The following is a 112,749-nucleotide window of genomic DNA, read 5'->3' as shown; positions in this document are numbered from 1 at the left end:
GCCACCCGAAAGGCGGCATGCGTGGGCGCCGTGATCGCGGTGGCCACGTCGCCGTTCACACCCGCCGGAATCCCAATTCTCTTGGCGCTGTCCGCAGTTGCCCTCGCGGTTCCGATCCGGCGACGTGAAAAGGTGGCGACCCGATGACCGTCAGCACTCCGGCCCTGCTCATCGGAATCGCCACCCTGGCGTTGGGCACGTTCGCTTTTCGCTTTGCCGGGCCCATGCTTGCCGGACGATGGACCATACCCGAGCGATTCGAGCAACTCACCGGAATCGGCACCGTGGTGCTGCTGACCGCCCTCGTCGCCACCGCCACGTTCATCTCAGATCACGAGATCTCGAGTCCGGCAAGGATTATCGGCGTGGCCGTCGGTGGCGTGCTGGCCTGGCGGCGGGTCCCATTTGTGGCAGTGGTGGTGGCTGCAGCCACTACGACGGCGCTGCTACGCCTGGCCGGGATGTCCTGACCCGGGCACCGTCAACGCTTGAGCCAGTCCAAGATCTGCTTGGTCACCGGGCTCGTGGCCTCCGAGTACTCCGGATGCTTCTTCAGGAATGCTGCCACCAGCGGGCACACGCCGACGATCTTTCTCCCTTGCGCGCGAGCGTCATCGAGCGCCTCTTTGACCAGAATGGTGGCCAGCCCACGTCCGCCAAAGGCTTCATCGACCTCGGTATGGTAGAAAACCCGTTGCGCGACACCATGATCGTCGGTCCGATCGGCGTAGGCCGCGTGACCGGCACGGACACCGTCGACGGTGACGGTATACCGGTGGTTGTCGGGATCGTCGGCGATCGTGACGGGTGCTCCGGTTTTGTCGGTGATGGTCCCACTGCTGTTGGTCATGTCAGCTGAACTACGCTCTCGTCTGGGATATTCCGGTCATTGCTGGGTGCGCGGTTTGATCTTGGCATTGGGCAACGCCGGGGCGGGTAGCCGGGTCACCGGACCTTGATATCCGGCGACCTCCCCGAATCGATCGGATTGCTGCTCCCATTGCTCCCGGTAGGTCACGATCTCGTCATGACTGCGGCCGACGAAGTTCCACCACATCACCAGATCCTCGCCGAACGGTGTGCCACCGAGGAGGATCACGCGGGACGGCTGATCGTCGGAACTCTGCAGGGTCAATTGGCTGTGCCCGGTACCGGCATAGGCCATCTCGGCGCGGGCGACCTCGGCGCCGTCGACGCTGACCGTGCCCTGGTCGACCAGGATGCCGTGCTCGAAGGTGGGATCGACCGGAATGGTCAGCGTGGCACCCATGTCGAGATCGATCTGCGCGCCGAGCAATGGACTGAAGGTCTTGACCGGTGACGTACTCCCCATCAGTGTTCCGATGAAGACATTGATTCGCCCGACGTCGACGTATACCGGTTCTGGCACATGGTGATCGAACCCCCGCTCGGTATCTCGAGCGTCCGCGGGCAGGGCCACCCACAGCTGGACGCCGTGGAGTTCGGTGGTCTCCGGCGTCGACACCTCCGAGTGGCAGATTCCGTATCCGGCGGTCATCAGATTGACCTCGCCCGGCCGCACCATCGCATGGACGCCGAAGCTGTCGCGGTGCTCGATCTCGCCGGAGAACAGCCAGCTCACGGTCTGAAGGCCGGTGTGCGGATGAGGCGGCACGTTCATGCCACCCGTGTCCCGCACGTCGGCGGGACCGTAGTGGTCGGCAAAACACCATGCTCCGATGAGAGACCGCGCTCGTTGCGGGAGTGTCCGGCGAACCAGCATCGCGCGGGGACCACCGAGTGGGACGTCACGCGCGGTGAGGATCTGAACATGGGGATCGGTGGACGGCGTGGATGGGCACTCGATCTCCGGGCCGTCGACAAGATTGCTCATTGCCCGTTTCTTCCGACTTCCACCATGTTGTGCAACCTTTCTCAATCCGTGACATATCAATTTGTATTCAGCAAACCAAAATTCATGTCGCGGTGGTAATACTTTCCGATAGTAACGGTCATTTCACCTGTCGCTCATCGTCGACGCGACGACTGTTGCCGACGTGCAGAGCGCACCTGAACTCACCGATCACACCTGGAGGTACGACCTTATGGCCACTCCGAACACATTTCAGAAACTCGCTGCCGAGGGGCTGGGCACCTTCTGGCTGGTGCTCGGCGGTTGTGGCACCGCGGTCTTCGCAGCCAAGTCCATCGCACAGGACAGCGACACCGGAACGATGTTCCAGCAGGGCGTCGGTTTCCTGGGCGTCTCGTTTGCATTCGGACTCACCGTCCTGACGGGCATCTACGCCCTCGGCCACATCTCAGGTGGCCACTTCAATCCCGCGGTGACCGTGGGCGCCGCCTTGGCCAAACGCTTCGCGTGGAAGGACGTGCCCGGATACATCGTCGTCCAAGTGATCGGCGGCCTCATCGCCGGCGCCATCATTCTGGCGATAGCCAACGGCCGGGATGGTTTCGAAGCCGAAGGAAACATGGCCGCCAACGGTTTCGGGGACCATTCTCCGGCCGGGTACGCATTGTGGTCCGCCCTGATCGCCGAGGTGGTGCTGACCGCAATCTTTGTCACCGTCATCCTGGGCGCCACCGACAAGCGGGCGCCGGCGGGTATCGCCGGCATCGCCATCGGCCTCACCCTGACCCTGATCCACCTGATCAGCATCCCGATCACCAACACCTCGGTGAACCCGGCCCGATCAACGGCCGTCGCGTTCTTCAACGGCAACGGCGCACCCGGTCAGTTGTGGCTGTTCTGGCTGGCACCGATCGTGGGCGCGATCCTCGCCGGGATCCTGTATCCGCTGGTGTTCGGCAAGGGCGCGGATGAACCCGACCTCGACCAGATCCCCAATCCACCCGTTCCCACGTAGATCCGTAGCTACCCAACACAAAAAGCCCGGTCGACGTCGATGTCGACCGGGCAGTTGCGTGTCTGTGGGCCGGATCAGGCCGGATACACCCAGAAGTCCACATAGGCATTGTTGTTGAGGTAGCCGTACCCCACGTAGACCCCATTGGGCAGCTGACGGAGTTCGTCATGGGCAAACGGTATGCCGGACCGCGCATAGTCAACGCGCACAACGGGTTTCCCATCGCGGGCGGACAACGCGTAGAAGACGCTCGCCGAGACGTTTTCTCCACCGAGAACCCGGTTGTTCAACCATCCGTTGTAGAAGTGTTTGCCCTGCCACAACCCCGCGACGGCATCTGTGGCACCCGGATTGGCATCACCGACGGGTCGGACGCCGCCGTTCATCACCACATTCCACGGAATCGGCCCGGCCGGCGCGTTCCGGAACAGACTGTCGAATTGCCCCTGTGTACAGCCATATTTCAACGCGCTGACAGTGCCGGACAGGTTCATGTCGGGTCCGCAGGGCGCAGCCTGCGCAGCAGGTGCGCCGATCACCAGCGCTCCGGCCGCGGCGGCGGCGACCACCATCGAGGTGAGCGTCTTTCTGATCCGGTTCATTGCGCACTCCATTCCAGCGGTGACAGGCGACAGTACGGACAGTTCCCAGTATTCACCCACCTCAAACCGCCTGGAAAGGATCCTTAGTTCACCCCGGTGGTCGCCCGCTACCCGAATCGGCGCAACCGCAAACTGTTGCCCACCACGAACACCGACGACAGAGCCATCGCCGCGCCCGCGATCATCGGGCTGAGCAGGCCCACGGCCGCGAGCGGAATCGCTGCCACGTTGTAGCCGAAGGCCCAGAACAGGTTGCCCTTGATCGTGCGCAGAGTCGCCCTGGACAACCTGATCGCATCCGCGGCAGCTCTCAGGTCACCACGCACCAAAGTGATATCGCTGGCCTCGATCGCGGCGTCGGTACCGGTGCCCATCGCCAACCCGAGGTCGGATTGGGCAAGCGCCGCAGCATCATTGACACCGTCGCCGACCATCGCGACGACCTTGCCCTGCGCCTGCAGATTCTTGATCGCATCCACCTTCGCCTCCGGCAACACCCCGGCGATGACGGTGCCGATGCCCACTTGTGCGGCAACGGTATTCGCCACTGCCTCGTGATCACCGGTCAGCAGGACCGGGGTCAGACCGAGTTCGACGAGTTCGGCAACCGCCTGCGCGGACGTCGGTTTCAGCACATCGGAGACCACCAGGACACCGCGGATACCGCCGTCCCATCCGGCCGCGATCGCGGTATACCCGGACTGTGCGGCCGAATCGATGGCCGCTGCCAGCTCGTCGGGCAGGCGCAGGCCTCGCTCGATCAGCCACTGCGGCCGTCCGACCGCTACCGTCACCCCGTCGACATCGCCGACGACACCGAGGCCGGCGGTGTTCGCGAACTTCGTCACCGCGGCCAGTTCGCCGATCCGTTCCCGGGCGCCCACGGCCACCGCCTTCGCGATCGGATGCTCGGAGGCATCCTCCACCGACCCCGCCCGGAGCGTCACCCGATCGGCGTCTTCGCCATCGGCCACGACCACGTCGGTCAGCGTCATCTGCCCGGTGGTGACAGTGCCGGTCTTGTCGAGCACGATCGTGTCGACCCGCCTGGTCGATTCGAGGATTTGCGGTCCCTTGATCAGGATGCCCATCGACGCGCCCCGGCCGGTGCCGACCATCAAGGCTGTGGGGGTGGCCAGACCCAGGGCACACGGGCAGGCGATGATGAGGACCGCAACAGCGGCGGTGAACGCATCGGTGGTGTCGTAGCCCAAGCCGAGCCAGACCGCGAGGGTGCCGAGCGCGAGGGCGATCACGATCGGGACGAACACACCCGAGATCCGATCGGCCAAACGCTGGACCTGCGCCTTCCCGGTCTGCGCCTGCTCCACCAGACGCGCCATCTGGGCTAGCTGCGTATCACTTCCGATTCGCTTGGCCCGCACCACGATCCGGCCACCCGCGTTGACGGTGGCGCCCACCACCGAGTCGCCGGGTTCGACCTCCACCGGTACCGATTCACCGGTGAGCATCGAGGCATCGATTGCGGACGAGCCACTTTCGACTTCACCGTCGGTGGCGATGCGTTCACCCGGCCGGACCACGAACAGATCACCGACGCCGAGTTGCTCGATCGGGATCAGCTTTTCGCGTCCGCCGGCGAGCACGGTGACACTCTTGGCGCCGAGCTCGAGCAGACTCCGCAGCGCACTACCGGCCCGCCGCTTCGAACGCATCTCGAAGTATCGACCCGCAAGGATGAAGGTGGTGACGCCGGCCGCGGCTTCGAGGTAGATGTTGGCCGTGCCATCAGAGGAGGTCATGTCCATGTTCATGGCCTGGATTTCGGGATCACCGGCCGCACCGAAGAACAGCGCGTAGACCGACCATCCCAAGGCCGCCAACGTTCCGACGGAGACCAAGGTGTCCATCGTGGCAGCACCGTGGCGCGCGTTGATCGCCGCAGCCCGGTGGAATTGCCAGCCACCCCAGACGACCACCGGTGCGGCCAGCGTCAGCGACAGCCACATCCAGTTGTCGAACTGCAACTGCGGGATCATCGCCATGGCGATCACCGGAATCGACAGTGCTGCGCTGACCAGCGTTTTGTGCAGAAGCGTGTGCAGCTCAGGGTCTGAGTTGCCGTCGTCGGTGGTGTCGCCACCCGACGGCTCGGGCACCCAGGCGTGATAGCCCGCGGCCTCGACGGTGGCGATGAGGTCGGTGGTGTCCACCGGGTCCGAGTAACTGACGCTCGCCTTTTCAGTGGCGTAGTTGACCGTCGCCTCCACGCCGTCGATCTTGTTGAGCTTGCGCTCGATGCGATTCGCGCACGAGGCACACGTCATGCCGCCGATCTCGAGATCGACCTGGGACAGCGATGCGGTGGTCATCCGTCCGCGCCCAACCGGTATCCGGCGTCGACAACCGCTGCTTCCACCACGTCGCGTGCAACAGGTTGCGCCACATGGACATTCATCCGTCCAGAGCTGAGTTCGATTTCCACCCGGTCAACGCCCGGGATCTCACCGACCTCTTCGGTGACCGATGCGACGCAATGGTCGCAGGTCATTCCGACCACCCGATATGTTTCAACGCTCATCTCTCGCGCTCCCTCTATGAACGGACCAGCCGAGCGATTGCCTCGGTGGCCTCTCTGACTTTCGCCTGACCCTGCTCGTTGCTTTCACGAGCGGCATCGACGACGCAGTGCGACATGTGTTCCTCGAGCAGACCGAGGCTCACCGCCTGCAACGCCTTGGTCATCGCGGACACCTGGGTCAGGATGTCGATGCAGTACTTCTCCTCTTCGACCATCCGCTGGAGTCCGCGCGCCTGACCTTCGATCCGCTTCAGCCGCTTGAGGTAGTCGTCTTTGCGATGGATGTAACCGTGCTGATGCTCATGCTCGTCGGTCATGGTTGCTCCTTGTCGTCTTCAACAGGAACTACCATACCCCCCTACCGTATTCCCGGCCACAAACAAGAGGGCGAGAAGACACCGGATTCGGTGGGGGTCAGGACTCGCGTTGCGCCTTGATGGCCGTCGCCAGCTCGGACAGCAGGTCGACCAGATCGAGCAGCACTTCTTCCACCGGACGCACCCGGCCGGCGTGCCCGGCGACCCGCTGTGCAACATCGCCTGCCGGCTCGCCGGAGTGCCGCGCCGGTCGATGTTGCGGGCTGCGCTCTTCTGCGCTCGTTGCCGGGTCTTGCGCCGCCACCGTCAAACTCTCCGCGGTGGCGATCGACCCGGCCCGGCCCGAACCGTTGCGACTCACCGTCGTGTCGGGCCGATAGTGCGAACCGAACCGCGGATTCGGGGATGTCGGGGCAAATCGATGCGGTCCACCGTGGCCCGCGAAGTAGACGCAGGCCAGGTCCCTACCGTCGGCGACCGGGCAGGATTCGAGTTCGGTCAGTCGGTGCGCGTCATCGTCCTCCGACCACTGCAACCACAAGCGGAGGCCACCGAGCGGGCCCACACCGGCATCGCTGGCGTGGATGCCGGAATGTCCCGAACCCAGGCGGCAACGCTGAACCCACCCGTTGTCCGGCGCCTCACCGAAGGCGGCATGCGTGTCGGCAGCAGCTATTACCGTTGACCAACACACATCGAATTCTCCCGCCACACGTACATCTTGGCCTCAAGCGCCGACAGTGGCGAGTTCGACACACGAGTTGGGAGTACTGATGATCGGTTTCGTGAATGCAATTGCGCTCGACGGCCCGGATCCACTGGCCCTGGCGCAGTTTTATCAGCGAGTGCTCGGCGGAGACCTGGACACCAGCGATTCGGAATGGATCGAACTGGACTGCGGCCTGGGCACCGCGAAGCTGGCTTTTCAGCGGTCGACCACGTATGTACCACCCGTATTTCCCGACCCGAACGGAAGCCAGCAGGCCCATCTCGACATCAACGTCTCCGACTTCGAGACCGCTGAACCACGGGTTCTCGAAGCGGGCGCCACCAAGGTCGAGGGTCAGGAATTCGAGGGTTTCCGGGTATACCTCGATCCCGTCGGCCATCCGTTCTGCCTGGTTCTCCACTGACTCTGGTCCGCCCTAGTCAGGTGGGCGTATATTGGCGGTCATGGTAGCGGTTCTCGATGACAAACTGGCAGATCTCGATCGTTGGATCCCGGGCAATCGGTGTTCGATCACGCGCGCCCTTGATGTGGTCGGGACCAAGACAGCGATGTTGATCCTGCGGGAGTCGATGTACGGCACCACCCGGTTCGACGGCTTCGCCCGCCGCGTCGGGGTCAGCGACGCCGTGGCGTCTGCACGGCTCAAGGGTCTGGTCGACGCCGGCCTGCTGGAAAAAGTCCCCTACCAGGAGCCCGGGCAACGTACGCGGCACGAGTATCACCTCACGGAGATGGGCACCGACCTCGTGCCCGTCGTCTTCGGATTGATGCAGTGGGGCGACAAGTACCTCCAGCCCGAGGGCCACCCACTCGATCTGATCTCCGATGTCACCGGCGAACCGGTGAAAGCCGCATTGACCACACCCGACGGCAACGCGGTGCCCCTCGACGAGCTGCGGATATCGCTGGTCAAACCCTGATCTACCTTCTGGGGACCGCCCGATAGAATCTCCTGCCATGGCTTCCGACGCTGCGCTGCGTACCGATCTGGTGGTGGTCGGTGCCGGTGTCGCGGGTCTCACGGCCGCGGTGACCGCGGCCGAAGCCGGCCTGAAGGTCCTGGTCATCAACAAGGGCCGCGGATGGCATCCGGGCGACCGTGAGCCCAGCACCGCCACCTACTTCGCCCAGGGTGGCATCGCCGTGGTCGAGCCACACAACACCGACGACTCGGTCGCGCTCCACACGCGCGACACCGTGGTCGCCGGGGCCGGACTCACCGATCCGGTCGCGACCGAATCCATCGTGAGCGACGGCTTCGAGGCGGTCTCCGCACTCGTCCGGTGGGGCGCGTTGTTCGACACCGGCGCCGACGGCCACTTTCTGCGGACCCGCGAAGGTGGACACAGCGTTCGTCGCATCATCCACGCCGGTGGTGACGCCACCGGCGCCCAGGTGCAACGCGCACTGGCGCAAAAGGCACTGTCGCACCCGAACATCTCGGTGCTCGACAGCACATACGCCCAACAGATCCTGCGCAGCGGCGATGGGACAGCGCTCGGCCTGGCCGTCGGTTCCGGCGATGGAGCCCGCACCGAGGTGTATGCGCCCACGGTGGTACTCGCCACCGGCGGTGCCGGCCACATGTACCGCGCCACCACCAATCCCCTCGGCGCCACCGGCGACGGCATCGCGCTCGCCCACGCAGTGGGTGCTGCGGTCGCCGACATGGAGTTCATCCAATTCCATCCGACGATGCTGTACCGGCCCGGTGTCCGGGGACGTCGCACACTGATCAGCGAGGCATTGCGCGGCGAAGGAGCCGTACTCGTTGATATCGACGGCAATTCGGTGACCGCAGGCGTTCATCCACTCGGCGACCTCGCTCCGCGCGATGTGGTGGCGAATGCGGTGAGCGCGGCGATGGCCCGGACCGGCGCCGAACACGTCTATCTCGATGCCCGGCACATCACCGATGTCGCGCGCCGGTTCCCGACCGTCACCGCCGGTGTCGCGGAGATCGGCCTCGACCCCGCCGTCGATCTGATTCCGGTGGTACCCGGCGCCCACTACCTGTGCGGCGGCGTGGTCACCGACACCGCCGGTGCCACCACGGTGCCCGGCCTGTACGCAGCCGGAGAAGTCGCTCGCACCGGACTCCACGGCGCAAACCGCTTGGCGTCCAACAGTTTGCTCGAAGGTCTGGTGATGGGCACGCGCGTGGCCGAGGCCGCGGTGGAGCGCTCGGGCATCAAGCTCATGGCACTGCGATCCACACCGATCATCGAGGTCCCGTTCGCCCCACGGCCCGAACTCCAGGACCAGATGTCCACACATGCCGCCCTGAGTCGTGATCAGGCCGGCCTGAGTGCTCTCGCCGACCGGCTCGAATCAGTGCCCTCGCGCCGGCCGAGCGGTCTCACCGATCACGAGGATGCCGCGCTCACGCTGACCGCACGACTGGTGGTCGCATCGGCATTGGCACGCAAGGAGTCTCGCGGGTGTCATCACCGGACGGACGATCCGGCGGCACTCACCTCGACGCTCGAGGTCCGCTGAACCGCATTCCGTGCCGTCGAGATCGAGCGCAGAGTGGTCTCGGTGACACGTTCACCGAGCACCAACCGGACACTCCGGTAGGCAACGGTGCACCAGGCCCCCAGCAGTAGTGCATACAGGCCGACCGAAATGACATGGAGCAGAACCGAATCGGTGGCAAATCCGAGGGCAGCCGCACCGGTGACGCAGGTCCCGACGGGGAAGGTAAAGCTCCACCAGGCCGGGGTGAAGCTCATTCCCCGTCGCACGTTGTGCACGGTGATGGACACCGCGAGGGCGAAGACGAAAGCCGCGAACCCGCCCATCACCAGGCCGTAGCCGATGCCGAGAAGCTGTAGACCCGCCGCGATCGATTCCTGCTCACCGACGAACACCAGCGACGCCCGATTACCCAGAAGTACTGCGGCGGTGATCGACTGGCCGAGCATGCCGAGCATGATCCACACGGTCGGCGCAACCTGCGCCGACGGCAGCCCGCGGTGGATGAGCCGCGAATACACCATGCCCATGGTCAGCATCCCGACGAGCAGGCTCAGCCCGAACAAGCCGTAGCAGAGGGTCAGCAGACCCAGCCGGAGCTGACCTTCCGAAACATGCTGGATCAGAAGCGAACCGGTGGCCGCTGACACCATCGGCGGCACCACCGGCATCAACCAGCTGGGCATTGCTCCGGACTGCGCGCTCTGGGCCCCGGTGATCATCCGGAACGGAATCCAGAGCGCTGTGAAAACGCCGGCGGCGGTGCCGGCCAGCCACAGCCCGCCACCGATCCAGACCGCGGCACCTGCGTCGATGAACTGCGGCGCGAGTTGGATGGTGCCCGCACCCACGGTCAGCAGCGCCATGGCCGGCGCCCCATAGAAGTGGGCCATGGCCGGGTCGGCGGCGTGCCGGGTCGGACCACCCTGGAGGAACAGGATCGTCGCGATCACCAGGCCGATCGCCGCCAGCAGCCAGAACGCCGTGGTCAGGACGTTGACTCCCGGAAGGCTGGAATGCAGCGCAACCCCGGAGGTCGCCACGATGCCCGTGCCCATGATTGCGGAATACCAGTTCGGTGTCATGGAACAAGACTGCGGCGAGAGGCGTCGGCGCGGTAGATGGCTTGTCCTTGTCTCGATACAACTTGAGCTTGTACCCTCGAACGATGGTGTTGCCGGCACGAGTACCCGATCTGTCCGCCCTCGATGTTGTTGTCTCGGTGGCCCGCGGGGGCAGCATGAGCGCGGCGGCACGAGAACAGAACCTGAGCCAGCAGGCGATCAGCTCCCGCGTCCATTCGGTCGAACGCGAACTCGGCATCGTCCTGTTTCGGCGTTCCCCCAGTGGAACCGAGCTGACAGCCGAGGGGGTTGCCGTTCTGGAATGGGCAGCGGGACTCCTGGATGCGGCCGAACGATTCTCGGCAGGTGTCGATTCACTGCTCGGAAGCAAGCGCGCCTCACTGGCCGTCGCCGCATCCATGACGGTCGCCGAATATCTCATCCCACGATGGGCGCTCACCTTGCGCCGAACTCACCCCAACACCCGAATCCGGGTACAGCCCATGAACTCCGCCGAGGTGACCAAACAGGTGCTGTCCGGGTCCGTCGACGTGGGGTTCATCGAGGGCCCCGACACCGACAGTCGACTGGAGTCACTGACCGTCACGCGCGACGAGCTGGTGGTGGTCACCCGCCCCGATCATCCGTGGGCGCGGCGCGGCAAACCCATCTCCACCGCCGAACTCCGCAAAACCCCACTGGTACAACGCGAACCGGGATCGGGCACCCGCGTGACCTTCGAGTCGGCACTCGGGGAGGTCACCGATCCCCTACTGGAACTGAACTCCGTTGCCGCCGTCAAAGCAGCGGTGCTGGGGTCGGATGCACCGGCAGTGTTGTCGAGTTTGTCGGTTGCGCAAGAACTCGTCGACGGACGTCTGACGCGGATCGAGGTCGAGAAGGTCTCGATGCCGCGGGACCTGCGAGCGATCTGGCCCCGCGGAACCGCCCTCCGCGGCCCAGCCCGCGACCTGGTGACCCTGGCAGCCCAGGATCAACCCTCGGCATCCGAAGCCTCGAGGCAGCAATGACATCGGAAAACCGGACATCGCACCTCACCGGCGTTCGTGGCGCCGAACTCGCCTGGTCCGAGTCCGGCCACGGTCCCACCGCCATCTGGGCCCACGGCCTCACCTCGAGCGGCGGCGGACAGGAAGCGGCCGGGATATTCGACTGGTCACCGCTGACCGCCCGGCATCGACTCGTCCGATATGACGCCCGAGGCCATGGCGGATCGTCCGGCGCCCCCGAACCCGAGCACTACACCTGGCCGAATCTGAGCCTGGACCTGCTGGAGTTGCTGGACGAGATCGCCGGCGACGAACAGGTCGACGGACTCGGATCGTCGATGGGCACCGCCACGCTGCTGTATGCCGTCACCACGAAGCCGGAGCGGTTCCGGCGCCTGGTGCTCACGACACCGCCCACGATGGGCGCGGAGCGCGCAGTGCATGTGCGCGGGTATCTCGAGGACGCGGCACTGATCGAAGGATCGGGCCTGGCCGCCTACAAAGAGGCCTTCGCCGCGGAACCTCCGCCTCACGTTCACACCGGGCTGACCCAGAATCCACCGGCGGTCGAGGTGACGGAGACGCTGCTCCCATCGATCCTGCGCGGTGCCTCCCGCTCCGATTTGCCCGCCGACAGCGCCCTGACCACAGTGGACCTGCCCGTCCTGATACTCGCCTGGTCGGGCGACGCCGGCCATCCGCTCTCGACCGCGCGGCACCTGGCCGACGTGATTCCCGGCGCCCGGCTCCAGATCGCGGACACGCCCATGCAGTTGCGGACCTGGCCAGACCTCGCCACCGAGTTCCTAGGGTGACCCGTCTGCCAACCGCGCGACCAGGCCCAGAAAGACTCGCCGTTCCGATTCCGTGAGCGGCGCGAGGAACTCTTCCTGGACCGCATCGAGGACGGCATCGAGCCGACGCAGTTCTGTCCGCCCGGCTTTCGTGACAGCGACGATGTTGCGGCGCCGGTCGGAAGGGTCTGGTTCGCGATGAACAAAGCCCGCCTCGAACAGCACATCGATCGCACCGGACACATCACTGCGGTCGAGACCTGTCATCCGGCCGAGATCAGCCTGACTGGCCGGACCGCTTTCCTCGAGGGCCGCCAGCAATCGGTAGTGATAGGGCCTCGAACCCGCCCGGTCAAAGGAATCACGGAGCAGCGCGTGACTACGTGACTGCGCCCGGCCCACCAGCCATGTCACCCGCTCATCAAGGCGTTTCACCATGGCATCCACCGTACAACTGGTTGGGCTGGCCAACGAATTTCCACCCGCAGTTCGACCCCTACCTGACCAAAGGGGCGGACCTTGCCGATTCGATGCTGAAAACTTGAAAGTTCGGGAGACCGAACTCTACGATGAGCGCATGCGAATTCACGCAGGGTTCGCCCGTGCGACCAGCCTGTTGCTGGTGGCTACCTGCATGGTCACGGTGAGCGCCTGCGTGGGCAAGATCGACCGGCATGATGACCGACTGACCGTGCTGACCACGTTCACGGTGCTCCAGGACATCGTCGCCAACATCGCCGGCGACAACATCCGCGTCGAATCGGTCACCAAACCCGGCACCGAGATCCACGGCTACGAACCGACCCCCGGTGACATGCGACGCGCCGCGAAGGCCGACCTCATCATCGACAACGGACTGCATCTCGAAGCCTGGTTCGAGCGGTTCGTCGAACGACTCGACGCACCCCATGTGGTCGCGAGCGAGGGGGTGGCCGACATCCCGATCACCGCCGACGCCGGGGCCGGAAAGCCGAATCCCCACGCGTGGATGTCACCGCTGAATGTGCAGATCTACGCCGACAACATCGCCGATGCGCTCGCCGATCTCGATCCCGACAACGCCGCGGAGTACCGGGCCAACGCCGACCACTACAAGGCGCAGCTTCAACAGATCCACGACGAGATGGTCGAGCGCCTCGACAACGTCCCGGCAGCGAGCCGCGCCCTGGTCACCTGCGAGGGCGCATTCTCCTACCTGACCCGGGACACCGGTCTGCAGGAGAAGTTCATCTGGCCGGTCAACGCCGAACAGCAGGGCACGTCCAAGCAACTGCAGTCGACCATCGAGTTCGTCCGCGACAACAACATCGATGCGGTCTTCTGCGAGTCGACCGTCAGCGACGCCGTGATGCGGCAGGTCGAACGGGCCACCGATGCCCGCTTCGGCGGGATTCTCTATGTCGACTCGCTCTCCGAATCCGATGGGCCGGTGCCCACGTATCTCGACCTGCTCCGGCACGACGCCGGAACAATCGTCGGCGCTCTCACCGAAGGTGGAAACCAATGACCGCCCTGCCCCCGGCCACCGAGGAGTTCATGGTCCCCGAAGAGACATCACCGCCACCGGCGCTGTCGATCTCGGGGGTGAGCGTCTATTACGGCGAGGTCCACGCCCTCGAAGACGTGAGCATCACCATCGCACCGGGACGCATCTGCGGCCTGATCGGCATGAACGGGTCCGGCAAGTCCACCCTGTTCAAAACCATCATGGGCCTGGTCAAACCCGATTCGGGACGCGTATCGATCTCTGGCGGAACGCCGGCGCAGGCCCGGCGCAAAGGCCTTGTCTCCTATGTCCCGCAGTCCGAGGACGTCGACTGGTCGTTCCCGGTCTCCGTCCGTGACGTCGCCATGATGGGCCGCTATGGCCACCAGAACTTCATCCGCCGGGCGAGCAAGGCGGACAAGCAGGCCGTTGCCCACGCGCTCGACATGGTCGAGTTGACCGATCTCGCCGATCGACAGATCGGGCGGCTTTCGGGTGGTCAGCGCAAACGTGCCTTTGTGGCCCGGGGCATTGCCCAGAACGCCGACATCCTGCTCCTCGACGAACCGTTCGCCGGCGTCGACAAGAAGTCCGAAGCAACGATCATCAGGCTGCTGGTCAGGCTGGCGGCCGAGGGAAAAACGATCCTGGTGTCGACCCACGATCTCGGTTCACTCGGGACGTTCTGCGACGAGGCGATCCTGCTCATGAAAACGGTCCTCGTACACGACTCACCCGATGTGGTCCTGCGTCCGCGGGTCCTGGCCCGGGCATTCGGGATGGACATCGTCGACGGAAAGGTCGCGCCCTGATGATCATCGACTGGTGGCTCGATCCTCTCGCCGAGGACTTCATGGTCAACATGCTGCTGGCCACCACGGTCGCGGCCGCCGTCTGCGCGATGATCAGCTGCTGGATCGTGCTGATCGGCTGGTCCCTGATGGGTGATGCGGTGTCGCATGCCGTGCTGCCCGGGGTGGTCCTGGCCTACATCGTCGGCGTCCCGTTTGCGGTGGGCGCATTGATCTTCGGACTGGGCGCCGTGCTGCTGATCGGGGTGGTGCGTGACACCAGCCGGGTCAAAGAGGACGCGGCCATCGGCATCGTGTTCACCACGCTGTTCGCGCTGGGTTTGGTTCTGATCTCCATCACGCCGAGTCAGACCGACCTGAACCACATCCTGTTCGGCAACGTCCTCGGGGTGTCCAAGGCCGATCTGTGGCAGATCATCGGCCTGGCCGTTCTGACAGTTTTCATCCTGACCCTGAAGCGCCGCGACCTGACCCTCTTCGCCTTCGATCCCACGCACGCACACGCCATCGGGCTCTCACCACGACGCCTGGGCGCACTGCTGCTCGGACTGCTGGCGCTGACTTGTGTTGTAGGACTGCAGATTGTCGGCGTGGTGCTCGTGGTCGCAATGCTCATCATCCCCGGCGCGTCGGCCTACCTGCTGACCGACCGCTTCAACCGGATGCTGATCATCGCCCCGATCCTTGCCTGCGTCTCTGCCGTGTTGGGCATCTACTATGCGTACTACCTGGACGTGGCACCCGGCGCAATGGTGGTATTGGCCCAGGGCCTGGCGTTTGCGGTCATCTACTTGTTCGCGCCGCGCCAGGGTGTGTTGATCAAGGTGATCAACCGGGCTCAGCGACGACGCTCCTCGGCTCTCGCTGCGCCCTGACGCGTGAGAGGTGAGTGGCAATGGTGTCGTACGCGGAGACATTTGCACGAAGTGCCGACAACCCGGAAGAGTTCTGGCTGAAGGCAGCCGAAGCAGTCGACTGGTACCAGGCCCCCACCTCCGCTCTCGAGAGTCTGTCCGGCGACGCCTACCGCTGGTTCCCCGACGCCACGCTCAACACCAGCTTCAACGCCCTCGATCGGCATGTTCTGGCCGGCAACGGTGACCGCACCGCATTGATCTGGGACTCCGCGATGACCGGCGTGACCCGCACCTACACCTACTCACAACTGCGCGACGAGGTCGCCACCTTCGCCGGTGTGCTCACCGAACGTGGTGTGAGCGCCGGTGACCGGGTCATCGTCTACATGCCCATGATCCCGGAGGCGGCCATCGCGATGCTGGCCTGCGCCCGCATCGGTGCCGTGCACTCAGTGGTCTTCGGTGGTTTCGCCGGACCCGAACTCGCGACCCGCATCGACGACGCCCGGCCCGTCGCCCTCATCACCGCGTCGGGCGGTCTCGAACCCGGCCGCGCGATCAACTACCTGCCGATGGTCGCCAAGGCACTCGATCTGTCCGCGCAGCCGCCGGCGACGATCATCGTCAAGAACCGCGAGCAGGTCGAAGGCAGCGCCGCCGACCACGACGGCTGGTACGACTGGGATGAACTGGTCGCGAAAGCGACTCCGGCAGAACCTGTTTCCGTGGCGGCCACCGATCCGCTCTACATCCTCTACACGTCCGGAACCACCGGGAAGCCCAAGGGCGTCGTCCGCGACAACGGCGGGCACGCGGTCGCGCTGACGTGGTCGATGGCCAACATCTACGACATCAAGCCCGGCGACGTGTGGTGGACCGCATCCGATGTCGGATGGGTGGTCGGACATTCGTACATCGTGTACGCGCCGTTGCTGATCGGTGCGACCACTGTTATGTACGAGGGCAAACCCGTGGGCACCCCGGATGCCGGGGCATTCTGGCGGGTGATCGACGACCACAAGGTCAAGGCCCTGTTCACCGCACCCACCGCGATCCGCGCGATCCGCAAGCAGGATCCCGACGCCAAACTGCTTGCCGACCATGACACTTCGACGCTGCAGACACTCTTCGCCGCCGGCGAACGGCTCGACCCCGACACGTACGAGTGGTCCACCAAGGTCCTCGGCGTGCCGGTCGTCGACCACTGGTGGCAGACCGAGACCGGCTGGGCCATCGCGGCCAATCTCCGCGGCCTCGAACCGATGCCGATCAAAGGCGGCTCAGCGACCGTGCCGGTTCCGGGCTTCCGGGTCGAGATCGTCGACGCCGCAGGCAAAGAGGTGGAAGCCGGCGCCGAGGGCAATATCGTCATCGCCCTGCCACTCCCACCCGGCACCCTGACCGGTCTGTGGAATGACGAAGAGCGCTACCACAATTCGTATCTGAAGGCCTTTCCCGGCCACTACCTGACCGGCGATTCCGGCTACATCGACGCCGATGGGTACGTCTTTGTGCTGGGACGCTCCGACGACGTGATCAACGTTGCCGGCCACCGGCTGTCCACCGGCAGCATCGAGGCCGTGGTCGCCACCCATCCCGCGGTGGCCGAATGTGCGGTGATCGGAATCCACGACGAACTCAAGGGCCAGCGCCCGAGCGGGTACGTGGTCCTGAAGGAAGGCGCCGACATCGATCACGACACCCTGCGGTCGGAGCTCGTCAAGCTGGTGCGCGACGAGATCGGTGCGGTCGCCACCTTCCGCGACGTCACCGTCGTCAATGGCCTGCCGAAAACCCGGTCGGGGAAGATCCTGCGCAAGACGATGCGACAGATCGCCGACCACGAGGACTACATCGTGCCGTCCACCATCGAAGACACCGCCGTCCTCGACGCCCTGAAAAAGCAGATCGGCTGACACCCGCACCTCCCCGATTTCGGAGGGAGGAATAAGTGCAGGCCTGCAATTTTGCAGTCGTGCAATTTATTGCTAAGTTTTTTAGATGGATTCAGCACCTAAACAGTCGCTTCGCGACCGGAAACGTGCTGCCACCTGGGCGTCCATTCATGAGGCCGCGGCGGCGGCCGCGATGGAGCAGACCGACCTGTCGAAGGTGACGATCGAAGAGATCGCCGACGAGGCCGGTATCTCGGCACGCACCTTCTTCAACTACTTCCCGTCCAAGGAAGACGCGATCCTCGGCCTTCGTACCCCCTACATCGATGACGCCACCGCTGCCGCGTTCGTTTTCGGCGACGATGACAATCTGATCGAGAAGGTGGCACTGCTTCTCTTCGACGTCTTCGAGAAGACAGCCGGCGGTGCCGGTGGGCGCAAGGTTCGCGTCGCACTGATGCATCGCCACCCCGACCTCGCGCGCATCCGACTGCTCCACAGTGACCAGATCCGTGACCTGGCCCGTGCGCTCGTCGAGGCCCGCCTCGCCGAATCAGGTCGCTGGCAGCGGCGCCGGCACTCTGTTGACATCCAGGCAACCGCACAGATCCTGGTCACCGCGGGCCAGTCCGTGGTCCGCATCGCGGTCGACTGGTTGCTGACGGAACCCGAGGGGCACATCCCGCTCGACGAACTCGTACATCAGGCCGCGCAATCATTCACCACTATTCTTGAGGAGGCATAAATGGCAGTCGAAAATCCGGCAACGACAACCCGTACGCCGAAGACCGAACAGCCCGAGGCCTCCCATCGCACGGTGCTGTTGATGTTCGGCGGGCTGATGGTGGCCATGCTGCTGGCTTCGCTGAACACCACCGTGATGAGCGCGGCCCTGCCGACCATCGTCGGTGAATTGCACGGCGCCGACCAGATGTCCTGGGTCATCACGTCATACATCCTGGCGTCGACGATCGTCATGCCCATCTACGGCAAACTCGGCGACCAGTTCGGCCGAAAGCCGTTGCTGATCGTCGCCATCTCCATCTTCACGGCCGCTTCGGCCGTCGGTGCCCTCGCCCCGAACATGTTGGTACTCATCATCGCCCGGACCTTGCAGGGCCTGGGCGCCGGCGGACTCTTCATCCTCGCTCAAGCCACCATCGCCGATGTGGTCCCGGCCCGCGACCGCGGTCGCTACGCCGGAATCATGGGCGGGGTCTTCGCCGTCTCGTCGGTCGCCGGCCCACTGCTGGGCGGATGGCTCACCGAAGGCCCCGGCTGGCGCTGGACGCTGTGGATCAATCTCCCGCTGGGAGCGCTTGCGATCATTGCCGCGATCGCATTTCTGCATCCGCCGAGGATCACCCGGGTCAAACGCAAGATCGACCTCCTCGGAATGGTCACACTCGCCGTCGCCACCAGCGGCGTGGTACTCATCGCCAGCTGGGGTGGATCCAAGTACGCATGGACGTCACCGGCCATCATCGGACTCGTGATCGCCACCGTCGTCGCGTGGTTGATCGTCATCGGGGTCGAGAGCCGTGCGACCGAACCGATCATGCCGCTGGACCTGTTCCGGAAACGGAGCTTCAACCTCACCACGATTGCCGGTCTGTTCGCCGGCGTCGGGTTGTTCGGTGTGATCTCGTACATGCCGACCTATTTTCAAATGGCACTGGGCGTCAGCTCCACCCACGCCGGACTCCTGATGGTTCCGATGATGACCACCATGCTCGTCGCTTCCATCATCACGGGCCGGACCGTCACGCGCACAGGCCGCTACAAGGTGTTGCCGATCGCCGGCTCACTGCTCATCAGCCTGAGCCTGGCACTGCTGTCGCAGGTCGCTCTGTCGACCCCGACCTGGTTGATCTGCGCCTGCATCGGAATCCTCGGCGCCGGATTGGGTATGAGCATCCAGATCCTGATCCTGATCGTGCAGAACACGTTCCCGTACAGCCTTGTCGGAACGGCAACGGCAGCCAACAACTACTTCCGCCAGATCGGCGCCTCGCTCGGCGCCGCGTTGGTGGGCAGCATCTTCGTCGCCCGCCTCTCGGACATCCTCTCCGGCAAGATTCCCGCCGACATCACCGGGGCGGGCGATGGCACCAAATCGCTGACGCCCGAAGTTGTTCACGGTCTGCCGGCCGCGATACAGGACCCGATTGTCAACGCGTACAACGAAGCACTCATGCCGGTGTACCTCTACATCAGTCCGCTGCTCGTGATCGGCGCGATCCTGCTGTGCTTCGTGGTCGAGAAGCCCTTGGCCACAACGGTTCAGCATGACGAAGCCGACGCGTCGACCACCGACGATGCGGTCGCCGCCACACCATAGGGTGGCGGCATGCCGTTTGCCGATGAATTACTCGGGCCCGACGCAGTGTCCGGGCTGGCGCGATGCCTCACGCTTGGTGGGCATCGCGCCACCGCCACAAAGAAGACCTCCGCAGTATTCGACGGGATGGCACTCAAGGCCCGATCCGATCTGGTGCGCGATGCCCTGATCGCCGACCTCCCGGACGCCTTCGACGAGTTCGTGGCCGCGGTCAACACGCTCATCGCACAACCCGAGTGCACCGGCTGGATGATCTGGCCGATCACCGAAGCGGTGGCCGTCCGCTCCACCGAGGCCGGCACTGCCAAGGCATTCGACACCGGCCTCGTACTTCTGCGGAAGCTGACACCACGCCTGACCGCCGAGTTCGCGCTGCGGACCATGCTGGTCGCCGACGTCGACCGCACGCTGGCCACCGCACTGCGGTGGACCACGTCCAAAGACGAACACGTTCGACGCCTGGCCAGCGAGGGCACCCGGCAATACCTGCCCTGGGCCCGCCGGGTGCCGGCGCTGATGCAACGACCCGAGGCGACCGCACCCATCATCGACGCGCTCTACCGCGATCCGAGTGACTACGTCCGCCGCTCGGTCGCCAATCACCTCAACGATCTGAGCCGACAGCATGCCGCCATCGTCGTCGACACCGCCGCTCGCTGGCTGGCCGCACCCGATGCCAACACCCCACGTCTCGTCCGGCACGGGCTCCGGACCCTGATCAAACGCGGCGACCCCGATGCACTCGCCCTGCTCGGCTTTGCCGCTCCCGCAGCCATCACCGTGACCGATGTGGATATCGATCCCCGGGTGCGCATCGGCGACAAGCTGACGTTGACCGCCGTCGTCCGCAACAGCGGCGACGAGCCCGTGAATGTGGTGATCGACTACAGCGTCGGCTTCCGAAAGACCAACGGCACGATTGTTCACAAGGTGTTCAAGTTGGCTGCCAAGTCACTCGCTCCACGTGAGCAGATCGCCATCTCGAAGTCGCATTCATTTGCGCCCATCACCACGCGTCGCTACCACCCAGGTGGCCACGAACTGGCACTACAGGTCAATGGCCGACGAATGGCCCTGGCGAAATTCGATCTTCACCTTTGAGATCAGCCCGCGCCGATCGAAGGCACTGGTGGCGAGGTTGGTCGCCCGAAGTCCGAATTGCGTGATGTGCGAACGCGGCGCCCTCCTGTTATCTTGCTGTTATCTACCCTGGCTGTTCTATGCGGTCAGGACCAGTCCTGTTCCATGTGGACTACCACCGTCACGACGTACAAAAGGAAACTGATGCGAGCAAAGTCTGCCTGGCGAAAGATTGTCGCCGGCTCCCTTGCCCTTGTTGCCGGAGTAGCTGTCTCTGTTGCTGCGGCTCCGGGCACTGCCTCGGCTGCTTCGCAGACCGTCCGGGTCTACTCCGCCGCGATGGACAAGACCATCCCCGTGAAGGTCATCTCGCCCGGCGGCAACAACAACGCCACGCTGTACCTGCTCGACGGTCTGCGCGCGCCCAACAACAACAGCGGCTGGCTGATCGAGACCGATGTCGAGCGCTTCTTCGCCGGCAAGAACGTCAACGTCGCCATTCCGTTCGGCGGCGGCGGCAGCTTCTACACCGACTGGCAGCAGGACGACCCGACCCTGGGCCGCCAGAAGTGGGAAACGTTCCTGACTCGGGAACTGCCCGCTTACATGAAGGACAACTTCGGCAGCGACAACCGTCGCAATGCGATCGCCGGTCTGTCGATGAGCGGCACCTCGGCGCTCAACCTGGCCAGCAAGCACCCGGACTTCTACCAGGGCGTGGCTTCGTACAGTGGCTACCCGACGGTCAGCTCGCCCGGCTTTGCGCAGGGCATCGCAGCTTCGGTGATCGAAATGGGCGGCAACCCCGTCAACATGTGGGGCGTCTGGCCCGGCGGTGCGTGGATCGAGAACGACCCCTCGCTGCACGCGGGTAATCTGCGCGGCAAGCGCGTCTACGTCTCTTCGGGCACGGGTTCGCCGAGCACCAACCCGGCCTTCAATCCGGCCAGTTCCGCGTTTGATCCGGTGAAGTTCTCCCAGATGGTGCCGCTGGAGACAGCTGCCTCCATCAGCAGCCAGCTCTACATCACGAGCCTGCAGGCAGCCGGCGTCAACCCGCAGACCCACATCACGCCTGAGGGTGTGCACTGGTGGAGCTACTGGCAGGATCGCCTCAAGGAGTCCTGGTACGGCACACTGGCTCCGTCACTCGGGGTCTGACACCCAGACCAGCAAACACATCGGCCGCGATTCGGAACATTTCCGAATCGCGGCCGATTGTTTTGTGTCCGGTTGTTTGTGCCGGGGTGGTCAGGAGACCGTGATGACCACCTTGTCCGGATAGAACGCGAGGTGACCCGCGATCTCGGAGACGTTGTCGTAGGGCTCGGTGTATGTCCAGGCGGCGTCCTCGATGACACCGTCCGGGGTCACGAGGTCGTAGTAGGACGCGTCGCCCTTGTACGGGCAGTACGTCTCTGTGTCACTGTGCCGGAGCAGCGACGGATCGATCGCGGTCAGCGGGATGTACGCCACCGGCGGATACGAGGCCTCCTGCAGTGTCAGCGACTTGGCGGTGTCGGCGACGATGGTGTCACCGGACCGAATCCGGACCTGGCCGGCTGTGGGCTCCACGGTGATCGGATGGGTGTCGTCGGGTATCAATCGGGTCTTGGCCATGTGATGTGCCTCTCTGGTCTGTGTCGGTCAACCACCCCGCCGGCCGATGCATTCCATCATGACCGGAGAGCTGGGCGTGAACTCAGAGCTGACGGAGATACTGTGCCGTCTTGTCGTCGGCCGGGTAGAAACTCTCGACACTCAACTCCTCGACGGTGACGTCGAGCGGGGTCCCGAATGTGGTCACAGTGCTGAGGAACAGCAGTTCGGAGTCGTCGGCGCGCAACCGCAGGTAGACCGCGACGTCACCGGCCAGGGCCGGGTCATCGTCGGTGTCCTCGGTGTACGGATACGCCTGCAACTCGGCCAGTAACCGGATCAGAACGGGGTCGCCGGTCACCTTGATCTGACGGTCCAGGCGATCGAACAGATGGCGCCGCCACTGGCCGATGTTGACGATCCGGTCGCCGAGTCCCCGCGGATCGAGGCTGAACTTCAGGACGTTGAAAGGCGCTTCGAGGAGGTCGTCGGGCGCATCCTGGGTGAGCAGTGCCACGGCCGCGTTGGCGTCGACCAGATTCCAGTGCCGGTCGACGGCCAGCGCGGGATACGGCTCGGTGGCTGTCAGGACCTGTCGCAAAGCGCTGCGCACCATGGTCATTCGGTCACTGTCCAGTGGCGACTCCCCGTAGCTCGGGGCAAAACCCGCGGCCAGCAGCATCTGGTTCTGCTCCCGCAGCGGTACGTCGAGATGCTCGGCGAGCCGCAGCACCATCGGCCGGCTCGGTGCCGAGCGACCGGTCTCCAGAAAGCTGAGGTGCCGCGCCGAGACCTCGGCGACCGATGCCAGTTCCAGTTGTGGCACCTTCCGGTTGATTCGCCACTGCCGCAACAGATCCCCGAACAGGTAGCGCTGCTCATCGGCCATCGTTCACATCCCTCGAGTGATTGTCTGTGGAGCATTATCAACCCTGCGCCCACGGTGGACACCTATGATCGGGCGCGGACCACCGACACCACAGGAGCGAATCATGAGCGTGCTCGACCGTTTCCGGATCGACGACAAGGTTGTGATCGTCACCGGCGCATCATCGGGGTTGGGTGTTGCGTTTGCCAAGGGGTTCGCCGAGGCCGGCGCCCGGGTGGTGCTCGCGGCGCGTCGCGCCGACAAACTCGAGCAGACCGCGAAGCTGGTCGAGTCGGTGGGCGGAACTGCATTGGCCGTGGCCACCGACATCTCGGATCACACGCAGGTCAACGCGCTTGTCGACGCCGCGATGGCCGAGTTCGGGCAGGTCGACGTGTTGATCAACAACGCCGGGGTGGGTACCGCTTTCCCGGCCACCCGGGAGACACCCGAACAATTCCAGTCCGTCATCGACATCAACCTGAACGGTTCGTACTGGGCCGCGCAGGCGTGCGGACGGGTGATGACACCGGGAAGCTCGATCATCAACATCTCGAGCATCCTCGGTATCACCACCGCCGGTCTCCCGCAGGCCGCGTACTCGGCGAGCAAGGCTGCCGTCTCCGGACTCACCCGCGATCTCGCCCAGCAGTGGGGCAGCCGAAAAGGCATCCGCGTCAATGCCATTGCACCCGGATTCTTCGAATCCGAGATGACCGACAGCTACCACGACGGCTACCTCGAATCCATGGCACCCCGGCTGATCCTGGGCCGCACGGGCGATCCCGAGGAGCTCGCCGCCACCGCGATCTGGCTGGCCTCACCGGCAGGCGGGTATGTCACCGGTCAGACCATCGTCGTCGACGGTGGCGTCACCATTACCTAGCCCGGCATTTTGTCGATGAAGCCGTAGACGCTGGTGATCTTGTTGTCGCTGTCGACGGCGGCAACGTCGAACCCGACCACCAGCGGCTCGGCACCCGGCTCCGGCACCAGTTCCCACGTGAACCGGGCGATGTTGTGGTGGGTGTCGAGTACGTCTCCGCGGACGAACTGCAATCCGCCGAATTGCTCCTGGGCGCCGGCGATCACCTGATCGATCGCGTCCACACCGCTCACCGACGCCAGCGGATCGGTGTACACGCCGTCCTTCGCCCAGGCGGTGTTGATCAACTCTCGCCGAGCGACGGCATCGGTTTCGTTCCACGCGGCCATATATTGATCGATCAGTGCGGACGCCGCGAGTTCATGCGCGTTCGAAATTGTGTCGGTCATCGTTTCGCTCCTTCATCTGAGGTGTTCTGCGTTGGCGAAAACAATGCTGCCCGTGGCAGGTGCCTCCCGGCGATGACGTCAGAGGTAAGTATTTCGGCACGTTTGTGGCACATCCGATTCGGGCATGCTCCGGACATGACCTTTCCCCACGAGAACGAGAAGCCCATCGGTGAGACCGAGGAGACAGCCAAGGAAAAGGACGCGTACGAGGCGGCGCAGCACGGAGCCGACCGGGAACGCGACCACGCCGTCGGAGGAACCGAAGGCACCACCGACGGTCAGTAATTTGCAGTCCAAACCCCTTCGCGGCACCAATAATTCGCAATTCCCCACCGTTTATTGCATCCGCTAACAATGCGCGGTCGTACTCGCGGCGTCTACGATTGTCGACAAAATCGCGATAGTCGCCCAGCGGCGGAAGGACGAGGCCCACCAGTGGCTGTGCCAAGTAGGTCAATTGATGAACACGGACTCCCGGTCAGCCTGGTCGATGTCGCGGGCCGTCGCATCCGGGAATCGATTCTCTCCGGGGCACTGAAACCCGGTGACAAGATCGTCGAGGAACAGCTCTGCGCCAGCCTCGGGATCAGCCGGGCACCACTGCGCGAGGCGCTGCGACTACTCGGTCAGCAAGGGTTGGTCGAGCATCTGCCGCGTCGCGGATCCCGGGTCACCGAGTGGTCACCGCAAGACATCCTGCAACTGTTCGAACTGCGTCACATCCTCGAGCGGCATGCCATCGAATCGGCACTCCCACTCGCTGATCTGACAACGGATCTCGACCCGGTCCGGGCGGCACTCGACGACTTGCGGGTGGCCGCGAGGCGAGACGACGACCTGGAGAAGGACGACGCCCACCGCCGCTTCCATGCATCCGTCGTCGGGCTGGCCGGCAACCGGCAACTCGACATCGCCATGGAGCCGATCCTGCTCAAGCTCCAGCTCCCGATGGCCATCAATCTGCGCAACGAAGCGCGGGTGCATGACCCCGCCGACGGAATCCGTCGGCACGAATACGTTCTCGAGGCCCTGGAAACAAACGATCCGAAGATAGCGGTCGCAGCTGCCAAAAACCATGGTCAGCTCGATTTCCTGGACCTAGAGAGCACCTCCTAACACAATCGATACACAGCCGTTCCGCGGTTGGCACCATTCTGTCGACAATCGACATTATGACTTTCGATTCGACGGCAGCAGGACCCTCCATCGGCCCGTCCGTGGCGGAGATCCTGCAATCGCATGCAAGTGGCACCGGCTCGCCCACCAAGACCGCCGCCCGCGTGGCCGACGCGATCGCGGCCCGGGGGGATGACGGCACCTGGTTGTCGACCGTGCCGCGCGCTCAACTCCTCGCTGCTGCCGAAGAAATCGAACAGCGCCCCGGCGCCCGCACGCTTCCGCTCTACGGCGTGCCCTTCGGAGTGAAGGACAGCATCGACGTCGCCGGAGTCCCGACCACGCTCTCGTGCCCCGACTATGCGTACGTCGCCGATGCCACCGCACCCGCCGTGCAGCGACTGCTCGACGCCGGAGCCCTGTACGTCGGCAAGACCAATCTCGATCAGTTCGCCACCGGCCTCAACGGCACCCGCACTCCGTTTACGGTGCCGCGCAGCGTCTACGGCGGGAACATGATCTCCGGCGGTTCGAGCTCCGGATCTGCCCTCGCCGTCGCGCTGGGTCAGGTGCCGTTTGCCGTGGCCACCGACACCGCCGGTTCCGGACGGGTGCCCGCGGCACTCAACGGCGTCGTCGGCTTCAAACCCTCACGCGGCCTGATCAGCACCGTCGGACTCGTCCCGGCCTGTAAATCGTTGGACTGCATCACCGTCATGGCCGGATCGATCGACGACACCGACCGGGTGCTCAACGTGGTGATCGGCCGCGACAACAACGATCCGTGGTCTCGTGACCGGGGTCAGCGGTACGACGGTGCCGCGATCCGCGTCGGTCTTCCCGCCACCGACGAACTCGAGTTCTTCGGTGACAGCGCCATGCACGACGCCCACCTGGCATTTCGTGATCGGATCACGCTGAGCGAGAACGTTGTTGCCGCACCACTGGCACCGTTCCTGGCCGCAGGCGCCCTGTTGTACGCCGGTCCGTGGGTCGCCGAACGGTTGGTCGAGTTCGCGGACTTCCTCGCCACCAACCCTGACTCGATCCACCCGGTGGTTCGAGACATCTTGCGAAGCGGCGAAAAGTACACCGCAGTAGATGCTTTCGCTGCACAGCAGAAGCTCCAGCAACTCAAGGCCGAGGTGGCGCGCCTCTGGGAGCACATGGACGTGATGATCGTGCCGACCATCGGGACCACGTTCACCGTCGACGAGGTCGTTGCCCGCCCCATCGACTGCAACACCATCCTCGGGCACTACACACACTTCGGTAACCTGCTCGACCTCACCGGAGTGGCGGTACCCGTTGGCAACACCGCCGACGGACGGCCGCTGAGCGCGATGATCCTGGGCCCGGCACTGTCAGACGACACCGTCCTCGCCCTCGCCGCACGATTCCTCGATGAACCCCGCGACATCGGCGCGCTGCCCACGGATGTGCAGCAAACCGTCTCCACAACAACCACATCCACACCCATCAGGGAGAATTCATGACCACATCCACCGTCGATGCAGCCGTACCCGGCCCGTTCACTCTGATACCGGAGAAGACCGCCCTGATCGTCATCGACATGCAGCGCGACTTCATCCTGCCCGGCGGCTTCGGCGAGAGCCTGGGCAATGACGTGGACATGCTCCTCAAAGTGGTCCCGCCACTGGCCGACCTCATCGCCGCAGCGAGGTCGGCAGGCATGCTGGTGATCCACACCCGCGAAGGACATGAACCGCATCTATCCGATTGTCCCCCTGCAAAACTCAACCGAGGTGCCCCATCCAAACGGATCGGTGATCCGGGCAAGTACGGGCGCATCTTGATCCGTGGCGAATACGGCCACGACATCATCGACGAACTCGCCCCGATCGAGGGTGAAGTGGTCATCGACAAACCCGGCAAGGGCGCCTTCTACGCCACCGACCTCCAGCAGATCCTCACCGATGCGGGCATCACCCAACTGCTGGTCACCGGTGTCACCACAGAGGTGTGCGTGCACACCACGACGCGAGAGGCGAATGATCGCGGATACGAGTGTCTGGTCGTATCCGATTGTGTTGGTTCATATTTCCCCGATTTCCAGCGGGTGGGACTGGAAATGATCTGCGCACAAGGTGGAATCTTCGGCTGGGTAGCCGATTCCGCGGCGGTCATCCCCGCCATTGCCGCTCTACCTGTCAGTCCGGAACCCGCACCCGTCTCCCAACGCTGAAGGAAAACCCAGTCCCATGAGCACTGAAGTCAACGAAAAGCCCCCGGCCGCTGCCGCACCCGACGAACCCGTGACGATCCCCTGGTGGACACGAGGCGACACCAACGCCTTCTTCGGTCTCGGGTTCAACATTCTCGTCAACGTCCTGACCCTCACCGGACTCTTGATCTTCGTCGTCGGAGTCAACAAGGGCGACGTCTTCGGAACCGTGTTGCCCGCCCTCGGCGTGGCCCTGATCCTGGGCAACCTCTACTACACCTGGTTGGCACGACGTCTGGGCCGCAAGGAGAATCGCACCGACGTCACCGCGTTGCCGTACGGTCCCAGCGTTCCGCACATGTTCATCGTCGTGTTCGTGGTGATGCTGCCGGTGTACCTGAGCACCGACAACGCCGTCGCGGCATGGCAGGCCGGTCTGGCATGGGCGTTCATGATCGGTGTGATCGTCATGATCGGCGCCTTTGTGGGCCCGTACATTCGCAAGATCACCCCGCGTGCGGCGATGCTCGGAACCCTGGCCGGTATCTCCATCACCTTCATCTCGATGCGGCCCGCGGCCCAGATGTGGGAGGCCGCGTGGATCGGTCTGCCGGTGCTGGCAATCATCTTGATCGGCTTCTTCACCAATGTCCGTCTGCCCGGCAATGTTCCGGTCGGCCTGGCGGCGCTGCTCGTCGGTACCGCCATCGGCTGGGCCGGCGGATTCATGGATGCACCGGCTGTCGGTGACGCCGTCGAGAACATCGCGCTGGGTGTTCCGGATCAGCGATTCGACATGCTGTTCGACGGCCTGGCCGATCTCGCGCCGCTCCTCGGAACGGCAATCCCCTTGGGTATCTACAACTTCACCGAAGCGATGAGCAACGTGGAGAGCGCGTCCGCAGCCGGAGACAACTACAACCTGCGCAGCGTCCTGCTCGCCGACGGTGCCGGCGCTTGTATCGGTGCCGGATTCGGTTCGCCCTTCCCGCCGGCGGTCTACATCGGTCATCCGGGTTGGAAGGATGCCGGTGGTCGGGCCAGCTACTCACTGGCCAGCGGCCTGGCGATCGGTCTGCTCTGTTTCCTCGGATTGTTCGGGGTTCTCGAAGCGCTGCTACCGGTTCCCGCGATCGTTCCGATTCTGCTGTACATCGGATTGCTGATCGGTGCGCAGGCCTTCCAGGCCGTCCCGCGGATCCACGCCATCGCGGTGGTCGCGGCGATCCTGCCCAACCTCGCGCAGTGGGCCACCGGACTCATCGACAACGCCCTGGCTGCAGCCGGTACCACTGCCGACGAGGTCGGCATGAGTGCCTTGAACGAGTCCGGTGTGGTCTACGAAGGTCTCAAGGTCTTCGGCGAGGGTGCGGTTCTGGTGGGTCTGGTGCTCGGCACCATGGTCAACTTCATCCTCGACAAAAAGTTCGTGTACGCCGCGATCGCCGCGGCGGTCGGCTCCGTACTGTCCTTCATCGGCCTCATTCACGCCCCCGAGATCGAGTGGGCGGCCGCCCCGGAGGTCGCGCTGGGCTATCTGTTCTTCGGAATCGTCTGCCTTGCGTACTCATTCCTTCCCGGAGCCAAGGAGGCAGTTGTCCACGATGAGTCGGATGTGATGGCGGAGTAGGTACACCCTCCCGAAATCCCAACCCCTGAAATCCCACAGTGCCCCGGCCCCACGGTCGGGGCACTGTTGTCGGCGGGTCTGGGCAGGTCAGCGCCGGTATTCATGAGGCCACAACAGCAGGTGAGTAGCCCGCCGCCTGTTTACCAAAGCTATGTAGTAACCTTTCCGTGTCCTCGCTGATACCAAAACGTTGCCTTACTGAAATGGACAAAATTTGTGGCTCAACACCGTCTGAATGACCCCGCGATCCTGCCCGCGACCAGAGTGCTGATCAACCCCGCACCGCGCACCGGCCGTGGCGGCCAGCACCGCGTCGCCACCAGTGGCGTCATTCCAACGGTCGCGACAACAGGCGCGTTCGTGGCTGCAGCCGGCGTCATCGGCCTGACGGTCGGCGGAGCTGCGACCCAGGCCTCCGCCGATACGCCGCCCGCGCCGATCAGTGCCCCCGGCATCCCGTCGCTGCCTGCACTCGCGCTACCCGCACTGCCCACCCTGCCCTCGGATCTGGCACTGCCGGCGCCGCTCGACGAGCTCGCGCGTGATCTTCTTCCGGCGAACCCGATCGCACCAATCAAAACTTCAGCTCCGACCACTGGCACCGTGACCTCCGGCTACGGCGCCCGGTGGGGCACCACCCACTACGGCCTGGACATTGCCAATGACATCGGCACCCCGGTTTACGCCGTGACCGATGGGACCGTCCTCGAGTCCGGACCCGCGAGCGGTTTCGGACAGTGGATTCGAGTCCAGCAAGACGACGGCACCATCGGCGTCTTCGGCCACGTCGACGAGAGCTACGTGAGCGCCGGTCAGCAAGTCCGGGCCGGCGAGCAGATCGGAACGGTCGGCAACGAAGGCGAATCCACCGGCCCGCACCTGCACTACGAGGTCTGGGACACCGACGGCTCCAAGATCGACCCCGAGGTGTGGCTGAACAATCGGGGCGTCAGCGTCGAGTGACCTGACGGTCCGTTTTCGAAGAATCCGCTCCATGTACTCGCATTCGCGCCGGTTGCTGCAACCGGCGCGGACGCAGGTAGATGGAGCGGATCTCGTTGATACCCCGCACCCCCGGCTAGAGTTCGAATCAAACCGGACACCCGGACGGGACGGGTTCGGCAGTGATGCGAGAGACGAGGACGTGAGATGAACGCCCAGGCAAGCAGCGCGCCGGTAGTTGTCGGGATCGACGGTTCGGAGGGCGCCCTGGGCGCAGCTCTATGGGCCGCGGACTTCGCCGCTCGCAGTGGATCCCCGCTGCAGTTGCTCCACGCCATCCCCCGACTCGAGTGGTATTTCGCCAACGCGATGGTGTTCAGCCCCGAGTCGCTGGCCGAAGAACTCGCCGCCGACGGCAACACGAAGCTCGACGCCGCCGAGAGTGCCATCCGCGAGCACCATCCCGCCTTGAAAATCGACCGCCGGATCGTCAACGATTCGGTGCCCACGGTTTTTGCCGAGAGTTCCGAGACCGCACGCCTTATCGTTGTCGGCTCGCATTGGCACAGCGCCGCCAGTGATCTCATCCTCGGCGGCCACGTCATCCGGATCGTCAACAATGCAAAGTGCCCGGTGCTGGTCTGGCGCGAATCCGCGGCCACCCGGACCGGCAAACCGTTGCCGGTGGTTGTCGGCATCGATGAGTCGGAGAACTCCATCCGGGCCATGCGCGCGGCGTTCTCTGTCGCCACCGCCCTGGGCGCACCGGTGACGGTGGCCCATATGTGGGAAACCGGTCCCGCGATCGGACTCGGCTACGGCGAGGGCCCGGTCGACTGGAACCTGATGCACATGCTGAAGTCGAATCAGGAAGCGAAGATGGACGAACTCCTCGAACCGCTACGCAAAGAGTTCCCCGGCGCGCACGTCCACAAGGTCTACACCGACAGCGGGCCGGCCAAGGGACTCAAGGAGATGTCGCGGGAAGCGCAGCTCGTGGTCGCCGGAAGCCGGGGCCACGGCAAGCTGACCGGCGCTGTCCTGGGATCTGTCAGTCAGAGCCTCATCCACCACGCCGAGTGCCCGGTCCTGGTCGTTCGCTGACCCCGCCAATTGCCTTGAGCCCGCAGAAGGTACATCGATGATCAACCACACACCGTCCTGGTATGACGACGAAGTCCAGGCCGTCTCCGATCTCGCACGCGCATTTTTCGAACGCGAGGTCATGGCCCACGCGGAACGTTGGGACAGCCAGCGGCACGTCGACCGTGACGTGTGGCGCAAGGCCGGAGAGCTCGGCCTGCTGCTCTGCTCGATCCCGGAGGAATATGGCGGCGGTGGCGGCACTTTCGCGCATGATTTCGCTGTCCTCGAAGCCCAGGGTTACGCCGGAGACTTCGCGATGGGGTTGAGCATCCACAGTGGGATCGTCGCCCACTACATCAACGAGTACGGCAACGAAGAACAGAAACGCGCATGGCTTCCGGAGATGGCACGAGGCGAGCTGCTCGGCGCACTCGGGATGACCGAACCCGGCACCGGATCCGACCTCAAGGCGATCACCACCTCTGCCATCCGTGACGGCGACAGCTACGTGATCAACGGATCGAAGACGTTCATCACCAACGGTTCCACGGCCGACGTGATCGTCCTGGCGGTCAAGACCGACCCCAAAGCCGGTGCCAAGGGCGTCTCGCTGGTCCTCGTCGACACCCGTGACTGCGACGGATTCGCCGTCGGACGAGTGCTGGACAAAGTCGGCCAGCACGGCGCCGACACGTCAGAGCTCTCCTTCACCGATGTGCGGGTTCCGGTGGCAAACCTCCTGGGCGACAAGGAAGGTCAGGGCTTCGCGCAGCTCATGACCCAGCTCGGCCAGGAACGACTCATCATCGCCGCCCAGTCGGCGGGTGCGATGAAACGGGCCCTCGAAGAGACCGTCCGCTACACCAAAGAGCGACAGGCCTTCGGGCACAGCATCTTCGAGTTCCAGAACACCGCCTTCGAACTCGCCGAATGTCAGACGATCGCGCTCACCAGCCAGGTCTTCTTCGATCACTGCGTCGAACAGCATCTGCGCGGCGAACTCGATCCGACCACCGCGGCCATGGCCAAGTACTGGATCACAGATCGGCACTGTGAGGTTGTCGACCGGTGCGTGCAACTGCACGGCGGCTACGGCTACATGCGCGAATACCTCATCGGACGGATGTACGAGGACGCCCGGGTGCAGCGGATCTACGGCGGCACCAACGAGATCATGAAGACGATCATCGCGCGAGCACTCTGACCCACCTTCACCGCACGCGCAGCAGATTCGAACGCTATTGAGCGTTGGGACTCTGCCGCGCTGCGACGACCACGCGGATCGCGTCGATGTCCCGGTCACGGGGATCGAATGACTGGGTGTCCAGCACCGCCCCGAGCCGACGGAAGTACTCGTGCTCGGTGATACCGAACTCCAGAAGGATGTCCTCGGCTGATCCACCGCCGAAGGGGTACCAACGGCGTGCGAAGCCCAGGATGTCCGCGGGCTGGTCATCGAGGTTGTCGTGCGCTTTGGCCATGTGCCCAATTATCACCGGACACGCGCCGGTTCGCTCATCAAGGATGCTATTCCCGCGAATTACCAGCCGCTATGTGAACACCAGATGAATACCACCCGAACGACAACGGATGGAGATGCGCAATTGGCCGTGAGTCCGTCCTACCCGATTTCATGAGACGCCGGCTCGTCTGAATCGGGTAGCACGCTACGCGTGTGCGTAAATCGGCCCGACGACATCGTTTACCCATGGACTCCACGCGTTCGGCCCGGGCCAAGGCCGTCGAATGGATCCGTCGGTACCTTCCCTGCGAATTATCCGGAACCGTCGGTGAAATCGGCGGGGCCGTATTCGCATACTGGATCACCGGGTCGCTGGCGGTCGCCGCAGTGGCGGGAACCGTCGGGGCGACGGTCGGGTACTACGCTGCCGCCTACGGCAGCGCGGTGCGCTGCTTCTACCGGGCCGACTTCTCGCGGACCGGCCTCGCCCGTTCACTCATCGCGATTGCGCTGGCACTGCGGAGCCTGTTCATCGAGTTCGGTCCGGCCGAGGCCGTCGACAGCCTTGTGGTGCGCCCGCTGACCTTCTACTTCGGTCCGATCTTACTGGGCGGCACAGTACTCGGATGGATCGTGGCAAAGATCCTGTCCGACTGCATCTTCTATCTGTTCACGATCGTCAGCTACGAACGGTTCAGCGCTCTGCTGGCCCACAGACAACCCAAAGAGGTGCTTTCCGATGGATCACACCATCCGGCAACAGTTACGTGACGAACTCAGATCACGTTCCCGAGAACAGGATTGGCCCGGTTTGCTGGCAGAGTACGGAACACCGCTGCTCATCCTCGACCCTCGACAGGTCGCCGCTCAGTACAGGCTACTGCGCACCCAGCTGCCGGACGTCGAGATCCATTACGCCGTGAAGTCGATGCCCCATCCGGCCGTCCTGGCGACTGTCGCCGCGCTGTCCGGACGGTTCGACGTGGCCAGCCGCGGCGAGGTCGATCTGGTCAGGGCAATGGGTATTTCGATGGATCGCTGCATCTATACCCATCCCATCAAGAAGCCCGGCGACATCGATCACGCGTACCGCTCGGGGGTCCGAACCTTTGTGGTCGATAACCCTACCGAAGTCCGGAAGTTCATCGGCCGACGGTCCGACATAGCCATTCTCGCCCGCGTCGCGATACCCAATCAGACTGCAAAATCGGATCTTTCGGTCAAGTTCGGGGTTGCAATCACAGAAGCCGAACAGCTGGTCAAAGACATTCTCACCACCGGCGTGCACTTCGCCGGCTTCAGCTTCCATGTCGGCAGTCAGGGAACATCTGTAGAACCGTTCCGGCGGGCAATGACAACAGCCTTGGCTCTGGTCGAGCAGGTCGAGGCCGCAATCGGTACCGAGGTCGGCATACTCGACATCGGGGGCGGATTCCCGGTGACCTACCGCGAACCGATGCCCACCATCGCCGAGATCGGTGACGTCGTGCGTCCATTCCTCGCGGCGCATCAGGGTTCATTTACCGTGCTGGCCGAACCTGGACGATTCATATCTGCCAGTTGCGCAACCCTTCTCACGTCGGTTGTCGGCACTGCGGTGCGCCGCGGCGCCACGTGGCACTATCTCGATGACGGACTCTACGGCAGCTACTCGAATGTGCTGACGGAGAATGTGCATCCGCCGATCTTGGCCCTTCGTGAGATCACCGGCGTCGCCACAACGTTCGATCCCGTGACCCTGGCCGGACCTACGTGCGACAGTGTCGACGTGATCGCCCGGGACTATTCGATGCCCACCCTGGGAGTGGGCGATGTGGTCGTGAGTCCGATGATGGGCGCGTATACCACCGTGACCGCCAGCGGATTCAACGGAATCACCCCGACACCTGTGGTGATCAGTCCACCAGTCGCAATGCCACCGGGGCTCGCCGCACCCTGACGCGTTGTCCCCACGACATTGTCAGCGCATCGGATTCGATCCCGTCCCCGAACACCACCAGATCCGATTCGGCGACGATCCCGAGTTCCTCACCATCGATGAGCAGACCTTCGGTGAGAACTGTGCCGGTGGCCGGAGACGGCCAGGCCTCGCGGACAAACCAGCACAGATCGGTATCGGGCCGCGCCGGCAAGGCCAGCCGGCTCCCGCGTTCGAGCCATACCGACCGGCACCACCCGGTGCCGCCCGTCCCGGTTCCCACCAGCACACCGGATGACGACTGCCGCTCGGCTCGGGCACCGAATTCGATGCGGTAGCGCGCTGATTGGTGGGAGGGATGTCCGATGTAGATCTCGTTGAGCGCCCGCAACATCTGGCCGTCGTCGAGTTCGGCTTCGACCATCGTGCAGTGCGTGACCCGGTGAAGGGCGTGGGGATGTCCCAGGATCTTCTCGACCTCGTCGGCCCGGTGATTCACCAGCACTCCGGGATTGTGGTCGGGTTCGGCATTGACCCCCAGCACCGGCTGACCCTCCAGGTACTTCGCGACGTTGGCCACCAATCCGTCCTGGCCGACGACCACGATGACATCTTCATCACCGAACACGAAGCGGCTCAGGTCGGTTCGTTCGACCAGCCCGCGGCGCCAGTCCACCGGGATCGCCGCGTCGACACGAGTACGAGCCCGCTGGACGGCGTCGTGACGAGCTTGCACCTCATCGATGTCGCGCCCGCGGGATCGCAGGAAGAACGCGGCCTGACCACGGGTGCCGTGTGTTGCCAGCAGTTCGTCGAGTTCGGTGCGGCGATATACGACCACCGCCCGTGGTGCCAGTGCCATCGTCAATTCCTTTCGGTGTCAGCCACGGTCGGCGGCAAACCGGCCGAGAACCTGCGTCAGGACATCCGGGGTCAGGTTCAGCGTCCCGATCTCCGGCATGTTCGCGGCCAGTTCCTTGAGTGCCAGACCCAACACAATCGCCTGGTCCAGATCGCGATACGGCGTCAGCGCAGCGGCATCCACCTCCGCCTGTGCCAGACCGACCACCCGGGTGGCTTCAGCCTGCGTCTGCGCCAGCAGCTGTTGGCGTTGGGCGTCGGCGTCGGTGCGAATCTTCTCTGCGGCAACGTCTTCCGTCGACCGCTTGCGTCCGTTGCGGCCCTGCTGATCCACCAGTTGCTCCTCGCGGCGGGCCAGTTCGATCTGGCTCTGCAGTTCGTTCTCCGCGATCGCCCGCTCCCGTTCGACCGCCACCGCGCGTCGTTCGTAGGTGGCCCGGTCCGCTTCCTGCTGCACCTGCTCACGCAGCGGTGTCTGCAGTGCCCGCTCCATCTCAGCTTCCGACCGCAAGGCGACCACCCGGACATCGACCACCTCCAGACCGGTCTCCGCCAGCCGGCGGTCCCCGGTCAGCCCGGCCGCGATGCGTTCACGAACCGGTGTCACCCCGTCGGCCAGCGCCTGCCGGAGCGGCGTACCCGACAGCAGATCCAACGCGTGCTGCTGAGCCGATTCCGTCAGCAATCCGGCCAGTTGATCCAGCGGTCGCGCCCTCCAGATGCCCTCGTCGGGATCGATTCCGAAGTCGATGCGACCGGCCGCGATGTGCGGGTCAATGATCCGGTAGGTGACGGTGGCTTGCACGGTGAGGTCCTGGAAATCGAGCGTCCGGGCATGGAACAGCAACGGGAGCTGCTGGTCATCGACCGGCACCTCACTCACCGACGCGGTCAGCGGCCGGAACCAGAACGATTGGGCCAGACCCGAGTGCACCAGCTTCGCCTTCGCCGTGTGCTCGATGTACATGTTCGGCGCGCACCGCATGTGACGCAGGAAGATCGCTCGCTTGATGTCGGCCATGACCCGGCCCTCCCTCGTTCGTTCTCGACCACACTTTGTCGTCATAGTGACGATAACTGGATCGGCACTAATCGTCAAGATGACGATTACACTGGGTCCATGCCTTCCGATTTCTGGCTCAACGCTGCGGCATCCGTCGACCTCGTGGTCCTGACCATCCACGATGGCCGCCTGTGCGCGTTGCTGGTCCGTCGCGGCATCGAGCCGAACATCGGCGAATGGGCATTGCCCGGCGGATTCGTCCACGACAACGAGGACCTACCCGATGCCGCCTACCGGGAACTGGTCGAAGAAACGGGAGTGGGACGAGGCGGCGTCCACCTCGAACAACTGGCCACCTATGGACGCCCGGACCGCGACCCGCGCGGCCGGGTCATCAGTACTGCCTATCTGGCACTGACGCCGCACACACCGGCTCCGGTGGCCGGATCCGACGCCGCATCCGCAGCCCTGCACCCGGTCGAGAGGGTTCTCGCCGGCTCCCCCTCATTGGCGTTCGACCACGACGAGATCCTGGCCGACGGTGTCGAACGCGCCCGATCGAAGCTGGAATACACCCCATTGGCCGCGACGTTCTGCGAGCCCGAGTTCACCGTCGCCGAACTGCGCCGGGTCTACGAGACCGTCTGGGGCCGGCCGCTCGATCCCCGCAATTTCCATCGCAAGGTCACCGGCGCCCCGGATTTCGTTCGCCCGACCGGGACCATGACCGGCCGCGACGGCGGTCGCCCGGCCGCGCTGTTCACCGTCGGAGACGCCACCGCGCTGCATCCGCCACTGCTGCGCCCCAACTGACGCAGTAAGGGGGTCCGGGAACGACACCTGATGAACTTGCTCACCACACAGGACGATCCCCTGACCTCCCTGCGCACAGGCGGGTCCGCGACTAGCGTGGAGGCAGGACTCCAATCGAAGCGAGGTCTAGATGAAGTTCCCCTTCGAAGACGCGGAACCGATCGGCGAGACCGACGAACTCCGCAAACAGGCGGCGGTCTACGAAGCCGGTGAGCACGGCCACGAGATCAATCGCGGCCATGCGCTGGGTGGGACCGCGGGTTCCATCGACGGGCAATAGTCATCGACCAGTAAGGTCCGCCACGATCTGCGCCGCCGGGCACGAGCGGATGTCCTTGAAACCGGTACCGGCCCAGTGGTTGGTCGCGTGCGGGTCACCGGCAGCGACCGCAGCTTTCCGGAGCGGTCCGGTCAAGTAGTGGATCTGCGGATAGGCAAGCGGTGCGGTCGGATCATGGTTCTGCATGAACCTGTTGCGCAGCCCGCGCGCGTACCGCCCGGAGAATGCGCGGGTCACGGCGGTCTCGGTGAACTGCGGATCGGTGAGCGCGGCCCGCGACACCGAATTGGTGCCGGCTTCATCGCTGAGCAGCAACGCCGTGCCCACCTGCACGGCGACGGCACCGAGATCAAGCATCGCGGCCACTGCTCCGGGTGTACTGATGCCACCGGCCGCGACCACCACGTCGCTGACCGTCCCGGCCGTCACCACCAGCGTTTCCAGCGAATCCGTGGACGGTCGCGCCAACGGATCAAAGATGCCGCGATGACCGCCCGCGTGGGGGCCCTGCGCCACCAGGGCGTCGACACCGCGAGCGACCGCCGCCTCCGCTTCGGCCTTCGTCGTCACCGTCCCGAGGGTCGCCACCCTGGCTTCGGCGAATCGCTTGATGTCCCCGGCATCGGCACATCCGAACGTGAAGGAGACGACCTCGGGTCGCAGGTCGAGCAGGACCTCGACCTTTTGCGCATAGTCGTCGTCGGTGTATCGCGGCTCACCGAGCTGCACCCCGAAGTGCCGGGCCAGCTCCCCGAGTTCCTCCGCGTAAGCGGCGATTTCGGACGGCTTCCCCACGTCTGGCTGCGGCACAAAGAGATTCACCGCGAGGGGACCCGAGGTCAGCGACCGCGCCACGGCGATGTCCTCGGCGAGCTTGTCGGCCGTCAGCAGAGCTCCGGCCAGGAAGCCGAGTCCACCGGCCTCGGTGACCGCCGCCGCCAGCTGCGGCGTACTCGGGCCGCCCGCCATCGGAGCCCCCACGATGGGTACGTCGAGATCACGAACGTCGAACAGTGCCACGGGCAAACCTCCTGCGCTTTGTCGTCCTACGCCGACGGTAGCCTTTCTGCCATGCCAGAGACGATCACAACATGACGACTCCCGTCGAGATCTCCACCGACGGCGCCTGCCTCGGCAACCCCGGGCCGGGCGGTTGGGGTGCGGTCCTTCGCTACAAGGAGCACGAGAAACAGATCTCCGGTGCCGAGCCCGACACCACCAACAACAAGATGGAACTGACCGCAGCCATCAAGGGGCTCGAAGCCGTGAAGAAGCCGTCGACGGTGATTCTGTATACCGACAGCACCTACGTCCGCAACGGGATCATGAAGTGGGCGGCGGGCTGGCAGTCCAACGGCTGGCTGACCAAAGACAAGAAGCCGGTGAAGAACAGTGAGTTGTGGCGTGAACTGATCGAGCAATGTGCCAGGCACGAGGTCGAGTGGAAGTGGGTCAAAGGCCATGCCGGCGACCACTACAACGAGATCGCCGATCAACTCGCCACCAGCGCCGCCCGCAAGCTGAAAGAAGGATGATGAGTACCGCACCCGTCCGCGTGGCACTGATCCCCGACCACGATCCGCATCTGGCCGAGGCCATCACCTCGGCCGGTGGCGAGATCGTCGACCTCGCCGATGCCCGCGCGCTGGTGTGGACCGGCGACACCGCCGGCTTCCCTTCGCCCCTGCCCGACCACATCGAATGGGTTCAGTTGCGGCTGGCCGGCATCGAATCATTTCTGAATGCAGGACTTCTCGACGACAAGCGCATCTGGACCAACGCGTCGGGTTTCTATGCCGAGAACGTCGCCGAGCATGCTCTGGCACTGCTGCTCGCCGGGCTCCGCCAGATCAACGTTGCCGTGACGCGGCATTGGGACAAGCAGGCGATCGACACCGCGGTCCGTTCACTGCACGGTTCCACCGTCGCGATCATCGGTGCCGGCGGGATCGCCCGCTCGTTGATTCCGCGTCTGCGGGCCTGTGGCGCAGATGTCCTGGCCGTCAACCACTCCGGCCGCCCCGTCGAGGGGGCGCGCGACACCTATCCGTCCAGCCGTCTCGACGAGGTGTGGTCGCGATGCGATCACGTCGTCCTGGCCGCACCGTCCACCGACGAGACCCGGCACCTGATCAATGAGACGACCCTGGCGAAGTTGCCGTCGCATGCGTGGATCGTCAACGTCGCGCGAGGCCCGCTGGTGGACGAGGACGCACTGCATACCGCGCTGACCACCGGTGTCATCGCCGGGGCCGCCCTTGATGTCACCGATCCGGAGCCACCGGCCGTCGACCACCCGTTGTGGGACCTGCCCAACGTGATCATCACCCCGCACGTGGCCAACCCGTCGTCCGGCCTGACCCGCACCCTGGCTCCCTGGGTTGCCGAGAACCTGCGCCGGTTCGCCGCGGGTGGCGCCGACATGCTGGCCCGAGTCGACCCGAACGCCAGCTACTGACCATGCGTATCGCGGTCCAAGTACTCATGTCCCTCGCCGGCGCGACATTGATCGCGGCCTGCGGTGGTGAGGACGCGAACCCGTCCCAGACCTCGCGACCATCGCCACAGACATCCACCCCGACGACGTCGGAGACCGGTCCCTCGGTGATCGCCGGTCCGCCGACAGACGTGGTGACCGACCTCGATGCACCCTGGTCGATCGTGTTCGCCCAGGGTGCCGCGCTCATCAGCGAACGCGATACCGGCGACATCCTCGAGATCGTCGGTGACGGCACCCGGGTGGTCGGGACGGTCCGCGACGTCGCGCCCGCAGGTGAGGGCGGCCTGCTCGGGTTGGCCGTCCGCGAACGTGACCTGTTCGTCTACTTCACCAGCAGCGGCGGCGACAACCGGGTGGTGAAGTACCCGCTGACCGGGTCGGCGGGGAGCCTGGGGCTCGGTGAACCCGAGGACGTGCTGGTCGGGATCCCGGGTGGTCGCACCCACAACGGCGGACGCATCGCGTTCGGTCCGGACGACATGCTCTACATCACCACCGGTGACGCCCAGAACCGGCCAAACGCGCAGGATCCGTCCAGTCTGTCGGGCAAGATCCTGCGTCTGACCCCCGAGGGCACTGTGCCGGCGGACAACCCGGCCGCGGGGAGTCCGGTGTGGTCACTCGGGCACCGCAACGTACAGGGGCTGGCGTGGTCGAACGACGGCACGATGTATTCGGTCGAGTTCGGGCAGGACGCTTGGGACGAACTCAACATCATCCGGCCCGGTGGCAATTACGGCTGGCCGCAGGTCGAGGGAATCGGTGAGGCGGTCGGTGACAGCGCATACATCGATCCGGTTCAGCAATGGCGACCCGACGATGCCAGCCCTAGCGGCATGACGATCGCCGGGGACACCATCTACGTCGCCAATCTGAAAGGTGAGCGACTGCGTGCGATCCCGGTCGCAGCGCCGTCCACGGCCGACGAGTTGTACGTCAACGAGTTCGGCCGACTCCGCGATGTGGCCGTGGCACCCGACGGTTCGCTGTGGTTCCTCACCAACAACACCGACGGCCGTGGCAGCCCCGGGCCCGGCGACGATCGGATCAAGCGCGTCGCGATCGGGTGAGCTGACTACCCGGACGTGTCGTTGCTCAACTGTTCGAGTCGGGCCTCTTCAAGATCGAGCAGGTGCTGCGCGTGGGTCAGTGACTGCGAGCTGTACAACCCCAACTTCCGGACTCGAAGCAACGCATCGCGTTCCGCGGACAGCACCCGCAGGCGGAGCCGGAAGTACTGTTCGCGTCCGTGCTGTTCGATCTCGGCATCACGTTGGACGCGCGCCCGGCCGATGATGCTGTCATTGCGAACCATCTCGACGACGGTGTCCGACACCGTGGCGTCGCCGGTCCCGATCACCGCCGGATCACGCAGCGCATCGCTCGCTGCCTGCGACAGCTCGCCGACGAGTTGCTCGTACTCACCTCGCAACCGTTCGGGATCATCCGGTGCGACCTTGGCCATCCGGATCACCGCGGGCAACGTGAAACCCTGGAGCAGAAGCGTCGTCCCGGCCACCACGAAGGCGATCAGGATCAGCTGTGGACGGTGCGGGGTATCAGACGGCAACGTCTGCGCGGCCGCGACGGTGATGGCGCCGCGCATGCCCGCCCAGCCGAGCACCACACCGCCCCGCCATCCGAGGGTCTCGTTGAGCTTGAAGGCGACGTCGGCCGATACTCGCGTCATCCGCGTCTGCATATGACGCAGCCGCCGTTCGGTGAGCAGGTGGTCGGGCTCGCGCGCGTCGAGCCTCGCCTGCATTTCGTCCAGGCGCGATATCGACGCGTGTGCGCGTTTGGTATCGCGTCGCAGCAACCCGACCATCGGTGCCACAAACGCGATACGCAGCAGGATCACGATCACCGAGGCGGCCAGTCCGAGACCGACCGCGTGCCAGGTGCTGAAGGAACTCTCCTGCACGTCTTCGATCGACTTCTTGAGCTCGAGACCCATCAATAAGAAGACCCCGCCCTCGAGCAGGAACGCCAGCGTGCGCCAGTTGACCGTCTCCGCGAGCCGGTCCTGTGCCCGGAGATGTGTGGAGGCCTGATGCCCGGTGACCAGACCCGCGACGACCACTGCCAGGACCCCGGAGGCGCCGGCCTCTTCGGCGGGCAGGTAGGCGATGAACGGCACGATCAGTGAGATGGCGGTGGTCAGGATCGGGTCGTTGAGCAGACCCCGGATCCACACGTTGGCGTAGCCGACCGCCAGTCCGATCGCCGATGCGACCGCAACGGCGAACACGAAGTCGCCGGCCACGCCCCAGAGCGACACCGCTCCGCCGAGAGCTGCGACGGCCGACCGCAGCAACACCAGCGCCGACGCGTCATTGACGAGACCCTCACCTTCGAGGACCGCCACGACCCGGGACGGCAGCCCGAGCTTCTTACCCACCGATGTCGCTGCGACGGCATCGGTCGGACTGATCACCGCACCGAGCGCGAACGCCGCGGGCCACCCGAGATCCGGGATCAATGCGTGGAAGAACCAGCCCGTCCCCAGCGTCGTGACCACGACCAGGATGACGGCCAGTGCGGTGATCGGTTTGAAGTTCCGTCGAAAATCCTGGGCAGGCATGTTGACCGCCGCCGAATACAACAGCGGCGGCAACACGCCCGCGAGAATGAATTCCGGAGGAATCTCGAGGTCGGGGACCCCGGGCACAAAACTCATCCCGGCCCCGACGATCACCAGCACCAACGGTGCCGCGACCCCCAGTCGTCCGGAAAAAACCGCAACACCGACGATCGCGACGACTGCCAGCACACAGACCAGCGTCAGCTCCACACCCACTCCTTGCCACCGCCGCCGACCGTGCCCATAACGCCGCCGAGCGTGCTCAAATCGCCGCCGAGCGTGCCGGTATCACCGTCGATCGTGCCGAAAAGTCGCGATCGCGGGTGCGCTACTTCCAGGGTGCGAGGACTTCGGCGGCCCGCTCAGCGAGAACCATCTGGAAGATCGGGCCGAAGCTGACGCGGGCGACCCCGAGCGCAGCGAGAGCGGCCTTGTTGTTGTTCACCGGATGGCCGATGGCGTTGACCGGCAACGGCAACTCATCGGTCAGCCGCTTGTGGACCGCGTCGTCGTGGAATCCGACCGGATAGAGCACGTCGGCACCGGCTTCGGCGGCCAGTTTCAAACGGGAGATCGCCCGGTCGACGCGGTCGGACTCGTCGCCGACCTGTTTGAGGAACAGGTCGGTCCGGGCGTTGATCACCACGTGAACGTCGGTGGCATCAGATGCCGCACGCAGCGCCGCGACAAAATCGGCATGCTCCTGCGCCTCCCGCAGCCGGCCGCCCTCGCTGTGGACGGTGTCCTCGATGTTGAGGCCCACCGCGCCGGCAGAGATCAGTCCATCGATCAGGCGTTTGGGATCTTCGCCGTATCCGGCTTCGATGTCGACGGAGATCGGCACGTCGACGGCGTCGGTGATCTGTTTGATGCGGGTGATCAGTTCGGTGAACGTGATGCCCTCGTTGTCGGGTTTGCCGATCGAATCAGACACCGGGTGACTACCCACTGTCAGCGCGGTGAATCCCGCGGATATCGCCAGGTTGGCCGACCAGGCATCCCACACCGTCGGCAGAATCACCGGGTTTCCGGGTTGATGGAGTTCGAGCAGAGTTGCGGCCTTGCTTGATAGTTCCGTCATGCCCTCTACAACTACGCGGGTTGTCTGGAAGATTCCTGTGCTTGGCAGATCCATGCGAGCTTTCCGGCCGGATATGGGTGTTGCTCGCTCGATACCGGGACTGTCACACCAGCGTGCCACCATGGTCGAGTGACTCAGACACCGGCGGCCCATGCGTTGTGGCGCGGTGGGGTCGGGCTGTCGCTGTGGTTCACCGAAGCCGATGGGCAGCCGTGCACCGAGCATGTCCCCGACGGGTTGCCGCCGGCACTCGACACGGTTGTCGGAGGTCGGTCGCTGCGGCGCACCATCACAGTGTCCGGACCCGGTGCCGATGACCGCCGCGACATCGCCTCGGTGACGCTCGGTCCGGCGGCCGCCTGTGAACTGCTCGAGGCCATCAAGCCCGACGACGTCGTCGGTGGCGAATTGCGTTATTACCGTTACCTGTTGGATTCGACCGAGCGATTTGTCCGATCCGGCGCGATCACCCCGGCGGTCAGCCGGGTCGCCGGCGAGTGGGCTGTCCGATGGGCGCCCCTGGCCACCACAACCTGGCGCACCTGGTTGTCGACGGCGATCGCGGCGGCTCCTCCGGTTGTTCTCGACAACGGTGACACCGACGCGATCATGGACTTCTGCGGCGAAGTGACCGACCACCTGTGCCGAACCAGTTGCCGCGACATCAAACCCGACGCCGTTCGTTCGTCATTCGTCCGAACATTGCTACCCGATGCCGACGCGCCACCCATGTCCGCCGACAAGGCAACTGCCGCGGCGTCGGCCTGGTCGCAGTGGGCCGACGGACTCCGGCTCGGCGAATCAGCTCTGGTCTTGCGCCTCAATGAACCGGACGAGGGTGATGAGGACAACGAAGGCGGCCCGACGCGGTGGCGGCTGCAGGTGTGCCGCCGCACCGTCGATCGCCCGGACGACCCCGTAGAGCTACGACGGCTCGACGCCCATGAGATCGATCAGGTCACCACCGAGGTCGCCGGTGCCGTCCGGGCCTTCCCCACTTTGAAATCTGCTCGCCACGACGACTATTCGCTCGACTTCCTCCTGTCGACCGATGTGGTTCTCGAACTTCTCGACACCGGGGTCTCGGCCCTGTCCGAGGCCGGGTACGAGGTGTTGCTGCCTCGCTCGATCGCACATGTCCGGCCGACACTGACATTGCGGGGCAAGCAGGAGGGTGGCACGCCGCAGCGATCGGTGGTGGTCGGATTCGACGAAATCCGCAACTTCCAATGGCAATTGGCGCTCGGCGAAGACGTACTCAACGCCGCCGAATTGGATGCGCTGGCTCGCCAGAAGGGCGACCTCGTGAAGGTCCGCGGCAAGTGGGTGCGGGCCGACAACGCAGCACTGTCCCGGACGGCGGCATTCATCCAGGCCCAGAAGGCTTTGGCTGAATCGGGTCAGCCTGCGGACATGGGCGAGTTGTTCGCCCTGGTGACCGACGGCGACGACAAACTTCCGGTCCCGGTCAGCCGGGTCGAGGGCTTGTCGTGGCTCGATGAGATCAAGCGTCGCGGACGAATGGCACCCCCCATCCTCTCCGCACCCGAATCCCTCCGCGCTGAACTGCGCCCCTACCAGCACCGCGGCATGGAGTGGCTGCGTCATCTGAGCTCTTTGCGCATCGGCGCCGTACTTGCCGACGACATGGGCCTGGGCAAGACAATTCAGGTCTTGGCGCTGATCTGTGGGGAGTTGGAGACCACCGACAGTCAGGCCGGCCCAGGCGGGACCACACTGCTGATCTGCCCGATGTCGGTGGTCGGCAACTGGGAACGTGAGATCGCCCGATTCGCCCCGCACCTGTCGGTGTTGATCCATCACGGGCCGGGCCGGCTGTCCGGGACACCGTTCACGACTGCAGCGTCAACCTCCGACATCGTCATCACCACCTTTGCCATCGCATCTCGAGACCGAAAGTTGTTGAGCACCAACACCTGGGACCGCCTTGTCGTCGATGAGGCCCAGCACATCAAGAACGTTGCCACCGCACAATCCAAAGCGGTTCGGTCGATGCAGGCCCGCCATCGCATCGCCCTGACCGGCACCCCCGTCGAGAACCGGCTGGAGGATCTCCGATCGGTGATCGACCTGGTCAACCCCGGATTATTGGGCACGGCATCGACCTTCAAATCCCGCTATGCCGAAGCCATTGAACGCGAACGTGATCCACGGGCAGTCCAGCGTTTGAACGCGGTCACTTCCCCGTTCATTCTGCGACGGGTCAAAACAGATCCGACAGTGATCTCCGACCTTCCGGAGAAGACGGAGCTGACCGTCCGCGCCAACCTCACCATCGAGCAGGCCGGACTGTATCGCGCGGTCATCGACGATCTGATGGAGGCACTGGGCAAGGGCGAGACCAAAGAGGCCGGAAGTGAGCGTCGCAGAACGGTTTTCGCCGCACTGACGCGGCTGAAGCAGATCTGCAACCACCCTGCGCACTACCTCGGCGACGGTTCCCCGATCATGCGGCGCAACGAACATCGTTCCGGGAAGATCGAACTTCTCGCCGATATCCTCGAGAACATCGTCGCCGACGGCGAGCGAGCCCTGGTGTTCACCCAGTTCACCGCCTTCGGGACGATGTTGCAGCCCTGGCTCTCCGATCGGATCGGTCAGCAGTTCTCGTTCCTGCACGGCGGCCTGAGTCGCCAGGCGCGCGACACCATGGTGGCGGAGTTCTCCGACCCCGACGGCCCGGCGATCATGCTGGCGTCGTTGAAGGCCGGCGGCACCGGACTGAACCTGACGTCCGCCAATCATGTTGTGCATCTGGATCGTTGGTGGAATCCCGCGGTCGAGAACCAGGCCACCGACCGCGTCTACCGGATCGGCCAGCAGCGGCGGGTGGAGGTCCGCAAGTTTGTCTGTGTCGGCACACTGGAAGAACGAATCGACCAACTCATCGCCGACAAACGTGAGTTGTCCGAACTCACCGTCTCGACCGGAGAGAGCTGGCTCGCGAACACCGCCGACGACGAACTCTACGATCTGATGCGTCTGAGCGACGAGGCGGTGGGCGAATGAGCCGAAAGCCCAAGCCACCCCAACGTGGGTATGGACTGACGCCGTGGTCCAAGGCTTTCCTGCTGGCCGTGGAATCAACCGCCGAGGCACGCAAGATCACCAAGGCCCGCAGCTACTTTCGCGACCGTGTCGTCATCGACCTGGTCGTGCGGTCCGGGCAGGTGAAAGCCCTGGTTCAGGGCAGCCAGCTCGATCCGTTCGAGGTGACGATCACCACCGGGCCCGCTGATCCCGCCACGGTCTTATCGCTGCTGCGCCGCCAAGGCAAGACCGATGACCTGGTGGCTGTCACCCGCGGGCGCCAACCCGAAACCCTCGGATCGCTGGTGATCCCGGCCGAGTCCTCCGACATCCGCGTCGACTGCAATTGCCCGGACGACTCCGACCGCTGCATTCACCTGCTCGCCGTCAGCTACGAACTGGCAGCCGCCATCGACAAAGAACCTTCGACGCTGCTCACCATGATGGGCGCTGATCTGTCACTGCTGCTCGCACATCTGCGCGACGACGACGCCGACGCGGAGAGCGAGGCAACCGCACCGACACCGCAGATGACCGAGGTCGACTTCTACGGCGACGGCCGCCAGATGCCCGCCCTTCCACACCCACCCCAGCTGGACGTCCTGTCCGAACTCGACACCACCGAACTGTCGGCGGCATTGCGGCGATCGGGGGCCGCGGCAATGGATGTGGCTCAGGCCGTCGACGAACTCGCCGAGTTGTACGCGCGCATCACCCGCTGATCGGCTATCGCCGCCAGAAAAAGTGGTGGGTCACTCCGCTTGCACTGGGGACGGATTCGATGAAGAACCGTCCTTCGAGTTCTTGCGGCGTGTCCCACAGACGCAGGCCTTTCCCGATCGTGATCGGTGAGACCGCGATGTGCATCGCGTCGATGAGGTCGGCGTCGAGGAACTGACGGACGGTGGCGACACCGCCCCCGATACGGACATCTTTGCCGTCGGCAGCTGCTTTGGCCTCGGCCAGAGCCTCGGCCGGTGAGGCATCGATGAAGTGAAAGGTCGTGTCGCCGAGCGTGAACGACGGGCGTTCATGATGGGTGAGCACGAACACCGGTGTGTGGAAGGGCGGGTTGTCGCCCCACCACCCCTGCCATTCCTCGTCCTGCCACGCCCCTCGAATCGGCCCGAACTTGTTGCGGCCCATGATCTCGGCGCCGATGTTGTAGTCATAGTCGTGCATCAGGTAGTCGTCGAGGCCGCGGGTACCCCCGAGTGCGTTGCCTGGCCAACTGGCGGTGGCAAAGCGCCACGCGTGCAGGTCAGCCGGATCGACACCCTCTCCGAATGGCTGATCCAACGTCTGGTTCTCACCTGCTCCGACGCCGTCTTGCGACACACCGAAACTCTGAACCCTGGCCAGCTGCGACATGATCGTCCACCTTCGTCTATGGGAAGCGTTTGCAGTACAGACTGCGGACGCCGAACGAACTCATCGACACTATCCAAGCGCGGGCTTGATCGCGTCCGCGACGGGTGTAGACGGCCGACCGATCAGCTTCTGCAGGTCACCGGAATCGGTGTCGAGTTCACCTCGGGCGATGCCCGCATCCGATGTGGAGAGCATCGTTGCGAACTCCTCGGGCAAGCCGGCGGCGGACAGCACTGCGGCGTACTCGGCTTCGGGAAGATCCTGGTATTCGACGGGCTCTCCCGACGCGGCGCTGATCACCTGGGCGAACTCCGCGTAGGTGATGCGGTCACTGCCGCCCAGTTCGTAGACCTTCCCGCCGTGATCTTCGGTGGTCAGGACAACGGCCGCAGCCGCCGCGAAGTCGGCGCGCGTCGCGGCCGCGATCCGGCCTTCTCCTGCTGCACCGAAGAGTTTGCCGGACTCGATGGCCTGCGGAATCGCTGCAAAATAGTTCTCCCAGTACCAACCGTTGCGCAGAAACACCGCCGGGATCGACGATGCGGTCAACCGCAGTTCGGTGGCGAGGTGCTCGGGAGCAACCAAGAGTCCGCTGGTATCGGCCTTGAGAACGCTCGTGTAGGCGATCAGCTTCACGTCGGCGAGTTCGGCTGCCTCGATCACATTCGTGTGCTGGTCGATCCGCCGGCCGACGTCGTTTCCGGAAATCAGCAACAGCTTGTCCACGCCGGCGAGTGTGGCCCGAAGGGCGGCGGGATCGGAGTAGTCAGCGACCCGCACCTGCACACCCTGTGCCGCTAGGTCGGCGGCCTTGTCGGCGTCGCGCACCACTGCGACGATCTCGGTCGGTGCCACACCACGCCACAGGAGTTCTGCGATCACGTGGGCACCCAATTGTCCCGTTGCTCCGGTCACTGCTGTTGTCATGTTCTGCTCCATCTCGTTGGCGGATCACGCTTCCCAGACAGTATGCACTAACTATTGGTTAGTGCAATAGGAACGGTAAGCATCGAGGTCAATCCTGGGTTATCGTGAAGGCGTGACCGAAATCAGCAACCACTCTCTCGAGGCAGACGTGTTCGCGCGCGACTGCAGCTCGCGCGGGGCCCTGCAGACCGTCACCGGACGCTGGGGCAGCCTGGTGCTGATCGCGCTCGGCGAGAGCAACTACCGATTCAATGCGCTACGCCGACGGGTCGATGGCGTCAGCGAAAAGATGCTCTCGCAGACACTCCAAAACCTCGAACGCGACGGGATGATCATCCGCACAGTCCTCGAGGCGATCCCGCCCAAGGTCGAGTACAACCTCACGCCGCTCGGACGGAAGGTTGCCGACCAGCTACAAGGCCTGATCGAGCTCGTCGAGACGAACATGCCGGCAGTCCGGGAAGCGCAGGCAGAGTACGACCAACGCTGAACGAAATCGATCTGGTAACAATGCGTTGTCAGATGTTGCATACGCGCGCCCACAAGCTGACTTACGGCTACTTTTCATCCATCAGCTGTCAGGCGAGTGAACGGCAGGTCGGGATGCAACAGGTACGCGTGATCGGGGCACTGATCGTTGCCCTGATGTTCGGCCTGGTCACGACGCTGGGCGTAGGACCCGCTGCCGCCGATCCGCTGCCGGTGTCGTACAACTTCATCTCCGGCATCCCGGGCGAACTCTCGAACCCCGGTGGATCGCTGCCCGGTAGCAACGACTGGAACTGCAAACCCTCACCCGAACATCCACGGCCCGTCGTCCTGGTCCACGGCACCGGTGGCGGCGCGCAGACAAACTGGGGCACGTATGTGCCGTTGCTCGTCAACAACGGCTACTGCGTCTACGCGCTCAACTACGGCACCCTACCGGGCGTGCCGTGGCCGCTCAGCGCGATCGGAGGACTGGGCCGCATCGAGAACAGTGCCGGCGAGCTGGCCACCTTTGTCGACCGCGTCTTGACGTCCACCGGCGCCGAGAAGATCGACATCGTCAGCCATTCGCAGGGCACCCTGATGCCGACGTATTGGATCAAGTATCTCGGCGGAGCCGGCAAGGTCGACAAGTACATCTCACTGGCACCACTGTGGAACGGCACCAATATCGCCGCCGCAAGCGAGTTGGCCGCGTATTCAAAAGCGATGGGACTCAACGGACTTCAGGAACAGGTCGTCGGTTCACTCTGTGGCGCCTGCCTGCAGATGTCCAAGGGTTCCGACATGATTCGCATGCTCCAGTCCGATGGCATCCTCGACCCCGACATCACCTATACCAACATCATGACCAGGTTCGACGAACTGATCGTGCCGTACACCAGCGGCAAATTGATTGCCGCCAACTCCACCAACATCGTTGTCCAGGACGGATGTTCACAGGACTTCAGCGAACACGCCGGACTGGCCGGGTCACGCCGCGCAGCGACCATTGTCCTCAACGCCCTCGACCCCGCGCACCAAAAGCCCGTCGGCTGCTGGTTCGCAGCACCCTTCACCGGCGCCTCCTAGCCCACCGTCGACCGTGCCGATCGAACCGCCGACCGTGCCCCAATCACCGTCGACCGTGCCCCAATCACCGTCGAGCGTGCCCAACGGGCCGTCGATCGTGCCGTAACTGCACCCCTGAACAGGGCTTTCACGTTCTCCGATGAGTTTCTTCGCCGCTCGTGGTCTCTCTTCACAACACCACCAAATCGCGGAGGACATCATGAGCAGCAACACCACACATCAAGTTTCCACATCGTCAGACGTTCGATCCATCAGCCGCCGTGCGGAAATCGCCGGTTGGGTCGTCACCGGGCTCGTCACGGTCCTATTGCTTTTCGACGCCATCTCACACCTCGCCTTGCCCGAGAGTGTCAAGGACGCGTCGTACGACCTCGGCCTGACCGACGGAGATATCATCACGACCGGCCTTGTCATGCTCGGATGCCTTGCGCTGTACCTGATTCCACGGACCGCCATCCTGGGAGCGGTCCTACTGACCGGATATCTGGGCGGCGCCGTCACCACACTGATCATTTCCGAAGACGAGTTTGCCGCCGGGGCATGGTTTCCGATCGCCGTCGGCGTAGTCGTATGGGCGGGACTCTGGTTGCGCAGCAGCACCGTTCGCTCGATCATGCCGCTCACCGCCGGGTGATCGCCAAGTAACAACATCCGACTATCGCATCACCGGCCAACGGTGTTGCGATATCGGCATTTTCGGCACACTCGACGGTGATATGGGCACGCTCGGCGGCGCGTTGGGCACGCTCGGCGGCCCGTTGGGCACGCTCGACCGTGATATGGGCACGGTCGGCGGCCCGTTGGGCACGGTCGACGGATCAGGCGACGGGCGGGCCGACGTAGCGGGCTATCGGCCTGATGATCTTCCGATCTTCGGCCTGTTCAAGGATATTCGCACACCAGCCGACGACTCTGCTGACGGCGAATGTCGGGGTGAACATCTGCCGCGGCACGCCGCAGCGGTCCATGACCACGCCGGCATAGAACTCCACATTGGCGTAGAGATTCCGGTCGGGGTAGGCCTCCGCCAAGACCGCGACCACCTCCTTCTCGACCTGTACCGCGAAGTCGACGAGTGGTCCACCGAGAGACAATGCGATGTCGCGCAACATTTCTGACCGGGGATCCGAGGTCCGATACACCGCGTGCCCGAAACCCATGATGCGACTGCGTTGCGCGAGTTGCGCTCGGGCCCAGTCTGTTGCGTTGCCCATCTCGCGGATCTCGTCCAGCGCATCGAGGGCACGGTCCGGAGCCCCACCGTGCAGTGGCCCGGAGAAGGCACCGATGGCACCACACACCGCCGAGACGACATCAGCTCCGGTGGAGGCGATCACTCGTCCGGTGAAGGTCGACGCATTGAAGCCGTGGTCGATGGTGGCGATCATGTACTGCTCCACCGCCCGGGCCGACTCCGGCGTCGGCTCGACCCCCGTCAGGCTGTACAACCAATTCTCGGCCACCGAGAGATCATCACGCGGATCCACCGGGTCCTCACCAGCACGTATTCGGTACAAAGCCGACAGGATCGTGGGCGTCACCGCCGACACCACCAGCGAATCCGCGATGCGTTGTTCCGGGCCGCTGTCCCACATCGGAACAATCTGATGTGTTGCCGCGAAGGCCGACAGCACGGTCCGTAAGCCTGCCAGCATTTGTCGCTCGGTTCCGGCCAGTGCCGCGGTCCGCAGCAGTGATCCCAGTTCGTCCGGAATCTTTCGCAGCGATCGGGTGAGGGTCACGAAGTCTGCGAGTTCCGACGAATCAGGAAGTTCACCGTGGACAAAGAGGTACCAGACCTCCTCGAACGACATCGTACGAGCGAGTTCGATCGCCGAATACTGCCTGTACTGGTAGAAGCCCTCGTCACCCCGGACGTCACCGACCCGGGTATCGGTCACAACGACGTTACTCAATCCGGGTGGCGCAACAATGACAGACATCGATGTCTCCGATCTTCTTTTGTGTTCTTCTGGTACAGCTACATTCGGCGCAACATTGATCAGTGTCAATGTTGATCGAATCAACATGGAGGTGCCTGAGATGACAACCGAGATCCGGCGCGGTGGACATCGACGACGATGGCCCACCCCACTGCGTCATGACGGTCGCGACTACCTGACCACCGCGCAGGTCGCCAGGGTTTTGGGTGTCAAAACGCAGACGGTCTACGCCTACGCCAGTCGTGGAACCCTGACCAGCGCACGCATCGACGGTGTCAGTGGGAGCCTGTTCGCCGTCGACGAGGTGGACGCGGTTGCACGTCGGTCGTCATCACGTCCACCCGCCGGCGTCGTCGAGCGAATCCGAACGCAGATAACACTTCTCGAGAACGACCACCTGTACTACCGCGGCCACGACGCCACCGTCCTGGCCGGCGACACCCGATTCGAGACCGTCGCCGAACTGTTGTGGGACCACAGCACGACCTGGGACGTGAAGCTACTGCCCGCCAAGGTCTTCCGGCAGATTTCCGCTTTGCAGCCACCGACCGGACGGGGTGTGGACACCATCAAGATGGTCGTCGACGTCCTGGGTTCACGCGATGCCTCACGCCACCAGCGCTCACCGGACGCAATCTGCGCACGCGCCGCCGGCATCCTCGCCAACAGTGTCGAAGCCCTTCCGCTGCTGTCCGACAAGCCCGCGCTCGACACCTCACTGGCAGCGCGACTCTGGCCTCGGCTGTCCACCATAACCCCGACCCGACAACGGATTCGGTTGCTGAACATGGCATTGGTGTTGCTGGCCGACCACGACCTCACCTCCGGCACGGTGGCCGCTCGGGTCGCCGCCAGTTCTCGTGGCAGCATCTATTCAGTGGTCACCTCGGGGCTCGGAGCGCTCGACGGTTCGCTCCACGGCGGTGCCTCCACCCTCGCCTACCGCTTCCTTCGCGAGGCCACGACCAACCCGACTGCAGCCATCTCGATGGAGCTGGAGGCATCCGGATCCATTCCGGGTTGCGGCCACGTGGTCTACACCGATCACGACCCGCGCAGCGACACCCTGCTCACCGCGCTCGACGATGCATCGGGCGGCAATCGCAAAGTCATGCCGACGGTTGCCGGCCTTCGACCACTCCTGGACCGGGCGGGCGCCGGGTTCATGAACTCCGACATGGCACTTGCCGCGCTGGCTTTGCGCTACGACATGGCCCCGGATGCAGCCGAGACCATCTTCGCGTTGTCCCGGATTGCCGGCTGGGTGGCACATGCCATCGAGGAGTACAACGAACCGCAACTGCGGTTCCGGCCGGAAGGCGTGTACGTGGGTATCCGGCCGTGACAGGCCGGCATGGCAGGATTGGCGGCGCCATATCTCGTTCGACCGCGCAAGGAGCACCATGACCACCCCCGATGCCAACGAAGGCTCCCGGTTCGAACCCGGAATGCAGATCCGCCGGGACGTGATGGGTGATGAGTTCGTCGACCGCGCCCTCGCCCGGACCCAGGGCACCGAATCCGAGGCGATCCAGACAGCGATCACCGACCTGGTCTGGGGCGGAATCTGGTCGCGGCCGGGTCTCGAACGCCGGGACCGGAGCCTGCTGAACATCGGCCTGCTGACCGCGCTGCGAGCACACGGCGAGCTCGCCGGCCACGTCCGCGGAGCACTGAAGAACGGTTTGTCCCGCACCGAGATCACCGAGGCCGTAATCCATTGCAGCGGATACTGCGGGGCACCGGCCGCGTTGTCTGCCATGGCCGTGGTTCAAGAGGTCTTCGACGCCACGCCCACCGACTGACCGGCGATGCGGACACTGGGGATCGACCTTGCGTCACAACCGAATCGGACGGCGATGGCGACGCTCGAGTGGTCTGCCACCGGCGCGGTGGTCTGCGACGTGCAGACGGTTGTCTCCGACGCGGACATCCTCGCCGCCGCCCCCGGTGCCGACAAGGTGGGTATCGATGCCCCGTTCGGCTGGCCCGATGCGTTTGTCGACGTGGTGTCCGCACATCACATCGGCGATGTCCCCCACGAGCAATCGCTGTTCACAGATGCCGGGGTGACCCGGTTTGTCGCACGTCGGACCGATGAATGGGTCCGTGCGACCACCGGATTGATCCCGCTGAGCGTCTCGGCAGATCGCATCGCCTACGTGGCACTGCGGGCGATTCGGTTGCTCGCACACCTCGACGGCCCCGACTTCGACACCGGCCGGGTCAATGGAACCGCTGTCGAGGCGTATCCAGCTGCCGCACTGAAGATCTGGGGCTTCCGGCACAAGAGATACAAGGGCCGACCACAACAGGTAACGCTCGCCGAACTCGTCGGCGAACTGGAAATACAGGCTCCCTGGCTCGACTTCGGCTCAGCCCGAACGGTTTGCACCACCAGCGACGACGCGTTCGACGCGGTGATCACCGCGCTCATCGCGCGGGCGGCCGCACTGAACCTGACCGTGTTGCCCGACGCAGAGCACGCCGCCATCGCCCAGCGCGAGGGCTGGATTCACATACCGGGCGCACCCCTGGACGCGCTGGTCGCTCAGCTGTCCTGAGCGTCTAGCCGGGCCGCGATGTCGGCGGGGAATCCACCGGTGGCGAGCGGACCCCAGCGTGTGGGGGTGATGCGGATGAGGGACTTGTTCTGCAACTTCATCGCGGCGCGGTACTCGTCCCAGTCGGAATGCTCACCGGCGATACTGCGGAAGTAGTCGACCAGCGCGTCCTCGGCCTCGGGCATGTCCAGCACTTCGGCCGTACCGTCCACCTGCACCCACGCGGCATTCCACTCATCCGACAGCACACAGACACTCACCGCGGGATTCCGTTTGATGTTGATGGTCTTTGCTCGTCCCGGGTAGGTGGCGATCACGATGCGGCCCTGCTCATCGACACCGCCGCTGACCGGAGACAGCTGCGGCGTACCGTCAGCGCGGACCGCGCTGAGCAGCATTTTGTGCCGCGGACGAACGAAGTCCAGGAGTGCGGCGAGATCAACTTCGGTGTTGGTTGCGACTGTGCGTGCCATCTGGTCAGCGTACGGAGTTTTGCAATCGGAGATACATGACAGGTGGTTCACCCGTCATGTCGAAGGTGGCGGGGCGGGCCTTCGCTTTCCGGCTCGCTGGTTGTCGCGCCACTGTCCGATGATGAAGCACCGCGCCTCCACATCAGAACGAACGATAGAACGACCACCAGGCCTACGGTGTTGAGGATCGTGATCGACACCGTGACCAGCGGGTCGGCTTCAAAGGGAAAAATCATCATCAGGAGCATCGGAGCGATGTTGCGTACTGCCGTGGTCGCCTCGGCCGCATGCCTGACTCCCACGTCTTTGACTCGAAGAGTGGAAACGAGAATGTATCCGCACCCGAGGCCGATGAATGGGCCGGCAAGGGCCGCGATGTAGCTCTCGGTGCCCCAGGTGTCGACGAACTGACTCCAATATGCGACCAGCGTGAAGTTGAGATTGAAGAGCAGGCACAGAATTGCAACTCGGACAGTCCACTGTGCCAGCGGTGGCGTCAGGTCGGGCCACCAGACCCTGAAGGCGCACCCGAGAGCCAGCGGAAGGAGCAAAAAGAGCAGCAGCGGCCACGCAACATCCCAGGCAGAGGTTTTGAGTTGCGCATCAACCGCATCGATGGCGAGGGGCAGTCCTATCGGGAGGGCGATGACCGTCGCGACAGTCAAAACCACTATCAGCGTGGTGGCTATGCTCACATCCGCCTTGGCCAACCGGGCGAGGAGCGGAGCGAAAGGCATACCTGCACACAGAGCCGCGACACAGAACCCGACCTTGATCTCGCCAGGAATGGACGAGGCTATCGTGAGCAAATAGCCGATGAACAGCAGCGGGATGATGACGAAATTGATCACCAATGCCAACGCGGCGATCTTCCAATGGCTTATGGCCTGCGCCAACAGTTTGCCGATCTGAAGCCTCAGGCCCAATCCGAACGAGTTCAAAATCACGAAGAGCACCCCAAACCCGTTGATCAGGACGCTCTGACTGGACTGGGTCATATCGCTCCGTTCTCGCTCCCGAGCACTGCGAATGGCCAGTTTGGTGTCCCCACTGGTGGCCAGGTAAAAGTATCCACCCTATGCGGGACATTCGCCCACGGATGGGCAACTTTGCAGCAGCATGACGGGTCGAGGATCTGGCGCAGGAGTACAGGCGATCCGATGAATCAGCGTTGGCTACAGACCCGCCCGCAGCTCGCGTTTGAGGAGTTTTCCGCTCTGGTTCCGCGGCAATTCATCAACGAACACAACGCGTTTCGGCACCTTGAATGGCGCGATCTGTTCCTTCACATGGGCGATCAAGGTCTCCGGTGCAACGTCGCCGGCGTCGGGACGCAGCACCACCACCGCGGTGATCGCCTCGATCCACTTCTCGTCGGGGGTACCGATCACGGCGACCTCGGCAACGCCGGGATGTGTGTAGAGCGCGTCCTCGACCTCGCGCGACGCCACCAGGATCCCACCGGTGTTGATGACGTCTTTGATGCGGTCGACCACGGTGAGGAAGCCCTGCTCGTCCCGGGTGACCAGATCACCGGAGTGGAACCAGCCACCGCTGAATGCCTCTTCGGTGGCATCGGGGTTTTCCCAATACCCTTGGCACAGTTGGGGTGAACGGTAGAGAACCTCACCGGCCGTGCCGTCGGGAACGTCATTGCCCTCGGTGTCGACCACGCGAGTCTCGACGAAGAACACCGCCTTGCCGCAGGAGGCGGGCCGGTCGGCATGGTCCTCGGGACCCAGGACCGCAGCCAGTGGCCCAATCTCGGACTGTCCAAAACAGTTGTAGAACTTGATGTCCGGGTAACGCTCACGCAAACGGTTCAGCACGGTGACCGGCATGATCGACGCCCCGTACTGGGCCTTGCGCAGCGACGACAGGTCGCGGGTGTCGAGATCGGGATGACCGGCCAGCGGTACCCAGACGGTCGGCGCGAGGAACAGCGATCCGATCTTCTCGGATTCGATGCGGCGCAAGATCTCCGGGATGTCCGGTGTCTCGATCAGACTGATGGTCGCCCCGACCGACAAATACGGAAGCATGAACACGTGCATTCCGGCCGAGTGGTACAGCGGCATGGCGATCAGCGGGTTGTCGCTCTGATCGAGATCGAGTGCGATCACCGACGACACGTACTCATGCACCATCGCAGTGTGGGTCATCATGGCGCCCTTGGGCTTTGATGTTGTCCCGGATGTGTAGAGAAGCTGCACGAGATCGGTGTCGGCGACCTCCCAATCGATCTCGGGGACGTCCCCGGAACCGACCAGGTCGATCAGCGATCCGTCCTCGTCACGCAGGCTGATGACCTGTCCGATGTCGAGTGCGTCGGCAACGGGCGCAAGATTCGCACGCAACTTCGGGTCCACCAGCACTGCGCGGCTACCCGACTGGCCGACGAGGTACGACAACTCGCCTTCCTTCAGCGCGTAGTTCACCGGCACATGAACCAATCCACCACGGGCGCACGCCAGGAAGCCGATCGCGTAGGCGTCTGAGTTGGTGCCGTAGGCCGCCACCCGATCGCCGGAGTTCAGTCCGAGTGAACGCAGGTAGCCCGCAGCCCTGGTCACCGCTTGGTCAAGCTCGGCGTACGTCCAGGCGCGATCGGCGAATCGCAGCGCGGTCCGTTCGGGGAACCGCGCTGCGCTCCGGCGCAGAATTCCATCAACGGTACTGAAACGGGGGTTGGCGATCATGCCCCGACTTTATAGGACGTCCAAGTATTGGATACCCCGGAATGAGGCACAGGGTCCCGCCCGGATTGCGCCGCGGACCCGCCTACTGGAAAGTGAGGACGGTGGCCCCCTCGACCTTCATCCGGCGCGCACGATTGGTCCCGGTGCGTACGCCGGTAGCGTCCGATGCACCCGTGGACATCAGGATCGTCGATGGCGTCGTCACGGTGGTCGCACCCCGATTGCACCCCGGTCCCGACGACCTGATTGTCGACGCCGACGGTCGATGGGCGATTCCCGGCCTGTGGGATCAGCACGTGCACATGTCGTTGTGGGCTCAGACGAGAGCGCGGATCGATGTCTCGGCAGCCACCTGCACGGCCGACGTGACCCGGATCATTTCGGACCACGTCCAGGCACTACCCCGACCCTGGCAAGGCGGGGCCCTCCTCGGTTTCGGCTTCCGGACCGCGACGTGGCCCACCCAGCCCACCGTCGCCGAACTCGATGCGGTGAGTGGACATCACCCGGTCATCCTGTCCAGCGGCGACGTCCACACCGGCTGGCTCAACAGCAAAGCACTTGCACTACTGGGTATTCCACCCCGCGACACTCAGGTGCGTGAAGCGGAATGGTTCGACCTGCAACCGGCGATCACGCAATTGTCGGCCGCCTCGCAGGACACCGATTCGCTGGTGCGTGTTGCGGTCGAGGAGGCCGCCGAGATGGGCGTGGTGGGCATCGTCGACTTCGAGATGGCGGCCGGACATCGTGAATGGCCACAACGTTTCGACGCCGGGATCGATCGACTCCGGGTGCGGCCGGTCACCTACGCCGGCACCCTCGACGAGGTCGTCGCCGCCGGACTATGGACCGGAAGACAGTTGACGGAGAGCACCGACCTGCTGACCATGGGTCCGCTGAAGATCTTCTCCGACGGCTCCCTCAACACCCGCACCGCTCATTGCTGCCAGCCGTACGCCGACGCCCATGATCTGGAATATCCACGGGGGCAACAGATCTACGATCGCGCAGAGTTGACCGACCTGGTTTCCCGAGGAGCAGCTGCCGGCCTGCACATCGCCCTGCACGCCATCGGCGATGCCGCGGTGGATCAGGCCCTGAGCGCCTTCGAGGCCACCCATGCCCGCGGCAGCATCGAGCACGCCCAGCTGATCCGCTTCGAAGACATCACCAGGATGCATGCGTTGGGCATCCGGGCGAGTGTGCAACCGGCCCATCTCTTCGACGACCGCGAGGTGACCATCCAGTGTTGGCCGGACCGCACCGACCGCTGCTTTGCCCTGCGGTCGATGCTCGACGGTGGCGTTCAGCTCGTCCTGGGGTCTGACGCCCCGGTATCGGTGCTCGATCCCCGGCTGGCGATGGCCGCTGCGGTCCATCGTGGCCGCGACGGGGACGACCCGTGGAATCCGGCCGAATCCCTCACACCTGCAGAGGCCCTGGCAGCCAGTACCGACGGGCAGCCGACCATTCGGGTCGGGAATCGGGGTGACGTGGTGTTGCTCGACGAAGATCCGCTGGAGCGGGCGGACACCACCGCAGAGGCCGCGCGAACACTGCGCAACCTCGGTGTCGCAGCGACCATCACCGCAGGCCGCATCACTCATCTGGCGTTGTGAGGTCCATCGGATTCAGGGTCATCCGAGTTGGCAGCCCGTGGGTCCGGTGGGTAGGTTCCTACAGTCCGGCGGCTGTGACCTCGGGTGACAATCGCGGAGTCGGATCAATTGCCCCGCACTCCCCGCCGTAGGACCAGAAGGTGAATCGTGCCCAGCGCAGAGCAAACTGTCCATTCGCAGACGCCGCCGACCACCGTCCGCTCACTGCTCCGGACCCCGGTCCAGCTGCGTAAAGAGATTCTTGCCGGCCTCGTGGTCGCGCTCGCGCTGATTCCGGAGGCGATTTCGTTCTCGATCATCGCCGGCGTCGATCCGCGGGTTGGTCTCTTCGCATCGTTCACGATGGCCGTGACCATCGCGGTGGTCGGCGGACGCCCGGCGATGATCTCGGCGGCCACCGGCGCGGTGGCTCTGGTGGTGGCACCGCTGGTCGACGAATACGGCCTCGACTTCCTCTTGGCCACGGTCATCCTCGCGGGTCTGCTGCAGATCGTTCTGAGCGTGGCCGGTATCGCCAAGCTGATGCGGTTCATCCCGCGCAGCGTCATGACGGGCTTCGTCAACGCGCTCGCCATCCTGATCTTCAGTGCCCAATTGCCACAACTGTTCGGCGACGACATCCCCTGGCTGGTCTATCCACTTGTTGCGGCCGGCCTCGCCATCATCATCTTCCTGCCACGCCTGTCCTCGGTTGTCCCGTCGCCGTTGGTCGCGATCGTGGTGTTGACCGTTGTGGTGACGGCGGTCGGCTGGAACGTGCCCACAGTCGAAGATGAAGGCGCCCTGCCTGATTCATTGCCATCACTATTGCTGCCCGATGTGCCGTGGACATGGCACACCTTGTCGGTCATCGCCCCCTACGCGTTGGCCATGGCCCTGGTCGGGTTGATGGAGTCCTTGATGACCGCCAAACTCGTCGACGACATCACCGACACCCACTCCGACAAGACCCGGGAGAGCTGGGGTCAGGGCGTGGCAAACATCGTCACCGGATTCTTCGGCGGCATGGGCGGTTGCGCGATGATCGGCCAGACGATGATCAGCGTCAAACAGTCAGGCGCCCGCACCCGGCTGTCGACGTTCCTCGCCGGTGTCTTCCTACTGATCCTCGTGGTGGTACTCGGCGACATCGTCGGTGTCATCCCGATGGCGGCGCTGGTCGCCGTGATGATCATGGTGTCGGTCGGCACGTTCGACTGGCACAGCATCCATCCCCGCACGCTGCGATTGATGCCGTTCCCGGAAACACTGGTGATGCTGGTGACCGTGGCCGCCACCGTCGCGACTCGGAACCTCGCGATCGGTGTGGTCCTGGGTGTTCTGACCGCGATGGTGCTCTTCGCACGCCGGGTTGCCCACCTGACCGAAGTCGAGGCGACCACGGAGACCACCGCAAACGATGTCCAGATCCGGCGCTATCGCGTCACAGGTCAATTGTTCTTCGCGTCCAGCAACGACCTGGTCTACCGGTTCGACTACGCCGGTGATCCCGACACCGTGGTCATCGACCTCACCGGGGCGGACATCTGGGACGCATCGACGGTCGCCTCCCTGGACGCGATTTCGCGGAAGTACCGCGACCGCGGCAAGGAAGCAACCGTCATCGGACTCACCGGGGCGAGTCTGGAGCGGCTCGAACGTCTTTCCGGACAACTCGGCGCCGGACACTGACGCCGAGTTCTCATTACTCGGACGAGGTCAGTCCTCGATTTTGAACCCGATTTTCAGAGTCACCTGAAAATGAGCGATCTCACCGTTCTCGACATGCCCGCGGGTATCGACCACCTCGAACCAATCGATGTGGCGCAGCGATTGGTTGGCACGCGCGACGGCTTTCTTGATGGCGTCGTCGGAACTGGTCAGCGACGTTCCCACGATCTCAGTGACTCGATAGACGTTCTCACTCATTCCGGTCCTCGATTTCAGATTGTCGGGAGATGACGGAAGGCTTCAATCATCCGCACTGCCAACGGTACTGATCGGGCCTCGTCCCGGAGGCGTTCACGCAACATCCGCCCCAATCGGGTTTCGCGCGGAGGTACCGCATCCGGCTAGGATTCTGAAATGGACATGCCCGTCCGCCGGTTCCTGACGACGTTCGTCGACGCAGTGGGCAGACGAGATCCCGGATTCGACGCATTGCGGCGTGCGATCCGACCGGCGATCGTGATTCCGGCGGCTGCGGCCGTCGCCATCGGAATCGGCGGTTTCCAGACTCCGCTGTTCGCGATCTTCGGGTCGGTCGCTCTCCTCGTCTTCGCTGATTTCCCGGGTGGTCGACGCCGGCGAGCAGTCAGCTACCTCGGCATGGCGATGGTGGGCTACGCCTTCATCGCCGCCGCCACGCTGCTGGCCGAACCCGGCTGGCTCGCGGCACTGTCGATGCTGGTGGTGGGTGTGGTGGTGACGTACGCCGCGATTCTCAGTTCCAGCTTCTCCGCCGCCCAGCGAGCCGCACTCCTCCTCTTCGTCCTGCCCGTTTCCTCCCCCGCGGGGCCGTTGCCGGACCGGTTGGTCGGCTGGACCATTGCCCTGGTCTTCAGCGTCCCGGCTGCGCTGTTCCTGCTGCCACCGCGACACCACAGCGAACTCCGCGACCGGGCTCGCGCCGTATTCGGTGGGCTGGCAGCGTACGTGGAATCAGACGGCGACGACGGAGCGACCACGCCGTCCACCGGCGACATCGCTGCACTGATGGATCGGCTGCGCGAGACCTACCTCGGCTCCGATACCCGCCCCTCCGGACTCAGCGCCGGCAGTCGGGCAATCATCCGGGTCGTCGACGACCTCGACTGGCTGACCTCACAGGTGAGCCGCCATGATGTGCGAATTCCCGATGACCTGCGCGCACTTTCCGTCCTCGTGCTGCACCTCGCGGCCGATGTACTCGCGGCCGACAACACCGAGAAACAGTCGGCGAATCGCCGTGCATTGGATGACGCTGTTGCCGATCTGACCTTGTTGATGCACCCCCGTTTCGGCACAAACCTCGATGCCATCCTCACCGATCCGAGTGATATCGACGCCGAGACCGACGGCATGAGAATTCTTGAATACCGGACGATCTGTATCACCATCGCGCTCGTCGGCCGAACCGTGGCATGGGCCTCGGCCGCCGATGCGCGTCCCGTGTTGCAGAAGATCCTCGGTCGTCAGTTGGCTCCCACCGGCGTTGCAGATCTGGTACTGCCGGGGTACGCGGCGACACGGATGTCGGTGTCTTCTAAGGTGATTCGAAACTCGGTGATCACACGCAATGCGTTGCGCACCGGCGTCGGCCTGGCTGCCGCGGTCGCCCTGATACAAGTTGTGCCCGTGCAACACGGCTTCTGGGTGGTGCTGGGAGCGATGTCTGTCCTTCGCACCAGTGCTCTGACAACAGGCGCGAATGTGATGCGCGCGGTGCTCGGTACCGTCGCCGGATTTGTCGTGGGCGCACTCATCATCGCGGCCCTGGGCACCGACGACACCGCGCTGTGGATCGTGCTGCCGATAGCTACATTCGGGGCCGCCTACATCCCCGCAGTGATCTCTTTCGCCGCAGGCCAAGCGGCATTCACCGTTCTGGTGGTGACCCTCTTCAACGTGCTGGGTCCGGCCGGTTGGAAGATCGGGCTGATCCGAGTAGAGGACGTCGCGATCGGATGCGCCGTCGCGGTGGTTGTGGCAATCGTGATGTGGCCACACGGTGTCGCGGCAACGACCCACGCCGCGATCAACTACGCCATCGCGGTCCATGCGCGCTACCTGAGAGCCGCCACAACGAGGCTGACCACCGGCTCGACAACCGACACCGAAGCCGATCTCGCCGAGCTGCGCATCGAAAGCCTGCGCGCGCACCGCGCATCTGATGATGCAGCACGCCAATATCTTTCAGAAGCAGGAGTGGCCGTGGATCGCCGCACGCCTGTGGTGAGAGCAATCGGGCGATCGAGTCGGCTACGCATCGTCGCCGAGCTGATCGCCGATCTGACACCCACGCCGGCTCCGGCCACCACCGGGCCGAATCTGTGCACGGTGATAGACATCCACGCGGCCCGGGTCGCGGTCGATTCCGTCGACGGACACGCCACCCACCATCCGACCAGAATCTCGGCCGCCACAGTCGCCGCACTCCGCACGGATTACGCGACGAACGGGCTGGGAATCGACGAGGCGCGTCCACTCGTCTCCGCCGCGGCGTACCTCGGCGCACTCGAGCTGATGCTCGCGGCACGACCGCAATAAATCAGTTGCCGCGGCCCCCCGATCCCGGCAACACTGTCCTGACCTGCACAGTCTCCCACTGAGCGGCCCTTGGCAGAAACTTTGCCAAGACTGTCAATTCTGCCACTGTTGGCAGGAAGTTTTTGAACGGACACTTACTGCCATGGAACTTTTAGTGATCATAGGACCGGCCCTGGTGGTCGGCTTGATTGCGGCGTACCAGAACCACACCTCGCCGTACGCGCCTCGTGATGCCGTTCGCCGGCCGACGTCCACCCGCACCCGGATCGAACTCGAGATGCTCACCCGTCGCGGGGACCAACCAGTCAACGCTTGATCAAAGCTGTTATCTGGCAGCTGATCTCGGCGCACGGCGTGCACTCTCGGTGAAGCTGGTCTTGGATGGGAACATGACGACCCCACCCATCGACCCTGCGGTGCCGCCGAGCGGTCCGGGTTGCCTCGACTGCGACAACACCGGTGGCTGGTGGTTTCATCTGCGCCGATGCGCGGCGTGCGGACACATCGGATGCTGCGACGACTCGCTGTCACGTCATGCATCCGCACACGCCGCACAGTCCGGGCATCCGATCATCCAGTCCTACGAACCGGGCGAAAACTGGTTCTGGGACTACTCCGCCAACGATTACTACAACGGACCCGAGCTGGCGCCCCCGCACTCGCGTCCCGACGACCAGTCGACACCCGGCCCGGCCGACCGGGTCCCCGCCGACTGGGTCGAGCAACTTCGCAACCGCACCGACTGACGCACCGTTCAATTCGGACCGCGCGAAAGGGCTCTGTTGTCGCGGTCCGGTCCGTAATCTTCTGTGCAGACCAGACCAGAAGAGGACAACGATGCCCACTGAGTTCGACTTGCTGCCCGAGAACGCCGAAGAACTTGGCCTGGAACCCGATCCGCTCCCGTCGGTGACCCGGATCGACACTGTCGTCGACGGCCGGACGGTCAGTGCCCTGCGGTGGACCACCGAGTCGCTACGGGTGGTGTTCCTCCATGGCGGCGGCCAGAACGCCCACACGTGGGACAGCGTTCTCCTGTCGCTCGGGGTGCCCGCGCTCGCCATCGACCTTCCGGGTCATGGTCATTCGCAGTGGCGTGAAGACGGCGACTACCGGCCACATCTCAATGCCGAAGCGGTTGCACCGGTGATTCGGGAACTCGCCCCGGACGCCGAACTGGTGGTCGGAATGTCACTCGGCGGCCTCACCACCATCTCCGCCGCCGCCCGGTATCCGGGGTTGATCAAGCGCGCAATCCTCGTCGACGTCAGCCCGGAATCACCCAAACGGGTCGAGAACCTCAGCAAGAAGGACCGCGGCACCGTCGCCCTGGTCAGTGGTCCGGACACCTTCGATGACCTCGATGAACTGATCGAACTCACCGCCGCTGCGGCGCCGAACCGTCCCAAGTCGTCGATCAGGCGGGGTGTCATCCACAACACCCGCCAGACCGACGACGGTCGCTGGCGATGGCGTTACGACCGGTTCCGCAAATCCATCGAACCTGAGCCGCTGTGGAAGGACCTGTCCGACAGCGACACTCCGTTCACCCTGATCCGCGGTGGCCTCTCCCAGTTCGTCGCCGACGAGGACATCGACACCTTGCGCCGGTACCGGCCCGGACTCGTCGTCTTCACCGTCGACGGGGCCGGACATTCTGTGCAAAGTGATGCGCCGTCAGAGCTCGCGCGGATCGTCGGGGACACCCTGCGCTCAGCCCACTAGACCGGCCTCGCGGTTGATTCCCGATACTGTCCTCAGCTCTCCGTCTTCTTGTTTCGCCAGATCCGTTCGAATGGCAGCCGCCAGGCATGCGGTGCGATGAGTTGATGGATCGCGTTGGGCCCCCATGATCCCTGGGTGTAACTGCGTACCGGCGGCGGATCGTCCAACAGCGGCGCCGAGACGTCCCACAGCCGCTCGATGCCCTCGGCCGTGGTGAACAGAGTGTGGTCGTTCTTCATCGCATCAAGGATCAGCCGCTCGTAGGCCTCCAACACCAACCCGGCCTGTTCGGTCTCCTGCATGGCGAACTGCAGACTCAGTTTGTCGAGTTTCATGCCCGGCCCCGGTCGTTTGCCGTAGAACGAGAGCGACACCTTGAACTCGTCGGCGAGGTCGAAGGTCAGATGATCCGGACCCTGTTGTCCCACACCGGATCCTTCTGGGAACATGCTCTTCGGCGGCTCATGGAATGCGATCGAGATGATGCGCTGTCCATCGGCCAATCCCTTGCCGGTCCGGAGATAGAACGGGACTCCCGCCCAGCGCCAGTTGTCGATCTCGGCCTTGAGCGCCACAAAGGTCTCGGTTTGCGACTCGGGTGCCACACCGGGTTCGTCGCGATATCCCAGGTACTGTCCACGCACCACGTTGCGGGGGTCGAGCGGCCGCATCGACCGGAAGACCTTGTTCTTCTCTTCACCGATCGGGTTGGGCGCCAATGCGGTCGGCGGTTCCATCGCAACGAAGGCGAGGATCTGAAAAAGGTGGGTCACCACCATGTCCCGGAACGCGCCGGTGGATTCGTAGAAGTGCGATCGGCCTTCGAGTGCCAACTTCTCCGGTACATCGATCTGGATGTAGTTGATGAAGTTCCGATTCCAGATCGGCTCGAACAACCCGTTGGCGAACCGGAACGCGAGAATGTTCTGGGCCGCTTCCTTGCCGAGGAAATGATCGATACGGAAGATCTGCTCTTCCTTGAACCACCGGTGGATGGAGGCATTCAGAGCGACCGCGCTGTCGTGGTCGGTGCCGAAGGGCTTCTCCATGATCACGCGGGACTTCTTCACGAGGTCCGCTTCGTGCAGCATCTCGAGAACGGCCATCGCTGCCATCGGCGGGACGCTGAGGTAGTGGAGCATGTGGGCTTCGGTGCCCAGCACGGCCAGTTCTTGTCGCACCTGCGTGGCCAATGCTTCTGCACCGGCCCCTTGCGGCACGTAACTCACGGTTTCGGCAAACTCCGCCGCCGCCTCGGGGGTGAAGACCCGGCTGGAGAACTCGCTGCAGGCCTTGACCGCAACCGCCCGGAACTCCTCGGTGTCGAGGTCATCGAGCGACGTCCCGACGATCCGCATCGGCGGCGCCAGCTTCGACATGAAGAGATGGAACAAGCCGGGCAACAGTTTTCGGCGCGCCAGATCACCGGTGGCACCGAACAACACCACGACGTGTGGCGGCAGCTTCTTGACGTCTTTGACCCCGCGGGCCGCTTCGAGTCCGGTCACATCCTCGATCGTCCCACCTGCGAGCCAACTGGGCAGCGCAACCGGATATCCCCAGGATCGTCCCCCTGGTGCCCTCTCGAGGGCGGATTGCCCCGCAGGCACCCTGCCTGCTAAGGGGTCGAAACCGGCGCCCGCCGGACCGATCCGGTGACCGTCGACAGCGAGGCGAAGACCGCGGCGTAGTCGGCGGCCGCCTGTGCAATGAAGCTGTCGAGTTCGGGCAGGTTGTCGATGACGAAGTACAGGCCGCGGCCCGGAATCGCGGCGCCCAGCTCGAGGAGCAGCGGCGCCAGGGTGGTCTGCGGTGCCAGCGAATGTGTCAGATCTCCGCCGGTGAACACCGGGATCGCCACCACACCCTTGAGGCCATCGGTCCCGTACTGATCGAGGAACGCCTTGAGCAGGCCGGTGTACGACGCCTTGTAGGTGGGGGTCGCGAAGATGACCAAGTCGCTGGAAGCTACCGAAGTCTTTGCTGCCGTGACCTTTTCCGAACCCCATTCGAAGAGCTCACCTGCGAGGTCGGCCAGCTCGATGACCTCGACGTCGTACGATCCCGCCTCCAGCAACGCCGGTACCAAGGCCTCGGCGACCGTCCTGGTCCGCGAATGCGGCTTGGGGTTTCCGATGACAACCGAGACCTTCAACGTTCCAGCTTCAGACAAGGGGCTGCGCTCCAATAATTCATCGTGACGGGTGTTCATCGACCCAGAACCTCATCCTGCGGCCGTCGGTCAGGATACGTCACCACAGCACCCTTGCCACGGGTTTGAATCGGTGAGGGTTTTGGGCTTCTCCCGGGGGCCGGCCAACCGAGCCGGCAGATCCGGGTGCACCCACCGACCCGGCTACGCTCGAAGGCAGCATGTGGTCGCCGCGCCGTGCGGCATCCGACCCGCCATTTGTGAACCCACGAAGGGATTGTGCAGTGACCAGCAACTCCGACGGACTGCTCGGCTACGCCGCAGGCGAGATCGTGCGCGGCGAAGGACGCGGTGCGCCGATGGGCTTCCCGACCGCAAACATCCACGCCGTGGACGAAAGCCGGATTCCCGACGACGGCGTCTACTTCGGCTGGTTCGGTTTGGCGGAGGGCGATCCGCCGCGTGGTCGACTGAGCGCCGGTACCTGGCTGCCCGCCCTGATCTCGGTGGGCAACAATCCCACCTTCGATGGCCGCACCCGCACCGTCGAGGCCTACCTCATGGACTTCGACGAAGATCTGTACGGAGCCCACGCGATCGCGGAACTGACCACGCTGGTGCGCCGAATGGAGAACTTCAACTCCATCGACGAGCTGGTGGTCGCCATGGAAGGCGACAAACAGGCCGCCCGCGACCTCATGGCAAAGCACCCGACCCGGCCGGAGCGCTAGCCCTACCCTGGTTGATCTGCGTCAAAGATCAAGTGCAACAGCAGTATCGAGGGCGACCTCGATACTGCGCATCCAGCCGTCCTTGAGTGCTGCCTTCTGATCTCCGTAGACACTGACACCATCGACGAGATTGCTGGAACAGGCACACACCATGCCGGCTTTCAGACCCCGCAGCTTCGCGACGACGTACAGCGCGGAACTCTCCATCTCGACGTTCAGGATCCCCATGCCGGACAACTGTGAGATCCACTCCGGCCCTTCCGCATAGAAGGCATCGTCGGTCGCATTGATACCCGAATACACACTGAAGCCACCACGCTCGGCGGCCATCGCCTCGGCCACCCGCCGTAATTCGGCGGCTATCGAAATATCCGGTACCGCAGGGAATCCCGGGTGCACATAGGCGGCAGTGGTGCCGTCGTTGCGCAGTGAGCCCTCACTCACCAGGAGGTCTCCGGGCGCGATGCCCGGCTGCAGTCCGGCCGAACTGCCCACGCGGATGAGTGAGGTCACACCGACCCTGGCCAGTTCTTCGACCGCGATGGCCGTTGACGGACAACCCATTCCGGTCGATGTCGCGGTGATCAGCTTGCCCTTGTAGAACCCCGTCATCGTCCGGTGTTCGCGGTTGTGGGCGATGTCCTTGACGTCGGTCAGGAACTCGGCGACAAAGGGCACGCGGAACGGATCGCCTGGCAGCAACGCCACCGTTCCCACCTCACCCGGCGCCACCCCGATGTGGTACTGCCGCACGTCGCGCCCGGCGGCGTCCTTGTCGACGACCATCTTCTCTGGCACGTGGGGTACTCCGGCTCTCGTGGGTGTGGTTGCCAGTGCAAACTATCGCGCTGTCGGCCCATCCGCCTGTCGAGTCCCGAAGAGTAGCTTGGGAAGTAGCCGGCACCGACGAACTTCGATCAGATCCGAGGTGGCATCGTGACCAACGACGTCGAGAAGCGCTGGAATGATCCCCGCGCATTGCACACCGCCGCCAGATATGTCGTCGGCGTGGTGGTCCTCGCCGGCCTCTGGTTGATCGCTTACCTCCTGCTCAACCCGTCCAGCATCCTGTGGGGCATGGGCTTCACAGCGATTCTGATGTGCGGTGGTATCGGCGCCTTTGTCGAGGCCTACCGCGTGTACACCCGGGGCGGCGCCTGGCCGATCTGGCAAGGCGCCGGCTGGCTTCTGTTCATGCTGATGGTGGCGACCATGGGTGTGGTGGCAGTCTGAATCAGCCCGTCCCGACCTCGACTAGCTCGCATTCTTTCTGGCGTTGGTGAAGTATGTGTTGCGCGCGATTCGGGAGTCGCCGAATGTGATGGCCCGCTCACGCCGCGAACCCAGGAACAGCGTTGCCGCCCAATTCAGCACCGTACCAACGCGATTGCGACCCCCCGCCAGGAATGCGATGTGGATGACACCCCAGAAGATCCAGCCCAACCGGCCTGAAAGGTGCAGCGGTCCGGCCTGAATCAGCGCGTGGCCCCGCGCGACGTAAGCCGCACTACCCAGATCGCGGTACTTGAACGGCGCCCGCGTGGCGTTGCCACCCGATTCGACCTCGGCGGCGATCAGCTTGCCGACGTACCACCCACCCTGCATCGCAACCTCGGCCACCCCGGGCAGGTTGTCGCGGGCCATCATGTCGCCGATCACCCAGATATTCGGATGTCCGGGAACCGTCAGATCCTGTCCGACCGCAATGCGTCCGGACCGGTCCTGCGAGGCGCCCAGCGCAGCGGCGAGTTCCTTGGCGAACGGCACCGCCTCCACGCCGCACGTCCAGACAATCGTGTGGGCTTCGTACCGGGTCGTTGTCTTCGGCTCGTTCTTCGTGGTCGTCTCGACGTGGTCCGGGCCGACGTCGGTGACGTGAACTCCCAGATGCGTCTCGACGCCGACCTTGTCCAGCGTGCGCTGGGCATTTCTCGACAGTTTTTCACCGAAGGACGGCAATACCCGGTCACCACCGTGCAGCAACAGCACCCTGGCCTCACGCGGATCGATGGACCGGAACTCGTTCGTCAGAGCGTGTAGCGCCAATTCGCGGATCTGACCGGCGATTTCCACCCCGGTGGGACCACCTCCGGCAACGGCAAACGTGAGCCAGGGGCGTCTTTCCTCGGCCGTCGGCAATGACTCGGCCATTTCGAACGCGGTGATCAATGTGCGGCGAATGGTCAGGGCGTCGTCGAGCGTTTTCATGCCCGGCGCCCAGTCGATGTATTCGTCATGTCCGTGATAGGCCTGCTGCATACCCGCGGCGACCACGAGGTGGTCGAACGGCAGATCGAACGTCGAACCGTCGGACCGGCAGGCGGTGAGTGTCCGGGTCTCGACGTCGATGGCCGTTGCCTCCCCCAGCGCCACGTGCGCGTTCTTCTGCCGGCGCAACAGATGTCGCAGCGGACTGGCTATCGAGCCCTCGGACAGCAGGCCTGTCGCGCACTGGTAGAGCAGCGGCTGGAAGACATGACTGGTTCCCCGGGACAGCAGGGTGACATCGACGTCTGCATTCCGCAGTTTCCGCGCCGCATTGAGGCCACCGAATCCGCCGCCGACGATGAGTACATGTGGTCGCTCAGATGCAGTCATATTCTCTTTCGATCTCCAATTGCCACTGAAACAAAGGCCTGGGTACGAAACTATCGATCGCCGTCGCGATTACTGCGAAAGTCTATCCTCGCCGGTGTGTGGCGAATCACGCCGAGATAATTTGACCACCTGAGTCATTTGCTTTAATTTGGGTAAGTCGGCTGATTTAGATTTCTGGCGACCGACGACCCGATCCTGAATCTCCGGAGGCCGCACACCTATGCCCGTTCTCGATGCCGACGGAACCACCAGGACTCGGTCACCGGGCCCGATCGTGGCCATCCTGGCGTTTTCCGGCGTGGTCGCCGCGCTGATGCAGACCGTGTTGATCCCGATCATCCCGGAACTGCCCAGGCTCCTCGACGCCTCCTCGTCCGACACCGCCTGGGCCGTCACAGCCACCCTGCTGACCGGCACCGTCGCCGTGCCCGTCATGGGCCGTCTCGGAGATATGTTCGGCAAACGCCGCATCCTGCTCCTGAGCATGATGTTCCTGATCGTCGGATCCACGGTCGTGGCGTTGAGCAACAGTCTTGGACCGCTTCTCGTCGGCCGGGTACTGCAGGGCCTGGCGGGAGCGGTGATTCCGCTGGGGATCAGCTTGATGCGCGACGCTCTCCCCAAAGAGAAGCTGGCGAGTTCGGTGGCGATGATGAGCGCCTCACTGGGTATCGGTGGCGCGCTGGGTCTTCCCATCTCGGCCCTGATCGCGGAGTACGCGAACTGGCACTTCCTCTTTTGGATCTCCGCGGCGCTCGCGGCGGTCGCCGCTGTCCTGATCCTCACGTTTGTTCCCGAATCGCCCATCCGGAGCGGTGGAACCTTCGACTACGTCGGCGCCACATCGCTGTCGGCCGCACTGATCGCGTTGCTCCTCACCATCACCAAGGGCGCCGACTGGGGCTGGACCAGTAGCACCACCCTGACGCTGGTGGCCATTGCCGCGATCGCATTCGCGGTCTGGGGTTGGTGGGAACTCCGCACCAAACTCCCGCTGGTCGATCTTCGGGTCACCACCGGCCGCCAGGTCCTCTTCACAAACCTGGCCTCGGCTGCACTCGGCTTTGCGATGTTCGCCATGACGCTCGTGCTGACGCAGGTCCTCCAACTGCCCGAGACCACCGGATACGGGATGGGCAAGTCGATGCTCGCCACCGGCCTGGTCATGGCTCCCTTTGGTGTGGTGATGATGCTGGCCGCTCCGGTGTCTGCCCGGATCACCAACTCCCGGGGCCCGAAGACAACGCTGATGACCGGCGCGGTTGTTGTCGCCGTGGGTTACCTGGTCGGCGCGTTCGCACTCAGCACCGTCTGGCAGATCACCCTCGTCGGAATCATCATCGGCGCCGGTACCGGCCTGGCCTACGGCGCCATGCCGGCACTGATCATGGGCGCAGTCCCGATGTCGCAGACGAGCGCGGCCAACAGCTTCAACACCCTGATGCGCTCACTCGGAACGTCCCTTGCCAGCGCCATCGTGGGCGTGATCCTGGCCCAGATGACGATGTCGTCCGGCGGGTTCGACGTCCCGACCGCAGATGCGTTCAAGGTGACGATGCTGGTTGCTGCCGGCGCATCGCTCCTCGCATTCTCACTGGCCGCCTTCATCCCGCGGTTCAAGGCAACCCCGCCTTCGGTCGAGCTGCCCGACACCATCGCCGGGGTCGAGGAGTCCACAACCGTTACTCGCTGAGCCTTACGCAGATACGCTCCATGCCACAGTGCATGGGGCGTTTCTGCATGTGGAGGAAATTCGGGAGGTGACCGGTGGAGCAGGTCGATTGTGTGGTGATCGGCGCCGGAGTCATCGGCCTGGCCACTGCCCGGCAGCTGGCGCGCAGCGGACGTGACGTTCTCATCGCCGAGCGCGCAGAGCTGATCGGGTCCGAAACCAGTTCACGCAATTCCGAAGTCATCCACGCCGGCATCTACTATCCCGCCGGTAGCGCCAAGGCGCGGCTCTGCACGTCCGGGCGCGACAAGCTTTATGCCTACTGCGTCGACCACGGCGTCGACCACCAACGGATCGGCAAGCTGATCGTGGCGACCGACACCGACCAGGTGGACCGTCTGTCGGGCATCGCTGCTGCCGCAGAGGTCAACGGCGTCAAGGATCTTCGGCTGATCGACTCTGACGAACTCGCCGAACTCGAACCGGATCTGCATGCCGAGCAGGCACTGCTGTCACCGTCCACCGGCATCATCGACAGCCACGATCTGATGTCCGCACTGCGCCGCGACGCCGAAGAAGCCGGAGCGACCACGGCGCTGCGGAGTTCGGTGACGGGCGGGTCCGTGGCCGGTAATTCTGGACCGCGTTCGTCCATCGTCCTGGTCATCGACGACACCGAGATCGCCTGCGACGCAGTGATCAACTGTGCCGGGTTGAGCAGCTGGGATGTGGCCGCGCAACTCGACGGATTTCCGGCCACCAGCCTTCCACCTCGGCACTATGCCAAGGGCAACTACTACACTCCGGCCGGCGTCAAAGTGCCGTTCTCCCGGCTCATCTACCCGATCCCCGTCGACGGAGGACTGGGCGTGCATCTCACCCTCGACCTCGGCGGCCAGGCACGCTTCGGACCGGACGTCGAATGGGTGGATCATGTTGATTACCAGGTGGATCCGAGTCGGTCCGACGCCTTCTACTCCGAGATCCGCCGATATTGGCCGGCTCTACCGGACAACACACTGACCCCCGCCTACTGCGGCATCCGCCCCAAACTCTCCGGTCCGGGCGAACCAGCTGCCGACTTTCTGATCCAGGGTCCCGCCGACCACGGCATTCCCGGACTCGTCAATCTTTTCGGCATCGAATCCCCCGGACTGACTTCATGTTTCGCCATCGCAGAAGCCGTCGCCACCCACCTCGCCTGACCCCGCCACCACCCCGTCGAGCGTGCCGAACGAACCGCCGAGCGTGCCCTCGTTACCGTCGAGCGTGCCGAAAATTCCAGCGCATCAGCATCTTTGGCACGGTCGGCGGTCGGATAGGCACGGTCGGCGGTTTTATGGGCACGGTCGGCGGTTTTATGGGCACGGTCGGCGGTCGGATGGGCACGGTCGATGGGGGTGAACGAAGTCCGGCCCCACCTCAATTGAGAGGTGGGGCCGCCCCCGACTTCACGGCTTGTGGCCGTTGGTCAGATCAGTGCGAGACAGCCTTCTCGACGCCGACACCGGTCAGCGAACGGACCTCCATCTCGGACTGCTTCGCGGGATTCTCCAGCTTGCGGCGTCCGATGTGGGTACCGATCACGGCCAGCAGGAAGGCGGCAGGGATCGAAACGATTCCGGGGTTCGACAGCGGGAAGAGGGCGAAGTCGGCGTCCGGGAACATCGAGGTCGGCTTACCGGAGACCGCAGGAGAGACCACGATCAGGCCGATGCAGATGAGCAGACCACCATAGATGCTGTACAGGGCGCCGGTGGTGTTGAACTTCTTCCAGAACAGCGAGAACAGCAGTGTCGGAAGGTTTGCCGACGCGGCGACCGCGAAGGCCAGGGCCACCAGGAAGGCGATGTTCTGGCCCATGGCCAGGATGCCCAGCACAATCGCCACGAGTCCGATGACCACCACCGTGATCCGCGAGACCCGAACCTGCTGCTCTTCAGAGGCGTTGCCGCGCTTGATGACACTGGCGTAGATGTCGTGGGCGAACGATGCCGATGCGGTGATCGCCAGTCCGGCCACCACAGCAAGAATGGTTGCGAAGGCAACCGCCGAGATGATTGCCAGGAAGATCGTTCCGCCGAGCTCGAAGGCCAGCAGTGGCGCCGCGGAGTTCTCCTTGCCGGGTGCGGCCAGGATCTTGTCCGGCCCAACCATTTTCGCCGCACCGTAGCCGAGTCCCAGGGTGAACAGGTAGAAGGCACCGATGAGTCCGATCGCCCAGGTCACCGAGCGGCGCGCCTCTTTCGAGGTGGGCACCGTGTAGAAGCGCATCAGCACGTGCGGCAGACCGGCGGTGCCGAGAACCAGCGCGATACCGAGCGAGATGAAGTCGAGCTGAGACATGTTGCTGATGCCGTACTTCGCACCGGGAGCGAGGATGTCGCGTCCGGCCACCGCGTCGTTCGTCGACTGGTTGACCGAGTCCTGAGCTTGGGCGAGCAGGGTCGAGAAGTTGCCCTTCACCGCGAACAGCACAAGGAAGAACATGATGGCGGCGCCGGCGATGAGCAGAACCGCCTTGACCATCTGCACGTATGTGGTGCCCTTCATGCCGCCGATGAGGACGTAGGCGATCATCAGCAAGCCGACCACGGCCACCACGATGGACTGGCCGGTCTTGCCATCGATATTGAGCAGCAGTGCGACAAGTCCGCCGGCACCAGCCATTTGGGCCAGCAGGTAGAACAGCGAGACGGTCAGCGTCGACAGCGCCGCCGCCATCCGCACCGGTCGCTCCTTCAAGCGGAAGCTGAGGACGTCGGCCATCGTGAATCGGCCGGTGTTGCGGAGGAGCTCGGCGACCAGCAGCAGAGCGACGAGCCAGGCAACAAGGAAGCCGACCGAGTACAGGAAGCCGTCGTAGCCGTAAACAGCGATGGCACCGGCGATTCCGAGGAACGATGCGGCCGAGAGGTAGTCACCGGCGATCGCAAAGCCGTTCTGCGGTCCGGAGAACTGACCGCCGCCGGTGTAGAAGTCGGAAGCCTTCTTCGTGGTCTTGCTGGCCTTGATCACGATACCCATCGTGATGACCACAAATGCCACGAAGATGGCGATGTTGAGTGCGGGGTTGCCGACTGAGGCGGTCCCGGCAGCGAGGTAGCTCATTTGAGCGGTCCTTCCAGCTCTTCGCGGATGGCCGCGGCGCGGGGATCGAGGTCACGATTGGCGAAGCGCACATAGACCGCGGTGATCACGAATGTCGAGACGAATTGCGCGAGCCCGAGGATGAGGCCGAGGTTGATATTGCCCAGGATCTTGGTGGCCATGAAGTCTGTGGCATACGTGGCGAGGAGAACGTACAGCGCGTACCAGGACAGGAAGAACGCGGTCAGTGGAAACACAAACGTCCGTAGTCGACGTCGCAGGTCCTGGAACTCCGGGCTGGCCTGCATATCGATGAACGCCTGTGCGTCCGGAGTCGGTCGCGGCTGCGACAACTCCGGGCTCAGGTCTGATGTGGTCACTGGGGACTCCTGACATGACGGGTGAGGGTAACTGTCACGAAACGTTAGTGAGGTCCAGGTCACATCAACATGGTGTGGTCGCAGTCACACGGCGAGCTGTCGAACTGTGCGACGAACGGTCGATTCAGAGCGACAAGCGGTCAGCTGTCGTTCCGGAAATCGGGTGAGTCGCGGTCCGGGCGACGATCCTCGACGGTCCCCAGATTGATCTCGCGATCGCGCCCGACACCCAGCCTTTCCGGTGCATGCAGCCGGGTGAGCAGTCGTCCGACATCAGCCGGGACCTGGTCGGCGGTGAACTTGCTGACCAGCACCATCGTGGCAAATGCCAGCGGCACACTCACTGCCGCCGGATAACCGACCAGAACAGCGGGCCACCCGTTCAGAACGTCATCGTCGAAGCCCACGACCGAGGTGGCGAACGCGGCTCCGCCAGCAACCACACCACCGACGATCAGTCCCGCGGCCGCACCGACCGCGGTCAGCCCGCGCCACCAGATGCCCAGGACCAGCAGTGGGCACAACGTGGACGCGGCGACGGCGAACACCAGTCCCACCGTTCGGGAGAGGTCGATGGACGTGACCCCCACAGCCAGCAGCAGCGGCACGAGGCCGGCCACGACGGAGGCGAGCCGGAAGTCGCGGACCCGACCATGCAACACATCGGTACTGATGACACCGGCGACACTGACAAGCAGTCCCGACGAGGTCGCGAGGAAAGCTGCGAAGGCACCGGCGGCCACCAGTGCGGCAAGCAATTGGCCACCGATGCCCGACAACACCGAGCCCGGGAGCAACAGCACCGCGGCGTCGGATGCCCCGGTGATGAGGAGCTGCGGTACCCACAATCGGGCGAACGCGCCGAGCAGAGTGGGGAACAGATAGAAGAGGCTGAGCAGTCCGACCACCGCCAGCGAGGTCGCGCGAGCCGCTCTGCCATCGGGATTCGTGTAGAAGCGGACGAGCACGTGCGGCAGCCCCATGGTGCCGAGGAAGATGCCGATGATCAGCGAGAAGACCTGGAACATCGGGTGCTCACCGCCGAAGCCCCATCCCGGGGTGTCCCACTCGCCGTGGGTTGCCGGTGCCCCGGACACAACGGGTACAGCAGAGCCGGCGGAGAGTTCCAGCTCGGTTCCCTCGCTCACTGTGTGCTCACCAGGCCCCAACACCAAAGGTCCGGACACCGCGGTTCCATCGACCTCCCCTACCGCGCTCACCTGCAGCGGCTGTGCCACTGTGACAACGACGTCCGTGGTGATGTCGACAGTTGTCGACGTCGAGACCGTCGGCGGCGCATCGGAGCCCCGATCATCGTCGCCCGCACCATAGAAGTGAATGGCCAGCACTATTGCCGGCACCGCGATCGCGGTCAGTTTGAGCCAGTACTGAAATGCTTGGACAAAGGTGATCGACCGCATCCCGCCACCGACAACGTTGGCGATGACGATCACGGCGACAACGACCGCGCCCACCCAGGTCGGGACACCCAGCAGGATGTTGAGTGTCAGTCCGGCTCCCTGGAACTGCGGCACCAGATAGAGGATGCAGATCAGAACCACAACGCCCGTCGCCAGCTTGCGTAATCGCTTGGACTGCAGCCTGAATTCGGCGAAGTCGGGGACGGTGTAAGCACCTGACCGGCGCAGCGGCGCCGCCACGAACAGCAGCAGGCCGACGTATCCGGCGGTGAAGCCGATCGGATACCACAGCGCGTCGGCGCCATATTTGGCGATCAGTCCCGCGACTCCGAGAAATGATGCGGCCGAGAGATATTCACCGGAGATCGCCGCCGCGTTCCACCTGGGCCCGACGCTACGTGAGGCGACCAGGAAGTCGGACGTGGTGCGGGCCAGGCGAACTCCATAGGCGCCGATGGCGACGGTCGCCACTGCTGCGGCAACCAACGCGATGAGTGTCGGGACCGGCACCGACTGTCCGTAAATCGTCTGCATCTGCGCGGTTTCAGTCGTCGACCAAGTCGCCGAACTCTTGTTCGTTTCGATCGGCGCGACGGTTGTAGACCCAGCACACGGCCAGCAGCAGCGGATACACCGCAAACCCAAGGATCCACCAGGGCAACAGGATCCCGAACATCGTCACCTCGGTGAGCTCGGGGAAGATTTTCATCACCACCGGTATCGAACACAACACCAGCAAGGTCAGCGCTGCCAGCCGCAATGCCAACCCGAGTTGGGCGCGCATCAACCCGCGGATGAGTGCGTCACCGACGTCTGTGTGTTCCTGGACCTCCACCCGGGTTCGGACCGTCCTCGCCCCCCGTCGCGAGGCGAGCACCACCCGCTCCCGAGGGCGGGGTGCCTGATCTCCGGGTGTTGTCACCGGGTGGTCCGTTCCTGCTTGGGACTGCGGACGAGTCGGTCCTTGAGTTCCCTGGTGTGCCGCCGGCTGACCGGTAACTCCACCACCGCCGCGTTCGGCTCGGGCCGGAGCTGGACAACCATGCCGGACCCGACCGTGCGGATACCGGTGACCAGCGCCAACGACACCAGGTACGAACGGTGAACCCGCAGGAATCCGGCTTGTGCCCAACGGCTTTCGAGTGTCGAAATCGGGATACGGACCAGATGCGAACCGGTCGGGGTGTGCAGCCTGGTGTAGTCGCCTTCAGCTTCCACCCAGGACACATCCGAGCGATTGACCAGGGTGGTCGCCCCGCTCATCTCGACCGGGATCACCTCATCGGTACCCGTGACGCCGCCGACTTCCGCAGTGACCTCCACCTCGGGCGTCTCCCGCTGCTCGACGACCCGACGGACCGCCTCGGCAAGACGTTGCGCGCGTAGCGGTTTGAGAAGATAGTCGACCGCTCCGAGATCGAAAGCGGCGACCGCCCGATCGTCATGGGCGGTCACGAAGACCACGGCCGGTGGATTGGCGAAGGCCGCGAGCACCCCGGCGAGTTCGAGTCCGTCGAGACCCGGCATGTTGATGTCGAGGAACACCGCGTCGATGGAGTCGGGACGATCCTTGATCAATCGCAGCGCGCTGGTTGCATCCCCCGCGGTCAGGACCTCCGCCACCGCATCCTCGGCACGCAACAGATAGGCGAGTTCGTCGAGCGCCGGCCATTCGTCATCGACGGCCAGCACTGTCAGTGCCGGCCGTCTCGTCGGGGCGGAGTCCTTGGTGGTCTGTGTCACAACAGGGTCTATCGTGCCACGGACTGTCCGTGGCACGGACTACATGGCGACACAACCGGCATCCACCGGCAACGCGACGCCGGTGATGAATTTTGCTTTGTCGCTCACCAGCCACATGACCGCGTTCGAGACGTCTTCGGGCTCGACCCAGGGAACCGGGAGCAGGTTGCCCGCCATCGCGGTCGAGAGCCTGCCTTCGGCGTGCATTTTTGCCATGTTCTCATTCAAGATCATCGGCGTGGCGACCCCGGTGGGATGCACGGTGTTCACCCGGATGTTGTTTTCCGCGTACGCGTTTGCTGCCGACTTCATCAGCCCGACCAGGCCGTGTTTCGACGCGGCGTATGCGAAGACGGCCGCACTGCCGTCGCCACCGCGTCCGGTCAAACCCTGCACCGAGCTCGTCAGGACGATCGATCCGCCGACACCTTTGCGGATGATCGACGGCACGGTTGCCGCGATCGTGTTCCAGGCCCCGAACAGATTCGTCTCGACGATGTCGCGGTAGACCTGCTCGTTCCTCGGATCGGTGACGCCGAGCGCGACCACACCGGCATTCGCGACAACGATGTCGATCTCACCCAGCTGCCCGATTCCGTCGGAGACAGCCGCCTCGAGGTCGGCCAGTTGCCGGACGTCAGCGGCAAACGTCGAGATCCGGCGCCCCTTTTCGGCGACCAGGCGTGCGGTCTCGGCGAGATCTTCCTTGGATGCCAACGGATATGGAATCGAGTCGATGTCGGCGCAGATGTCGATCGCGATGATGTCGGCTCCGGCTTCGGCCAAAGCGACGCAGTGACTTCGGCCCTGACCTCGTGCCGCACCCGTGACGAGTGCGACTTTGTTGTCGAGTTCACCCATGATGATCTGACTTCTCCTCGCGTGCGGCACGATCTGCGTCCGCGCCCTTCTTCATCGCTGCGCTGAACCAGACGTCTTCTTCCTGGAAATCGTTGGTGCGCCATCCTTCTGACGTCCGTACCAGCTTGTGGCGGTACCAGCCGCCGCAGTCACTCTTCTCGGTATTTCCGGGCAGGATCATCGGGTTGTAGAACATCGCGCGGACCTCGGCGGTATCACCGGTGATCGTGTAGTCGATGTTGGTGATGAAATGCTGCTTCATCGGCAGCAGTTTCATCGACGCTTCGAGCCATGCCGAGATCTCCACCCGATTACCCGTCGGACCACCCACGGCGGAGTAGTCGATGCGCGCGTCTTCGGTGTAGAGCGAACGCCACAGATCCCAGTCCTCGGAGTCGACTGCCTTGGCGTAGTTGGTCAGATGCTGCTCGATCTCCAGCCTGTCGATGACCTCTTGAATTTCCACCCTGACAACTCCTCACCACGACGCACAGCGGATGACGGAAGGAAGGTCGCGGCCATCAGATACCCCAGACAGCGACCATCACTTCAATCACTTGATTGATTCATAGGTATGATCTAGGACATAATTCGGCTCTGTCAAGATATGGGTCACAAGACGAGCAACAATCGGGTCGGGAGCAGCATTCGATGAGACAGATCCCCAGCGAGCTGGCACAACGGTACAAGGACGACGGATGGTGGACCGATGAAACCGTCGGCGAACTGATCGGTCGCGGTCTGGCCGACCGCGGCGACCTCGTGTTCGAAGTCCATTCCGCGACGCATCCGTATGTGGGGACCTTCGCCGACGTCGAGCAGATCGCGCGCCGGCTCGCAGCAGGACTCGCCGACCGCGGTGTCGGCGAGGGCGACGTGATCGTCTCCCAGTTGCCGAACTGGATGGAAGCAGCCGCGACGTTCTGGGCGACGTCGCTCCTCGGCGCGGTCATCGTGCCCGTCGTCCACTTCTACGGCCCCAAAGAGATGTCGCACATCATCGCCACCACCAAGCCCAAGGTGGTGATCACCGCCACGGGATTCGGGAAATTGTCGTTCGACCCCGACCTCTACCGCGACGTCCCGATCGTCGGAGTCGTGGGCCAGAACTTCGACGAGCTGCTCGCCGACGAACCGATGACCGGCATCATCAAGGCCGACCCTGCCGCCCGCGCGCTGATCGCCTTCACCTCCGGCACCACCAGCAAGGCCAAAGGTGTCATCCACAGCCACCAGACCCTGGTCTGCGAGACCCGGCAGCTCGCCATGCGCTGGCCGCGCGACGGGCAACCGCAGATCACCGGTGCACCCACCGGTCACTTCATCGGCATGGTGAGCGCGTTCCTGATCCCGATCCTCGAGGGTTACCCGATCCATTTGATCGACGTCTGGGATCCGTCCGTGGTGCTCCGCCTGATGACCGAACGAGGGCTGAAAGTTGGTGGTGGCGCACCATATTTCGTGACCAGCGTGCTCGATCATCCCGACTTCACCCCCGCGCATCTGGAGTTCATGCCCTATGCCGGACTGGGTGGCGCGTCGGTGCCTTTGACCTTCACGCGGAAACTCACCGACCTCGGCGTCATCGCCTACCGCTCGTACGGCAGCACCGAACATCCCTCCATCACCGGATCGAAGCCGAGCGATTCGGTCATCAAACGCACACAGACCGACGGCAGCGCACTCGAAGGTGTGGAACTGAAGATCGCTCCCGATGGAGAAATCCTTTCCCGCGGCCCCGACCTCTGCCTCGGATATACCGATGACGCGTTGACGGCCAAGGCTTTTGACTCCGACGGCTGGTACCACACCGGCGATATCGGAATCCTCGACGACACCGGCAGCCTGACGATCACTGATCGCAAGAACGACGTCATCATCCGTGGTGGCGAGAACATCAGCGCACAGGAAGTCGAAGAGGAGCTACTCGGTCTACCCGGTGTTGCCGAAGCAGCCGCTGTCTCAGCACCCGATGCCCGTCTCGGTGAACGCACAGCCGCGGTGTTGCGACTCCATCCGGGGGCAGCGATGCCCACGCTCGACGACCTACGGGCGCACTTCGCCACCTCCGGTCTGGCAAAACAGAAGTGGCCCGAAGAACTTCATCAACTCGACGAATTCCCCCGGACGCCCAGCGGCAAGATCCAGAAGGCGGTCATCAGGAAGATGGTGGCCGAACTGAGCACGGTGGACGAATCAGCCCCTGCGGCAACCTGATTCGAATTCGACTCTCACACCGAGACGCCCGGCCGGAACTTGGGTACGCGCATGCTGACCTTGGTTCCGGCGCCGGGCGCGGTTTCGACCACCAGTCCGTAGTCGTTGCCGAATGCGGCCCGTAACCGATCATCGACGTTGGCCAGACCGACATGAGCGCTCTCGGTGGCGCTAGGTCCGCCGGCACCGGTGACGATCGCGTCGAGATCACCGGAACGCAGGAGTTCCGGATCCATCCCGACGCCGTCGTCCTCGACACTGATCACACAATCCGTACCCTCGTCGGCCGCGATGATGGTGACCGTCCCACCCTCGGGCTTGCTCGAGATACCGTGGCGCACCGCATTTTCCACCAGCGGCTGCAACGCCAGGAACGGCAGGACCACGTTGAGGACCTCGGGTGCGACCTGCAGTTTGACCGCCAGTGAGCCGCCGAAGCGGGCCCGTTCCAGGGTCAGGTATCGGTCGATGTTGCGCAGTTCATCTGCCAGCAGCGTGTATTCGCCGGCCGCCCGGAAGGAGTAGCGGGTGAAGTCGGCGAACTCGAGGATGAGCTCACGGGCCTGATCGGGATCGGTCCGCACAAACGACGCCACGGTTCCCAGGGCGTTGTAGATGAAGTGCGGACTGATCTGGGCTCGCAGCGCGCGGACCTCGGCACGGTCCAGTCGGGCCCGGGATGCGTCGAGTTCGGCCAGCTCGATCTGGCTGCCCGCGTAATTGGCCACCTCGGTGATCGCCGACAACATGCCCGGGCCCGGCCTGGTCCTGGTGACCACACCGATCACACCCACCGACCCGGCGCCGTCCACCAGCATCGGCTGCACGATCAGCGCCCGGATACCCGGTTCATCGAGATCAGCGGCTTTGATGAGGATCCGGCGACCCTCCTCCGAGGCCCGGACCGCCGCGTCCGCGAACCTGGTGGCAAGCCGTCCATACGATCCGGTCCATGCCAGGATCTCGCCGTCGGCGTCGGATATCCCCAGCGCGTCGGCCGAAGTCAGGCTCCGCAGATGCGGGGCCGCCTCAGCTGCCGAGTCGGCGTCGAGACCACGCCGCAGCGGACGGGCAGCGAGTGACGCGGTGTGCAGCGTCGCGTGGACCACCCGCTCGGCCGGTGTAGTCAGGGTCGGACGCGTCCGAACCCGCAGTGCCACAACCGCAATCACCACCACCAGCACAGCGACGACAACAAGTGCGATCGCGATGCCCGACATCAGCGGCTCATCACGTCGTAGTGCTACCGCTCAGCGATCGGCGGCGGCGTAGGTCGCCCCCGCGGCGGCCGCGGTCACGGCGATGACCGACGGCCACGCGCCGATCTTCTTGGCCAGCGGATGCGACGCACCAAATGCGACGAGGTACCCACCCAGCAGCGATCCGGCCACCAGCGGTCCTTTGGTCCGGTACCACTGGGTGGCGCACCAGCCGCCCGCCGCAGCGAGCACGACGCCGCCGAGTTCACGCCGCCCGCTGTATCGGGCGGTGGCATATCCGCCGACGAGTCCGGCGGCAACAACAGGTGCTGTCAATGGGGTACTCACCCAGCCGACTCTACCGCCGTCACATTCACCGGACTCATGACCGACGACACACTCATCACCGGCGTCGCCACGAAGGGTCTCGGCCGGAGAGTCCCAGCAGCCGCTCGAGGTCCGAAGCATTCTCGGCCGTCGAAACCCGCGGGGCGAAAGGCTTACCCGGACCTTGGTAGTCGGGGGTCAGCATGGTCGGAGCGAAGGTCGCCGACGCTGCCGCTGCCTCGGGCGCGGGATTCCACTCCTGCCCCGTTGCCACCGCGAGATCCCATCCGTGGACGATGTACTCCCACAGGATCATCGACATCGCCATGTCACCCGGCATCGGATTCTCGCCGAGGTACAGCGGACGCTGGTCCGCACCAGAACGCACGGCCGAATCGAGTTGGTCTGCCGCCGCACGGATCACCTCGGCGGCTTGTTCCGCCACTTGTGGAACCTGGGCTCCGCTCGCACTTGCCCGGCCTCCGGGATCAGCGAATCCGGCAGCGAACGTGCTGAGCCAGCCGGCAACGTGGTTGCGCAGCGCAGCGACATCGAGTTCGGTGCACGGGGTGGGGGCGGTCTCGTGGCCGTCGGTATTGGCGACCACGACCGCGAGGTCGGCCAGGACTGGTTTGAGCAGATCGACAGTTGTGGTGGTCATGCCATCGAGTGTTCTCCCGATCATCGGCCGCGTCTTGAAAAAACGCGACAACTCGGGTCGATGAGTAGCCTTCAGCGCCACTCCAGGTCGTCAGTGCCACGTTGCCCCTGCGCATCGCTCCCGGATGACACTCCCTTAGAACCTCGATGCAACCGGAGTAGGCTGCCACGGTTCTGTACTGGCGGGATACGCGCGGACCGTCCTGCAGCGGCGCCACGGCCGAAAATCACAGCGATCGCGATCATGCCCACGCCGGCAGCGAAATGCATCCAGTCGTCGGCTGAATTGACAGGGATGAAGTTGGCACCGGACTGGTTGTCGACAACCAGCCCGTGCACCCACAACACGAGACAGATCGAGCCGCCGGCAAGCAAATACAGGCGGGCTCCGGTCGCGGTTCTGGAAAATACGATGCCGACGACACCCAAGATCACGTGGACGAGGTTGTTCAGGCATGACACCTGGAAGACGCCCACCAGTTCCGCGGTTGAGTAATGCCCTGTGAAATAGAGGGTCTCGTAGTTGGTCGTGATCCCGGGGACGAACCCGAGGCAACCGACAACAACGAAGGCCACGGCTACGACCAACGCGGCGATCTGGACCTCGGTGCGAGTTGTCCTTCGGGAAATGATCATGAACAGACCTTCCAGAAACCGCCGCCCAGGTGCTGGCGATAGAGTCCCCATTTGCGGACAATTCAAACCCGCCAAATCCGGCACATCACACGCGCCTTTTGCCTGGTCACACCGGTGTTGCCAGGGCCGCTGCTCGACGTGTTAGTTTGTCGAGGCCCAATCCGTCGAACCGAAGGCGAGAGCTTCATGAGTGGTCTTGGTCCGGTATTGGTACCCGATGAAACGTGCTGGAAGATCGCGCAGGCCGATCGACTCGCGGTCATCGTCGACGCGGCCGACTACTTCCGGCATGCCAAGGCCGCAATGCTGCAGGCGCGGAGTCGGATCATCCTGATCGGCTGGGATTTCGACACCAGGATCAAGTTCGAACCGGAAGGCGAGACCCTGGACGGTCCCAACGACCTCGGGACCTTCTTGAAGTGGCTGCCCGAGAACCGTCCGGGACTCGAGATCAACCTGCTCAAGTGGAGTCTGGGCGCGTTTGCCGCGATCGCCCGCGGCATGGCACCGGTGTTCATCCAGAATTGGTTCAACGCCAAGGAACTGCACTTCGAGATCGATCTGGCGCATCCCGTTGGTGCCGCACATCATCAGAAGATCATTGTCATCGATGATCAGATCGCCTTCTGCGGCGGTATCGACATGACCGTCGACCGGTGGGACACCTCCGACCATGCTGACCGAAACACCTACCGCACCAAGCCCAATGGCAATTCCTACGGTCCCTGGCATGACGCCACCACTGCGGTCGACGGAGCCGCTGCGCGTGCGGTCGGACAGATTGCCCGCGCCCGGTGGCTCGCCGCGACCGGACAGGAACTCGCCCCGGTCACCGACATCTCCGAGCACTACTGGCCGCCGGGATTGGAACCGACGATGCAGGCGGTGGATGTGGCGGTCGCCCGCACCCTGCCCGAGATACCCGGCCGCGAAGAGGTACGAGAGATCGAATCCCTCTATCTCGCAGCGATAGCCGCTGCCCAGGACTACCTGTACATCGAGAGCCAGTACCTGGCGGCCCGCACGATCGCCGACGCACTGGCGAAACGACTCGGCGAACCCGACGGACCCGAAATCGTGCTCGTGTTACCCCGTCACGCCGACGGATGGCTGGAGATGCAGGCGATGGACGGAGCCCGCCACAGCCTGCTCCATTTCTTATGGAAGGCCGACACCCACAACCGTTTCCGGGCCTACCACCCGGTAACTGCCGGTGGTGAACCGATTTACGTACACGCCAAGGTCCTGGTCATGGACGACCGGCTGCTGCGGGTCGGATCGTCCAATCTCAACAACCGGTCGATGGGCTTCGACAGCGAGTGCGACCTCGCCGTCGAGATCGCCGCCGACCTTCCTGTGACCGATGACCATCGCACCGCGATCCGTGGTGTCCGGAATCGTCTGCTGAGTGAACATCTCGACGTCGAGATCGATGACCTCCAAGCAGCCATCGACGAACACTCCTCGCTCACCGCCGCCATCGACACCCTGAACGACAAGGGCAAAACCCTCGTCGAGTTCGATCGAGACATCATCGACGGGGAGGACAGTCCCCTCGCCGAGAACGAACTCATGGATCCCGAACAGGTCCGGACTTCGTTGCTGGAGAAGTCATATCGGAGGGTCGCCGGCCGGAGGCAGCTCCGGCCGGCAGTCCGCTGAAATCCTTCGCCAGGACTACGTGATCGCTGATGCGAAGACGCGTGGACTATGGTTTCTTCGCGGTGTCAGGAGTCGACACCCGGATGGCCCCACGGGCCTCGAGCTCGGCAATTGTGCTCTCGCTCAGGCCCAGGCAATCGGACAGCACGGAAGCCGTGTCATCCCCGTTGGCGGGAGCGGGCCGCGCCACCGGATAGCGGCCGTCGATCGACATCGGCGTGGTCGGCGCAAGATACGAGCCGATTCGCGGCTGGTCGACCTGCTGGAACATCGGGTTGTCGGTGACGCGTGGGTCAACCGCGATCTGAGCGAAGGTCCGATAGCGCTCGTAGACAACGGCTGTCGCGCTCAACTCCTTCTCCACCTGATCAATCGTCCGGTCACGGAACCAGATCGAGAACAAGCCGCTCAGGACGTCACGGTGGCGGAAACGGTCGCCGTCGTCCCGAAAGTCCACGCCCAGTGCAGTTTCCAGCGCGGCGATGGCATCGGCGGTGCCGGTGACCTCGGCCAGGTCGCGGAAATGTCGCGGGGTGACCGCAACAACCATGATCGTCTCGCCGTCGGCGGTACGGAAATCACTGCCGTAGGTGCCGTATACGAAATTGCCGACCCGAGGCCGCTCGGGGCCGCCGAGTTGCACCTCGGCCAGGTACCCGAGGTGGCCGATGGTCGCCAGCGCGACATCTTCGAGGGGCAGCACGATCCGCGCGCCTTCCCCCGTGGTCGCCCGTCGGTGCACCGCGGCGGTCACCGATAGCGCCGCGTACAGACCGCAGGCCACATCCCATGCCGGCAACACGTGGTTGACCGGTGTTCCGAGTGCGGTCGGGCCGGTGACGAGCGGAAAGCCCATCGCGGCATTGACCGTGTAATCGAGCGCACCGCGCCCATCCGCCCGGCCGAGTACCTGAACGTGAATCAGGTCGGGCCGGGACTGCGCCAGCCTGTCGTAGTCGAGCCAGTCCCGCCCGGCGGCGTTGGTGACCACGATCCCGGCCTCGAGGATGAGGTCGCGGATCAGGGCAGTGGCCTCGGGATCACGAAAGTTGGCGGCCAGGGACCGTTTGCCCTGGTTGAGATTCGCCCAGTAGATCGATTCACCGCCCTCGGTGATCGGCCAGCGATGATAATCGGCGGCACCACCGATCGGGTCGACACGGATCACCTCCGCGCCAAGCGATCCCAACGTCATGCCGGCGAGGGGTGCCGCGACGAAACTGGATACCTCTATGATTCGCAGCCCGGCCAAGGGGAGGGCCTGCGGTTCGTGCTCTGTGCTCATCGAGTGGCCGATGCGGTGCAGAAGGTCATGGGTCTACCCTGCATTGTCGAGACCGGATCGTCTATATTGGGGTCCCATACTGTTGGCGTTTCAGTTCACGGGTGGGCGAGCGACAGGAATGAGGCACTGATGCGCGACGTGGTGATCTGCGAGCCGGTTCGGACTCCGATCGGCCGGTATGGCGGGATGTTCAAGTCACTCACCGCTGTCGATCTCGGCGTGGCCGCCATGAAGGGGCTGCTGGAGCGGACCGGCATCGCACCGGACGAGATCAACGACCTCATCCTCGGGCACTGCAACGGCAACAGCGAGGCACCGGCGATCGGCCGGGTAGTGGCACTCGATGCGGGCCTGCCGGTGACGGTCCCCGGCATGCACATCGATCGCCGTTGCGGATCCGGCCTGCAAGCAGTCATCCAGGCCGCATTCCAGGTCGGCAACGGCGACAACGAACTCGTGGTGGCGGGTGGCACCGAGTCGATGAGCAATGCGTCGTTCTACTCCGTCGACATGCGCTGGGGCGGCGCCCGCTCCGGCGTACAGATGCACGACAGCCTGGTCCGTGCCCGCTCGACCGCCGGTGGCCGCTTCTATCCGGTGCCCGGCGGCATGATCGAGACCGCCGAGAACCTGCGGCGCGAGTACAGCATCAGCCGACTCGAGCAGGACGAACTGGCCGTCGCCTCGCACACCCGGGCCGTCGCCGCTCAGCAGGCCGGGATCCTGGCCGAGGAGATCGTGCCGGTCTCCGTGCCGAACCGCTCCGGTGACCAGATCATCGACACCGACGAACACCCCCGTGCCGACACCACCGTCGAATCACTGTCCAAGCTGCGCCCGATCATGGGCAAGCAGGATCCCGACGCCACCGTGACCGCCGGCAATGCCAGTGGTCAGAACGATGCCGCGTCGCTGTGCATCGTGACCACCCTGGAGAAGGCCGCCGAACTCGGGCTGACCCCGCTCGTCAAGCTGGTGTCGTGGGGTGTTGCCGGCGTCGAGCCCAAGGTGATGGGCATCGGGCCGGTCCCGGCCACCGAGAAGGCGCTCACCAGAGCCGGACTCACACTCTCCGACATCGATCTCATCGAACTCAACGAGGCATTCGCCGCACAGGCCCTCGCCGTGATGCGCGAATGGAAATTCACCGCAGACGATCACCAGCGCACCAACGTCCACGGTTCGGGCATCTCGCTCGGCCACCCCGTCGGTGCCACCGGTGGCCGGATGCTGGCGACCCTGGCCCGCGAGATGCAACGCCGCGACGCCCGGTATGGCCTCGAGACCATGTGCATCGGCGGTGGTCAGGGCCTCGCCGCAATCTTCGAGAAGGTCTGAACCGGCCTGATCACCTCGTCGTTGGTCCGCTCGATTTAGCGCGATTCAGCCGCAGTCACCGTCCGACCTGACCTAGTGTCGCAACAGACGAACCGATGGCTGCAACCCAGATGTGAGGAGTGTCGGCATGCGACGGACGGTGGCGGCAGTGTTTGCGGCTGGGCTCGCGGTCGGCCTATTGGCGGGTTGTTCCGACGACTCCGACGACTCGGCGACCCCGAGTGCGGCCGCATCGTCTGTGACGGACTCGACGTCACCGGCTCCGAAATCTGGGGAGGCAACTTCGAAACCCGCGGGCGGCACCAACCTTCGTGCCGACTGCGCGGGACTGTCCTCCGACGACCTGACAGAGATCTTCGACGTCGAGTTCGGCAGACCCGAACCGTCGACCGGCGCCGTGAACACCGTCGACAACGTCAACTACAAGACCGTCGGATGCAGCTTCGAGACCACCGACCTGGCAACTACCGATCTCAACGAGATCGAAGTCGATCTGAACCTATCTTTTGCCGAGCAGTTCAACGACAACACAGTTCATTGCATCGAGCCGTCCGACCACATCCACCCGGTCGAACCCGTTGCCGGCGTCGGCAACCAGGCGTGGTGGCAGTCCGGAAGTTTCGAGAACGCGACTGACGCCGAAGGCGAACTCACCGTGTGTGTCGACGAGGCTCTGATCGGCATCCAGATCGAGGGTCCGTCGGAACTCCGGGCGACGATGCAGGACCAGGCCGTCGAGATCGCCCGGATCGTTGTCGGCTGAGATGGCCGAGGCGTCCTGACTCAGGCGTCGATGTAGAAGTCCAGGTCGAGGGGTTCGCTGCCACCGTAGGTGGAGAGGTCGGTGACACCGGCTCCGGTGAGAACCTCGGCATCGATCAGAACCTCACCTGTCGCCGACGACGGTCGCGCCAGGATCAAGGTGGCAGCGTCTGCCATCACCTCGGGCTCGCGGGCATGCATCGCGGCCTCGGGATCCGGCTGCAGGTTCTTCACCGCGGCCGTCGCGATGGTGGTCTCGGGCCACAGGCAGTTGCTGGCGATGTTCTGCTCGGCGAACTCCGCGGCGAATCCGAGGGCCAGGACGGTCATGCCGTACTTCGAAAGCGTGTACGCGGGGAACTTGCCCAGCCAATACGGCGACATGTTGAGCGGCGGTGCGATGGAAAGGATCTGCGCGTTGGGCGACTTGGCCAGATGCGGCAGAGCGGCCTGGGTGAGGGAGAACATTCCACGGACGTTCACGCCCTGCATGAGGTCGTAGCGCTTCAGTGGCAGGTCAGCGGTGCCAGCCTCGTTGATGACGCTGGCGTTGTGGATGAGGATATCGATGCCGCCGAAGGTCTCGACGGCGGTGGCGACCGCACGCTGGACGTCTTCGTCGACACGTACGTCACCGACCACACCGACGACCTTTCCACCGGCGGCCTTGATCTCCTCGACCGCGGTGTGGATGGTGCCCGGCAGCTTGGGATGGGGCACGTCGGTCTTGGCCAGGAGCACGATGTTGGCACCACGCTTGGCGAGCGCGAGCAGGATGGCCAGCCCGATACCGCGGCTACCGCCTGACATGAGCACGGTGCGGTTCTCGAAGGCATTCGAAGCCAACGACTCAAGCTGATTGTCCGACATTGTTCGCAAGGCCCTTCGACGTTGTGATGCGCGTTTAGCTGCAGGCTATCAGAACGCCATTCTCATTTGCGAGAGGAGTCCTCTACTGGACCCGGCTTCGGCAGACTGCCAGAATTCAGATAGTCCGTAACGCGTGTTCACCGCGATGCCCAGACCTAGTGCGGTTCCACGCCCACCTGGACTGACAACACGCCTACGAGCGAGGTAACGATGAAGACCTACAGCGTTCAGTCCGGTGACACCCTTTTTTCCATCGCGCAGCATGAGTACGGCGACGGCAACCTCTATCCTGTGATCGCACGACAGAATCACCTGGCCGATCCCAATGTCATCAATATCGGGCAGCACCTCGAATTGCCCTACGTGACATTTCGGCACCATTTCTCGACACCCGATTCTCCTGCCACCCGGCAGGCGATCACTCAGCAGTATTACGGAACCGCAGACCCCGGCAAACAATTGATCTGGGAGATCATCAACGGGGTCGCTCAGCGTCCGATTCAACAAGGATCTTGGCTACACATTCCCGACCTGTTGAATCCTGGTCACCACACGGTGGTCACCGGCGACAACCTGCACGAACTCGCCTTCCGCTGGTACGGCGACGACCACCTTCGGCTCATGCTCGCACACGCGAATAATCTTCCGCACAACGCAACACTCGCCCTCGGGCAGGTCCTGATAAGACCCGGACTGAATCGATTTGCCCGAACGGCCGGCGACACACTTCGATCCTTGTGCGAGGCCGAATACGGCAGCGCGAATCTGGACACCTGGATCGGCGTGGTCGCGGCGGCGAACTTCATTTCCGCCCCGGATTCATTGTTTGCCAATCAGGTTGTCTATTTCCCGAGGTGATTTTGCGGGATTGTGACCGCCGTAACAAGCCAGTACCGTCCTTTCGATAAGTCAGACAAAGCCGACAATCGAGAGGTCAAACCATGCGCTTCGCCAAACGACTTTCAGTAGTGCTGGGGTCAGCACTCGCCGCCGCAGCATTGACGATTGCCGGCGCTCCGGCAGCATCGGCCGCACCCGGTGGACCCACCCTCGCCTCCGCCCCGGTGTCCGTCTACCAGATCCCAGCAATCGGCGTCCAGATCAGCGGATTGGTGGTCCCGGGACCACTCCTGCTGTCGGTGAACGCATGGTCGCCGTCACCCGGCCACACCGCCTTCTCTGCACCTGCCAGCCGGGAAACCTGTTCATCCAGCGCGGCCGGATCGCTCGTCCGGGTCAACTATGTGAATGTGGGCACGGGTATCGGCGGCACCGCCACGGTGAAACCGTGCCCCTACTTCCTCGACCCGACCCCCACATACACGTCCGTCTACACCGGCTCGGGTCCGATTGTGATCACTGTTTCCATCATCGGTTCCTGGGCATATCCCAACGCCGGACAACCTTCCCTTCCCGGTGTCGGGGGTTTCATAGCGCCCTGACCCGGTAGTCAGCGATTGCGCCGCCAGATCGCGCCGGAGAGCATCGTCGCAAAGCCACACCATCCGGCGTAAGGCATCAGCGCGGCGGACGCGGTGATCGAGGCCGGCGCGGCACGTCGGACCAGATCGGCACTGCTGGCGGTGAGCGCCGCTGCCAGCAGTGTCGCCGCGCCGGTGCGGTGTGCCTTGAAGAACACCCAGGTCCAGGCGCCGTTCAAGATCAGATTGACGGCCAACGCCTTCTCGAAGGCCGCCGCGTCGATGTGTCGTATGTCGTCGTTCAGGGCATCGATCGTGGCCGCGGAGCTGATCGCGACATCGGCGTACAGCGCCGTCCACACGATCGGGAACAACCTTGCGGGCGGTTGAAAGGGCGGCTTCGACAATCGGCGGTACCAGTACGAGTTTCTTGCGTCCTGCGCCGCAATCGAACCGACCACGGCCGTAATGGCGACCGCGCCAGAAGTTTTGACAATCGAACGCATTGCGGGCACTCCTTCGGCGTCGAATGGTCCCACCGCCAAACGTACCCGCATACAAGACCGCCCACTGCGAGATGACCTACACCAGGGGGCGGCCTAAGCGACAACGCAGTCGAACATCCCAGAGCAGCACACGAAATATCAACTGCGACAACCACAGTGGCTTGCGTCGTTCGGCGGCGACGAGGCCATCGACGTACCCGTCGAACCATTTCTGATCGGCGGCCGTCCACGGAACTCGCATTGCTTCGCGAAAGGGCGGCGGTAGATATCCGATGGTGCGCCGGTATTTGACCGGACCATAACGCTTTTTGATCGCCGGATGCGCGTGGTCGAAGTTCGCGATACCGATGAGGAACTCACGAACCTCGTCGGAGATGGAGATCTCGGCCGCCTGACGGTCCCAGTACTCCCCGAATGCCTCGCGGTTTGGTGGCCACATCTGCGCCGGCATCTGCAGCGTTGTGCCACACACTTTGCCCTGTTGGTAGAACGTGTCCCGATCTGCACCTGTCAGGGGTCCATGGACGCGCTCGTAGATGTCCTCCCAGCCGTAATACAGACAGGCCGCGACCCACAGTTGGAGGTCGACGTTCATGGCGTCGTATTCGACAGGACTGGTCTCATCCGATCGGACCTGCACGTGCTGACGGTTGACCGCTTGCCGAAAGCGCTTGCGGTCGTTGGCATTGCCGAATACGGCCACTGCCAGATACGACCCAGTGGTGCGGGCCCGCTTGATCGGATGCCGGTCGAGCCGCCCGTTCTCGACCTTGCTGCGCGCAACGCCGTAACCGACTGCCGGATTGGCCAATTGCATGATCACATTGGCCGTGCTCATCGTCTGCCCCATCGACAAGAGTGCCTTGGCAAAGAAGCTGCTGTCGATGGCGTCCATCTCGTCACGAGACATATGCCGTTCACTTGTACTCATGCGCCCTCCCCATCTGACTACGGATGTTATCAGAATAGCGAGTCGATCGGGATCCAGAGCAGAGAAGAGGCCGGATCAAGCGTGTGGTGGATTGGGTTCCAATCGGCGCTCTAGACCCTCGATGATCACAGCCAGGTCGAACTCGAGTTGACCGTCGTCCGGGCCCGCACTCTGCTGTGCTTCGACCAGGTCGCGAAGCACGGGGAAGTCATTCTCCGGCGCGCCCATCAACGTGCGGGCCACGTCGGGAACGTCGGGATGGAGACCGGTGTCGTCCGCGTGGAAGGTGTCCCGGCCGGTCGAGTAGGCCACCTCCGTCAGCAATAGGAGGATCCGGCCGGATTCTTCGACGCCGAACCCGGCGTCGACCAGGGCTTGCAGTACCCGCTCGATCGGCTCGAGTGTTCGCACCCCGCCGGTGCCGGGCAGGCGGATGTGCATCGCCAGCGCGCCCACCGTGACGACGGCGTCGCGGGTGGCGCGGGTATACAGGCGGATGACCTCACGCCAGTCTCCCCCCGTCGGTATTTCGACCCGCCCCACTTCGGACTCGAACACATCGAACGCAACCAGCTCCCGCAAGCCTCTCAGGTCGCTGACGTGATAGCTGAGGGCTTTCCTGTCGACGCCCAGAACATCCGCCACGGCCTGCATCGTCAGAGTGTCCAGCGGCAAAGTCCGGGCAGCTTTGACGATGCCCTCGCGGTTGATCCGCGGTGGACGTCCCCGGCGTGCGACACCGGCGATCTCGTCTCCCGAATCAGACATTGGGGACCTCCCTGGGCTTGTAAGCAGACTAGTTCAGTCACAGACGCATCAGGTCCACCAGACAGACCACCCACGGGTCGGCACAATGAGTCCATGACCGAAAACTGGGCCGCAGCCGACAAATACGTGAGTGACCTCTTGATCGGAGGCGACCCCGCACTGGACGCCGCCATCGCAGCCAACGCCGCGGCAGAGTTGCCGCCGATAGATGTCGCGCCCGTCCAGGGCAAGTTCCTGCACCTGCTCGCACGAGCGATCGGCGCCCGGCGTGTTCTCGAGATCGGAACGCTCGGCGGGTACAGCACCATCTGGCTGGCGCGTGCCGTCGGCGAGGGTGGCAAGGTCATCACCCTCGAGTTCGAACCGCACCACGCAGAAGTGGCCCGTGCCAACCTCGACCGCGCGACTGTGGGCGACCGCGTCGAGATCAAGGTCGGTGCCGCATTGGACACTCTGCCGACTCTGCCCGCAGATGCTCCGTTCGACCTCGTGTTCATCGACGCCGACAAGCCGAACAACAGCAACTACGTCCTGGCCGCGCTGCGAGTGTCCCGGCCGGGCACCGTGATCGTGGTGGACAACGTCGTCCGCAACGGCGGGATCGCCGACCCCACCGACGATGACGAAATGGTGAAGGCCAGTCGTGCAGTGCTCGAACTCCTGGGCACCGACTCGCGATTCGATGCCACCGCCCTGCAAACAGTGGGAATCAAGGGCTGGGACGGGTTCGCCCTTGCTCTGGTCCAGGACGTCGCCTGACGCCGGCCGCAGTTGGTAGATGGACGTCCCACCGATGTCAGACCCTCTGCATATCGTTTCCCGGTATTCACACGGAACGGGCCGTGATCACCACCAAGCGGGGGGACTCATCACATGAGCCGCAAAAGTCAACAGCACCGGGCAACACGGAAACGGAAAGAGCAGGAACGGCGGGCGCGTACCTCGCGACGGACATCTGGTGAGAACACGTCAGAGCGAGATAGCGAACACAGCGCCTACGACCTGATCAGAGCCGGCATCGAGTTCGCCTTCGGACCGTCGAAGGATCCGATCGCACTGCGGGATGTCCTGAACCGGCTTGCACGTCTCGACGCGAACGGGCGCGCGGCCCAGAACGTTTCCGACGCGGCGTTGTTCATCGACCATTCGATGGATCGAGCTTTCAAGATCGGGTGGCAGCCTGCCGAGTTGGTCCACGCTGTACGCAGAGAACTGGGCCTCGGTGTCGCGCGACTGGCGATCGCCATGATCGGCGCCCACGCGAGCCGAACGTCGGCGCGCGAGAAGGCGCCCCCGGCATGGATCGATCAGCTGGATGATCTCGGCATCTCTGCCGCCAAGCAAGACTCCACCCGTGGAGCGCTGGTTGTGTGGCGCGAAGGCGAGAGATCGAGTATCGACGAAGTATGGTTCGGGCCGCTGGCGCTGCTGGGTTACATCAGCTACTTGGCGCCGATGAAGCCTCTGATACCCGTCCCCTCCGAATGGGGGTCGGCGACCACTTCGAGCACAAGAACCGCTCACCAGCCTGAATCCAAGGCATTGCGGACGATTCGCGGTCTGCTGGCCAAAGCCGAGGCCACGTCGTTTGCCGCCGAGGCGGAAGCGTTATCCGCCAAAGCGCAGGATCTGATGACGCGCTATGCCATCGACAGTGCAGTCCTCGACGCCCGGACGCACACTTCTCTTGCAGATCAAGTCGCGACCCGTCGGATACTCATCGACAATCCATATCCCGAAGCCAAAGTCGCTCTGCTGCAATCGGTTTCTCAAACGAATAGCGTGCGTGTGCTCTGGCACCAGCAGTACGGGATTGTCAGCATTGTCGGCATGCCGGTTGATCTCGACCTGTGCGACCTGCTGTTCACCTCCTTGCTGGTGCAAAGCCTGCACGCGTTGACAGAGGCAGGCCGAGATCGCGATAGTCGCTCGGCGAGTTTCCGGCGCTCGTTCTTGCTCGCATACGCCACCGGAATTGGAGAACGCCTCGCAGCAGCACGCGAACGCGCGGCCGAAGCCGCCGCGAGCCAGTACGGGAAAGAACTCGTTCCGATCATCGCCGAACGTGCCGAAGCGGTGGGAACGGTGTTCGACGAACAGTTCCCGTCCACAACACCAGTGGCCCAATCCATCACGAACAGTCGGGGTTGGACCGCCGGGCGAGTCGCCGCTGACAAAGCGGACATCACCGGAGGACGCGAAAGGATCGATCGGTGAAGCGGCACGAGGGTCGAAAATAAGACTATTCGCACTAGTCGTATTGGTGTATTTTGGACGACATGAAGACGATCACCAGCACCGAGGCCAAGACGCGCCTCAATGCAGTGCTGGCTGAGGTCGAAAAAACTGGCATCTCGGTGACGATCACGAATCACGGTCGGCCAGTAGCGGTGCTCTCCCCCGTTCAGAGCACACCACGAACGTTCGGGCAGCTCCCACATCTGGTCATTCCGGAGTCGTTTGACGAACCGCTACCCGAATCCGAACTCTCGGTCTGGGACTCCACGTTGTGACTTCGATTCTGCTCGACACCAACGCGCTCTTGTGGCTGGTCACAGCGCCGGACAGACTGCCTTGGCAGGCCCGCGAGGTCTTGTCTGACCGATCCAACGAGCTCTTCGTGTCGGCGGCGTCGGCGTGGGAGATCGCGATCAAGACCCGGATCGGCCGGTTCGACGGTGACGCACTGCTGTCGGTGTGGAACGACACCCTGGACGCCATGAGTGCCACCGATCTTCCGATCGATTCAGCGGATGCAGTCACCGCCGGTCGCCTCAATTGGGACCACAAGGATCCATTTGACCGAATGATCGTCGCGCAGGCCGCACGCCGTGGATTCACGATCGCGACCAGTGACCGCCTGGTGCTCGAAGGGGCACTGGGCCCCGTGATCAACACTCGGTCATCCACCTATCAGGGGTTAATTACATAGCGGCAGAATGTAATTGGGGCGCCGGGGCGATGCTGCCGATCGGGTTCGCAGAGGGAGCTTCCCGCCCCGCTCGTGGCGGTACGGCGATCTTTGATTTGGCCGCCGGTGGTGGGGATTCCCCGAAGCCGCGATCACGTGCTGGAAGGCATCCGACAGTCAGTGCCAGGAAGACAATCCAGATTCCCGCGGGCAAGAGGTCCCAGATCGCCCAGTCCTTGGACCATTCGAACCTGTTGTCCAACACATGTTGTGCGCCGACTGCGAGTAGGCCACAGGCGGCGATCACCAACGTCGCCCACCAGCGTGCGACCCATCCCCACACCGACAGACCGGCGAGAACGGCACCTGCAGCTGCCGCGACGAACAGGTTGTTGTCGACGGACTCGAATCGCCAGCTGTCCGGTAGATGCTCCTTGCCGGTCAGATAATTGGCTGCGACAGCTACACCGAATGCAGCCGCGACCGCCAGGTAGCCCGCGAGACGGCGGTATCCGAAGCCAAAGCAATTGCTCAACCCACGAGACGGCGGAGACGCCGTCGGCGGACGCAGTCGGTATACCCGCTGCTTCAGCCAGTACTGCCCGGCCACGATCGCAACCATGACGACCGTGAAAGTTTCCAGGCTGGTCTGAATACCGAAGTCGGGTACCGAGGGCACATACGACCCGATCAACAGGTAGGTCGCGACAGCGGAGAGGACGAATCCGATCCCGGACGACAGCAGCGCCAGTGGCCGTTGGTCGGCACATCTCGCCAGCCTTTTGAAGGTGGTGACATTGCCGTCTTCCGAGTCAGGAATGTCCTCCAACGTCTTTCGCAGACGTCTCCACCTCCGATACGCGACTACAGACCCTCCGCACATGAACGCCCCGGCGAGAATGATGATTCCGTAGAAGCCCGTCTGAACACCACGTGACGTGGTACCTGCTCCCATGAGCGTGGCGGCCGCCAGGATGGTCACCATCGCCCACACCAGGCGAAGCGGGTCAGCCACGAGCACGAGTGCGATGCCGACGAGTTTGGCGATGATCAATCCGATCCGGGTAGCGACTCCGCCGACCGACCACCGCGATTCCTTTCCGGGGAGACATGCGCGTATCGCAAGCGGTAACACCCTGGAGGCCAGTGCAAATCGGTAGCGCGGGCTGATCGCCGCAAGCGTATCGGCGCCCACTGTCGTCACGATCGAGCGTCCTGGTCCGGGTGGTGGCGCAGCGATCAGCGAGTCCTTCAGAATCGACGACTGCAGATCTGAGATCGGTTCGGAACGCGGGTCGGGCCCCGATTCCGGCGTCTCGCCGGCCCGCAGGTCCTTTCGGGTGTTGTCCAGAACCTTGACGATGCCGGACGCAGCATCGAGACGGCCCCACTGCCAATCATTTTCGCGCCAGGTCCATTTGAAGAAACCCCCGAACCGCGACAGCGCGTTCCCGGCAAGTTTAGTGTCGGCGTTCATCAGACCTGCCTTGTCGGCGATGATGCCTTCCATCACCGATTTCTCCGGCAGCGTCCTCAGCCACTTGCCGAGATGTGTCGCACACGCGGCCTCGTAGAGTTCGGGAACGTCGATCATCGGGGTCTCGTTGCTCGTGATCTCGTCGTAGGCAATTATCGATGCCGTCGACGGAATACCCGTCACTGCGAAGATCTTTCCGATTTCAACGATGCCCACGTCGAGCGGTCCGCCCGCGTACAGGTGAGGGAACACCGACTCGGTCCAAGCCTGCTTGGCCTCGCTGCTGACCGATGAGTTCCCAAGGATGGCGGTCGTTGCAGCAGCGGTATCGCGTTGGATCGACTCCCGTGTGCCCTCCAGCAGATCCCACATCGCAGTCCGGAGTTCAACCTGCGGAATGCGCGGCTCCTCGGTCGCCGAATGGGTCTCGTACCACGCATCGAGCGCCACAAAGAAGTCGGCGGAAGCGCCCGAACAGACCTTTTCCAGCAGGCCCGAGGGCACGGTGAGTGCGTCCTGCGCGCTCCAGCTGCTCTCGAGTTTCGCATCCAGGCAATACCCTGCCGGATTTCGATGGGACACCCAGCGGTGCTCGATCCCAGTCGCATAAGACTCGGGCGCAATAGCGAGCACTTCGTCGACCGTTCGCAGCCGCGCCTCATTCGCCACTGCGATACAGCGATACAGAGCGCTTTTACGCTTCTTCAGGCATGGACCCAACACATCCGCCGCCGGCACACCAGAACTCGCAGCCGCCAACGCTTCCAGCGCGTGTACCCAGGCCAGCAGAACGCGGGCCGCGTCAAGCATCGCGTAGACGTCACGTTCCAAATAGGGTCCGGTGGCCTTGCCTTCATAGACCTCTGCAACCTTTGACTTCACTTCCAGCAGGTCTCCAGAATCAAGGACACCATAGTCAGCGGACACCCTCGGTGGACGGCACAGCTCCGAACCCGGGTCCGACAACACACGCGCAAACCGTCCGGCATCGACTCCGATGCGACATTGCAGATATCGGGCCGACCCGACGAGCGGGTTCGCTTCGGGCACGGAGCTCAGTAGGGCCGCGAAGGCTTCCAGTCGGCTCCGCAGTTCGAGGACCGAATCATTGTGGGTACGAATCAATGTCAATTCGTCGCCCGCTCGCTCGGAACGTTGCTTGAGCGCCATCGACTTGCGAATGACAGGGATCCACGATGCGGCGGACCGGCGGTCCGCTCGGGTCGCCGTCGGTGCGAGATCTGCTTGCCGAACCGACGGCGGTTCTGGATCCAGGTAGATCAGCCGTCGCTCGGTGGGCTGTGATGCGGGCGCGCGCTGGATGGCACGGATCGCCCGATCGATCGGAATATTGTCGAAAATTCCTCCGTCGACAACATCAAAAGCGTATTCATCGGTGTTGTTGCCCTCACCTGCAGGACGCGCGTACGGGAAGCAACGCGCCATATTGGTTCCCGCACTTGTCCCCTCTCCGGCATACGAGTAGACCGTTGCCGGTTCGAACGCGCCGGGAAAGGACGACGTCGAGCGGGCGGCCAGGGCCATTCGTTCCAGGGCGACGTCCACCTCGGTATCCCCGAATGCCGGAATCGTCGAGAATCGGGCATTCAATCCGCCCGGACGTCGGGTGAACGAGAACCCGGCGGCGTTGCCCCGGTCCGGCTGATGTCGGTCCTCGAGCAAGGTGGCCGCCAGTTCAACCGAAACATATTGCGCAACAGCTGGTTCAGGATTGAGCTTCACATCTTTGCGGTACCTCGGCGCTTCGGGGTCGAGCCGGCCGATCGTGAAAAGTGCCTCACTGATCACAGTGAGCAGGCGCTCGTCTCCCCGGAGAATCGACTGCACGCCCCCACGACCGCGCCCTCGTAGGAGTTCCCAGATTCCGCCCTTCTCGATCCAGGTGTCGTGAACCACTGTGTCCATGACAACGCCTCGACTTTGGGCCAGCCCTAATAGGACTGCGTTGAGACCGCCGGCGCTCGCACCCGCGAGGATGTCGATCTCGACGTTCTCGAATTGCGTCTTGCGCAACAGGTCCGCGTATATCTTGGCCCGTTCGTATTGCTCGTCGCTCTCCGCCGCGCAGACAGGGTAACCATCGATTCCCAACGGGCTGTTGCATGCACGCCGAAACAGATCAAGCTCTGCGACCGCACCCCCGATCCAGACGGCCAGGCTGACACCGCCTCGCATCGCCAGCGCCAGTCGAAGCGTTTTGTACTGGCCCTCTGTTGGATCAGCCATCGTTCCGCTCCATCCGATCGTTGGCTTGCGAACAGCATGCAGTTTTGTCACGACCTTCTATGCAATTGAACAACACCTGATGGCCATTCCGATAGGCGACTTACAAACGTTGCCCTTTCGGGCACTACGCAGGAGTAGATCTGTTCCCGTGCAACCAATTTGAACGATCCGTTGCCGGACACCCGAATGCGGGGAATCAAAGGTGAGTAGTCGAATACTCTATGCGGCCCGAAAACCCACCGCGACTCTGGACGTACTGCGAATCAATCGGTACAGAACACAAAGTGAAAGGGGTATCAAAATGTCGATCGACAACGCCTCCGTCGCTACAGCATCGAGCGAAACCACATCGGGAAATGCGATCACGCTGCGCCATACCGATCTGGATCCACATCGTCGACGCAACGCCTACGCCAGCGTCGCCGTGCTTGGCGCAGCGGTCTTCGGGCTGATCCTGGCCGCCCCGAATGACCCTGGTCACGTCCAGGCGATTACGGTCGCGCCCGGTCCGGGTCTCGGCACATCGGCTCAGCACGGATCCGGCTGCACTTACAAGGTCACGATCGCTGCGGACCCAGGTGGTGGCCTGGTGCACTTCGAGGATAGTGCCCCGGCAACCTTCAGTCGGCTCTCGCCGGTGCCGGCCGACAGGACTATCGAGATCCTGTGGACACCACTAGGCCCCGGACCGCACCTGATAAACGTACTTCAGGCGGACCAAGCGACGTCGCAGTCCGAAGCGATCGAAGTTGCGGTCGGCCACGATCTCGGATCCTCCTGTGTGGCAATGCCATTCTGAGTCAGGCGAGCACCATGTGCAGCGCCGCTGCCCCCAGTCAGTATTAGATCAGATCGAGGTCGGTTCGCAGCAGCATCACGTTGTAGTCGTCCCATCGCGACGCGGTGAAGTAGAGGTAGCGACCGTTCGATTTCGGGTGCACAAACGGGGCGTACATCCCATTGAGTTGCAGTGAACTGAACAACGTCTTGGCGTTACTCCATGGCCCTTCGGGATGTTCGGCGGTCCGAATCACGAGGCGCCCTTGGAGTTCGTTGCCGTAGAGGATGATGTACCGCTGCAGGTATTCATTCCATGCCACCGACATCTCGCTGACCGGCGCTGGGACAACAGCTTTCAGGTCTCCGAACTCTGTGGACCACGGGTCGGACGTGTTGTTGGTGTAGTACTCGTACTTGGTCAGGTCGAGGATGTCGGCCGGTTTGAAGCGGGCCAGCCAGGCATCGCCGAAACGGCCGTTGGGAGTCCCGAACTGGTAGATGTATCCGTCGTTGCCCGCCACATAAGCATTCATCTGGAACTTCGCGTTGTCGGGATTCACTTGCTCGACCCCGGGCAGTGCGGCGTCGACGTTGACGCGGAGCGTGCTGACGTCGGTCGTCCAGGTCTGGCCGTTGTCGTGCGACACCGCAATCGCCGAGAAGTTGGTGACCCACTGGCCGGGGTCACCCCACGACCGGACCGACATGTAGTTGATGTACTGAACGCCGCCGATCGAGATCGCGGTGGTGGGGATATCGGTGACCTCGACGTAGGGGACATCGAGAGCATCGATCATTTGCTGCGAATAGAAGGGCTTAGCGGCGGTCACGATCGATCCCGAGCTACTGTCGCCGGGGATAGCTGTGGGCACGGTGATCCCGTCGGAAAGGTCGTTGTCATCGGACCGCAGGAGTACGTTGTTCCGCCATTCCTGACCACTTACGTTGCAGTCGCCAAACGTGTCACCGAAGGCCATCAGGGTTTGGCCAGAGCCGTTGTCCCAGCTGATCCCCAGATCGGTACCCGAGATACTGAAGCGGGCGAGGGTGTTGTTCTGACTGGCCGGTCCGGTGACCCAGGAGACGGTTTTGGTGTTCCCGCCGATGATTATCGGCAGCGGACCCTGCTTTCCCTCGCGGTTGCCACCGCTGGAGCTGCCCGGACCGCTGCTGCCGAAGCCGCTGCTACCAGAACTGCCGGAACTACCCGAACTGCCGTCACCGCTGCTACCGGAACTACCGGAACTACCGAGCAGGCTCGACCCGCTGCCGTTGCCGCAGGGCGCAGCGGCGGCCGGTGCGGAGACAATGACCAGTCCGGTAGCGGCCAAAGCGAGCACTGTTGCCCCGATCGTTGCAGAACGAAAGGCGTGCATTTGGCTCCTTCGACGAACGTTCCCGTGTGACCCCTGTGGCTATTGTGACTGATGGGGTTAGGGTTCGATCGACGGTCACGTCTCGACTACGCAACGATTCCGGCGCCTGCGCAGGTGCTACCACACCCTCACGCACTGAGAATCCTTACCGGAGCAGACAGGACACCGCCATGAGCTTCACAGACGAAGAAGTCGCCTACCTACGCTCGCAACCACTGGCACGCATCGCAACCGTCGACTCCGACGGTCAACCCGACGTCGTACCAGTCGGATTCGAATACGACGGAACGCACATCAACATCGGCGGCTTCGCGCCCGACAAGTCCCGCCACCACCACAACATCCTCGACGGCAACAGCAAGATAGCCCTCGTCGTCGACGACCTCGCCAGCGAACCACTCGACTTCTCGGGTCCCCCGGAACCGCCACGCAAAACCGTGCACGGCTGAACAAATGCAATCCCCCTCCAAGTCCACGCCAACTGGGTTACCACCAGCGATCAGCCCGACGACACCCCCACAGAGAAGTCGGACGAACACCGAGACCAACCTCAGTACGGGTCGGGGCTGGAACACCCAACGCAGATACGTTTGATTGAGCTGATACGAAGATACGCATCTTGTATCATTGACGCAAATCTACATTCTGGGGATGGGCCTCGAGATGGCGTGTACGGCAGGGTGACAACAACATTGGTAGCCACTATGGCCGACATCGCTGGGCCCGAGTGGACGGACGGCATGGCCAAGAATGGAATGAAGCACTGACCGCGGTGGCCGCGATGATGCTCGACGCGTACCCGCACCAGTGGATCTCGCAACAACTACACGCTCGAACGTAGACTCCGCACGACGTCGCCCGCACGCGTGAGCTGGCTGATGTCGGAGCTGGTCGGGATCAAGTGAACCTCGTCGGTGCCGGCGGCCGCAAACTTCTGAAGCACCTCGGACAACTCGTCGTCGCTGCCCGAAAAGCCGGTGGTGGGAGCTATGGCGTCGACGAACTCGGATGGGATCCAGTTCATGTAGCGGCGAAGGTGTTCGTGGATCTGCGCGCGGGCCGGCTCTGGATCGCCGAGTGCGAACCAGAACGAGGTCGCCAGATGCGGTGGCTTCTTGCCGGCCTCGGCCCATGATGTTGTGGCGATGTCGAACAGCTCTCGTTGCTTGCCGGCGTCGAGATCGAGGGTGGTACCGGCCAATCCATCGGCCCAATGTGCTGCGCTACGAACGGTTTTGGGACCGATGGTGCCGACCAGTAGCTCAGGCCCACCTTCCTGGACCGGCATCGGCCCGACCGGAAGTACGGAGTCACTGACGCGCTCACCGGCCCAGACGCGTTTCATCACCGCCACCCGCTCGGCCATCCCGCGCATGGATTGGGTCTTGGTATCGGCACCCACCGATCGATAGTCCTCGTGCCGCCCACCGACACCGATGCCGACCGTCAGTCGGCCATCGCAGAGCATGTCGCCGGTCGCGAGTGCCTTGGCCAGCATCACCGGATCGTGCAACTGCGGGACGATCACGGTCGTCACCAAACGCACTCGCTGCGTCCACGCGGCCATGGCACCGAGGAGCGTGATGCTGTCCGGATTGTCGAAAGCTATTCGCTCGCCCCAGCAGAGTGACGAAAATGGTCCGTCATCAATATGTTCCGCCCAGGATCTGAGAACTGCTGCATCAAGGTCCGGTTCCATCACCGGCATCGTCATTCCCACCTGCACGGCTAAGATCCTGCCCCACGGTGCCTGTCGGGGAGGACTATCGCCGAAATCGACAATTCGACGCAAGGACGGGAAGTGCTTTCCCAAGCGCCATCAACGGTCTAGGACCTTGTCGATCCGGCTGAGCACCGTGTCGAGGTTGTCTGGTGTGGTGGCGAAATTGAGCCTGGCGTAGGAACTGGTGTCGAGGTCAGTGAGTTGCGTAAAGTCTTCACCCGGGCTCAGTTGCACTCTGCCCTTCTCGAGGATGATCCCGGCCGGGTCACGTCCGATGGTCGTCTCGGAGAAGTCGAGCCAACTCAGATACGTTGCTTCAGGCTCTACGTACCCGATCTCCGGGTGTGTTTGTGCCCAATCCGTGATGCGCCGGCGATTGCGTTCCAAGACCTCCATGGTTCGCCTTTGCCAGGCCGCGCTCTCACGCCATGCTGCGACTGTGGCGAGCCTGCTCATGATGCTGGGGGTACCAAAGAAGTCCAACGGTGCCCGGTCGAGCGCATCAGCCACCGCACTGTGTCCGATATGCGCTACCGCGCAGCGGATTCCGGCGAGATTGAAAGCTTTGGTGGCCGACGTTGCCGTGATGACAAGGTCTGCCACCCCGGAATCCAGCGAAGCAAACGGAATGTGCCGGCGACCATCAAACGTGAGGTCGGCGTGAATCTCGTCGCTGAGAACCGGAACATTGTGGCTCACTGCAAGATCGGCGAGCCCTGTGAGCTCGTCGCGGCGGAAGATCTTTCCGGTTGGGTTGTGGGGATTGACGAGAATGAACAGACCCGGGCGTTCGTCCCGGAAGATCTGGCGGTGCCGCTCGATGTCGATGGACCATCCGTCGTCGTCGCGGTCGAGTGGCAGCGGAATGATCCGTCGTCCGGCTCGTTCGATGGCCGCGAGGAACGGTGGGTAAGTGGGAACATGCAGTGCGACCGCATCTCCCGGCTGGGTTGCGTATTCGATCACGACCTGAAGGATCTGGATCAGGTCGCTGAATACTCGGGTGTCTCCGGTTTCGGGGTCCCAGCCGTACTGGTCGCGCATCCGGTCGGAAAACGCCTGTACCACCGGATCAACTGCGCGCCAGAAGGGGTATCCGAGATCGCCACGGCGCAGAGTGCATTCGATCTTGTTCTTGACCTGCTCGGGGACCCCCAAGTCCATGTCGGCGACCCATGCGGGAATGACATCGTCGTCGACGGCGGTCCATTTCGCGCCGTGACCGTCTCGTAGACGGGCGGGATCAGGGAAGGGTGTACGGGTTTCGGTCATCGGCTCGTCGCCGGATCTGGTTCCGCGGCGGTGATCAAGACGTCACGTAGTGTCTCCATCTGGCCGTGGTGTTGCGCGAGCTCCTCGAAGACGTGCTGCAGCGCAGCACCCTGGGTCAGATTCCCCGGTGGCCCGAGATACTCCCGCGGTGGTTCGGTCAGGAGTGCGGCCTCCGGTTCTGCCGCGGCAACGTCGCGGTGCAACTGTGCCTTCGCGACCCGGGTTCGTTCGATCAGTTCGTCGACGCTGCCCGTCGCGTGAAACTCTGAGTCACGGTCGCGGTCGACCGTTCTACCTCGGACGAATCCTCCTGCCCACGTTTCCATTACAGCCAAGCAGTGATGGAGCAAGGCATATGGGGTGTTCGCGCCTGGGTAGGCGCTCCGGTTGGCCCGCTCGTCACCCAACTCACCGACCACCGTCACCATCCCGGACAGGGCCCGGTCGGTGTAGAACATGAACTCTTCGCGGCTCAGCATCATTCTCCTCGTCGTCACTACCTTAACTGGTGACGGAGTTTGCCCTATCCATGGTCACCAGTCAAGATGGTGACGTGGGATATGTCTTTGTCAGTGGAAACTTGGCGCTCGACCTTGCGGGCACGCGCAAGTGGCGTCGCAGCGAGCACGAGGAGCTGCTTCATACCCCCTCTGACCTGGCAGCTTGGTGTGGCGAGTCAGGTCAGCTACCGAAGCGCCTACAGGTCGACGACCGTTCGTTTCATCGTGCCCTGGAACTCCGTGAGGCGATCTACGACCTCGCCGTGGCCAGGATGGCGGATGCGACGTTTCCGGTCGCAGACCTCGAGACAGTCAACGGGTTGGCAGCTGGACCTGCAGTGGGGGTCGAGCTGACCAGTACCGGTGTCGTGCGGGCCGGTGATATCGACAGTGCTCTCGCGGAGATTGCGCGATCGGCTGTCCTCGTGTTGTCGGATGCCGACGCTCCCATCAAGGAGTGTGGTCGCCCCAGTTGCACCCGCATCTACCTGGACCGTTCGCGCGGCGCCCGGCGCACTTGGTGCGGCATGGACGAATGCGGAAATCGTGTCAAAGCTGCGGCCTATCGGGCACGCAAGCGCGCGGACAAGGAATCCTGAGCCGAAATAAGCTCGGCGGCAACAGGGTTCGAGAGTGCCTATCTGGCAGGCAAGTTTTACGCTCCCGAAACATCACCCCCTTGACAGGTGACGAGCCGTGTCGGACCCTCTTAGAGTCACCTACTCAACTGGTGACGATCCCTCTAATGGAAGGCGCCGGCCTTGGTTTCCGCCACCTCGCACAGAACATCAACTCCCTCCATCACGTCCGGGGAGGTGGCAGCACGACTCGAACGTCTACCGTGGACCCGATATCAGCGCGGCCTGTTCCTCGTGATCGCCACCGCATGGCTATTCGATTCAATCGACTTGGGAGCGTTGACCTTTCTCCTCGCTCCGATCAGCGCGGACCTGGGATTGACAGCGACCGAGGCCGGCCTCCTCGGCAGCGCCACCTTCGCCGGGATGTTCATCGGGGCCATCGGAGCCGGAACGCTCGCGGACCGCTTCGGGCGCTTGCAGGTCTTCAAATACAGCATCATCGTCTGGGGTGTCGCGAGCCTTCTGTTGGCCTTCTCCTGGGATTTCTCCAGCATGGCCTCGTTCCGGTTCCTCCTCGGCATCGGCATGGGTGCGGAGTTCCCGGTCGCAGCAGCGTTGCTGTCCGAGTTTGTGCCCTCGGCCAAACGTGGACGGTATGTGGCACTCATGGAAGGTGCCTGGCCGATCGGCTTCATTCTGGCCGGCTGCGCGTCATACCTGTTGCTGGCCAACTCCATTGGATGGCGCGGCTTCTTCATCATCCAAGCTTGCCTTGCCGTGGTCGCCCTGGTTGCACGCCGGAACCTGCCGGAGTCACCTCGCTGGCAGGTGTCGCGCGAACGGCACAAAGACGCCATCGCCACGCTTGAACGACTCGAGCGCAACACGGAACACGCTTACGGACAACCACTTCCAGCCCCAGAGCTCAGCCTCGGCGCCGAGGTGGTCACGGACGAGCACGACGGACTGCGAACACTGTTCTCGCGTCAGTATCGGACCAGGACCCTCGCCAGCTGGGCGATGTGGTTCTGTCTCCTCGGCGGCTACTACGGCCTGACCACATGGCTCGGAAAGCTGCTCACAGATGCGGGTTTCGACATCGTCAAGTCCGTCGGATTCATCATCGCGATGGCATTGTGGGGCATCCCCGGCTTCATCAGTGCCGCCTACCTGATCGAGGTCATCGGCCGGAAGTTCTGCTTGGTCGGATTTGCTCTGGCCGCTGCCGTGGCGGCGTTCGCGTACGGCAACGCCTCCGGGGTGACCGAACTCATCATCGCGGGCTCGTTCCTGCAGTTCTTCTTCTTCGGGATGTTCTCCTCGATCTTCGCCTTCACACCAGAACTGTTTCCCACCCGCGCTCGCGCCATCGGGATGGGAAGTTCAACGGCAGCGGGACGACTCGGCTCGATCTTCGGTCCCGTTGTAGTGCCACTCGTGATCACCGCATACGGGCCGAGCGTCGTATTCGCTTCGAGCGCAGTCTTGTTCGTGACCGGTTCCTTGATTGCGCTGATCTTTCTCCCCGAGACACGCAGCACAGTTTTGGAAGACATCTCCACCTGAGACGGTGGCGTTGCAGAGATGCCGGCCCTTGGTCGATGCCAAATAATGTGAACCCCCAACGAGATTCGCGCCGCTTGCAGACATGTGCGCCGGGTGCAACAGGCGCGTACGTCGGCAAGCGGCGCGAATTTCGTGTAGGTTCTCATCCCAACATTGCAATCGCTCCTGCGGATTCTCAGCTACTTTGCACCCGCGAAGGGCCCAGTATTCTCATTTAGTTTGCATTTTCCGCCGCACGACCAAGCTGGCCATTCAGTCATCGAACTGATGCGGCGAGTGCCTTATCCGACACGGGCCCAACAGCACGTGCCGACCCATCCGTGCGACAAAATCTGTCACGTGACATCTGTAGGTGGCGTGGCACTGACTCGCGATGACTCGCCCGGTCAAGTTGCAGACCGAACCATGATGGACCGCTCGTTGGATTGGCAAAACTGCCTGCCTGACAACGCAAGCCGTAGCTCTGAGGTCCGACCGAAAGAATGCCTAACACGCGAGGGGTCTTTCACTACTTGCATCGAGTCGCGACCTACGGAGGGCACCACCGCCGTGCGGGTGCGGCACCCACCGACCAATGCGATCACTGCACGTCACCGAGGTGTCGGTCGAGTGCTGCTTCCCAGTGATCGATCTCGTGGGCAGAGAACAGGTGCAGGGTGTCTTCGGTGAGGATGTAGCCGACGTCTTTGCTGGCGAGGACTTTGGCCTTGATGACCGGGTCGTCAACGCCACCAGCAAGTCGGTCGAGCATCGCATCGAAGGCATCGGTGGACAACGGGGCGGCCCCCGTCCGGACCATCGAGCCGGACCGTAGGTTCGTTGTCGCCGTACGGACTCGGCGAATCTGACATCACCGGGCGATCGCCTGGCAACACAAAGTAGTTCAAACCGTTACGATCGCGTGACGCGACCGAATGCATTGCGAGGTGACGGGATTGGAAGCCAATGCGCTTCCTTCCTGTCACCCGATCGTGCAGCGTCCCTTCGATAAAGGACATCTGATGCGCTACCGCGCTCTCGCTCTCCCCGCAGTCGCGTTCGCCGCGCTGGCCCTCACCATCACGCCACCCGTTGGCGCGCCTACGGCCTGGGCTGACAGCGTGACCACGACCATCCCCGTTGTCAGTCCGGTGGGTGTGGCGATCACCCCGGACGGCTCCCGCGCCTACGTCACCAACTATGGCGACGGCAAGGTGTCGGTGATCGACACCGCCACCAACACGGTCACCGGCACCCCGATCACCGTCGGCAGCCGACCGTGGGGTGTGGCGTTCACCCCCGACGGCACTCGCGCCTACGTCGCCAACCAGTTTTCCACCTCGGTGTCGGTGATCGACACCGCCACCAACACGGTCACCCCGATCACCGTCGGCGGCGGCGCGTGGGATGTGGCGATCGCCCCCGACGGCACCCGCGCGTACGTCACCAGCGGCGGCTCCAACAAGGTGTCGGTGATCGACACCGCCACCAACACGGTCACCGGCACCCCGATCACCGTCGGCACCGAGCCTCAAGGTGTGGCGTTCACCCCCGACGGCACCCGCGCCTACGTCACCAATTTCGGCTCCAACACGGTGTCGGTGATCGACACCGCCACCAACACGGTCACCGGCACCCCGATCACCGTCGGCACCAATCCTCAAGGTGTGGCGTTCACCCCCGACGGCACCCGCGCCTACGTCACCAACTTCGGCTCCGACACGGTGTCGGTGATCGACACCGCCACCAACACGGTCACCGGCACCCCCACCCCCGTCGGCAACGGACCGCGGAGTGTGGCGATCACACCCGACGGCACCCGCGTCTACGTCACCAACTATCTCGCCGACACGGTGTCGGTGATCGACACCGCCACCAACACGGTCACCGGCACCCCCACCCCCGTCGGCACCGGTCCTAACGATGTGGCGATCACCCCCGACGGCACCCGCGCCTACGTCACCAACTATGGCGACGGCACGGTGTCGGTGATCGCGATAAGCAAGCCGAACCCGCAGCCGCCGACCTTCGGAAGCAGCGGAAGCAGCTAATCGCGGACGCGCGCTACGGCCCACTCCAGATCCGGGGTGGGCCGTTCTCGCGCAGTCAGCGATGTAGCGCAGCGACGAACCGTAACACGGCATTTCACCGCATCGATCACCCTCTGGGCCGAGCACTGGAACACCAACCGCGTAGCGAGCCGGGCGATGCGGTGCTGATTCATCAGTTGCTATGTGCAGCAGTCGAAATCAAGGCGCACCAAGATGCGTGAGTCGGATCGGGCCACGACTTGTTGAACATCTTTAGGCCCCTGTTCGTCCACGGGCAATACGGCAGACGGACACCCGAACCACCACGCGCCAGTCCACGTCACTCAATCCGACGTACATCCGGTGAGCGGAACCGCGCTGAAGCAGTCACCGGAAATTTGAAACCCTCGCCCACCTTCGTCTCAGATTCACATCACTGTGACGCAAACCATCGCGCTACCCCGGACACCGAAAACGCCATCGGCACACTAGAGCGGATGCTGCAAACAACGTGAGAATCCCTGGCTCAAATGCAAACAACGGAAAAGTGAAATGAGAAAATGCAATCTACGACGAGAACCTACAACAGTTGTTGTCAGCCGCGCGCCATGTCGACGAATTTGCTGAGGTGCAACTGATGGGCGACCGTGATGGTGGCGGTCGGACCGTTACGGTGTTTGCCCACAATGATATCCGCCTCACCGGCGCGTGGATCGTCGCGTTCGAAGGCGTCGGGGCGGTGCAGCAGGATGACCATGTCGGCGTCCTGCTCCAGTGATCCCGATTCACGAAGGTCGGACACCTGGGGACGTTTGTCGGTACGTTGCTCGGGACCACGGTTCAGCTGACTGATCG

At 63.8% G+C, this 112,749-nt stretch carries 117 protein-coding genes (2 of these 117 only partly in view); 65 read left to right on the top strand and 52 right to left on the bottom strand.

The annotated features are described in order from the left end of the window. A protein-coding gene (locus H290_RS0112260) for an AzlC family ABC transporter permease (RefSeq protein ID WP_020107105.1) crosses the window boundary here: on the top strand, nt 1–147 show its 3' portion. It extends 546 nt beyond the left edge of the window; only the last 147 of its 693 coding nucleotides appear in the window; its start codon lies off the left edge, out of view; the stop codon is at nt 145–147. Continuing rightward, complete coding sequence (locus H290_RS0112255) at nt 144–470, top strand: AzlD domain-containing protein (RefSeq protein ID WP_020107104.1); 327 nt, start codon at nt 144–146, stop codon at nt 468–470. The genes H290_RS0112260 and H290_RS0112255 overlap by 4 nt, the downstream gene beginning before the upstream one ends. Nucleotides 471–481: 11 nt before the next feature. Here the strand turns inward: H290_RS0112255 and H290_RS0112250 are convergent, their stop codons facing one another. Both H290_RS0112250 and H290_RS0112245 read right to left on the bottom strand, forming a co-directional pair. Next, nucleotides 482–850 carry a GNAT family N-acetyltransferase gene (locus H290_RS0112250; RefSeq protein WP_020107103.1) on the bottom strand — a complete coding sequence of 123 codons (369 nt, stop codon included), beginning with the start codon at nt 848–850 and terminating at the stop codon, nt 482–484. A gap of 36 nt (nt 851–886) precedes the next feature. After that, nucleotides 887–1,855: a pirin family protein gene (locus tag H290_RS0112245; RefSeq protein WP_020107102.1), complete on the bottom strand. Its 969-nt coding sequence runs from the start codon at nt 1,853–1,855 to the stop codon at nt 887–889. Nucleotides 1,856–2,066: 211 nt separating this feature from the next. On the opposite strand from H290_RS0112245, the gene aqpZ reads away from it, so the two are divergent. Further along, nucleotides 2,067–2,849 (top strand): aquaporin Z, encoded by a 783-nt coding sequence (aqpZ, locus tag H290_RS0112240; RefSeq protein ID WP_020107101.1) that lies wholly within the window; start codon nt 2,067–2,069, stop codon nt 2,847–2,849. 74 nt (nt 2,850–2,923) lie between these two features. Here aqpZ and H290_RS0112235 read toward each other — a convergent pair whose 3' ends face one another. The 5 genes from H290_RS0112235 to H290_RS30200 all read right to left on the bottom strand — a co-directional run bounded on the left by H290_RS0112235 (nt 2,924) and on the right by H290_RS30200 (nt 7,022). After that, nucleotides 2,924–3,451 carry a hypothetical protein gene (locus tag H290_RS0112235; protein WP_231373567.1) on the bottom strand — a complete coding sequence of 176 codons (528 nt, stop codon included), beginning with the start codon at nt 3,449–3,451 and terminating at the stop codon, nt 2,924–2,926. A 107-nt stretch (nt 3,452–3,558) separates the two neighbouring features. Continuing rightward, the gene (locus H290_RS0112230) at nt 3,559–5,784 is read right to left on the bottom strand and encodes a cation-translocating P-type ATPase (protein WP_020107099.1); all 2,226 of its coding nucleotides are present in this window, start codon (nt 5,782–5,784) and stop codon (nt 3,559–3,561) included. Then, the gene (locus H290_RS0112225) at nt 5,781–5,993 is read right to left on the bottom strand and encodes a heavy-metal-associated domain-containing protein (RefSeq protein ID WP_020107098.1); all 213 of its coding nucleotides are present in this window, start codon (nt 5,991–5,993) and stop codon (nt 5,781–5,783) included. The genes H290_RS0112230 and H290_RS0112225 overlap by 4 nt, the downstream gene beginning before the upstream one ends. Before the next feature lie 14 nt (nt 5,994–6,007). Next, a complete protein-coding gene (locus tag H290_RS0112220) occupies nt 6,008–6,310 on the bottom strand; it encodes a metal-sensitive transcriptional regulator (RefSeq protein WP_020107097.1) in 303 nt (100 codons plus the stop codon). Nucleotides 6,311–6,407: 97 nt separating this feature from the next. Continuing rightward, nucleotides 6,408–7,022 carry a hypothetical protein gene (locus H290_RS30200; RefSeq protein WP_028463099.1) on the bottom strand — a complete coding sequence of 205 codons (615 nt, stop codon included), beginning with the start codon at nt 7,020–7,022 and terminating at the stop codon, nt 6,408–6,410. A 61-nt stretch (nt 7,023–7,083) separates the two neighbouring features. On the opposite strand from H290_RS30200, the gene H290_RS0112210 reads away from it, so the two are divergent. The 3 genes from H290_RS0112210 to nadB are packed head-to-tail and all read left to right on the top strand — an operon-like array spanning nt 7,084 to nt 9,539. Then, on the top strand, nt 7,084–7,443 hold the full coding sequence (locus H290_RS0112210) for a VOC family protein (protein ID WP_020107096.1): 360 nt from the start codon (nt 7,084–7,086) through the stop codon (nt 7,441–7,443). A 40-nt stretch (nt 7,444–7,483) separates the two neighbouring features. Then, nucleotides 7,484–7,960, top strand: coding sequence for a helix-turn-helix domain-containing protein (locus tag H290_RS0112205; RefSeq protein WP_028463097.1), 477 nt, complete (start codon nt 7,484–7,486; stop codon nt 7,958–7,960). A gap of 37 nt (nt 7,961–7,997) precedes the next feature. Beyond that, nucleotides 7,998–9,539 carry an L-aspartate oxidase gene (nadB, locus tag H290_RS0112200; protein ID WP_020107094.1) on the top strand — a complete coding sequence of 514 codons (1,542 nt, stop codon included), beginning with the start codon at nt 7,998–8,000 and terminating at the stop codon, nt 9,537–9,539. Here nadB and H290_RS28425 read toward each other — a convergent pair. Beyond that, the gene (locus tag H290_RS28425) at nt 9,488–10,603 is read right to left on the bottom strand and encodes a TDT family transporter (protein WP_020107093.1); all 1,116 of its coding nucleotides are present in this window, start codon (nt 10,601–10,603) and stop codon (nt 9,488–9,490) included. The two genes, nadB and H290_RS28425, sit on opposite strands and share 52 nt — an antisense overlap. A gap of 83 nt (nt 10,604–10,686) precedes the next feature. Between H290_RS28425 and H290_RS0112190 the strand changes: the two genes are divergently transcribed. Together H290_RS0112190 and H290_RS0112185 are read left to right on the top strand one after the other, a co-directional pair. Then, nucleotides 10,687–11,613, top strand: a complete 927-nt coding sequence (locus tag H290_RS0112190) for a LysR family transcriptional regulator (RefSeq protein WP_020107092.1) — start codon at nt 10,687–10,689, stop codon at nt 11,611–11,613. Then, nucleotides 11,610–12,407, top strand: a complete 798-nt coding sequence (locus tag H290_RS0112185; RefSeq protein ID WP_020107091.1) for an alpha/beta fold hydrolase — start codon at nt 11,610–11,612, stop codon at nt 12,405–12,407. Before H290_RS0112190 ends, H290_RS0112185 begins: the two co-directional genes overlap by 4 nt. Here H290_RS0112185 and H290_RS0112180 read toward each other — a convergent pair. Then, a complete protein-coding gene (locus tag H290_RS0112180) occupies nt 12,399–12,824 on the bottom strand; it encodes a MarR family winged helix-turn-helix transcriptional regulator (RefSeq protein WP_020107090.1) in 426 nt (141 codons plus the stop codon). The genes H290_RS0112185 and H290_RS0112180 overlap by 9 nt on opposite strands. Before the next feature lie 139 nt (nt 12,825–12,963). Between H290_RS0112180 and H290_RS0112175 the strand changes: the two genes are divergently transcribed. From H290_RS0112175 to H290_RS0112140, 8 genes are all read left to right on the top strand, one after another. After that, complete coding sequence (locus tag H290_RS0112175) at nt 12,964–13,893, top strand: metal ABC transporter substrate-binding protein (protein ID WP_036518796.1); 930 nt, start codon at nt 12,964–12,966, stop codon at nt 13,891–13,893. Nucleotides 13,894–13,922: 29 nt separating this feature from the next. Further along, nucleotides 13,923–14,684, top strand: coding sequence for a metal ABC transporter ATP-binding protein (locus H290_RS0112170; RefSeq protein ID WP_028463094.1), 762 nt, complete (start codon nt 13,923–13,925; stop codon nt 14,682–14,684). Continuing rightward, entirely contained in the window at nt 14,684–15,559 is an 876-nt protein-coding gene (locus tag H290_RS0112165) for a metal ABC transporter permease (protein ID WP_020107087.1), read from the top strand. Before H290_RS0112170 ends, H290_RS0112165 begins: the two co-directional genes overlap by 1 nt. A gap of 20 nt (nt 15,560–15,579) precedes the next feature. Further along, nucleotides 15,580–17,457: a propionyl-CoA synthetase gene (locus H290_RS0112160; protein WP_020107086.1), complete on the top strand. Its 1,878-nt coding sequence runs from the start codon at nt 15,580–15,582 to the stop codon at nt 17,455–17,457. A gap of 85 nt (nt 17,458–17,542) precedes the next feature. Further along, the gene (locus H290_RS30195; protein ID WP_020107085.1) at nt 17,543–18,181 is read left to right on the top strand and encodes a TetR/AcrR family transcriptional regulator; all 639 of its coding nucleotides are present in this window, start codon (nt 17,543–17,545) and stop codon (nt 18,179–18,181) included. Continuing rightward, nucleotides 18,182–19,777, top strand: a complete 1,596-nt coding sequence (locus H290_RS0112150) for an MDR family MFS transporter (protein WP_020107084.1) — start codon at nt 18,182–18,184, stop codon at nt 19,775–19,777. 9 nt (nt 19,778–19,786) lie between these two features. Beyond that, nucleotides 19,787–20,878, top strand: coding sequence for a DNA alkylation repair protein (locus H290_RS0112145; protein ID WP_020107083.1), 1,092 nt, complete (start codon nt 19,787–19,789; stop codon nt 20,876–20,878). Nucleotides 20,879–21,061: 183 nt separating this feature from the next. Then, complete coding sequence (locus tag H290_RS0112140; protein ID WP_028463092.1) at nt 21,062–22,018, top strand: alpha/beta hydrolase family protein; 957 nt, start codon at nt 21,062–21,064, stop codon at nt 22,016–22,018. A gap of 90 nt (nt 22,019–22,108) precedes the next feature. On the opposite strand, the gene H290_RS0112135 is transcribed toward H290_RS0112140, so the two are convergent. Both H290_RS0112135 and H290_RS0112130 read right to left on the bottom strand, forming a co-directional pair. Next, complete coding sequence (locus H290_RS0112135; RefSeq protein ID WP_020107081.1) at nt 22,109–22,477, bottom strand: DUF427 domain-containing protein; 369 nt, start codon at nt 22,475–22,477, stop codon at nt 22,109–22,111. An 82-nt stretch (nt 22,478–22,559) separates the two neighbouring features. Then, nucleotides 22,560–23,345, bottom strand: a complete 786-nt coding sequence (locus H290_RS0112130; protein ID WP_020107080.1) for a helix-turn-helix domain-containing protein — start codon at nt 23,343–23,345, stop codon at nt 22,560–22,562. A gap of 103 nt (nt 23,346–23,448) precedes the next feature. Here H290_RS0112130 and H290_RS0112125 point away from each other — a divergent pair, with 103 nt between their 5' ends. Then, entirely contained in the window at nt 23,449–24,210 is a 762-nt protein-coding gene (locus tag H290_RS0112125) for an SDR family NAD(P)-dependent oxidoreductase (RefSeq protein WP_020107079.1), read from the top strand. On the opposite strand, the gene H290_RS0112120 is transcribed toward H290_RS0112125, so the two are convergent. Beyond that, nucleotides 24,207–24,599, bottom strand: a complete 393-nt coding sequence (locus H290_RS0112120; protein WP_020107078.1) for a nuclear transport factor 2 family protein — start codon at nt 24,597–24,599, stop codon at nt 24,207–24,209. The genes H290_RS0112125 and H290_RS0112120 overlap by 4 nt on opposite strands. A 135-nt stretch (nt 24,600–24,734) precedes the next feature. Between H290_RS0112120 and H290_RS31450 the strand changes: the two genes are divergently transcribed. The 8 genes from H290_RS31450 (at nt 24,735) to H290_RS0112080 (ending at nt 32,762) form a co-directional block, all read left to right on the top strand. Then, nucleotides 24,735–24,884 (top strand): hypothetical protein, encoded by a 150-nt coding sequence (locus H290_RS31450; protein WP_020107077.1) that lies wholly within the window; start codon nt 24,735–24,737, stop codon nt 24,882–24,884. A gap of 150 nt (nt 24,885–25,034) precedes the next feature. Next, nucleotides 25,035–25,715 carry a GntR family transcriptional regulator gene (locus H290_RS0112110; RefSeq protein WP_020107076.1) on the top strand — a complete coding sequence of 227 codons (681 nt, stop codon included), beginning with the start codon at nt 25,035–25,037 and terminating at the stop codon, nt 25,713–25,715. 56 nt (nt 25,716–25,771) lie between these two features. After that, nucleotides 25,772–27,211, top strand: a complete 1,440-nt coding sequence (locus H290_RS0112105) for an allophanate hydrolase (protein WP_020107075.1) — start codon at nt 25,772–25,774, stop codon at nt 27,209–27,211. Then, nucleotides 27,208–27,921, top strand: coding sequence for a cysteine hydrolase family protein (locus H290_RS0112100; protein ID WP_020107074.1), 714 nt, complete (start codon nt 27,208–27,210; stop codon nt 27,919–27,921). Before H290_RS0112105 ends, H290_RS0112100 begins: the two co-directional genes overlap by 4 nt. Before the next feature lie 16 nt (nt 27,922–27,937). After that, nucleotides 27,938–29,530, top strand: coding sequence for a xanthine/uracil/vitamin C permease (locus H290_RS0112095; protein ID WP_020107073.1), 1,593 nt, complete (start codon nt 27,938–27,940; stop codon nt 29,528–29,530). Between the two features lie 216 nt (nt 29,531–29,746). Further along, nucleotides 29,747–30,493, top strand: coding sequence for a M23 family metallopeptidase (locus H290_RS0112090; RefSeq protein ID WP_020107072.1), 747 nt, complete (start codon nt 29,747–29,749; stop codon nt 30,491–30,493). A gap of 186 nt (nt 30,494–30,679) precedes the next feature. Next, a complete protein-coding gene (locus H290_RS0112085; RefSeq protein ID WP_020107071.1) occupies nt 30,680–31,576 on the top strand; it encodes a universal stress protein in 897 nt (298 codons plus the stop codon). A 37-nt stretch (nt 31,577–31,613) separates the two neighbouring features. Continuing rightward, nucleotides 31,614–32,762 (top strand): acyl-CoA dehydrogenase family protein, encoded by a 1,149-nt coding sequence (locus tag H290_RS0112080; RefSeq protein WP_020107070.1) that lies wholly within the window; start codon nt 31,614–31,616, stop codon nt 32,760–32,762. Nucleotides 32,763–32,796: 34 nt separating this feature from the next. On the opposite strand, the gene H290_RS28415 is transcribed toward H290_RS0112080, so the two are convergent. After that, entirely contained in the window at nt 32,797–33,039 is a 243-nt protein-coding gene (locus tag H290_RS28415) for a DUF3263 domain-containing protein (RefSeq protein ID WP_020107069.1), read from the bottom strand. A 227-nt stretch (nt 33,040–33,266) separates the two neighbouring features. Between H290_RS28415 and H290_RS0112070 the strand changes: the two genes are divergently transcribed. Then, complete coding sequence (locus H290_RS0112070; RefSeq protein ID WP_020107068.1) at nt 33,267–33,791, top strand: hypothetical protein; 525 nt, start codon at nt 33,267–33,269, stop codon at nt 33,789–33,791. After that, nucleotides 33,760–34,959, top strand: a complete 1,200-nt coding sequence (locus H290_RS0112065; RefSeq protein ID WP_051121957.1) for a type III PLP-dependent enzyme — start codon at nt 33,760–33,762, stop codon at nt 34,957–34,959. The genes H290_RS0112070 and H290_RS0112065 overlap by 32 nt, the downstream gene beginning before the upstream one ends. Here the strand turns inward: H290_RS0112065 and H290_RS0112060 are convergent. Further along, the gene (locus H290_RS0112060; protein WP_020107066.1) at nt 34,916–35,800 is read right to left on the bottom strand and encodes a hypothetical protein; all 885 of its coding nucleotides are present in this window, start codon (nt 35,798–35,800) and stop codon (nt 34,916–34,918) included. The two genes, H290_RS0112065 and H290_RS0112060, sit on opposite strands and share 44 nt — an antisense overlap. Nucleotides 35,801–35,818: 18 nt before the next feature. Then, a complete protein-coding gene (locus tag H290_RS0112055) occupies nt 35,819–36,820 on the bottom strand; it encodes an SPFH domain-containing protein (RefSeq protein WP_020107065.1) in 1,002 nt (333 codons plus the stop codon). 99 nt (nt 36,821–36,919) lie between these two features. Between H290_RS0112055 and H290_RS0112050 the strand changes: the two genes are divergently transcribed. Beyond that, nucleotides 36,920–37,615, top strand: coding sequence for an NUDIX domain-containing protein (locus tag H290_RS0112050; RefSeq protein WP_020107064.1), 696 nt, complete (start codon nt 36,920–36,922; stop codon nt 37,613–37,615). Nucleotides 37,616–37,745: 130 nt separating this feature from the next. Then, complete coding sequence (locus tag H290_RS31445; protein WP_020107063.1) at nt 37,746–37,895, top strand: hypothetical protein; 150 nt, start codon at nt 37,746–37,748, stop codon at nt 37,893–37,895. Here the strand turns inward: H290_RS31445 and H290_RS0112040 are convergent, their stop codons facing one another. Next, the gene (locus H290_RS0112040; RefSeq protein WP_020107062.1) at nt 37,896–38,915 is read right to left on the bottom strand and encodes a nitronate monooxygenase; all 1,020 of its coding nucleotides are present in this window, start codon (nt 38,913–38,915) and stop codon (nt 37,896–37,898) included. It abuts the gene before it with no gap. Between the two features lie 71 nt (nt 38,916–38,986). Here H290_RS0112040 and rnhA point away from each other — a divergent pair, with 71 nt between their 5' ends. The 3 genes from rnhA to H290_RS0112025 are packed head-to-tail and all read left to right on the top strand — an operon-like array spanning nt 38,987 to nt 41,465. Then, complete coding sequence (rnhA, locus tag H290_RS0112035) at nt 38,987–39,430, top strand: ribonuclease HI (protein WP_020107061.1); 444 nt, start codon at nt 38,987–38,989, stop codon at nt 39,428–39,430. Next, nucleotides 39,430–40,353 carry a D-isomer specific 2-hydroxyacid dehydrogenase family protein gene (locus tag H290_RS0112030; protein WP_020107060.1) on the top strand — a complete coding sequence of 308 codons (924 nt, stop codon included), beginning with the start codon at nt 39,430–39,432 and terminating at the stop codon, nt 40,351–40,353. The genes rnhA and H290_RS0112030 overlap by 1 nt, the downstream gene beginning before the upstream one ends. Nucleotides 40,354–40,355: 2 nt before the next feature. Beyond that, the gene (locus tag H290_RS0112025; protein ID WP_020107059.1) at nt 40,356–41,465 is read left to right on the top strand and encodes a sorbosone dehydrogenase family protein; all 1,110 of its coding nucleotides are present in this window, start codon (nt 40,356–40,358) and stop codon (nt 41,463–41,465) included. A 5-nt stretch (nt 41,466–41,470) separates the two neighbouring features. On the opposite strand, the gene H290_RS0112020 is transcribed toward H290_RS0112025, so the two are convergent. Both H290_RS0112020 and H290_RS0112015 read right to left on the bottom strand, forming a co-directional pair. Further along, nucleotides 41,471–43,189, bottom strand: coding sequence for a sodium:proton antiporter (locus tag H290_RS0112020; RefSeq protein WP_028463089.1), 1,719 nt, complete (start codon nt 43,187–43,189; stop codon nt 41,471–41,473). 118 nt (nt 43,190–43,307) lie between these two features. Beyond that, a complete protein-coding gene (locus tag H290_RS0112015; protein ID WP_020107057.1) occupies nt 43,308–44,060 on the bottom strand; it encodes an isocitrate lyase/phosphoenolpyruvate mutase family protein in 753 nt (250 codons plus the stop codon). Between the two features lie 129 nt (nt 44,061–44,189). Here H290_RS0112015 and H290_RS0112010 point away from each other — a divergent pair, with 129 nt between their 5' ends. Then, entirely contained in the window at nt 44,190–47,090 is a 2,901-nt protein-coding gene (locus tag H290_RS0112010) for a DEAD/DEAH box helicase (protein ID WP_020107056.1), read from the top strand. Then, on the top strand, nt 47,087–47,833 hold the full coding sequence (locus H290_RS0112005; protein ID WP_028463088.1) for an SWIM zinc finger family protein: 747 nt from the start codon (nt 47,087–47,089) through the stop codon (nt 47,831–47,833). The genes H290_RS0112010 and H290_RS0112005 overlap by 4 nt, the downstream gene beginning before the upstream one ends. Before the next feature lie 4 nt (nt 47,834–47,837). Here the strand turns inward: H290_RS0112005 and H290_RS0112000 are convergent, their stop codons facing one another. Together H290_RS0112000 and H290_RS0111995 are read right to left on the bottom strand one after the other, a co-directional pair. Further along, nucleotides 47,838–48,482, bottom strand: a complete 645-nt coding sequence (locus tag H290_RS0112000) for a dihydrofolate reductase family protein (RefSeq protein WP_020107054.1) — start codon at nt 48,480–48,482, stop codon at nt 47,838–47,840. Nucleotides 48,483–48,551: 69 nt separating this feature from the next. Continuing rightward, nucleotides 48,552–49,409 carry an SDR family oxidoreductase gene (locus H290_RS0111995; protein WP_028463087.1) on the bottom strand — a complete coding sequence of 286 codons (858 nt, stop codon included), beginning with the start codon at nt 49,407–49,409 and terminating at the stop codon, nt 48,552–48,554. A 112-nt stretch (nt 49,410–49,521) separates the two neighbouring features. Between H290_RS0111995 and H290_RS0111990 the strand changes: the two genes are divergently transcribed. The 3 genes from H290_RS0111990 to H290_RS0111980 all read left to right on the top strand — a co-directional run bounded on the left by H290_RS0111990 (nt 49,522) and on the right by H290_RS0111980 (nt 51,603). Next, complete coding sequence (locus H290_RS0111990; protein WP_020107052.1) at nt 49,522–49,899, top strand: helix-turn-helix domain-containing protein; 378 nt, start codon at nt 49,522–49,524, stop codon at nt 49,897–49,899. 113 nt (nt 49,900–50,012) lie between these two features. Continuing rightward, a complete protein-coding gene (locus tag H290_RS0111985) occupies nt 50,013–50,969 on the top strand; it encodes a triacylglycerol lipase (protein WP_028463086.1) in 957 nt (318 codons plus the stop codon). A 199-nt stretch (nt 50,970–51,168) separates the two neighbouring features. Then, nucleotides 51,169–51,603: a DoxX family protein gene (locus H290_RS0111980; protein ID WP_028463085.1), complete on the top strand. Its 435-nt coding sequence runs from the start codon at nt 51,169–51,171 to the stop codon at nt 51,601–51,603. A gap of 184 nt (nt 51,604–51,787) precedes the next feature. Here H290_RS0111980 and H290_RS0111975 read toward each other — a convergent pair whose 3' ends face one another. After that, a complete protein-coding gene (locus H290_RS0111975; RefSeq protein WP_028463084.1) occupies nt 51,788–52,912 on the bottom strand; it encodes a citrate/2-methylcitrate synthase in 1,125 nt (374 codons plus the stop codon). A 100-nt stretch (nt 52,913–53,012) separates the two neighbouring features. Here H290_RS0111975 and H290_RS0111970 point away from each other — a divergent pair, with 100 nt between their 5' ends. The 3 genes from H290_RS0111970 to H290_RS0111960 are packed head-to-tail and all read left to right on the top strand — an operon-like array spanning nt 53,013 to nt 55,476. Then, complete coding sequence (locus H290_RS0111970; protein ID WP_036518782.1) at nt 53,013–54,257, top strand: citrate synthase; 1,245 nt, start codon at nt 53,013–53,015, stop codon at nt 54,255–54,257. 58 nt (nt 54,258–54,315) lie between these two features. After that, nucleotides 54,316–54,717: a carboxymuconolactone decarboxylase family protein gene (locus H290_RS0111965; protein WP_020107047.1), complete on the top strand. Its 402-nt coding sequence runs from the start codon at nt 54,316–54,318 to the stop codon at nt 54,715–54,717. 6 nt (nt 54,718–54,723) lie between these two features. Further along, complete coding sequence (locus H290_RS0111960; protein WP_020107046.1) at nt 54,724–55,476, top strand: DUF429 domain-containing protein; 753 nt, start codon at nt 54,724–54,726, stop codon at nt 55,474–55,476. Here H290_RS0111960 and H290_RS0111955 read toward each other — a convergent pair. The 3 genes from H290_RS0111955 to H290_RS0111945 all read right to left on the bottom strand — a co-directional run bounded on the left by H290_RS0111955 (nt 55,464) and on the right by H290_RS0111945 (nt 58,648). Beyond that, nucleotides 55,464–55,949 carry a PPOX class F420-dependent oxidoreductase gene (locus H290_RS0111955; protein ID WP_020107045.1) on the bottom strand — a complete coding sequence of 162 codons (486 nt, stop codon included), beginning with the start codon at nt 55,947–55,949 and terminating at the stop codon, nt 55,464–55,466. The two genes, H290_RS0111960 and H290_RS0111955, sit on opposite strands and share 13 nt — an antisense overlap. Nucleotides 55,950–55,996: 47 nt before the next feature. Next, the gene (locus tag H290_RS0111950) at nt 55,997–56,947 is read right to left on the bottom strand and encodes a bile acid:sodium symporter (RefSeq protein ID WP_020107044.1); all 951 of its coding nucleotides are present in this window, start codon (nt 56,945–56,947) and stop codon (nt 55,997–55,999) included. Between the two features lie 177 nt (nt 56,948–57,124). After that, nucleotides 57,125–58,648 carry an acyl-CoA synthetase gene (locus H290_RS0111945; RefSeq protein ID WP_020107043.1) on the bottom strand — a complete coding sequence of 508 codons (1,524 nt, stop codon included), beginning with the start codon at nt 58,646–58,648 and terminating at the stop codon, nt 57,125–57,127. A 143-nt stretch (nt 58,649–58,791) separates the two neighbouring features. Here H290_RS0111945 and H290_RS0111940 point away from each other — a divergent pair, with 143 nt between their 5' ends. Both H290_RS0111940 and H290_RS0111935 read left to right on the top strand, forming a co-directional pair. Then, nucleotides 58,792–60,270, top strand: coding sequence for an amidohydrolase (locus H290_RS0111940; RefSeq protein ID WP_196809536.1), 1,479 nt, complete (start codon nt 58,792–58,794; stop codon nt 60,268–60,270). A gap of 147 nt (nt 60,271–60,417) precedes the next feature. Continuing rightward, nucleotides 60,418–61,941 (top strand): SulP family inorganic anion transporter, encoded by a 1,524-nt coding sequence (locus tag H290_RS0111935; RefSeq protein WP_020107041.1) that lies wholly within the window; start codon nt 60,418–60,420, stop codon nt 61,939–61,941. Nucleotides 61,942–61,968: 27 nt separating this feature from the next. Here H290_RS0111935 and H290_RS0111930 read toward each other — a convergent pair whose 3' ends face one another. Continuing rightward, nucleotides 61,969–62,178: a dodecin gene (locus tag H290_RS0111930; protein WP_020107040.1), complete on the bottom strand. Its 210-nt coding sequence runs from the start codon at nt 62,176–62,178 to the stop codon at nt 61,969–61,971. A gap of 156 nt (nt 62,179–62,334) precedes the next feature. Here H290_RS0111930 and H290_RS0111925 point away from each other — a divergent pair, with 156 nt between their 5' ends. From H290_RS0111925 to H290_RS0111910, 4 genes are all read left to right on the top strand, one after another. Then, a complete protein-coding gene (locus tag H290_RS0111925; RefSeq protein WP_020107039.1) occupies nt 62,335–64,497 on the top strand; it encodes an FUSC family protein in 2,163 nt (720 codons plus the stop codon). 142 nt (nt 64,498–64,639) lie between these two features. Next, a complete protein-coding gene (locus H290_RS31155; RefSeq protein WP_155976808.1) occupies nt 64,640–64,813 on the top strand; it encodes a hypothetical protein in 174 nt (57 codons plus the stop codon). A gap of 73 nt (nt 64,814–64,886) precedes the next feature. Continuing rightward, the gene (locus H290_RS0111915) at nt 64,887–65,243 is read left to right on the top strand and encodes a UBP-type zinc finger domain-containing protein (protein ID WP_028463081.1); all 357 of its coding nucleotides are present in this window, start codon (nt 64,887–64,889) and stop codon (nt 65,241–65,243) included. A gap of 91 nt (nt 65,244–65,334) precedes the next feature. After that, nucleotides 65,335–66,222 (top strand): alpha/beta fold hydrolase, encoded by an 888-nt coding sequence (locus tag H290_RS0111910; protein WP_020107036.1) that lies wholly within the window; start codon nt 65,335–65,337, stop codon nt 66,220–66,222. A 32-nt stretch (nt 66,223–66,254) separates the two neighbouring features. Here H290_RS0111910 and zwf read toward each other — a convergent pair whose 3' ends face one another. Both zwf and H290_RS0111900 read right to left on the bottom strand, forming a co-directional pair. Continuing rightward, nucleotides 66,255–67,730, bottom strand: a complete 1,476-nt coding sequence (zwf, locus tag H290_RS0111905) for a glucose-6-phosphate dehydrogenase (protein ID WP_020107035.1) — start codon at nt 67,728–67,730, stop codon at nt 66,255–66,257. Between the two features lie 110 nt (nt 67,731–67,840). Next, nucleotides 67,841–68,434 (bottom strand): NADPH-dependent FMN reductase, encoded by a 594-nt coding sequence (locus H290_RS0111900; protein WP_155976807.1) that lies wholly within the window; start codon nt 68,432–68,434, stop codon nt 67,841–67,843. A 224-nt stretch (nt 68,435–68,658) separates the two neighbouring features. On the opposite strand from H290_RS0111900, the gene H290_RS28410 reads away from it, so the two are divergent. Then, nucleotides 68,659–69,105 (top strand): riboflavin kinase, encoded by a 447-nt coding sequence (locus H290_RS28410; RefSeq protein WP_020107033.1) that lies wholly within the window; start codon nt 68,659–68,661, stop codon nt 69,103–69,105. A gap of 21 nt (nt 69,106–69,126) precedes the next feature. Here the strand turns inward: H290_RS28410 and H290_RS0111890 are convergent, their stop codons facing one another. After that, nucleotides 69,127–69,903 (bottom strand): nucleoside phosphorylase, encoded by a 777-nt coding sequence (locus H290_RS0111890; RefSeq protein WP_020107032.1) that lies wholly within the window; start codon nt 69,901–69,903, stop codon nt 69,127–69,129. Between the two features lie 138 nt (nt 69,904–70,041). Here H290_RS0111890 and H290_RS0111885 point away from each other — a divergent pair, with 138 nt between their 5' ends. Beyond that, on the top strand, nt 70,042–70,338 hold the full coding sequence (locus H290_RS0111885) for a hypothetical protein (protein WP_020107031.1): 297 nt from the start codon (nt 70,042–70,044) through the stop codon (nt 70,336–70,338). Between the two features lie 21 nt (nt 70,339–70,359). On the opposite strand, the gene H290_RS0111880 is transcribed toward H290_RS0111885, so the two are convergent. After that, on the bottom strand, nt 70,360–71,703 hold the full coding sequence (locus H290_RS0111880) for an NAD(P)/FAD-dependent oxidoreductase (RefSeq protein ID WP_020107030.1): 1,344 nt from the start codon (nt 71,701–71,703) through the stop codon (nt 70,360–70,362). Nucleotides 71,704–71,923: 220 nt separating this feature from the next. On the opposite strand from H290_RS0111880, the gene H290_RS0111875 reads away from it, so the two are divergent. Both H290_RS0111875 and H290_RS0111870 read left to right on the top strand, forming a co-directional pair. Beyond that, on the top strand, nt 71,924–73,396 hold the full coding sequence (locus H290_RS0111875) for an MFS transporter (RefSeq protein ID WP_020107029.1): 1,473 nt from the start codon (nt 71,924–71,926) through the stop codon (nt 73,394–73,396). A 74-nt stretch (nt 73,397–73,470) separates the two neighbouring features. Then, on the top strand, nt 73,471–74,580 hold the full coding sequence (locus H290_RS0111870) for an NAD(P)/FAD-dependent oxidoreductase (protein WP_028463078.1): 1,110 nt from the start codon (nt 73,471–73,473) through the stop codon (nt 74,578–74,580). A gap of 271 nt (nt 74,581–74,851) precedes the next feature. Here H290_RS0111870 and H290_RS0111865 read toward each other — a convergent pair whose 3' ends face one another. The 7 genes from H290_RS0111865 to H290_RS0111835 form a co-directional block, all read right to left on the bottom strand. Next, nucleotides 74,852–76,486, bottom strand: a complete 1,635-nt coding sequence (locus tag H290_RS0111865) for a cation acetate symporter (RefSeq protein WP_020107027.1) — start codon at nt 76,484–76,486, stop codon at nt 74,852–74,854. Next, entirely contained in the window at nt 76,483–76,845 is a 363-nt protein-coding gene (locus H290_RS0111860) for a DUF485 domain-containing protein (RefSeq protein WP_028463077.1), read from the bottom strand. Before H290_RS0111860 ends, H290_RS0111865 begins: the two co-directional genes overlap by 4 nt. Before the next feature lie 140 nt (nt 76,846–76,985). Further along, entirely contained in the window at nt 76,986–78,800 is a 1,815-nt protein-coding gene (locus H290_RS0111855) for a cation acetate symporter (protein ID WP_020107025.1), read from the bottom strand. Between the two features lie 10 nt (nt 78,801–78,810). Beyond that, the gene (locus H290_RS0111850; protein WP_028463076.1) at nt 78,811–79,188 is read right to left on the bottom strand and encodes a membrane protein; all 378 of its coding nucleotides are present in this window, start codon (nt 79,186–79,188) and stop codon (nt 78,811–78,813) included. Further along, nucleotides 79,185–80,009: a LytTR family DNA-binding domain-containing protein gene (locus tag H290_RS0111845; RefSeq protein ID WP_231373561.1), complete on the bottom strand. Its 825-nt coding sequence runs from the start codon at nt 80,007–80,009 to the stop codon at nt 79,185–79,187. Before H290_RS0111845 ends, H290_RS0111850 begins: the two co-directional genes overlap by 4 nt. A 39-nt stretch (nt 80,010–80,048) precedes the next feature. Further along, nucleotides 80,049–80,870: a mycofactocin-coupled SDR family oxidoreductase gene (locus tag H290_RS0111840; RefSeq protein WP_020107022.1), complete on the bottom strand. Its 822-nt coding sequence runs from the start codon at nt 80,868–80,870 to the stop codon at nt 80,049–80,051. Beyond that, nucleotides 80,863–81,336, bottom strand: coding sequence for a nuclear transport factor 2 family protein (locus H290_RS0111835; RefSeq protein ID WP_020107021.1), 474 nt, complete (start codon nt 81,334–81,336; stop codon nt 80,863–80,865). Before H290_RS0111835 ends, H290_RS0111840 begins: the two co-directional genes overlap by 8 nt. A 185-nt stretch (nt 81,337–81,521) precedes the next feature. On the opposite strand from H290_RS0111835, the gene H290_RS0111830 reads away from it, so the two are divergent. Next, a complete protein-coding gene (locus H290_RS0111830) occupies nt 81,522–83,087 on the top strand; it encodes an AMP-binding protein (RefSeq protein WP_020107020.1) in 1,566 nt (521 codons plus the stop codon). A gap of 14 nt (nt 83,088–83,101) precedes the next feature. Here the strand turns inward: H290_RS0111830 and H290_RS0111825 are convergent, their stop codons facing one another. The 4 genes from H290_RS0111825 to H290_RS28405 form a co-directional block, all read right to left on the bottom strand. Beyond that, nucleotides 83,102–84,307, bottom strand: a complete 1,206-nt coding sequence (locus H290_RS0111825; RefSeq protein ID WP_020107019.1) for a sensor histidine kinase — start codon at nt 84,305–84,307, stop codon at nt 83,102–83,104. 30 nt (nt 84,308–84,337) lie between these two features. Further along, nucleotides 84,338–84,634 (bottom strand): hypothetical protein, encoded by a 297-nt coding sequence (locus tag H290_RS0111820; RefSeq protein ID WP_028463075.1) that lies wholly within the window; start codon nt 84,632–84,634, stop codon nt 84,338–84,340. Nucleotides 84,635–84,689: 55 nt separating this feature from the next. Next, nucleotides 84,690–85,274: a TIGR03086 family metal-binding protein gene (locus H290_RS0111815; RefSeq protein WP_036518766.1), complete on the bottom strand. Its 585-nt coding sequence runs from the start codon at nt 85,272–85,274 to the stop codon at nt 84,690–84,692. A 71-nt stretch (nt 85,275–85,345) separates the two neighbouring features. Beyond that, entirely contained in the window at nt 85,346–85,993 is a 648-nt protein-coding gene (locus H290_RS28405; protein WP_231373560.1) for a DUF4383 domain-containing protein, read from the bottom strand. A 102-nt stretch (nt 85,994–86,095) separates the two neighbouring features. On the opposite strand from H290_RS28405, the gene H290_RS0111805 reads away from it, so the two are divergent. Further along, entirely contained in the window at nt 86,096–87,571 is a 1,476-nt protein-coding gene (locus H290_RS0111805) for a phospholipase D-like domain-containing protein (RefSeq protein ID WP_020107015.1), read from the top strand. A gap of 46 nt (nt 87,572–87,617) precedes the next feature. Here H290_RS0111805 and H290_RS0111800 read toward each other — a convergent pair whose 3' ends face one another. Beyond that, nucleotides 87,618–88,856 (bottom strand): CoA transferase, encoded by a 1,239-nt coding sequence (locus tag H290_RS0111800; RefSeq protein ID WP_020107014.1) that lies wholly within the window; start codon nt 88,854–88,856, stop codon nt 87,618–87,620. A gap of 129 nt (nt 88,857–88,985) precedes the next feature. On the opposite strand from H290_RS0111800, the gene H290_RS0111795 reads away from it, so the two are divergent. Then, nucleotides 88,986–90,194 (top strand): acetyl-CoA C-acetyltransferase, encoded by a 1,209-nt coding sequence (locus H290_RS0111795; RefSeq protein ID WP_020107013.1) that lies wholly within the window; start codon nt 88,986–88,988, stop codon nt 90,192–90,194. A gap of 127 nt (nt 90,195–90,321) precedes the next feature. After that, nucleotides 90,322–90,957 carry a hypothetical protein gene (locus tag H290_RS0111790; RefSeq protein WP_020107012.1) on the top strand — a complete coding sequence of 212 codons (636 nt, stop codon included), beginning with the start codon at nt 90,322–90,324 and terminating at the stop codon, nt 90,955–90,957. Between the two features lie 20 nt (nt 90,958–90,977). On the opposite strand, the gene H290_RS0111785 is transcribed toward H290_RS0111790, so the two are convergent. Continuing rightward, nucleotides 90,978–91,826 (bottom strand): SDR family oxidoreductase, encoded by an 849-nt coding sequence (locus tag H290_RS0111785; RefSeq protein ID WP_020107011.1) that lies wholly within the window; start codon nt 91,824–91,826, stop codon nt 90,978–90,980. A 210-nt stretch (nt 91,827–92,036) separates the two neighbouring features. Between H290_RS0111785 and H290_RS0111780 the strand changes: the two genes are divergently transcribed. Together H290_RS0111780 and H290_RS0111775 are read left to right on the top strand one after the other, a co-directional pair. Beyond that, nucleotides 92,037–92,684 (top strand): LysM peptidoglycan-binding domain-containing protein, encoded by a 648-nt coding sequence (locus H290_RS0111780; protein WP_020107010.1) that lies wholly within the window; start codon nt 92,037–92,039, stop codon nt 92,682–92,684. A gap of 83 nt (nt 92,685–92,767) precedes the next feature. Further along, the gene (locus H290_RS0111775; protein ID WP_155976806.1) at nt 92,768–93,268 is read left to right on the top strand and encodes a hypothetical protein; all 501 of its coding nucleotides are present in this window, start codon (nt 92,768–92,770) and stop codon (nt 93,266–93,268) included. Between the two features lie 8 nt (nt 93,269–93,276). Here the strand turns inward: H290_RS0111775 and H290_RS0111770 are convergent, their stop codons facing one another. From H290_RS0111770 to H290_RS0111760, 3 genes are all read right to left on the bottom strand, one after another. Further along, nucleotides 93,277–93,753: a TspO/MBR family protein gene (locus H290_RS0111770; RefSeq protein WP_020107008.1), complete on the bottom strand. Its 477-nt coding sequence runs from the start codon at nt 93,751–93,753 to the stop codon at nt 93,277–93,279. A 76-nt stretch (nt 93,754–93,829) separates the two neighbouring features. After that, nucleotides 93,830–94,684: an oxygenase MpaB family protein gene (locus H290_RS0111765; protein ID WP_028463072.1), complete on the bottom strand. Its 855-nt coding sequence runs from the start codon at nt 94,682–94,684 to the stop codon at nt 93,830–93,832. 75 nt (nt 94,685–94,759) lie between these two features. Continuing rightward, nucleotides 94,760–95,452: a TetR/AcrR family transcriptional regulator gene (locus H290_RS0111760; RefSeq protein ID WP_020107006.1), complete on the bottom strand. Its 693-nt coding sequence runs from the start codon at nt 95,450–95,452 to the stop codon at nt 94,760–94,762. Between the two features lie 93 nt (nt 95,453–95,545). Here H290_RS0111760 and H290_RS0111755 point away from each other — a divergent pair, with 93 nt between their 5' ends. From H290_RS0111755 to H290_RS0111740, 4 genes are all read left to right on the top strand, one after another. After that, entirely contained in the window at nt 95,546–96,211 is a 666-nt protein-coding gene (locus H290_RS0111755) for an O-methyltransferase (RefSeq protein ID WP_020107005.1), read from the top strand. Between the two features lie 114 nt (nt 96,212–96,325). Then, the gene (locus tag H290_RS0111750) at nt 96,326–97,669 is read left to right on the top strand and encodes a DUF2786 domain-containing protein (RefSeq protein WP_020107004.1); all 1,344 of its coding nucleotides are present in this window, start codon (nt 96,326–96,328) and stop codon (nt 97,667–97,669) included. Nucleotides 97,670–97,731: 62 nt separating this feature from the next. Continuing rightward, nucleotides 97,732–97,965 carry a type II toxin-antitoxin system Phd/YefM family antitoxin gene (locus tag H290_RS0111745; protein ID WP_020107003.1) on the top strand — a complete coding sequence of 78 codons (234 nt, stop codon included), beginning with the start codon at nt 97,732–97,734 and terminating at the stop codon, nt 97,963–97,965. Next, on the top strand, nt 97,962–98,384 hold the full coding sequence (locus tag H290_RS0111740; protein WP_020107002.1) for a type II toxin-antitoxin system VapC family toxin: 423 nt from the start codon (nt 97,962–97,964) through the stop codon (nt 98,382–98,384). Before H290_RS0111745 ends, H290_RS0111740 begins: the two co-directional genes overlap by 4 nt. Here the strand turns inward: H290_RS0111740 and H290_RS0111735 are convergent. After that, the gene (locus tag H290_RS0111735) at nt 98,377–102,087 is read right to left on the bottom strand and encodes a DUF3376 domain-containing protein (protein WP_081631560.1); all 3,711 of its coding nucleotides are present in this window, start codon (nt 102,085–102,087) and stop codon (nt 98,377–98,379) included. The genes H290_RS0111740 and H290_RS0111735 overlap by 8 nt on opposite strands. Nucleotides 102,088–102,388: 301 nt before the next feature. On the opposite strand from H290_RS0111735, the gene H290_RS0111730 reads away from it, so the two are divergent. Next, a complete protein-coding gene (locus H290_RS0111730) occupies nt 102,389–102,886 on the top strand; it encodes a hypothetical protein (RefSeq protein ID WP_020107000.1) in 498 nt (165 codons plus the stop codon). 43 nt (nt 102,887–102,929) lie between these two features. Here the strand turns inward: H290_RS0111730 and H290_RS0111725 are convergent, their stop codons facing one another. Then, the gene (locus tag H290_RS0111725; RefSeq protein ID WP_020106999.1) at nt 102,930–104,243 is read right to left on the bottom strand and encodes a DUF4185 domain-containing protein; all 1,314 of its coding nucleotides are present in this window, start codon (nt 104,241–104,243) and stop codon (nt 102,930–102,932) included. Nucleotides 104,244–104,413: 170 nt separating this feature from the next. On the opposite strand from H290_RS0111725, the gene H290_RS28400 reads away from it, so the two are divergent. Next, the gene (locus tag H290_RS28400; protein ID WP_020106998.1) at nt 104,414–104,692 is read left to right on the top strand and encodes a PPOX class F420-dependent oxidoreductase; all 279 of its coding nucleotides are present in this window, start codon (nt 104,414–104,416) and stop codon (nt 104,690–104,692) included. A gap of 374 nt (nt 104,693–105,066) precedes the next feature. On the opposite strand, the gene H290_RS0111715 is transcribed toward H290_RS28400, so the two are convergent. The 3 genes from H290_RS0111715 to H290_RS0111705 form a co-directional block, all read right to left on the bottom strand. Further along, the gene (locus tag H290_RS0111715) at nt 105,067–105,957 is read right to left on the bottom strand and encodes an LLM class flavin-dependent oxidoreductase (RefSeq protein ID WP_036518760.1); all 891 of its coding nucleotides are present in this window, start codon (nt 105,955–105,957) and stop codon (nt 105,067–105,069) included. A 105-nt stretch (nt 105,958–106,062) separates the two neighbouring features. After that, on the bottom strand, nt 106,063–107,238 hold the full coding sequence (locus tag H290_RS0111710; protein WP_020106996.1) for a MalY/PatB family protein: 1,176 nt from the start codon (nt 107,236–107,238) through the stop codon (nt 106,063–106,065). Beyond that, nucleotides 107,235–107,717 (bottom strand): DinB family protein, encoded by a 483-nt coding sequence (locus H290_RS0111705; protein WP_028463069.1) that lies wholly within the window; start codon nt 107,715–107,717, stop codon nt 107,235–107,237. The genes H290_RS0111710 and H290_RS0111705 overlap by 4 nt, the downstream gene beginning before the upstream one ends. Before the next feature lie 74 nt (nt 107,718–107,791). Between H290_RS0111705 and H290_RS0111700 the strand changes: the two genes are divergently transcribed. Both H290_RS0111700 and H290_RS0111695 read left to right on the top strand, forming a co-directional pair. Further along, nucleotides 107,792–108,337 carry an ABATE domain-containing protein gene (locus H290_RS0111700; protein ID WP_028463068.1) on the top strand — a complete coding sequence of 182 codons (546 nt, stop codon included), beginning with the start codon at nt 107,792–107,794 and terminating at the stop codon, nt 108,335–108,337. A 216-nt stretch (nt 108,338–108,553) separates the two neighbouring features. Then, on the top strand, nt 108,554–109,885 hold the full coding sequence (locus H290_RS0111695; RefSeq protein WP_020106993.1) for an MFS transporter: 1,332 nt from the start codon (nt 108,554–108,556) through the stop codon (nt 109,883–109,885). A 580-nt stretch (nt 109,886–110,465) separates the two neighbouring features. Here H290_RS0111695 and H290_RS0111690 read toward each other — a convergent pair. Continuing rightward, the gene (locus H290_RS0111690; RefSeq protein ID WP_020106992.1) at nt 110,466–110,684 is read right to left on the bottom strand and encodes a hypothetical protein; all 219 of its coding nucleotides are present in this window, start codon (nt 110,682–110,684) and stop codon (nt 110,466–110,468) included. A 202-nt stretch (nt 110,685–110,886) separates the two neighbouring features. On the opposite strand from H290_RS0111690, the gene H290_RS28395 reads away from it, so the two are divergent. After that, entirely contained in the window at nt 110,887–111,915 is a 1,029-nt protein-coding gene (locus H290_RS28395; protein ID WP_020106991.1) for a beta-propeller fold lactonase family protein, read from the top strand. A gap of 574 nt (nt 111,916–112,489) precedes the next feature. On the opposite strand, the gene dnaB is transcribed toward H290_RS28395, so the two are convergent. Further along, nucleotides 112,490–112,749, bottom strand: partial view of a replicative DNA helicase gene (gene dnaB, locus H290_RS0111680; protein WP_155976805.1) — the 3' portion only. The gene runs 1,126 nt beyond the window's last position; 260 of the gene's 1,386 nt are visible here — the last part of the coding sequence; the start codon falls outside the window, past its right edge; its stop codon occupies nt 112,490–112,492.

This window comes from Nocardia sp. 348MFTsu5.1, assembly GCF_000383535.1.
Lineage (GTDB): Bacteria > Actinomycetota > Actinomycetes > Mycobacteriales > Mycobacteriaceae > Williamsia > Williamsia faeni.
This window is presented reverse-complemented; position numbering and strand designations above follow the sequence as displayed.

What these genes read in the sequence shown, in the direction of transcription:
- H290_RS0112255 (WP_020107104.1), top strand. Translation starts at nt 144, where the DNA reads ATGACCGTCAGCACTCCGGCCCTGCTCATCGGAATCGCCACCCTGGCG.
- H290_RS0112250 (WP_020107103.1), bottom strand. Translation starts at nt 850, where the DNA reads ATGACCAACAGCAGTGGGACCATCACCGACAAAACCGGAGCACCCGTC.
- H290_RS0112245 (WP_020107102.1), bottom strand. Translation starts at nt 1,855, where the DNA reads ATGAGCAATCTTGTCGACGGCCCGGAGATCGAGTGCCCATCCACGCCG.
- aqpZ (WP_020107101.1), top strand. Translation starts at nt 2,067, where the DNA reads ATGGCCACTCCGAACACATTTCAGAAACTCGCTGCCGAGGGGCTGGGC.
- H290_RS0112235 (WP_231373567.1), bottom strand. Translation starts at nt 3,451, where the DNA reads ATGAACCGGATCAGAAAGACGCTCACCTCGATGGTGGTCGCCGCCGCC.
- H290_RS0112230 (WP_020107099.1), bottom strand. Translation starts at nt 5,784, where the DNA reads ATGACCACCGCATCGCTGTCCCAGGTCGATCTCGAGATCGGCGGCATG.
- H290_RS0112225 (WP_020107098.1), bottom strand. Translation starts at nt 5,993, where the DNA reads ATGAGCGTTGAAACATATCGGGTGGTCGGAATGACCTGCGACCATTGC.
- H290_RS0112220 (WP_020107097.1), bottom strand. Translation starts at nt 6,310, where the DNA reads ATGACCGACGAGCATGAGCATCAGCACGGTTACATCCATCGCAAAGAC.
- H290_RS0112210 (WP_020107096.1), top strand. Translation starts at nt 7,084, where the DNA reads ATGATCGGTTTCGTGAATGCAATTGCGCTCGACGGCCCGGATCCACTG.
- H290_RS0112205 (WP_028463097.1), top strand. Translation starts at nt 7,484, where the DNA reads ATGGTAGCGGTTCTCGATGACAAACTGGCAGATCTCGATCGTTGGATC.
- nadB (WP_020107094.1), top strand. Translation starts at nt 7,998, where the DNA reads ATGGCTTCCGACGCTGCGCTGCGTACCGATCTGGTGGTGGTCGGTGCC.
- H290_RS28425 (WP_020107093.1), bottom strand. Translation starts at nt 10,603, where the DNA reads ATGACACCGAACTGGTATTCCGCAATCATGGGCACGGGCATCGTGGCG.
- H290_RS0112190 (WP_020107092.1), top strand. Translation starts at nt 10,687, where the DNA reads ATGGTGTTGCCGGCACGAGTACCCGATCTGTCCGCCCTCGATGTTGTT.
- H290_RS0112185 (WP_020107091.1), top strand. Translation starts at nt 11,610, where the DNA reads ATGACATCGGAAAACCGGACATCGCACCTCACCGGCGTTCGTGGCGCC.
- H290_RS0112180 (WP_020107090.1), bottom strand. Translation starts at nt 12,824, where the DNA reads ATGGTGAAACGCCTTGATGAGCGGGTGACATGGCTGGTGGGCCGGGCG.
- H290_RS0112175 (WP_036518796.1), top strand. Translation starts at nt 12,964, where the DNA reads ATGCGAATTCACGCAGGGTTCGCCCGTGCGACCAGCCTGTTGCTGGTG.
- H290_RS0112170 (WP_028463094.1), top strand. Translation starts at nt 13,923, where the DNA reads ATGGTCCCCGAAGAGACATCACCGCCACCGGCGCTGTCGATCTCGGGG.
- H290_RS0112165 (WP_020107087.1), top strand. Translation starts at nt 14,684, where the DNA reads ATGATCATCGACTGGTGGCTCGATCCTCTCGCCGAGGACTTCATGGTC.
- H290_RS0112160 (WP_020107086.1), top strand. Translation starts at nt 15,580, where the DNA reads ATGGTGTCGTACGCGGAGACATTTGCACGAAGTGCCGACAACCCGGAA.
- H290_RS30195 (WP_020107085.1), top strand. Translation starts at nt 17,543, where the DNA reads ATGGATTCAGCACCTAAACAGTCGCTTCGCGACCGGAAACGTGCTGCC.
- H290_RS0112150 (WP_020107084.1), top strand. Translation starts at nt 18,182, where the DNA reads ATGGCAGTCGAAAATCCGGCAACGACAACCCGTACGCCGAAGACCGAA.
- H290_RS0112145 (WP_020107083.1), top strand. Translation starts at nt 19,787, where the DNA reads ATGCCGTTTGCCGATGAATTACTCGGGCCCGACGCAGTGTCCGGGCTG.
- H290_RS0112140 (WP_028463092.1), top strand. Translation starts at nt 21,062, where the DNA reads ATGCGAGCAAAGTCTGCCTGGCGAAAGATTGTCGCCGGCTCCCTTGCC.
- H290_RS0112135 (WP_020107081.1), bottom strand. Translation starts at nt 22,477, where the DNA reads ATGGCCAAGACCCGATTGATACCCGACGACACCCATCCGATCACCGTG.
- H290_RS0112130 (WP_020107080.1), bottom strand. Translation starts at nt 23,345, where the DNA reads ATGGCCGATGAGCAGCGCTACCTGTTCGGGGATCTGTTGCGGCAGTGG.
- H290_RS0112125 (WP_020107079.1), top strand. Translation starts at nt 23,449, where the DNA reads ATGAGCGTGCTCGACCGTTTCCGGATCGACGACAAGGTTGTGATCGTC.
- H290_RS0112120 (WP_020107078.1), bottom strand. Translation starts at nt 24,599, where the DNA reads ATGACCGACACAATTTCGAACGCGCATGAACTCGCGGCGTCCGCACTG.
- H290_RS31450 (WP_020107077.1), top strand. Translation starts at nt 24,735, where the DNA reads ATGACCTTTCCCCACGAGAACGAGAAGCCCATCGGTGAGACCGAGGAG.
- H290_RS0112105 (WP_020107075.1), top strand. Translation starts at nt 25,772, where the DNA reads ATGACTTTCGATTCGACGGCAGCAGGACCCTCCATCGGCCCGTCCGTG.
- H290_RS0112100 (WP_020107074.1), top strand. Translation starts at nt 27,208, where the DNA reads ATGACCACATCCACCGTCGATGCAGCCGTACCCGGCCCGTTCACTCTG.
- H290_RS0112095 (WP_020107073.1), top strand. Translation starts at nt 27,938, where the DNA reads ATGAGCACTGAAGTCAACGAAAAGCCCCCGGCCGCTGCCGCACCCGAC.
- H290_RS0112085 (WP_020107071.1), top strand. Translation starts at nt 30,680, where the DNA reads ATGAACGCCCAGGCAAGCAGCGCGCCGGTAGTTGTCGGGATCGACGGT.
- H290_RS0112080 (WP_020107070.1), top strand. Translation starts at nt 31,614, where the DNA reads ATGATCAACCACACACCGTCCTGGTATGACGACGAAGTCCAGGCCGTC.
- H290_RS28415 (WP_020107069.1), bottom strand. Translation starts at nt 33,039, where the DNA reads ATGGCCAAAGCGCACGACAACCTCGATGACCAGCCCGCGGACATCCTG.
- H290_RS0112070 (WP_020107068.1), top strand. Translation starts at nt 33,267, where the DNA reads ATGGACTCCACGCGTTCGGCCCGGGCCAAGGCCGTCGAATGGATCCGT.
- H290_RS0112065 (WP_051121957.1), top strand. Translation starts at nt 33,760, where the DNA reads ATGGATCACACCATCCGGCAACAGTTACGTGACGAACTCAGATCACGT.
- H290_RS0112060 (WP_020107066.1), bottom strand. Translation starts at nt 35,800, where the DNA reads ATGGCACTGGCACCACGGGCGGTGGTCGTATATCGCCGCACCGAACTC.
- H290_RS0112055 (WP_020107065.1), bottom strand. Translation starts at nt 36,820, where the DNA reads ATGGCCGACATCAAGCGAGCGATCTTCCTGCGTCACATGCGGTGCGCG.
- H290_RS0112050 (WP_020107064.1), top strand. Translation starts at nt 36,920, where the DNA reads ATGCCTTCCGATTTCTGGCTCAACGCTGCGGCATCCGTCGACCTCGTG.
- H290_RS31445 (WP_020107063.1), top strand. Translation starts at nt 37,746, where the DNA reads ATGAAGTTCCCCTTCGAAGACGCGGAACCGATCGGCGAGACCGACGAA.
- rnhA (WP_020107061.1), top strand. Translation starts at nt 38,987, where the DNA reads ATGACGACTCCCGTCGAGATCTCCACCGACGGCGCCTGCCTCGGCAAC.
- H290_RS0112030 (WP_020107060.1), top strand. Translation starts at nt 39,430, where the DNA reads ATGAGTACCGCACCCGTCCGCGTGGCACTGATCCCCGACCACGATCCG.
- H290_RS0112025 (WP_020107059.1), top strand. Translation starts at nt 40,356, where the DNA reads ATGCGTATCGCGGTCCAAGTACTCATGTCCCTCGCCGGCGCGACATTG.
- H290_RS0112015 (WP_020107057.1), bottom strand. Translation starts at nt 44,060, where the DNA reads ATGACGGAACTATCAAGCAAGGCCGCAACTCTGCTCGAACTCCATCAA.
- H290_RS0112005 (WP_028463088.1), top strand. Translation starts at nt 47,087, where the DNA reads ATGAGCCGAAAGCCCAAGCCACCCCAACGTGGGTATGGACTGACGCCG.
- H290_RS0112000 (WP_020107054.1), bottom strand. Translation starts at nt 48,482, where the DNA reads ATGTCGCAGCTGGCCAGGGTTCAGAGTTTCGGTGTGTCGCAAGACGGC.
- H290_RS0111995 (WP_028463087.1), bottom strand. Translation starts at nt 49,409, where the DNA reads ATGACAACAGCAGTGACCGGAGCAACGGGACAATTGGGTGCCCACGTG.
- H290_RS0111985 (WP_028463086.1), top strand. Translation starts at nt 50,013, where the DNA reads ATGCAACAGGTACGCGTGATCGGGGCACTGATCGTTGCCCTGATGTTC.
- H290_RS0111980 (WP_028463085.1), top strand. Translation starts at nt 51,169, where the DNA reads ATGAGCAGCAACACCACACATCAAGTTTCCACATCGTCAGACGTTCGA.
- H290_RS0111975 (WP_028463084.1), bottom strand. Translation starts at nt 52,912, where the DNA reads ATGTCTGTCATTGTTGCGCCACCCGGATTGAGTAACGTCGTTGTGACC.
- H290_RS0111970 (WP_036518782.1), top strand. Translation starts at nt 53,013, where the DNA reads ATGACAACCGAGATCCGGCGCGGTGGACATCGACGACGATGGCCCACC.
- H290_RS0111965 (WP_020107047.1), top strand. Translation starts at nt 54,316, where the DNA reads ATGACCACCCCCGATGCCAACGAAGGCTCCCGGTTCGAACCCGGAATG.
- H290_RS0111960 (WP_020107046.1), top strand. Translation starts at nt 54,724, where the DNA reads ATGCGGACACTGGGGATCGACCTTGCGTCACAACCGAATCGGACGGCG.
- H290_RS0111955 (WP_020107045.1), bottom strand. Translation starts at nt 55,949, where the DNA reads ATGGCACGCACAGTCGCAACCAACACCGAAGTTGATCTCGCCGCACTC.
- H290_RS0111950 (WP_020107044.1), bottom strand. Translation starts at nt 56,947, where the DNA reads ATGACCCAGTCCAGTCAGAGCGTCCTGATCAACGGGTTTGGGGTGCTC.
- H290_RS0111945 (WP_020107043.1), bottom strand. Translation starts at nt 58,648, where the DNA reads ATGATCGCCAACCCCCGTTTCAGTACCGTTGATGGAATTCTGCGCCGG.
- H290_RS0111930 (WP_020107040.1), bottom strand. Translation starts at nt 62,178, where the DNA reads ATGAGTGAGAACGTCTATCGAGTCACTGAGATCGTGGGAACGTCGCTG.
- H290_RS0111925 (WP_020107039.1), top strand. Translation starts at nt 62,335, where the DNA reads ATGGACATGCCCGTCCGCCGGTTCCTGACGACGTTCGTCGACGCAGTG.
- H290_RS31155 (WP_155976808.1), top strand. Translation starts at nt 64,640, where the DNA reads ATGGAACTTTTAGTGATCATAGGACCGGCCCTGGTGGTCGGCTTGATT.
- H290_RS0111915 (WP_028463081.1), top strand. Translation starts at nt 64,887, where the DNA reads ATGACGACCCCACCCATCGACCCTGCGGTGCCGCCGAGCGGTCCGGGT.
- H290_RS0111910 (WP_020107036.1), top strand. Translation starts at nt 65,335, where the DNA reads ATGCCCACTGAGTTCGACTTGCTGCCCGAGAACGCCGAAGAACTTGGC.
- H290_RS0111900 (WP_155976807.1), bottom strand. Translation starts at nt 68,434, where the DNA reads ATGAACACCCGTCACGATGAATTATTGGAGCGCAGCCCCTTGTCTGAA.
- H290_RS0111880 (WP_020107030.1), bottom strand. Translation starts at nt 71,703, where the DNA reads ATGACTGCATCTGAGCGACCACATGTACTCATCGTCGGCGGCGGATTC.
- H290_RS0111875 (WP_020107029.1), top strand. Translation starts at nt 71,924, where the DNA reads ATGCCCGTTCTCGATGCCGACGGAACCACCAGGACTCGGTCACCGGGC.
- H290_RS0111865 (WP_020107027.1), bottom strand. Translation starts at nt 76,486, where the DNA reads ATGAGCTACCTCGCTGCCGGGACCGCCTCAGTCGGCAACCCCGCACTC.
- H290_RS0111855 (WP_020107025.1), bottom strand. Translation starts at nt 78,800, where the DNA reads ATGCAGACGATTTACGGACAGTCGGTGCCGGTCCCGACACTCATCGCG.
- H290_RS0111840 (WP_020107022.1), bottom strand. Translation starts at nt 80,870, where the DNA reads ATGGGTGAACTCGACAACAAAGTCGCACTCGTCACGGGTGCGGCACGA.
- H290_RS0111830 (WP_020107020.1), top strand. Translation starts at nt 81,522, where the DNA reads ATGAGACAGATCCCCAGCGAGCTGGCACAACGGTACAAGGACGACGGA.
- H290_RS0111825 (WP_020107019.1), bottom strand. Translation starts at nt 84,307, where the DNA reads ATGTCGGGCATCGCGATCGCACTTGTTGTCGTCGCTGTGCTGGTGGTG.
- H290_RS0111815 (WP_036518766.1), bottom strand. Translation starts at nt 85,274, where the DNA reads ATGACCACCACAACTGTCGATCTGCTCAAACCAGTCCTGGCCGACCTC.
- H290_RS0111805 (WP_020107015.1), top strand. Translation starts at nt 86,096, where the DNA reads ATGAGTGGTCTTGGTCCGGTATTGGTACCCGATGAAACGTGCTGGAAG.
- H290_RS0111800 (WP_020107014.1), bottom strand. Translation starts at nt 88,856, where the DNA reads ATGAGCACAGAGCACGAACCGCAGGCCCTCCCCTTGGCCGGGCTGCGA.
- H290_RS0111795 (WP_020107013.1), top strand. Translation starts at nt 88,986, where the DNA reads ATGCGCGACGTGGTGATCTGCGAGCCGGTTCGGACTCCGATCGGCCGG.
- H290_RS0111790 (WP_020107012.1), top strand. Translation starts at nt 90,322, where the DNA reads ATGCGACGGACGGTGGCGGCAGTGTTTGCGGCTGGGCTCGCGGTCGGC.
- H290_RS0111785 (WP_020107011.1), bottom strand. Translation starts at nt 91,826, where the DNA reads ATGTCGGACAATCAGCTTGAGTCGTTGGCTTCGAATGCCTTCGAGAAC.
- H290_RS0111780 (WP_020107010.1), top strand. Translation starts at nt 92,037, where the DNA reads ATGAAGACCTACAGCGTTCAGTCCGGTGACACCCTTTTTTCCATCGCG.
- H290_RS0111775 (WP_155976806.1), top strand. Translation starts at nt 92,768, where the DNA reads ATGCGCTTCGCCAAACGACTTTCAGTAGTGCTGGGGTCAGCACTCGCC.
- H290_RS0111770 (WP_020107008.1), bottom strand. Translation starts at nt 93,753, where the DNA reads ATGCGTTCGATTGTCAAAACTTCTGGCGCGGTCGCCATTACGGCCGTG.
- H290_RS0111765 (WP_028463072.1), bottom strand. Translation starts at nt 94,684, where the DNA reads ATGAGTACAAGTGAACGGCATATGTCTCGTGACGAGATGGACGCCATC.
- H290_RS0111760 (WP_020107006.1), bottom strand. Translation starts at nt 95,452, where the DNA reads ATGTCTGATTCGGGAGACGAGATCGCCGGTGTCGCACGCCGGGGACGT.
- H290_RS0111755 (WP_020107005.1), top strand. Translation starts at nt 95,546, where the DNA reads ATGACCGAAAACTGGGCCGCAGCCGACAAATACGTGAGTGACCTCTTG.
- H290_RS0111750 (WP_020107004.1), top strand. Translation starts at nt 96,326, where the DNA reads ATGAGCCGCAAAAGTCAACAGCACCGGGCAACACGGAAACGGAAAGAG.
- H290_RS0111745 (WP_020107003.1), top strand. Translation starts at nt 97,732, where the DNA reads ATGAAGACGATCACCAGCACCGAGGCCAAGACGCGCCTCAATGCAGTG.
- H290_RS0111735 (WP_081631560.1), bottom strand. Translation starts at nt 102,087, where the DNA reads ATGGCTGATCCAACAGAGGGCCAGTACAAAACGCTTCGACTGGCGCTG.
- H290_RS0111730 (WP_020107000.1), top strand. Translation starts at nt 102,389, where the DNA reads ATGTCGATCGACAACGCCTCCGTCGCTACAGCATCGAGCGAAACCACA.
- H290_RS0111725 (WP_020106999.1), bottom strand. Translation starts at nt 104,243, where the DNA reads ATGCACGCCTTTCGTTCTGCAACGATCGGGGCAACAGTGCTCGCTTTG.
- H290_RS28400 (WP_020106998.1), top strand. Translation starts at nt 104,414, where the DNA reads ATGAGCTTCACAGACGAAGAAGTCGCCTACCTACGCTCGCAACCACTG.
- H290_RS0111715 (WP_036518760.1), bottom strand. Translation starts at nt 105,957, where the DNA reads ATGACGATGCCGGTGATGGAACCGGACCTTGATGCAGCAGTTCTCAGA.
- H290_RS0111710 (WP_020106996.1), bottom strand. Translation starts at nt 107,238, where the DNA reads ATGACCGAAACCCGTACACCCTTCCCTGATCCCGCCCGTCTACGAGAC.
- H290_RS0111705 (WP_028463069.1), bottom strand. Translation starts at nt 107,717, where the DNA reads ATGCTGAGCCGCGAAGAGTTCATGTTCTACACCGACCGGGCCCTGTCC.
- H290_RS0111690 (WP_020106992.1), bottom strand. Translation starts at nt 110,684, where the DNA reads ATGGTCCGGACGGGGGCCGCCCCGTTGTCCACCGATGCCTTCGATGCG.
- H290_RS28395 (WP_020106991.1), top strand. Translation starts at nt 110,887, where the DNA reads ATGCGCTACCGCGCTCTCGCTCTCCCCGCAGTCGCGTTCGCCGCGCTG.